This window comes from Nocardioides sp. LHG3406-4, from assembly GCF_049897745.1.
In the GTDB taxonomy this organism is placed as follows: Bacteria; Actinomycetota; Actinomycetes; order Propionibacteriales; family Nocardioidaceae; genus Nocardioides.
In genome coordinates, this window is record NZ_JAFCWV010000001.1 from 898,415 (window position 1) to 1,011,153 (window position 112,739).

A 112,739-nucleotide genomic window follows, 5' to 3' on the forward strand; every position below is an offset into this window, starting at 1 on the left:
ACGAGGGCCGCTGCCAGCGGTCGCACGGGTAGGAGCCCCCCGCGCGACGCGGTCGGGCGCACGAGGAGCGCGGCGGCGAGGCCGGCCAGCACGGCGGCCGGCACGGCAGCCGCCCATCCGGTCACGCCGCCAGCCGATCGGCGAGCAGGTCGGCGCCCGCACCCCACCGTGGGCCACCCGCCGCCGGGAAGTCGGCCACCGGCACCATCGTCACGAACCCGTCATCACGTACCCGCGGCACCGCGACCTGGGCGAGCCGGCGTCGACCGTCGGGTCCCCGAGCCACATGCATCACGACGTCGAGGGCCGAGGCGAACTGGCTGTGCGCGGCCGCCCGGCCAAGCCCCGCAGCGAGGGCCAGCGCCTCGACCCGCGCCGGCACCAGGGTGGCGGCGTTGGCGTGCAGAGTGCCGCACCCGCCTTCGTGCCCGGTGTTGAGGGCGGCGAGCAGCTCGACGACCTCGCCGCCCCGGACCTCGCCCACCACGAGACGGTCGGGACGCATCCGCAGCGCCTGGCGCACCAGCAGCCTCAGGTCGATGCCGCCGGCACCTTCGACATTGGGCGGGCGTGACTCGAGAGCGACGACGTGCGGATGGTCCGGCCGCAGCTCACTGGCGTCCTCGACCAGGACCAGGCGCTCGGAGGGCGGCACCAGCGCCAGCATCGTCGCCAGCATGGTGGTCTTGCCCGACCCCGTCCCGCCGCTGACCAGGAAGGCGAGTCGCCGCGCGACGACGTCGCGCAGCAGCCGGGCACCGATGTCGCTGAGCGACCCGGAGTCGACCAGCTCGTCGAGGGTGAACGGCCGCACCCGGGGCACCCGCAGCGAGATCAACGTGCCGGGCCGCGCCACCGGTGACAGCACCGCATGGAAGCGCGTGCCGTCGGCCAGTCGCACGTCGCAGCACGGGCTCGCGTCGTCGAGGCGGCGACCTCCTGAGGCAGCCAGCCGCTGGGCGAGGCGGCGTACGTCGGCCTCGCCGGGGAACCGCACCCGCGAGAGCTGGAGACCCTCGCCCCGGTCGACGTAGACGGCGTCGGGACCGTTGACGAGCACGTCGGTGACGTCGTCGTCGCGGAGCAGCGGCTCGAGAGGCCCGGCGCCGAGCAGCTCGCGACGCAGCGTCTCGTGCACGGTGCGCACGGTGAGGTCACCCACCGGGCGCCCGGCTGCGCGCAGCGCGGCCGCCACCCGGTGGGGTGTCAGCTCACCCGGCTCACGCGCCAGCCGGTCGCGCACCAGCTCGACGTCGCTCATGCCGCCAGCCCCGGCGCCGAGGCCTCCTGGAGCAGATCCGCCGCGGTCCGGAAGAGCGGTCCGCGCGCCGACCTGAGCGGACCGAGGCCCAGCTCCACCGACTCGTCGACGCCGCGCTGGTCGGCCATCTCGCACACCACCGGGAGACCGACGGCGGCTCCTACCTCGGCAGCGGGGATCGCGCGCGGCACCCGGCGCAGGACCAGGACGGCTCGTGCTTCCCTGGGCTGCTCGGCCACCACCCGGGCAGCGCTGGCCACACCCGCCAGCGACGGCCGGACGACGACCACCAGCAGGTCGCACCGGCTGACCACCTCCTCGACCCAGCCGGTGGTCCCGCGCGGCAGGTCGACGAGGACCGCTCCGTGCCCGCGCTGACCCGCGGCGATGGCCTCGCGGACCGCAGGCGGGTGCAGCTCGGCGGCGTCGCCCGCGAGCCAGGTCAGGGCACCGACGCCGGCCCGGCGTGGCACCGCCTCGCGCAACGACGACGCGCTCAGCCTCCCGGCGCTCGCCCGGATGTCGCCCCAGCGGATGCCGCCGAGGTCGTCGAGGCCCAGCACCCGGTCGACGCCGGGGCCGCGGGCGTCGGCGTCGACCACCAGCGCAGGGCCGCCGACCCGGCCGGCCGCCTGCCCCAGGGCACAGGCCAGCGTGGTCGCGCCCGCGCCGCCTGAGCCGCCGAGGACACCGATCACCACTCCCCTGCCCGCCTGGGGGTCGGCCAGGTCGGCGAGCTCGTCGGCCAGCCAGCCCGCCGAGTCGGGGAGCTCGACCACCTTGGTCGCGCCGATCTCCACCGCGGACCGGAAGAGCTGGGCCGGCACCTGGCCCCACTCATCGCGCTGGACGGCGACGACGACGGCGTCGCGGCGCGCCGGACCGGCTGCGGCGAGCTCGTCGGCCAGGTCGGCACCGACCACCACGAGGGACGGCGCGGCCCAGGCGCGCAGCGCGCCGGCGACGTCCGGCACCACCCTGGGCGCGACGCCGGCGCCGGCAGCGAGGGGCTGCAGGACGTCGAGCAGCGCCTGATCGGCAGTGACGAAGAGCGGCGGGGCGGGACGTGGCGGGTTCATGCCGACACCCTGCCGAGCACCGCGGACGGGACGAGCCGGGTCGGGTGCGACCTGTGGACGACGTCCGAGACGCCGTGCCTGTGGACGGCTTGCGGCTCGCGCAGTCATCCCAAACGCCGGATCGCATTACGCCCGGCGCCCTACGATGAGGGCCATGCCCGGCCAACCCCCTGTGGACCCGCACCGGGAAGCTGCGTTCTTCGACCTCGACAAGACGATCATCGCCAAGTCGAGCACCCTGGCGTTCAGCAAGCCCTTCCAGGCCGGCGGCCTGATCTCCCGGCGCGCCGTGCTGCGGTCGGCGTACGCCCAGTTCGTGTACCTCGTCGGCGGCGCCGACCACGACCAGATGGAGAAGATGCGGCAGTTCATGTCGCAGCTGTGCGCCGGCTGGGACGTCGCGACGGTCCGCGAGATCGTGGCCGAGACGCTGCACAACATCGTCGACCCCCTCGTCTACGACGAGGCGGTGAGCCTGATCGAGGAGCACCATCTCGCCGGCAGGGACGTCGTCATCGTCTCCACCAGCGGGGCGGAGGTCGTCGGCCCCATCGGAGAGCTGCTCGGCGCCGACCACGTCATCGCGACCCGGATGGAGATCGAGGACGGCAGGTACACCGGAGGCATCGCCTACTACGCGTACGCCGAGGAGAAGGCCCGCGCGATCGAGGAGCTCGCGGCGGCCCGCGGCTACGACCTGGCCCGCTGCTACGGCTACAGCGACTCGGTCACCGACGTCCACATGCTCGAGGCCGTCGGCCACCCGCACGCCGTCAACCCCGACAAGGAGCTGCGCCGCATCGCCGTCTCGCGGGGGTGGCCGGTGCTCGTCTTCACCAAGCCGGTCGCGCTGCGCGCGCGGATGCCGATGCCGCCTGCGAAGCCCGCGCTGGCCGCGCTCGCCGTCGGTGGCGCGGTGGCGATGGGCGGGTACCTGTGGGCCTCGGCGCGTCGTCGCAAGGACTCCGCCTGACCCCTCCAGACCAGTGAATGTCAAGCCTTGTTCGGGTTGGCGAAGCGGCGTACAACTGAGGAAGAACTAAAGAGAAACCCACACGTGATTCGGGTACCCACGCGGCGATCTACCCTTCCTACAGGGCGCGTGTCACCGGGAATTCCCCGGGACAGCAGTTAGATGTTGCACGCTTGGTAGCCATCGACGTCACGTGTCAGCGGCGGCACCCGGACCCACGTGGATCGGGTGCCGTTCGCACGTCCCCAGCACGTCAGAGGTCCGCCGGCGAGGCGTTCCCGCCGCACACCACGACACCCACCCGACGTCCGGCGACCTCCACGGCGCCCGAGCTGATCGCGGCGTACGCCGCAGCGCCGGCAGGCTCCGTCGCGATCCGGTGCGTCGCCCACAGCTCGTGGCGGGCCCGGGTGATCGCCTCGTCGGAGACCAGCACCGACGTCACGCCGGCGGCCACCGCGGTGGCGAACCCCCATTGCCCCACCTGGGAGGCGCCGAGCGCGTCGGCGGCGACGCCGCCCACCGGCGCGAGCACCGGTCGGCCGGCTGCAAGAGCGTCGTGGAAGGCCGGGCAGCCCTCCGGCTCGACGGCCAGGACCGGCACGCGACTTGCGTACCACCCGGCGATGCCGCCGAGCAGGCCGCCGCCACCGACCGCGACGACCACGAGGTCGAGATCCGGGTCCTGGTCCTCCAGCTCGAGGGCGAGCGTGCCCTGACCGGCCACGGTCGCGGGCGCGTCGTAGGCATGGATCGCCAGGGCGCCCGGGGCCGCGGCCAGCTCGGCGGAGAGCTCGAACGCGGCGGCGTAGTTGGCGCCGTCCTGGTGCACCGTCGCGCCGCGGCCGCGGATCGCCGCGACCTTCAAGGGGGACGCGATGTCAGGCACGAACACGTCCGTCGGGATGCCCAGCGCCGCCCCGACGTGCGCCACGGCGAGACCGTGGTTGCCCCCCGACGCGGCCACCAGCCGCTGCGGCCTCTCGGCCTGGGCCAGCACGGTGTTGAACGCCCCGCGCGGCTTGAAGGAGCCGGCGTGCTGCAGCATCTCCAGCTTGAGTACGACGCCCGGCGACGCCTCCACCACGGGAGTGCGGCGGACGTGGCCGGCGATGCGGCCGGCTGCTTGCTCGATGTCGGCCGGCCCGACGGTGGACGCGCTCACCGGCCCATTGTCTCCGTTGCCAGGATCCGCAGGCGCGGCAGGTCGGCCTCCATGCCGAGGAGGACCGCCTGGTCCTCGAACATCTCCCGGAACAGTGCCCCGGACTCGATGATCCTGGGGTCGAGATGGCCGAAGACCTCCAGCGTGACGGTGCCGTAGAGGGCGGACCAGGACCGCATGAACACCCAGATCAGGCCTCGGTACTCGTCGGGGATCTCGTCGATCCTCGCCGGGATCGCCGGGTTGCGCAGCACCTCGACCAGCTCCGGATCGAGGGAGTCCATCGAGGGGATGGGGAACTGGTACTTCTGCCAGATCCGGGTGAGCAGGTCGGTGAACAGGATGCCGGACGGTGCCTCGGTCTGCAGGGTCGGCGCGAGCGCCGGGTCGGAGCAGACCGACACCACGTCGAGGTTGGCGAAGACCACGCCGAACTCCTGCTTGCGGGTCAGCGCCCACTCGCGAAACGCGATCGCGGCGCAGGTGAGCTGGGCGGCCGGGTCGTCATCGGGCTGGCTGTCGCGGGCGGGGGCGAGCACCTCCTCGGTCATCAGCCTGTCGAGCCCGATCGCCACCAGCCGCATCAGCTCGTCGTACGACGACACGTAGCGGTAGAGCGCGGGCGCGGTGAGGCCCATCCGCTGGGCGACCGAGCGCAGGGACACGTCGTGCGATGCGGCGAGCAGGTCGCGGGCCGTCGTCACGATCTCGTCGAGGGTCGCCTGGCGCTGGCGATCGCGGCGGGTGGGGGAGGCGGTCACGAGGTTCCTTCGGTCCGAGGTTGACGGAACTGTACTTTACAGCGTTTACTCTAAACGCTGTAAACATTCGTGATACCCCCTCACCGCAGGAGCTCCGATGATCCACCGCTGGGCCGCCTTCGTGGCGCACCACGCCCGACTCGTCCTCCTGACCGGCGTCGCCGTCGTGCTCGCTGCGGGCGGGTACGGCGTCGGGGTCTTCGACTCGCTGACCGACGGCGGCTTCGACGACCCCGGCAGCGAAGCGGCCCGGGAGCTGGCCCTGGAGCGGGAGACGTTCGGCAACCGCTCGATCGACGTGGTCGCGATCTACTCCAGCGACGACCTGACGGCGACCGACCCGGCCTTCCGCGGGGAGGTCGAGGACGTGCTGGCCGGGCTGCCCGACGGCCTGACCGTCTCCGTGACCGACTACTGGACCGCCCAGGATCCGTCGATGGTCAGCCGCGACGGGCACGCCGCGCAGGTGCTGATCTCGATGGCCGGCGAGACCCAGGACGAGATGTCCGGCAACTACGACGAGCTGCGTCCTCACCTCGTGGCCGACGGCGACCTGGAGACCGACGTCGCGGGCTCGTGGGCGGTCTACGGCGACGTCAACACCACCGTCTCGGAGGACCTGGCCCGCGCCGAAGCGGTGTCCATGCCGATCGTCCTGCTCCTGTCCCTGCTCATCTTCGGCAGCGTGGTCGCGGCCCTCATGCCGATGATGGTCGGGGCCGTGGCCGTCGTCGGCGCCCTCGCCGTGGTCCGAGTCATCACCGGCGTCACCGACGTCTCCGTCTTCTCCATCAACGTGATCACCCTGCTGGGCATGGGCCTGGCGATCGACTACGCCCTGTTCGTCATCAGCCGCTTCCGGGAGGAGCTGGGCAAGCTCCCCCTGGACGACCCGGACGCCGCCGCCAAGGCGGTCACCACGACCATGCGCACGGCCGGCCGCACGGTGCTGTTCTCCGGCCTGACCGTGGCCGCCGCGATGTCGAGCCTGCTGGTGTTCCCGCAGAGCTTCCTGCGCTCGCTCGGGTACGGCGGCATCGCGGCCGTCGTGGTCGCGATGCTGGCGGCGCTCACCATCCTGCCGGCGACCCTGCGGCTGCTCGGCCGGCGCATCGACGCGGGCCGGCTGCCGTGGCGCAGGCACCGTCCCGTCGTCGTCGAGAGCGACCACGGTGCCTGGGCGGCCCTGGCGCACAGCGTGATGCGGCGACCCGTGGTCTACCTGTCGGTGATCGTGATCGCCCTGCTGGCCACCGCCTCGCCCTTCTTGGGAGTCACGTGGGGCAGCGTCGACTACCGGGTCCTCCCGGACGACGCCCCCGCCCACGTGGCGGCGCAGAAGCTGAACGACGACTTCGGGGCCGAGCGGTCGACCGCGAGCCTGCTGGTCCGCGGCGGCGGCGATGCCGCGGTCGCGGAGGTGGCGGCAGCCGCGGAAGCGGTGCCCGGCGTGGTCGACGTACGTCTCGTCGAGACCGCCGGCGACGTCACCCTGCTGCGTGCGACCTGGGAGGGCAACAGCCAGTCGGAGAGGTCCCAGCAGGTCGTCGAGGACCTGCGGGCGATCGACGCCCAAGGCGCGTCCCTGATGGTCGGGGGGCTGACGGCCGACACCGTCGACCTGCTCGACTCCGTCGGCAGCCACCTGCCGTGGATGGGCCTCATCGTCGTCGGCGTGATGCTGGTGCTGCTCTTCCTGGCCTTCGGCTCGGTGGTGCTGCCCGTGAAGGCCGTGCTGATGAACGCGCTCTCGATCACCGCGTCCTTCGGCATCGTCACCTGGATCTTCGCCGACGGCCACCTCGAGGGCCTCCTGGGCTTCACGTCCAGCGGCTTCCTCGACGCGACCCAGCCGATCCTGATGCTGGCGATCCTCTTCGGGCTGTCGATGGACTACGAGGTGTTCCTGCTGTCCCGGGTGCGTGAGGAGTGGGACCGCACCCACGACAACACCCGGGCGGTGGCGATCGGCGTCCAGAAGACGGGCCGGATCATCACCAGCGCGGCGCTGCTGCTGGCCGTGGTGATCGGCGCGTTCGGCACCTCCGGCATCGTCTTCATGAAGATGATCGGGGTCGGCATGCTGGTGGCGCTGCTCATCGACGCCACCATCGTCCGGGCGCTGCTGGTGCCGGCCACCATGAAGCTGCTGGGTGACTGGAACTGGTGGGCGCCCGCGCCGATGCGCCGCTGGTGGGACCGGCACGGCTTCCGCGAGGAGGCGCCCCAGGCTGCCAGGGAGCCCGAGAAGGTCAGCGCATCCTGACCTTCAGCCGGCCCACGGCACCCTCGGCCCCGGACGCCCAACAGGAGAGCCGGGTCCCCTCGACCGGGGCGGGATCGGCGCACTGCACCGAGTCGAAGTCGGCCGCGGAGAACGCCTTCCACGTGCGGCCGCCGTCGCGGGTCACGTCGCTGCCCGAGGGGCCGACCGCCACGGCGGTGCCGCGGGTGCCGGGCAGCCAGGCGACGCCGGAGCGGTAGCCCGCCAGGTCGCCGCCGTTGACCCACTTCCCCTTCTTCGACAGGTACGCCGACCGGTCGGCGCCGTCGGTCTCCTGCTCGAAGTCGCCGCCGACGAGCACCGCCTGGTCGTCGTCACGCACGGCGATGGAGAAGACGCCGGCTGCGGCGCCCGGGGCGAGCGTCGAGTCCGCGGCCTTCCAGGTGCGGCCGCGGTCGGTGGAGTGCAGGACCCGTGCTGCGCCGCCGCCGCTGACGATCCAGGCGTCGCGGTCGCCGGAGGTGACCAGGCAGGTGCCGCTCGCGGCGAAGTAGAACTCGTCCGCGACCGGCTTCGGCAGCCCCGCCCCGCCGACCCGGCTCCAGCTGCGGCCGCCGTCGCGGGTGCGGATGAGCCGCAGCTGGCCGTCGACCGGGTCGCTGAGCGCCAGGCCGTCGCGGCCGTTGGGGAACATCGCCATGCAGTCGTAGAACGCGGCCGGCTCGTCGTTGACGAACGTCGTGGCCCAGGACTCGCCACCGTCGTCGGTGCGCAGGATCTGCGACTCCTCGCCCGGGCCGATCGCCAGCACGAGGGCCTCCTTCTTCGACGTCGCCTCGACGTCGCGGAGCATCAGCGTCTGCGCGGCGGGCGTGACGTCCTTCCACGACGTGCCGCCGTCGACCGTGCGCCAGACCCCGCCTTCGCTGCCCGTGACCCAGGCGACCTTGCCGGACACGGCGTCCAGGCCGCGCAGGCCCTGGTCGGTGTCGACGTCGACCCGCTTCCAGCCCAGGTTGTGGTGGCTGGGCTCGTCGGACCCCGGCTTCGGCTCGGCAGCAGCGGCGGCGGTGAGGGGGACGACGGCCATCGTGAGGGCGGCGAGCGTCCCGAGGAGTGTGCGCATCCGCTCACCCAACCGTCGCCGGGTCGACTTGGCAAGAGCCTCGTTTCGAGGCTCGTTTCGCTCGCACCTCGACCGGCGGCTACCCGTGCAGCGGGCTCGCGTCGGCACCGGCCGCGTAGGCCTCCGCGGCGTACAGCACCCAGGCGTGCACGCCGCGCTGCCCGCCGTCGCGGTAGCCGATCAGGTTGGACTCGTACTCCGCCCGCAGGGCCAGGTGCCCGGCCTCCGGCACCACCAGCGACTTCTCGTCGACGCCGCGCGCGACCAGGACGAGCCGCTCGGCAGCCCGGGCCACGAGTCCGTTGTGGGAGGCGAAGGGAGCTGCCGAGGCGATGTCGGCGTGCACGATCGCCGCCACCAGCAGCGCGGGCGCGCCGGTGGGCGCGAGCAGTAGCTGGGACAGCGCGCGCAGCCGGTCGGCAGACGCTGGGTCGCGCGGACGCCCCAGAGCCTCGTCGGGGACGGATCCTCGTGCGGCCAGTGCATGGATGCGCGCCAGGGCCTGCAGCGGCGACCGCGCCAGCGACGGCGCGAGGCCGAGCAGCTCCGACGACAGCCGCACCGAGTCGGCCGCCACCCCGTCGCCGGTGCCGCCGCGCACCTCCTCGAGCGAGGACGTAGACCCCTCCAGCACGGCGGAGGCGTGCGCACCGCGCAGCAGCGACTCGGCGGTCATCTCCGGCGACGTACGCCGCAGCCCCCGGTCGCGCAGCAGCGCGTCGATGCCGTCGCGCACCGCGGCGTACGACGAGGGCACGCCCTCGAGCGTCGTCAGCCAGGCGAGCGGGTCGGTGGTGGCGGTGGTCACGCCGCCACGCTAGTAGCCTGCAGGTGATGACCGACCAAGAGCAGGCTCGTTCCTTCGGCGCCGTCGCGCGCGCCTACGACCGTGGCCGGCCCGGCTACCCCGCGGAGGCCGGGCAGTGGCTGACCAACGGCCCGGGTCGCTCCGTCCTCGAGGTGGGCGCCGGCACCGGCAAGCTCACCGCGCTCCTCGTCGGGCAGGGGCACGACGTGCACGCGACCGATCCGGACGAGGCCATGCTGGCGGTGCTGGCCGACCGCCTGCCCGACGTACGCACGTCCGTCGCCGGCGCCGAGGACCTGCCCGTGCCCGATAGGTCGGTCGACGTCGTCGTGTGCGGGCAGTCGTTCCATTGGTTCGACCTCGAGAAGGCCCTGCCGGAGCTCGCGCGCGTGCTCAAGTCGGGCGGGCACCTGGCCGTGGTCTGGAACGAGACCTACCGGAAGATCCCGTGGGTACGCCGCCTCGAGGACATCATCGGCGACCAGCACCAGGAGGACCCGGCCGCCCCCGTGAAGTCGTCGGGTCTCTTCGGCTTCGTCGACGAGGCGGAGTTCCGGCACTGGCAGGACATCAACCGCGAGTCGATCGTCGACCTGGCCGCCTCCCACTCCCGGATCGCGGTGCTCGGTGAGGCGGAACGCGCGGCCAAGATCGCCGAGGTCCGGGCGTTCTACGAGGACTTCGGCCGCGGCATGGACGGCATGCAGCTGCCGTACGTCGCCCGGTGCTTCCGCGCCCAGGTGCTCGACCACGGCATCCCCGGCCGAGGGCCGTCGGAGACGACCTCCGCCGACGAGGGGTCCAGCATCGGGCCGTTCACGTCCGACGGCACCGACACGGACATGCTGCTCATCGACTTCCGGTAGCCCGCCCGCACCTGTAGCCCACACAGGTAACCCCGCACATGTAACGCGGTGGCGGCACCACGACGGCGGTCGCATCGGACCCGCGTTCCGTGGCAAGGTGACGAGGTGCCGCACACGCGCGCATCCCGTACGGGCAAGGGGAAACCATGAAGAAGTCAACGCTCAGCCGGATCGCCGCGGGCTGCGGCGCCGGAACGCTGCTGGTCGCCTCCCTGGGTGTCGCCGGGGTCGCCGAGGCGAAGGCCGAGACGTGCCGTGGCATCGAGGCCACGCTCGTCGGCACGCCCGGCCTGCCGCTCACCGGCACCGCGGACCGCGACGTCATCGTCAGCAACGGCGCCAGTGTCGTCAGCTCCCTCGTCGGCGACGACCTGGTCTGCGTCACCAACGGGACGCCGTACGTCGACACCGGGGTCGGCACGGACACGGTCGACGCCGTCGGCTCGGGGGGCGCGGCGGTCGCGGCGTACCTCGGCCAGGGCGAGGACCGCTTCTTCGGCGGCACCGGCCAGGACACCGTGGGCACCAACCCCGGCGGTGGGCGCGACGACGACGCCGACATCATCTTGACCTACGGCGGCAACGACATCGTCCTCAGCGGCTCGCCGCACGAGCCCAACGGCGACACCGTCGACCTGGGCGACGGCGACGACGTCATCGACTTCAAGGGCAGCGAGGCGCTCCGGGCGGGCGCCGTGGCCGGCGGCACCGGAAACGACCTCGTCTACTTCGACCTGTCCGGCAAGGGCGACTGGGTGCTCAACAACACCAACGGCGTCGGCCGCCGTGGTGACCGCAACGTCCTCAACTGGACCTCGATGGAGAAGTTCGACCTGATCCCCACCGAGGGCACGTTCCAGTTCATCGGCAGCGACGCCAGCGAGATGCTCGACATCTCCGACCCGGCGACGCTCACGCCGCACGCCGCGGCCTCGGTCTCCCTGGCCGGCGGCGACGACAGCCTCACCATCGACCCGGAGACCGCGGTCGGCAGCGTGTACGACGGCGGCCTGGGGTCCAACACGTTCGTGGCGTCGTCCCCCGGGAGCACGCTGTCGGTGGACCTGACCCGCGCCCGCTTCGACGTCGGCGTCCCCAGCACCGTCGGCGAGGCTGCGGTGGTGAACTTCCAGAACGCCACGATCACCGCGCTGAGCGCGACCGCGAAGGGCAGCCCCCTTGCCAACCGGCTGCTGCTCCGCGGGTGCCACCTGGTGGGCAAGGGCGTCAAGGGCAAGGACTACATCGAGGGCGCCTCGGGTGGCCTGGCGTGCACGCCGAGCGCTGCGTTCATCGGCGGTCGCGGCCACGACACCGTGATCGGCACGAGTGGCAAGGACAAGCTGAACGGCGCCAAGGGCAAGGACCGGGCCGACGGTCGCAAGAGCAAGGACAAGTGCCGCGCGGAGAAGCGCAAGAGCTGCGAGCTCTGACGCACCGACTGCGGGCGGGCTCATGGGTACCGTCCTCCCATGAGCCCCCGCAGCTGGCGTCGTACCCATCTGGGCACCGACTCCGACCGCGCGACGTTCCACACCCTGCACACCGCTGGGCTGGCCGCGCCGGCGCTGCGGGAAGGGCTCACCGCCGCCAGCGCAGAGCGCGCCGTCCCGCACCTGCGGGCCCTGCTCGACGCCCCGGCCCTCGCCCTCACCGACACCGCCGCGCTCCTGGCGTGGGACGGCGTCGGCAGCCACCACGAGAAGCAGGTGCCCGACCTGGTGGCGTCGGCGCTCGAGCAGGACACCGCCCGGGTCGCCGACCTCGGCTGCGAGATCCCCGGCTGCCAGGTGCGGCACGCGGTGGCGACCCAGCTCACCGTCGAGGACCGGGTGGTGGGCACCCTGATCGCGCTGGCGCCGTACCCGACCGGCAGCCTGGTGCGCGCCACCCACGAGGTCGCGGTCTGGGTGTCCGGCCAGCTCGAGCTGGCCGAGCTCGACGCCTCGCGCACCCGGCTGATGGAGGCGGAGGTGCGCGCGCTGCGGGCCCAGATCAGCCCGCACTTCATCTACAACTCCCTCGGGGCGATCGCCAGCTTCGTGCGCACCGACCCCGACCGGGCGCGCGAGCTGCTGCTGGAGTTCGCCGACTTCACCCGCTACTCCTTCCGCTCGCACGGCGACTTCACGACGCTGGCCGAGGAGCTCCGCTCGGTCGAGCGCTACCTCATGCTCGAGCAGGCCCGCTTCGGCGAGCGGCTCGAGGTGACGCTGCGCATCGCGCCCGAGGTGCTGCCCGTGGCGGTGCCCTTCCTGTGCGTCCAGCCGCTCGTCGAGAACGCCGTACGCCACGGCCTCGAGGGCACGACGTCCGACGGGGGCGACGTCGGCCGGCTCCGCATCGTGGCCCGCGACATGGGCCAGGACTGCGTCATCGAGGTCGAGGACAACGGGGTGGGCGAGGACCCGGACAAGGTACGGCGCGCGCTCGCCGGGGACGCCGCGCTCGACTCCGTCGGCCTGGGCAACGTGGACGCGCGGCTGCGCAACGCCTTCGGCGACGACTACGGTCTGGTCGTCGAGACCGCGCGCGGCGCCGGCACGAAGGTCATCGTGCGGGTGCCGAAGTTCGCACCGGGGGTGCACGCATGAGCGCCACCACGGGTCCGCTGCGCGTCCTCGTCATCGACGACGAGAGGCCGGCCCTCGACGAGCTCGCTTTCCTGCTCCAGCGCGACCCCCGCATCGGTGGCGTACTCACCTGCGACTCGGCGACCGAGGCGCTGCGGATCCTGCGCGAGACCACGGTCGACGCGGTCTTCCTCGACATCTCGATGCCCGGGCTCTCAGGCCTCGACCTGGCCCAGGTTCTGTCGCGCTTCAAGGAGCCGCCGCCGATCGTCTTCGTCACCGCCCACGAAGGGCACGCGGTCGACGCCTTCGAGCTCGACGCGGTCGACTACGTCCTCAAGCCGGTGCGCGAGGAGCGTCTCGCCGAAGCCGTGCGCCGCGTGGTCGAGGGCGGCCGGCACCCGCCCCCGGCCGACGACACGTCGATCGCCGTCGAGCGGGGCGGCGTGACCCGCTTCATCGACCGCTCCGACATCACGCACGTGGAGGCGCAGGGCGACTACGCGCGGCTGCACACCGCCGCCGGCTCCCACCTCGTGCGCACCCCGCTCACGACGCTCGAGCAGGAGTGGGGGGCCGCCGGCTTCGTGCGCATCCACCGCTCGCTGCTGGTGGCCCTGGCCCACGTGCGCGAGCTGCGCATGGAGCAGGGCCGCGCGAGCGTGGTGGTCGGTGAGGGGGCGACCTCCCACGAGCTGGTGGTCAGCCGTCGCCACACCCGCGAGCTCCGCGAGCTCCTCACCCGGCGTACGCCGTGAGCGAGCCGCCACCCGAGCGGGTCCGGGTCACCGGGCCGGCGCGGCGTCGTACCCACCCACGGCGGGCCGGCACCGGCGAGATCGACGCGGGCACCCGCGTCGGCGCGATCTACATGGGTTCGCTGCTGCGCGAGCAGGGCTGGCTGGCGGTGCGGATCCTCACGCTGCTCGCGGTCACGGTCGGCAGCCTCCCGCTGGCCTTCCACCTGTTCCCGGCGCTGGCCGGCGTCCGGCTGGTGGGGATCCCGCTGTCGTGGTTGCTGATCGGCTTCCTCGTCTACCCGTGGCTCGTGGTGCTGGGCTGGCGCTACGTCGGCGCGGCGGAGGCCAACGAACGCGACTTCGCGGCGCTGGTCGAGGAGATCGAGAGATGAACGCGCTGCCCGGGATCGTCGCCGTCACGGCCGTCACCATCGCGACGCTGGCCATCGGCACCTGGGGCCTGCGCTTCTCGCGCACCACCAGCGACTTCCTCGTCGCGTCCCGCACGGTGCGGCCGGGGCTCAACGCGTCGGCCATCGGCGGGGAGTACCTCTCGGCCGCGTCGTTCCTCGGCGTCGCCGGGCTCGTGCTCGTCTTCGGCGCAGACATGCTGTGGTACCCCGTGGGCTGGACGGCCGGCTACCTCGTGCTGCTCGTGCTGGTGGCCGCGCCGCTGCGCCGCTCGGGCGCCTACACGCTGCCCGACTTCGCCGAGGCGCGGCTCGGCTCCCAGTCTGTCCGGGCGGTCTGCTCCGTGCTCGTGGTGGCGATCGGCTGGCTCTACCTGATGCCGCAGTTCCAGGGCGCCGGCCTCACGCTGAGTGCCGCCACCGGCGCGCCGACCTGGCTCGGGCCGGTGATCGTCGGGCTGGTGGTCGTCGCCAACGTGACGTCGGGCGGGATGCGCAGCATCACCTTCGTGCAGGCCTTCCAGTACTGGCTCAAGCTGACCGCGCTGCTCATCCCGGCGTTCGTGCTGCTGTCGATCTGGCTCGGCGACGGCGCCCCGCGTCCTCGCAGCGACGGCGCCCCGGGCGGCGCCGACGTCTGGTCGCTCCCCCTCGGCAACGGCGGCGCGGAGGGGCTCTACGTCACCTACTCGCTCATCATCGCGACGTTCCTGGGCACGATGGGCCTGCCGCACGTGGTCGTGCGCTTCTACACGAACCCCGACGGCCGCGCCGCCCGCCGGACCACCCTCGCGGTGCTCGCCCTGCTGGGCATCTTCTACCTGCTGCCGCCGGTGTACGGCGCCCTCGGCCGCGTCTACGCGCCGCAGATCGCCGCCTCGGGCCGGTCCGACGCACTGGTGCTCGAGCTGCCGCGGCTGATGGTGCCCGGGGTCGGGGGCGAGCTGCTGACCGGCCTCGTCACGGCCGGCGCCTTCGCCGCCTTCCTCTCCACCTCGTCGGGCCTGGCCATCGCGGTGGCGGGCGTGCTCGGCCAGGACGTCACGGGCCGTCGCTTCGGGGAGCGCCGGCTGGGCGGGGTGACGGCCTTCCGGCTCGGGGCGATCATCGCCGTGACCGTGCCGTGCGTGCTGGCGCTGACCGCGCCGGGCGTCGGCGTCGCCCGAGCCGTCGGGCTGGCCTTCGCCGTGTCGGCGTCGACCTTCTGCCCGCTGCTCGTGCTGGGCATCTGGTGGCGGGGGCTCACCCCGCGCGGTGCCCTCGCCGGCCTCGCGGTCGGCGGACTGGGGTCCGGCGTCGGGGTCGTCTGGACCCTCGGCACGAGCGAGACCAGCGGCTGGGCCGCCGTACTCCTCGGACAGCCGGCGGCGTGGAGCGTGCCCGCCGCGGTCGCCACGATGGTCGTCGTCAGCCTGGCCACCCGCGACACCGCGCCGCCCCACGCCGGCCGGTTCATGGTGCGCCTGCACACGCCGGAGGCGGTGTCGCTGGATCGGGGGTGAGGGGACTGGCTGGAGTCACCGGATATCCGGTGACTCCTGGGGTTCGTGCCCGTTGCAACCCCCGCTAAGCGCAAGGAACCCCCGCGAGGCTCGCCGTACGGCGACCGCTCGTCGCGCCATACCGACCGCTGGCCGATTCACGACCCCCACCGGGCGACGTACTCCACCGCGCCTCTCGCCCCGGCGGCCGACCGGTGCGACGGTGACGACGATCACACCTCCAGGAGGCTCCCGTGTCCGACCAACCCAATGCCGGCCCCACGGCCAACGGCGACGGCGTCCACCGACGCTCAGAGCACCCCGTCTATGCCGAGCTGCACGACTCCGACGACTTCGCGGAGCTGCGCAGCAGGTACCGCTCCTTCGTCATCCCCGCCACCATCGCGTTCCTGGTCTGGTACTTGCTCTACGTCGTGATGTCGAACTGGGCGAACGACTTCATGAACACCAAGCTCATCGGCAACATCAACGTCGCGCTGGTGTTCGGGCTGCTTCAGTTCGCGTCGACCTTCGTCATCGCCTGGCTCTACGCCCGGCACATGAACCGCCACGTCGACCCACTCGCCCGCTCCCTCACGGAGCGCTACGACGCCCAGCTGCGGCGTGACAAGGGAGCCACGTCATGACCAACACCGAGATCCTCACGGCGGCCCTCTTCCTCCTCGTCGTCGCGATCACCGTCGGCATCACCTTCTGGGCCAGTCGCCAGACGTCCGGCACGGCCGACTTCTACGCCGGCGGCCGCCAGTTCAGCGGCTTCCAGAACGGCATGGCCGTCTCCGGCGACTACATGTCCGCCGCGTCGTTCCTCGGCATCTCGGGACTCATCGCCCTCAACGGCTACGACGGCTTCCTCTACTCCATCGGCTTCCTGGTCGCCTGGCTCGTCGCGCTGCTGCTCGTCGCCGAGCTGCTGCGCAACTCGGGGCGGTACACGATGGCCGACCAGCTCGCCTACCGGATGAAGCAACGGCCCGTCCGCACGGCAGCCGCCACCTCCACGGTGGTCGTCTCGATCTTCTACCTGCTCGCCCAGATGGTCGGCGCCGGCGCCCTGGTGACGCTGCTGCTCGGCATCGAGGGCGACCTGCCCAAGGCGCTGGTGATCGTCGGCGTCGGCCTGCTGATGATCTTCTACGTCACCGTCGGCGGCATGAAGGGCACCACCTGGGTCCAGATCGTCAAGGCGGTCCTGCTCATGGTGGGCACGCTGCTCATCACGATCCTCGTGCTGGCGGAGTTCGACTTCAACCTCTCGGAGCTGCTCGGCGCGGCCGCGACCAACACCGGCAAGGGTGACGCCTTCCTGCAGCCCGGACTGAAGTACGGCATCGACCTGACCAGCAAGCTCGACTTCATCTCGCTCGGCATCGCGCTGGTCCTCGGCACCGCCGGGCTGCCGCACATCCTGATCCGCTTCTACACCGTGCCGACCGCGAAGGCGGCCCGCACGTCGGTCATGTGGGCGATCGGCCTGATCGGCTCGTTCTACCTGATGACCCTGGCCCTCGGCTTCGGTGCCGCGGCCCTGCTCGACACCGGCCCGGAGAGCGAGGTCGCCACCAGCGGCGGCAACCTGGCGTCGCCGTTGCTGGCCGAGGCCGTCGGCGGCGGCGAGGGTACGACGGGCGGCGCCGTGCTGCTCGCCCTGATCTCGGCGGTCGCGTTCGCGACCATCCTGGCCGTGGTGGCGGGACTCACCCTCACCTCGGCCTCGTCGGTGGCGCACGACCTCTACGCCAACGTGGTCAAGAAGGGCACGGCCAGCGAGGTCGACGAGGTCAAGGTGGCGCGGATCTCCGCGTTCGTCATCGGTGGCATCGCGATCGCGCTGGCCATTCCCGCACAGAAGCTCAACATCGCGTTCCTGGTGGCTCTCGCGTTCGCGGTCGCGGCGTCGGCCAACCTGCCGTCGATCATCTACAACCTCTTCTGGCGGCGGTTCAACACCCAGGGCGCCACGTGGGCGATCTACGGCGGACTCATCACCTGCCTGGTGCTGGTCGCCTCCTCGCCGGTCGTGTCCGGCTCGGAGACCGCGCTGTTCACCGACGCCGACTGGTCGTGGTTCCCGCTCGCGAACCCCGGCATCATCTCGATCCCGGCGGGCTTCTTCTTCGGCTGGCTGGGCACGGTGCTGTCGAAGGAGACCGAGTCGGAGGCGGCGTACGACGAGCTGGAGGTCCGGTCCCTGACGGGCGCCGGTGCCGAGAGCGCGGTGATCCACTGAGCCGGTCGTCCGCCCGGGGAGCGCCGTCATCTCGACGCCCCCGGCGGACGACCCGGCTCGACGTCACCCCGACCCCGAGGCAACCACCGAGGAGTAAGTTCACGGCCATGGCTGACGAGACTCTCTCCAACCTGCTGAAAGAAGACCGGCGCTTCCCGCCGCCCAAGGCCCTGGCGGCCGACGCCAACGTGAAGGAGGAGGCCTACGACCGCGCCGCCGCCGACATGGAGGCCTTCTGGGCCGAGGCCGCCGAGCGGCTCGACTGGGGCCAGAAGTGGGAGCGCGTGCTCGACTGGGACGACCCGCCCTTCGCGAAGTGGTTCGTGGGCGGCACCCTCAACGCGGCGTACAACTGCGTCGACCGGCACGTCGAGGCCGGCCACGGCGACAAGGTGGCCATCCACTGGGTGGGCGAGCCGGCCGACGACACCCGCGACCTGACGTACGCCGACCTCAAGGACGAGGTCAGCAAGGCCGCCAACGCGCTCACCGACCTCGGCGTCGCCAAGGGCGACCGGGTCGCGATCTACATGCCGATGATCCCCGAGACGGTCGTCGCGATGCTGGCCTGCGCGCGTCTCGGCGCCCCGCACACCGTCGTCTTCGGCGGCTTCTCCGCCGACGCCCTGGCCTCCCGCGTCGACGACTGCGGCGCCAAGGTGATCATCACCGCCGACGGCGGCTACCGCCGGGGCGCACCGTCGGCGCTCAAGCCGGCGGTCGACGAGGCGTGCACCAAGACCGACATCGTGGAGAAGGTGCTCGTCGTACGCCGTACCGGCCAGGACGTCGAGTGGGACGACGGGCGCGACGTCTGGTGGCACGACGTCGTCGACTCCGCCTCGGCCGAGCACGAGCCCGAGCTGCACGACTCCGAGCACCCGCTCTACGTCATGTACACCTCCGGCACGACCGGCAAGCCCAAGGGCATCCTGCACACCACCGGCGGCTACCTCACCGGGACGTCGTACACGCACTGGGCGGTCTTCGACCTCAAGCCGGAGACCGACGTCTTCTGGTGCACCGCCGACGTCGGCTGGGTGACCGGGCACTCCTACATGGTCTACGGCCCGCTCGCCAACGGCGCGACGCAGGTGATGTTCGAGGGCACGCCGGACTCACCCCACAAGGGCCGCTGGTGGGAGATAATCCAGCAGCACGGCGTGACGATCTTCTACACCGCCCCCACCGCGATCCGGACTTTCATGAAGCAGGGCGCCGAGATCCCCGACCAGTTCGACCTGTCGTCGGTGCGCCTCCTGGGATCGGTCGGCGAGCCGATCAACCCCGAGGCCTACATCTGGTACCGCGAGACCATCGGCAACGGCACGACCCCGGTCGTCGACACCTGGTGGCAGACCGAGACCGGCCAGATCATGATCTCGCCGCTGCCCGGGGTCACGCACGGCAAGCCGGGCTCGGCGATGAAGGCGCTGCCGGGGATCGTGGCCGACGTCGTCGACGACAACGCCGAGCCGGTGCCCGACGGGTCGGGGGGCTACCTCGTGCTCAGGGAGCCGTGGCCCGCGATGCTGCGCACCCTGTGGGGCGACGACGAGCGGTTCAAGGAGACCTACTGGTCGCGCTGGGAGGGGCTGTACTTCGCCGGCGACGGCGCCAAGAAGGACTCCGACGGCGACATCTGGGTGCTCGGCCGCGTCGACGACGTGATGAACGTCAGCGGCCACCGGCTCTCCACCACCGAGATCGAGTCGGCGCTCGTGTCGCACCCGAAGGTCGCCGAGGCGGCCGTGGTGGGCGCTGCCGACGACATGACCGGCCAGGCGGTGTGTGCGTTCGTGATCCTGCGCGAGTCGGCCGGTGACGGCGGCGCCGACATCGTGGAGGAGCTTCGCAAGCACGTCGCCAAGGAGATCGGTGCGATCGCCAAGCCCCGACAGATCATGATCGTCCCCGAGCTGCCCAAGACCCGCTCGGGCAAGATCATGCGCCGGCTGCTCAAGGACATCGCCGAGCACCGCGAGGTCGGCGACGTCACCACCCTGGCCGACTCCACGGTCATGGACCTGATCCAGGAGAAGGAAGGGTCGGGGGCGGCGGACGAGGAGTAGCGCGCGTCCTTTCCGGAGTCACCGGATATCCGGTGACTCCTGGGGTTAGTGCGCATCGCAAACGCCACGAACCCCAGGACTCGCCCACGAACCTCGGCTACGGCGTGAAGTGGAACCGGTCCCGGTGCCCGAGGACGAGCGCGCCGGCGACCGCTGACACCAGCGAGCCGGCGAGTACGGCGGTCTTCGCCTGCTCCCGCATCTCGCCCGCGAACGAGAGGTCGGCGACGAGCAGCGACACGGTGAACCCCACCCCGGCCAGCACGGCCACCCCGACGAGGTCGCGCCAGGCCAGGTCGCCGTTGAGCTCGGCCCGGGTGAACCTGGTCAGCACCCACGTGCCGCCGAACACCCCGATGGGCTTGCCGACCACCAGTCCGAGGACGACCCCGATCACCACCGGCGACGACGCCAGGTCGCCGACTGCACCGGAGACCACGACGCCCGCCGACATGAACGCGAAGAAGGGTACGGCGACCGCCGCCGAGGTCGGCGAGAGAAGGTGCTCGAGCCGCTCGGCGGGGCTGCGGAGCTCGTCCGCGTCGGTCCGCACCCGCGTGAGCAGGCCGAGCACGACGCCGGCGATCGTGGCGTGGATGCCGCTCTCGTGGGTGAGCCACCACGCCGCCACGGCGAGCGGCACGTAGAGCACCGGGGTGCCGATCCGGAAGTGCTGCCCGAGGGCCCACAGCGCGAAGGCGACAGCGGCCAGCGCGAGCGCCTCGACGTGCAGTGTGGAGGTGTAGAAGACGGCGATGATCACGATGACGATGAGGTCGTCGACGACCGCCAGCGTCAGCAGGAAGGCCCGCAACGACGTCGGCAGGTTGGAGCCCACGACCGCCAGCACGGCCAGCGCGAAGGCGATGTCGGTCGCCGCCGGGATCGCCCAGCCGCCCGGGGCACCGTCGGCGCTGGAGAGGTTGACCACGAGGTAGATCAGGGCGGGTACGGCGACCCCGCAGGCTGCCGCGACCACCGGCACCGCCGCGTCAGCGGGTCGGCGCAGCGAGCCGACGACGAACTCGCGCTTGAGCTCCAGCCCGGCCACGAAGAAGAACAGCGTCAGCGCACCGTCGGCCGCCCAGTGCTCGAGATCGAGCGGGCCGATCTTCACCGCCCGCAGGTCGAGGTACGCCGACCCCCACGGCGAGTTCGCCCACACGATCGCCAGCGCGGCCGCGACCAGCGCCACCGCCCCACCGACCGTCTCCCGCCGGAAGACGTCACCGAGGAATGTGTCCTCGCCCGGATCCAGGCTGGGCAGGAAGAGGCGCTTTCGGGAGCCGCGCTCGGAGGGGTCGTGGGGGTCGGTGCCGGGGTTCACGATGGGGGCTCCCAGGGGTGTTCAGGGGTCGGTGGCAGTACTGCCGACCAGACTTCCCGGCGCACCTGTGCGTCAGACTACCGAACGCCGCGTCGTACGCCCCGGACGCTTGTGTAGGGTCGGAGCCCTGCCACCCGACAGGCACACACGAGCACCGCGAGGGGTCACATGGAACCGGTCAAGGACACCGATCCGACCATCGGCCGACTGGTCCACGACGCAAGTCGGGACATCTCGACGCTGATCTCGAAGGAGATTCAGCTCGCGAAGTCGGAGCTGAAGGTCAGCGTCAAGGCCGGGGGCACCGGCATCGGGCTGTTCGTGGGCGCGGCGTTCCTCGGCCTGCTCGCGATCATCATGTTCTCGGTGGCGCTGGCCTACCTCATCCACTGGAACGGCTCCGGGCTCGACCTGCACTGGGCGTTCCTGATCGTCACCGGCTTCTACCTGCTGGTGGCCGGCCTGCTCGCGTTCGTGGGCATCCGCAAGGTCAAGCAGGTCAGGGCGCCCCAGAAGGCCATCCACCAGGCTCAGGAGACGAAGAGCGCCCTCACCCACAGGTGAGACTCAGCCCGCGCAGCCGCCCGTGTCGACGGTCGTGCTCGCGGTCAGCCCTCGGGCTGCGCTCTCTGCCACCGCGTCGGCGGTGAGGGCGTAGCCGGTCTCCGTGTCGGTGACCGAGGCGGCGAAGACGACCCCAGCGACGCGGCCGTCTGACGTCACGATGGGTCCGCCGGAGTTGCCCGGCCGCACCAGCCCGCGCAACGAGAAGACCTGGCGGATGACGGTGCCGTGGCCGTAGATGTCGGGCGAGCGCAGCCGCTGCTCGGAGCGCACCCGCGCGACCTGTACGTCGTAGGGCCCGTCCTGTGGGTAGCCCAGGATCGCCACCCCGTCACCGGACTCCGCCTCACGGTCGAAGGCCAGGTTGGGCAGTCCACCGGAGTCGAAGGCGAGGACCGCCACGTCGAGGTCCTCGTTGTAGTAGACCACCTCGGCCCGCTCCGGCCCGGCGTCGAGCAGCACGTCGGGCTCGTCGACCCCGGCGACCACGTGGGCATTGGTCATCAGCCGGCCCGGGGCGTAGATGAAGCCGGTGCCCTCGATGCCGTTGCCGCAGGAGTTGGTGCCGTGCACCTTGAGGACGCCGGCCTGGGCCGCGGTGACGTCGGGGTCGGTGAGCAGCCGCCTCGGCCCGGGTCCCACGTCGACGATGCGCTCGGGGGCGAAGGGCTCGAGATAGTCGGGGAAGAAGGTCGTACCGACCACGTTGTTGAACGCTCGCAGCACTCCGTCGGCGCTCCCCGGCAGGGTCTCGTCGACCCGCGACAGCACGGTCGAGTCGCGCACCAGGGCGGTCACGCCCACGATGCGCGACCCGGAGATGGCGACGCCGAGTGCCCACGCCACGAGGAGTACGGCGACCGCGCTGAGCGCCGCGCCACCGATCGCGTCGAGGGCGCGCACCGGCTGCCACGTGATGGCCTCGCGGATGCGTGCTCCGGCGTACTGCAGCACAGCCTGCCCCAGTGAGGCGGCGAGGATGACGATGAACAGCGCCGCCAGCGAGACCCACAGCGACGGTGCTGCGTCGCCGAGGGCCAAGGGTGCCAGCCACACGCCGAGCAGCCCACCGAGCAGCAGCCCAGCGGTCGCGAAGGCGCCGGTGACGAATCCCTGCCAGTAGCCCGACAGGGCGTAGATGCCGGCGAGCCCGACGAGCAGCCAGTCGAGGAGGTTCACTCGCGCTCCCGGAGCTCGGCGTCCTGCGTCAGCCGTCGCTGGTCAGCGGGGCTGGGATCACCCTGCAGCATGTGCGCGGGAACGTCGCGCATCCGGGTCTGGTCCCACTCGGTGGTCCAGCCGAGGTGGTCGAAGAGCCGGGCGATGATGCCGGCGGTGAAGCCCCAGAGGATGACGTCGCGGTGGGGCCCGATCAGGAACGCGGGGCCGACCCAGCCGCTCGGGTGCTTCACCGAGATGCGGTTGTCGGGGTCGAGCAGCTCGGAGATGCGGACGTGGTGGATCGCGTGCACCTCGTCGGGGCTGGCGATGCCGACCGGGCCGCGATGGCGCCAGTAGCCGAGTACGGGGGTCACCGCGAAGTTGCTCGGCGGCAGCCAGAGCTCCGGCAGCTCGGCGAAGATCTCCACTCCGGCGGCGTCCAGCCCGATCTCCTCGGCGGCCTCGCGGAGCGCCGCCTCGCGCGGCGTCTCGCCAGGGTCGATCCGGCCGCCGGGGAACGACACCTGGCCGGGATGCGAACGCATGTGGTGGGCGCGCTCGGTGAGCAGCAGCTCGCCCTCGCCGTCGGCATCGGTGTCGGCGAAGAGCATGAGTACGGCGCTGCGCCGGGGCTCGTTGTCGTCGGGCGGCATGAACCGGGTGAGCTCCTGGAGCGTGATGGTGGCGGCGCCCTCGACGATGGGGTCCAGCCAGGCAGGCAGCCCTGACGGCTCTGATTTCGCGGTCACCCGTCGACCCCGAGGTGCTTGCCCACCAGCGCCTCGAGCTGGGCCACGGTCTTGATCTCCACGAACTCCTGGTGCACGACCTCGCCCTGATCGTCGACCAGCACCAGGAACGGCAGCCTGGTGAGCTTCGGCAGCGGCGCCAGGCCACTGAGGTCGCCGTCGAAGTCCTCGTAGAGGGGGTAGGTGACCCCGGACCGCTCGATCAGCTGGGCCGCCTTGTCGGGCTGGCCGTCCTGGAAGTCGATGCCGAGCATGTCGACCCGGCCGGCGTACTGCTGGTGGAACTGCTCGAGGACCGGCAGCTCGGCGCGGCACGGCGTGCACCACGAGGCCCAGAAGTTGATGACGGTCGGTCCGCGCACGTCGGCGAGCGCGAGGGGCTCGCTGTCGGCGTCGAAGGCGTCCAGCTGCAGCGTCGGCAGCGGCTGCGGGAGCGGTTTCCTCGCGGGGGCGTCGTCGCACCCGGCGAGCAGGAGCACCACGACCGCCAGCGCGGCCGCGATGCGCCTCACGCGGGTCCCTGCGTCTTGACCAGCGCGGCTGCGGCGATCGGGTCGGTCGGCCCCACGCCGTACGACGGGCACAGCCGCGCCACGGGACACGCGCCGCACGCCGGCTTCTTGGCGTGGCACCGGCGGCGGCCGTGCCAGATCAGGTGGTGGGACAGCATGGTCCAGTCGCGCTTGGGGAACAGGTCGCCGATGGCGTGCTCGACCTTCACCGGGTCGGTCTCCTCGGTCCAGCCCAGGCGGCGCACGAGCCGGCCGAAGTGGGTGTCGACGGTGATGCCGGGGATGCCGAAGGCGTTGCCGAGCACGACGTTGGCGGTCTTGCGGCCGACGCCGGGGAGCTTGACGAGCTCGTCGAGCGACGCGGGCACCTCCCCGTCGTGGTCCTCCACGAGCGCGGCGCTCAGCTTGAGCAGCGACTCGGTCTTGGCGCGGAAGAACCCCAGCGGGCCGAGGAGCTGCTCGAGGTGCTCGCGGGAGGCCGAGGCCATGGCGTGGGCGTCGGGGTAGGCGGCGAAGATCGAGGGCCGGGCGGTGTTGACCCGCCGGTCGGTGGTCTGCGCCGACAGCACCGTGACGACCAGCAGCTCGAAGGGGTTGTCGAAGTCGAGCTCGCAGCGCGCGTCGGGATAGGTCTCGGCCAGGATCCGGTCGACCTTGCGGGCCCGGCGTACGACGCTTGTGTCGGGACGCGGCCGGTCGGGGCGGGTGGTCGGGGTCGCAGCAGGCACGCGCCCAGAGTACGGCGCGGCACCGACAGCGCCGTGGGGAGCCGGGCGTCGCCCGAGATGGTCCACGGAACACCGCAGGTGGCACTGTGACCCGGGCCACTGGATAGGATGCCACCAGACGCCCGGCTCGGGCGCGGCAGAGACTGGAGGACCCCGTGGACAACGACGTACTGCGTCAGGCGCCGCTGTTCAGCGCGGTGGACGACGAAGCAGCCAGCGCGCTGCGCAGCTCCATGGTCGAGACGTCGCTGCGCCGTGGCGAGGTGCTCTTCCACGAGGGCGACTCCGGCGACAAGCTTTACATCGTCACCGAGGGCAAGGTGAAGCTCGGCCGGTCCTCCTCCGACGGCCGCGAGAACCTGCTCGCGATCATGGGCCCCGGCCAGATGTTCGGCGAGCTGTCGCTCTTTGACCCAGGCCCGCGCTCGGCCACCGTCACCGCCGTCACCGACACCACCTTCGTCTCGCTCTCCCACTCCGACCTGCTGCGCTGGCTCGAGGGGCGGCCGATGGTCGCCCGTGGCCTGCTCTCCCAGCTCGCCGGACGGTTGCGCAAGTCCAACGACGTTGTCGCCGACCTGGTCTTCTCCGACGTACCCGGTCGCGTCGCCAAGCAGCTGCTCGACCTCGCCGACCGCTTCGGCCGCACCGCCGACGACGGGGTCCACGTCCACCACGACCTCACCCAGGAGGAGCTCGCCCAGCTGGTCGGCGCCTCTCGCGAGACGGTCAACAAGGCGCTCGCCGACTTCGCCTCCCGCGGCTGGCTGCGCCTGGAGCCCCGCTCCGTGGTGATCATGGACGTCGAGCGTCTGTCCCGCCGCGCCCGCTGACCGTCGAGTCGCGCCTCCGTGCCCCTCGAGTCGCGCCCTCGTGCCCGTCGAGTCGCGCCCTCGTGCCCGTCGAGTCGCGCCCTCGTGCCCGTCGAGTCGCGCCTCCGTGCCCCTCGAGTCGCGCTTCCGTGCCTAACGAGTCGCGCCTCACGCGACCTTGCGCGTCCGCAGCAACGTCGCGAGCTCGGTGACCCACGGGTCTGACACGTCGTTGAGCGACTGCTTCGTGAGTACGACGACCGTCCACCCGCGCTGCTCCAGCCAGGCCCGTCGAGCCAGGTCCCGGGTGCGATCGCGTTCACTGGTGTGCCACTCCTCACCGTCGTACTCGATGGCGATGCGGGCCCGCGGGTACGCCAGGTCGAGACGGAAGACCGGCCTGCCGGCGTCGGTGACCCAGTGCTGCGCCGCCGGCTCAGGAAGCCCGTGGTCGATGATCGCCAGCCGCATCCACGCCTCGGGTTGGGACTCGGCTACCCCTCTGACCAAGGGGACCAGCTGCCGCAGCTGCACGACCCCGCGCCGGCGGAAGTAGCGCGGAAGCAGGCGACGCAGGTCGGCGAGCGCGAATCCGTGCACGCGCATGAGCTCCTCCATGGCGGCGAACGCGACCGGACGACGGAGCGCGCACCCGAGGTCCATGGCGGTCCGCAGCGGAGTCGTCACCCGCACGCCGTCGAGGATCACCCAGTCCTCGTCACGCAGGTCGCGCGTCCCACCGTCGACCTCGGGCCGCTCGGTGGCGCGGTGTCCGCGGAGGACGCACGTCTCCAGCGCCGGCGTCCCGTCGAGCTCGGCGTACGCGAAGCAGTCGACGCCCCAGATCCATGCTGCGGTGCGGTCACACACGACGGAGTGGTCGCTGACGACGAGCGCAGCCGCCCGGGCGCGCAGCAACGGGGTCAGCGCCACGTCGGAGCGGACGTAGAGGCCGGCCATGAGCCGCACGAGGCGACGTTCGGCGACGGCGACGCCGAGCACCTTGCGGGAGAAACCCCACGAGGCGGCCATGGACGTGGTGAAGGGATCGGCAGGAAAGGTCGGCATGGCCGGGATCCTGCGACGATCGCCGTACTGTCAGTCCGGCGTACCCGGCGGGCTGTGGAAAGTGCGGCCCGCGACCAGGGTGTGGACGGATTGCGGCCCGTCGGCGCAACTCAACGGGTACGAACGCGCGACTCAACTGATGCGGCGGCGCGACTCAACGGGTACGAACGCGCGACTCAACAGGCACGGCGGCGCAACTCAACGGGTACGAACGCGCGACTCAACGGGGGTGGAGGTACGCGAGCTGGGCGCGCACGGACAGCTCGGCGGCACCCCAGAGCACCTCGTCGACGTCGGCGTACACGATCTCCACGATCCGCCGCGGCAGCGACTCGTGGTCGAGCGGCGCACCGTCGCGGTGGGTCGCGTGGAGGCTGCGCAGGGCCTCGCGCACTTGGTCGAGTCGATCCTGGCGGTGGGCGATGTAGTAGTCGAGCGTCCCGAGCGCGTCGTCGAGCACCGGTCCGTGCCCCGGCCAGATCGAGGTCACGTCGTGCTCGGCGGCCAGTGCGTGCAGCCGATCGAGCGAGTCGAGGTAGGCGCCGAGCTGTCCGTCGGGGTGCGCGACCACGGTGGTGCCGCGCCCGAGCACCGTGTCGCCCGTGAGTACGGCGCCCTCGGCGGGCAGCAGGAACGACAGCGAGTCGGCGGTGTGCCCGGGGGTGCCGACGACTCGCACCTCGAGCCCGTCGACGGACACCACGTCGCCGTCGGCCAGGCCCTCGCTGCCCAGCCGCTGGGCCGGGTCGAGCGCCCGCACGCCGCACCCCATGCGCTCGGCGAACTCGCGAGCCGCCTCGGAGTGGTCGAGGTGGTGATGGGTCAACAGCACGACCTCCACCTCGCCCGCGACCGAGGCCACGGCGTCGAGGTGCGCGAGGATCGAGGGGCCCGGGTCGACCACGACCGACCGGCGGGCACCGGGCTCGCGCAGCACCCAGGTGTTGGTGCCGTCCAGGCTCATCAGGCCGGGGTTGGGAGCGAGCACGCACTGCGCTCGCGCCCCGAACGCTCCCCCCGACCAGGTCATCGGTCGGCGATCAGCCGGGTGTAGCGCTCGGGCGTCGACAGCACGTGCCCCTCGCCGTCGGTGACGACCTCGGGCATGAAGATCTCGACGGTGCGGTCCTCGGCGGCGGCCATCACGGCAGCCGGGGAGTCGAACGTGTCGAGCTCGAGGCAGGTGAGCCACGTCGGCGGCATCATGAAGAGCTCTCCTTCGTCGACCGCCGCGACGGCGTCACGCGCCGGCATCCAGGCGACCGACGACGACTCGGTCGACACGTCGCGGGTGCGCTGGCCCTCGGGCAGCACGGCGACGAAGAACCAGGTGCGGTAGCGGCGCGGCTCGAAGACCGGCGTCAGCCAACCCGACCAGGCGCCGAGGAGGTCGGTGCGCAGCACCAGTCCGCGGCGTACGAGCAGGTCGGCGAACGCCAGCTCGCGCGACTCCAGCGCCAGGCGGTCGGCCTCCCAGTCGTCGCCCGTCGTGTCGGACACGACCGAGGTGGCGTCGGGACCGGCCAGCAGCACGCCCGACTCCTCGAACGTCTCCCGGACCGCCGCGCACACCAGCGCGCGCGCGAGGTTCTCGTCGACGCCGAGACGTCGAGCCCACTCGTCCGGGCCGGGTCCCGCCCAGGCCAGCGCGGGGTCGTCGTCACGGTCGTCGACGCCACCGCCGGGGAAGACGCACATGCCGCCGGCGAAGGCCATCGACGTCTGCCGGCGCAGGAGGTAGACCGACGGACCGTCGTCGGACGGCCGCATCAGTACGACGGTCGCGGCGTTGCGCGGCTCGGCCGGCTCGGCCGACCCCTCGGCGTAGGCCTGCGCGTGCGCGACGAGGTGCGCCGGCAGCGGGAGACGCTTCACCCGTCAGACCTCGACCAGGAGCTCGACCTCGACCGGAGCATCCAGCGGCAGCACGGGTACTCCGACCGCCGAGCGGGCGTGGATGCCGGCGTCGCCGAACACCTTGCCGAGCAGCTCCGAGACGCCGTTCGCGACGACCGGCTGCCCGGTGAAGTCCGGGGTGGAGGCGACGAAGCAGACGACCTTGACCACGCGCTTGACCAGCGCCAGGTCACCGATCTCGGCCTTGACCGCGGCGATGGCGTTGAGGGCGCACTGCTGTGCGCACTCGACCGCGTCCTCCTGGGAGACCTCGCCGCCGACCTTGCCGGTGAGCATCAGCTCGCCGGAGCGCATCGGCAGCTGGCCGGAGGTGAAGACGTGGTTGCCGGAGCGGACCGCGGGCACGTAGACGGCGACCGGCTTGGCGACCTCCGGCACGGACAGGCCGAGGTCGGCGAGGTTCTCTTCGGGATGGGACATCAGGACTCCAGAGGACGCTTGAAGTAGCCCACGTTGTTCTCCGGGTTCATGCCCGGCGCGATCTGCACGAGCTCCCAGCCGTCGGCTCCGAAGTTGTCGAGGATCTGCTTCGCGGCGTGCGTGAGGATCGGCGCCGTCAGGTACTCCCACTTGGTCATGCGACCGACCTTAGTCGGGCCTCGCCCTCTGTGGGTGCGGGGTCTCGTGGCGCGCCAGCATCGCCACGAACTCGCGGATCTTCCGCTCCCGCGTCTCGGGCCTCTTCACCTGGCCGAGGCGGTGGATCAGCGAGTAGCGGTTGGTCTTGGTCAGCACGTCGAACATCGCCTGGGCCGCGGGGACGGCGGCGATCGCGGCCGCGAGGTCCTCGGGTACGACGGCCTCCGAGGGCGGCGCGTACGCCCGCTCCCAGCGGCCGTCGTCCTTGGCCGCGTCGACCGCAGCGCGGCCGGCGGCGGTCATCCGGCCCTCGCGCTCGAGCCGCTCGACGTGCCCGACGTTGCGGGCCGACCACGTGCTTCGCGGGCCGCGGGGCGTCATCCGCTGGTACGACGTCTGGTCGTCGCGCCGGCGGGCCTGACCGTCGATCCAGCCGAAGCACAGCGCCTCGTCGACCGCCGTGGCCCAGGTCATGGTGGTCTGGGTGCCGCCCTTCTTGGTCAGGATCAGCCAGACACCGGGCGACGAGTCGTGGTGCTCCTCCAGCCAGGCGCGCCATTCAGCGGGGTCGGCGACGAGCAGCTCCTCCAGTTCGGCGGCCATGGCCCGACCCTAGGGTCATCCCGTGGTCTGACGCACCTGCCTGCGCGTCCGTCTACGGTGGCGAGCGTGAACGAGACAGGGGCGGGACGCCGCCCGTGGCAGCTGGGGGCGTCGGGCCGCCGGTGGTTCGACCGCGTCCTGGCCACCACGCTCCTGCTTCCCGCCCTGGCGATGCCGGTGGCGGGTGTCGACCCGTGGTGGACGGTGCTGTCGTTCGTCCAGGTGCTGCCGCTCTACTGGCGCCGAGCCCACCCGGTCGCCGTCTTCGCCGCCGTCGCGCTCGCGCACGCCGTCCAGGTGCCCCTGGTGGGCACCCCGATCTGGGGCCAGGTGGCCGCGCCGGTCGCCATCTACTCCGTCGCCCGGTTCTCGACCGCTCGCGCGGGGATGGCGGCGCTCGCGGTCGGTGTCATCGCGAGCGCGGTGGCCTCGGTCGACTGGCTCGAGGGTCTCGGTGCCCGTGAGCTCACCGTGCAGCGCTTCCTGCCCTACTTCCTCACCTGCGCCGCCATCGTGGTCAGCTCGTGGGCGCTGGGGACTCTCGGTCGCACGCGTGCGGCGTACGTCGACACCCTCGTCGAGCGCGCGGAGCGGATCCACCGCGAGGCCGAGCAGCAGGTGGCGCTCGCCGCGTCCGACGAGCGCACCCGCATCGCTCGCGAGATGCACGACGTCGTGGCCCACGGGCTCTCGGTGATCGTCGTGCAGGCCGACGGCGCGAGGTACGCCGCGGCGCACGATCCCGCGCTGGCGACCGAGGCGCTCGACGCCATCGCGAGCACGGGTCGGGAGTCGCTGACCGAGATGCGGCGGATGCTCGGCCTGCTGCGCTCCGACGCCACCGGCACCGCCCCGGCGCCCAGGCTGGCCGACATCCCGGTGCTGGTCGAGCAGGCCGGACCGGGAGTGCGGGCGGAGCTGAACGGGCTCGACACCGAGGTGCCGGTGGGCATCGCCCTCACGGCGTACCGCGTCGTGCAGGAGGCCCTGAGCAACGTCCGCAAGCATGCCGGGCCGGGGGTGGAGGCGCAGGTGCGCGTGCAGGTGACCGGCGGCGAGGTGGTCGTGCAGGTGGAGGACGACGGCCGCGGCGCAGCGAGCGACGACGACGGCTCAGGCCTGGGGCTGCTCGGCATGCGAGAGCGGGTCACGGTGCACGGCGGCACGCTCGCGGCCGGGCCCTGGCCGGGCGGCGGGTTCCGGGTGGACGCGAGAATCCCCTTATGAGTGAGGCGATCCGGGTGTTCCTCGTCGACGACCAGCAGATGGTGCGTGCGGGCTTCCGGATGCTCATCGAGTCGCAGGCCGACCTCACCGTCGTGGGCGAGGCCGGCGACGGCCAGGCGGCCGTCGACCTGCTCGCGACCACCTCGGCCGACGTCGTACTCATGGACGTGCGGATGCCCCGCCTCGACGGCGTCGAGGCCACCCGGCTGGTGGCGGCCCACCCGGAGTCGCCCCGGGTGATCGTGCTGACGACGTTCGACCTCGACGAGTACGCCTTCGCCGCGATCAGGGCGGGCGCGGCGGCCTTCCTGCTCAAGGACGCCGCTCCCGAGGACCTCCTCGGCGCCATCCGCACCGTGCACGCAGGCGACTCGGTGGTCGCGCCCAGCACCACCAGGCGGCTGCTCGAGCACTTCTCCGCGTTGCCCCACGCCCGTACGCCGACGGCCGACGATGTCCGGCTCGACCGCCTCACCGACCGCGAGCGCGAGGTGCTGGTCCTGGTCGGCCGCGGTCTCTCCAACGCCGAGATCGTGGCCGAGCTCGTGGTGGCCGAGGCGACGGTGAAGACGCACGTGAGCCGGTTGCTGGCCAAGACCGGATCGCGCGACCGGGTGCAGCTCGTGGTGCTGGCGCACGAGGCCGGACTCGTCGGCTGACTCATCCCGCGGGTGGACGCCGGGATCAACCCGCGGCCTGACGACTGGGGGGCCGCGGAGAAATAGCGTCGTCGTCATGACCCAGACGACGTTCGGCCCCACTCCTCACCACGACTCCGGCCCCGCCGAGACCGCCGCCAGCGCCCGCGGACTGTGCCGCACCTACGGCCGCGGCGACGCGACCGTGCACGCCCTGCGCGGCGTCGACCTTGACCTGCCCGACGGACGATTCACCGCGATCATGGGCGCCTCCGGCTCCGGCAAGTCGACCCTCATGCACTGCCTCGCCGGCCTCGACACTCCCACCGAGGGCCGGGTCTCGGTCGGCGGGGTCGAGCTGCACTCGCTCGACGACACCGCCCTCACCGTCTTCCGCCGCGACCACATCGGCTTCGTGTTCCAGTCCTACAACCTGCTGCCGATGCTGGATGCGCGCCAGAACATCCTCCTCCCCCTGGACCTCGCCGGACGCTCGGTCGACACCGGGCGATTCGACCTGGTCGTCGACACGATGGGCATCCGCGACCGGCTCGGGCACCGCCCGCACCAGCTCTCCGGCGGCCAGCAGCAGCGGGTGGCGATCGCCCGCGCGGTCATCGCCCAGCCCGACATCGTCTTCGCCGACGAGCCGACCGGCAACCTCGACAGCGAGGCGTCGGCCGAGGTGCTCGGCTTCCTGCGCCGCTCCGTGCGCGAGCTGGGCCAGACGGTCGTGATGGTGACCCACGAGCTCGACGCCGCGGCGTACGCCGACGACGTCGTGGTGCTCGCCGACGGGGTGGTGCGCGAGCACCTCGTCGAGCCCGGCACCGACCGGCTCGTCGCGGCGCTGCGCGGCGAGGCGGCCGTCCGATGAGGGTCGTCCTGCTCGCCTCCCTGCACACCCACACCCGCAGGTACGTCGCCGCCGCGCTCGCCGTCACCATCGGCGTCGCGTTCATCATCACCACGGCCGCGCTCACCTCGTCGGCACGCTCGGGCATGCTGGCCGGCATCAAGGCGCCCTACGTCGGTGCAGACGTCGTCGCGACCGGCCTCCCCTCCGAGGCGGCCGTCGAGATCCGTGACGGAGCCGGCGACGCCGGTGCCGACGCCGCCGTCATCGGCTGGACCCGCCAGGCCGTCGCGCGCGACGGCGTGCGCCTCGTCGACGAGACCGACATCGGCGAGCTGAGCACCGCGCCCGCCCTGCGCTGGCAGGAGCTGGCCGCCGGGCGCTTCGCCACGCGTCCGGGCGAGGCCGTCGTCGACGTCAACGCCGCCAAGAAGGGCGACGTCCAGGTCGGCGACCGGCTCACCATCGGCACCGGGGACAGCACGGTCGACGTCGACGTCGTCGGGAAGGTCGACTCGCCGTCGATCACCAGTGCCGCGTCGATCTACCTCACCTGGCCGGATCTCGCCCCGTGGGGCGAGTCGATGTTCGTCGACGGCGTCGCGTGGGCCTCCACCGGCTCGGTGGCCGACCAGACCCGCCAGATCGAGGACATCACCGAGGACGTGACCGTGATGTCGGTCGGCGACTTCGTCGAGGAGCGCCAGATCGAGGCCAACCAGGGCGTCAACGTGCTGGCCACCATGCTGCTGCTCTTCGCGGCCATCGCGCTGTTCGTCTCGGTGCTGGTCATCGCGAACACGTTCACGATCCTCTTCGCCCAGCGCCAGCGTGACTTCGCGCTGCTGCGCTGCGTGGGCGCCACCCGGCGTCAGGTGCTGCGCTCCATCCGGGCCGAGGCACTGGTCCTCGGCGTCGTCGCCTCCGGCATCGGCATCGGCGCCGGGGCCGGTGTCGGCTACGGCCTGGTCGCCCTCGCCCGGGGACGGTTCTCCGACGCATCGATGGGCGGTGTCGACATCGGCCCGCTCTGGTACGTCGGCGCCGCCGCCGTCGGCCTGCTCGTCACCACGGTCGCGGCCTGGCTGCCCACGCGCCGCGCCGTACGCGTCGACCCGCTCGTCGCGCTGCGACCCGACTCCGGTGTCGACGTGCGCACCACCGCAGGGCGGTGGCGCATCGCCGCCGGTCTGATGGTGATCGCGGCCGGCGTGGTGCTCCTGGCTCTCTCGGTGGCCCAGGAGTCGGTGGTGCCCATGGTCGCCGGCGGCTCCGCGACGTTCGCCGGCCTGCTCATGCTCGGACCGGTCATCGTGCCCGGCATGATCCGGGCGATCGGCCCGGCGACCGGCCGGATCACCGGCATGCCCGGCCGGCTGGCCACGAGCAACGCAGTGCGCAACCCTCGTCGTACGGCGGCCACCACCGCCTCGCTGCTCATCGGGGTCACTCTGACGACGGCCGTGCTCACCGGCATGGCCAGCTCCCGCAGCGCACTGGGCGCCGAGATGGACCACCAGCACCCGCTCGACGGGGTGCTGACCTCGACAGGTGAGCCGATCCCGGCCTCGGTGCTCGACAAGGTCGAGGGCCTCGAGTCGGTCGAGACGGCGGTCCCGGTGCAGGGCGTGCAGGCTCGCATCGTCGGCGCCGGTGGGCTGCCGCTGCTGGCGGCGCCGGACAGCAGCTCCGTCAACCGTGACGCCGAGCCGTTGGCCGCGGCCGGACCCGACGAGATCTACGTGCCCTGGGAGGCGCTCGGGCCCGAGCAGCTCGACGGCGACACGGTCACCGTGCGCGTCGGCGATCGCACGGCGCGGCTGACCGTGGTCACCGGCGAGGGCTGGGGCAGTGCAGCTGTCGTGGCACCGGCGACGCTGGCGCGGCTCGCCCCGGACGCGGCCCTGACCGCGATCTGGCTGCGCGCGGCCGACGGAGCCGACGGAGACGACTTCGGTGGCGACCTCGACGCGCTGGGTGCGCCTGTGGGCGCCGAGCTGGAGAACGGACTGGCCGACCGTGCCTGGGTCGACCTCCAGCTGGACGTGCTGACCGGCACCGTCGTGGGGCTGCTGGCCGTCGCGGTGGTGATCGCGCTCATCGGGATCGCCAACACGCTCGGTCTCTCGGTGATCGAGCGTGGCCGGGAGAACTCCCTGCTCCGCGCCCTGGGCCTGACTCGGCGTCAGCTCCGTACGACGCTGGCCGTCGAGGCGGTGCTGCTCTCGGTGGTCGCCACGGTGCTGGGCGGGGTCATCGGGGTGGCGTTCGCGTGGGTCGCCGTCCAGGCGATGGTGCAGCCGGTGATCGCCGATGCCCCGGTGGTGCTGCCGTGGCTCCAGCTGGCGGCGGTCGTCGCGGTCGCCGGCGCGGCGGGCCTGCTGGCCGGTGTGCTCCCGGCCCGGCGGGCGGCGCGCACCGCGCCGGCCGCGGGACTGGCCGTCGACTGAAGTCCCTCCCGGTGTGGCTTCGCGAGGCGGAGCCACGCCGGGCGCCGTACCCTGCGCCCATGGACGGACGAAGCGACGCCGCGGAATCGCGCACGAAGGACGACGGGCGAGGCGCCTTTGAGCGGTTCGTGGAGGCCGTCAACCAGCACGTCAGCCGTGCTCCGTTCTTCGGCGTCATCGTGGTGGCGATCGTGCTCTGGACGGTGAGCTACCCACTGTGGAAGAGCACCACCAAGTGGGAGCTGGCGCTGCACACCGTGTCGTCGGTCCTGTCACTGCTGCTGCTCGTGCTCCTCGAGAACGCCGGCCGCCGCAGCGAGGAGGCCGCGCAGGAGAAGCTCAACGTGCTGGCCGAGGCGCTGTCGGACCTGATGAGCCACCACGCCGAGGACTCCCCGAACCTCCAGGAGTCCGTGCGCAGGCTGCGCGAGGCGGTCGGCCTCGAGGACCGGCACTGATCCCCGTGCCGATCTCGTGTTGACCTCAAGCACTGTTGACGACCTACGGTTCTCATAGTGACAGCACCAACCGCCCCGCCGAGCACGCCGCCGTCCTCGGGACGCCCAGACACCGTCCTGAGCCGCGGCTACGCCCTGACGACGGTCGGCATGGTGGCCCTCGTCTTCTTCGCCGCCTTCGAGGCGCTGGCCGTGACCACGGTGATGCCGCAGGTGGCCCGCGAGCTCGACGGCGTGCACCTCTACGCGATCAGCTTCGCGGCGCCGCTCGCGACCGGTGTCGTCGGCATGGTCGTCTGCGGCATCTGGAGCGACCGCCGGGGTCCGGTGCCACCGCTCTACACGTCGATCGTGCTCTTCGCGCTCGGTCTGCTCGTCTGCGGGCTCGCTCCCACCATGGAGGTCCTGGTCGCCGGCCGGCTCGTGCAGGGCCTCGGCGCCGGGGCGCTGACCGTCGGCCTGTACGTCGTCGTCGGGCAGGTCTACCCCTCCCGGCTGCAGCCCTCGATCTTCGCGGGGTTCGCGGCGGCGTGGGTGCTCCCGTCGCTCTTCGGGCCCTCCATCGCCGCCCTCATCGCCAGCCACTGGGGCTGGGAGTGGGTGTTCCTCTCCGTCGTGGCCCTGGTCGCCGTCGCGACGACCTTCGTCGTGCCCTCGCTGCTCGGGCTCCGCGGGCATCCCGAGCCCCTCGGTGAGCGGGTGCCCGTCGACCGCCTCTGTTGGGCCGTGGTCGCCGCGATCGCCGTACTCTCCCTCGACCTGTTGGGCTCGCGCTCGGGCCTCGGGCTGCTCTTCGCGGCCGCCGCGGCCACCGTCGTGCTGGTCTCCGTACGCCACCTCGTGCCGAAGCGCACCCTCACCGCCGCGCGCGGCCTGCCGAGCGTGGTGCTGACCCGAGGTGCCTTGGGGGCGTCGTTCTTCTGCGCCGAGGCCTACCTGCCGTTCGTGCTCCAGGACCACTGGGGGCTGTCGACCGGTCGCGCCGGGCTGGCGCTGGCGGCCGCCGGAGTCTGCTGGGCCGGAGCCAGCCAGGTCCAGGCCCGACTGGGCAGCCGGCTCAGCGACGAGCGCGCCATGCTCGTCGGCACCGCCCTGCTCGCGGGCGGTGCGGCGCTGTCACTGGTCGCCACCGGCGCACGGCTGCACCCGGTCGTGCTGGTCGTCGGCTACGCCGTCGCGGCGATCGGCATGGGCACGGCCTTCCCGCGGACGAGCGTCGCGATGCTGCGCCACTCCACTGAGCGCGACCGCGGCTTCAACAGCTCCGCGCTCTCCATCGCCGACTCGCTCGGCGCTGCCCTGGCCCTGGCCCTGTGCGGCGTCACCTTCGCCGCCGTACGCCGCAGCGACCTCGCCGGTGTCTTCGGCGACCCGTTCGCGGCGGTGTTCACCGTCTCGGTCGCGTGGGCGCTCGTGGCGCACCTGGCGTCGCGTCGTACTCCCGTCAGCTGACGTCTCCGCGCGCGATCTCCGAGAGGACGGCGGCGAGGTCGGCCGGTCGCGACCACATGGGCCAGTGGCTGGTGGGCAGGTCGACCAGGGCGACGTGCCGCAGCTGCGCCAGCCCGCCGACCCAGGGCTGACCGTCGGCGATGCCCGACTGAAGATGGTCGACGGGGATGGTCGTGCAGACCACGGTGGTGGGGACGTCGAGGCGCCGGTCGTCGACCAGCTCGGCGCTCCCCCGCACCACCCCACCGGGCTGGGGCACGGCGCGGTCCCGGAACGTCGCGAGCTGCTCGTCGGTCAGGCCGGCGAGGCTCTCTGCGGGGCCCAGCACCTCCAACGGCGGCATCGGCAGCTCGTCAGGAGCCAGGTCGGCGTCGAGCGGGCCGATGGCCGGGCCGGTGTCGACGTACACCACGTGCGCGAGCTGATCGGGCACGCGGTCGGAGACGGCGTAGCCGACGGCCCCCGCGCCACTGTGCACGGCGAGTACGACGGGAGCACCGGCAGCGTGCACCGCTGCGCAGACGGCGTCGACGTGGTCGGCGAAGGTGATCGAGGAGCGGTCGGCGTCGGCGGACCCGAGCCCGGGCAGCGTGAGGGCCGTGGCGCCGTGGCCGTCGGCACGCAGGGCAGCAGCCACCTCGTCCCAGGCCCAGGCGCCGAGCCAGTAGCCGGGCACCAGGATGATCGGAGCCGACGTCACGGACCGACGCCAGGGTCCCGCATCGGGCCGCCGCTGCGACCGTGGCTCTCGGCGACAATCTCGGCCACCACGGAGAGCGCGATCTCGCCGGGCCGCTTGCCGCCGGTGTTCAGCCCGGCCGGGACGTGCAGCTTCTCCAGGCCGGGGACGCCCTCGTCGGTGAGCTGCTGCACGAGCCCCTCGGCGCGGCGCCTGCTGGCCATCATCGCGACGTACGACGCCGGCGAGGCCAGTGCGTCGCGCATCGCCCGGGGCGCGTCGGGGGCGTCGTGGTCGCAGAGCACGACCGCATCACCCTCGGCGAGACGCAGCCCGGCGAGCTGCTCGACGCCGCGGCCACCCTCGTCGTCGGCGACCACCACGACCTGCCAGCCGACCGCGGAGGCGATCGACTCCATGGCCGTGCTGATGGGGTTGCGGCTCAGCACGACGAGCCGGCCCGGAGGTGAGCCCTCGTCGGTCCATGACTGCTCGCGCGTGGTCACGAGATCAGCTCCGGCTGGGTCTTCTCACGCACCTCGGCCTCGGTGACGCCCGGCGCCAGCTCCACCAGCCTCAGCGCGCGGTCCCCGAGGGTGCCGGAGACCGCGACCTCGCCGGTGGCGGGGTCGACGACGTCGATGACGCACAGATCGGTGATGATCCGCTGCACCACCCGCTTGCCGGTGTAGGGCAGGTCGCACTCGTCGAGGATCTTGAGCGAGCCGTCCCTGGCGGTGTGCTCCATCAGCACGATGACCCGCTTGGCGCCGTGCACGAGGTCCATCGCGCCGCCCATGCCCTTGACCATCTTGCCGGGGATCATCCAGTTGGCGATGTCACCGTTGCGGGAGACCTGCATCGCCCCGAGGATCGCGGCGTCGATCTTGCCGCCGCGGATCATCCCGAACGACGTCGCGGAGTCGAAGAACGACGCACCCTTGCGCACCGTCACCGTCTCCTTGCCCGCGTTGATCAGGTCCGGGTCCTCCTCGCCGGCGACCGGGTAGGCGCCGACTCCGAGGATGCCGTTCTCCGACTGGAGCACCAGCTCGACGTCGTCGGCGACGTAGTTCGGCACCAGCGTCGGGAGACCGATGCCGAGGTTGACGTAGGAGCCGTCGGTCAGCTCGGAGGCCGCCCGGGCCGCCATCTCCTCGCGTGTCCAGCTCATCTCAGGCCTCCCTCACGGTGCGCTTCTCGATCTGCTTGTCGGCAGCCTGCTCGGGCGTCAGCGGGACCACCCGCTGCACGTAGACGCCCGGGGTGTGGACGTCGTTGGGCTCGAGCTCGCCCGGCTCGACGAGGTGCTCGACCTCCGCGACCGTGACGCGCCCGCACATGGCGGCGAGCGGGTTGAAGTTGCGCGCGGAGTCGCGGTAGACGAGATTGCCGTGCCGGTCGCCCTTCCAGGCGCGCACGAGCCCGAAGTCGGCCACGATCGCCTCCTCCAGCACGAACTGCTTCTCGCCCTCGGCCGTGGCGAAGGTGCGCACCTCCTTGGGGGGCGAGGCGACCACGACGTTGCCGGAGTCGTCGTACCTCCAGGGCAGGCCGCCCTCGGCGACCTGGGTGCCGACGCCGGTCGCCGTGAAGAACGCCGGGATGCCGGAGCCGCCGGCGCGCATCCGCTCGGCCAGGGTGCCCTGCGGGGTGAGCTCGACCTCGAGCTCGCCGGCGAGGTACTGCCGGGCGAACTCCTTGTTCTCTCCGACGTAGGAGGAGATCATCCGGCGCAGCCGCTTCTGGAGCAGCAGCCGGCCGAGTCCCCACTCGTCGACGCCGCAGTTGTTGGAGACGGCCTGGAGATCCGTCGTACCGGCCTCGAGGAGTGCCTCGATCAGCACCGAGGGGATGCCACAGAGCCCGAACCCGCCGACGGAGATGGTGGCTCCGTCGGGAATGTCGGCCACGGCCTCCGTCGCGCTCGCGACGACCTTGTCCATCCGCTGCTCCCTACCTCTGCCTCGACACCGGGACGCCTGCGATCCTAGCCAGCGGGACGAGGTGCCGGTCATGGCCTCTCGCGCCGGGTCCGAGACGGGCTGGAGGCGCCGCGGACCAGGCAGCTCTGACGGCGTTCCTCGCGCTTCGAGGGGGTTGCAACGCCGGCAAACCGTGGCGATCCCCGGATATCCGGGTATCACCACACCACCTAGGCTCCCCCCATGTCCCTCGCGACCGACGCCGACCCGGTGTCCGCCGACTGGTCCCGCGTCCAGCTGCACGTGGTCACGGGCAAGGGGGGCACCGGCAAGTCGACGCTGGCTGCCGCGCTCGCGCTGGCGCTCGCCAGGCCCGGGCGGAACGTGCTGCTGTGCGAGGTCGAGGGCCGCCAGGGCATCGCCCGGATGTTCGACGTCGACCCGCTGCCCTACGAGGAGCGTCGCATCGCGCGTGGCCTCGCCGACGACGAGGGCGCGGCGGGGGCGGTGCACGCGCTGCACATCGACCCGGAGTCCGCGCTGCTGGAGTACCTCTCCATGTACTACAAGCTCGGTCGCGCCGGGAAGGCGCTCGACCGGTTCGGTGTCGTCGAGTTCGCCACCACGATCGCCCCGGGAGTCCGCGACGTGCTCCTCACCGGCAAGGTCTACGAGGCCTCCCAGCGCAACGCGCGCAACAAGAAGGCCATCACGTACGACGCCGTCGTCCTCGACGCGCCGCCGACCGGCCGGATCGCCCAGTTCCTCGGGGTGAACGCCGAGCTCGCGGGCCTGGCCCGGATGGGTCCGATCAAGTCCCAGGCCGACAACGTCATGCGACTCTTCCGGTCGCCGCGCACCGCGATCCACCTGGTCACCGTGCTCGAGGAGATGCCCGTGCAGGAGACGGCGGACGCGATCACCGAGCTGCAGGAGACCGGCATGCGCGTCGGCGCCGTGGTGGTCAACCAGGTGCGCCGGCGCGACCTGCTGCCCGAGCAGCTGACGTCAGCGCGCAACGGCGACTTCGACCGGGCAGCGGTGGCCGCGGACCTCACCAGGGCCAAGATCGACGTCACCCCCGAGCTCGTCGACACGCTGGTCGACGAGGGCCGGGACCACGCCGACCGGCGCGCCCTCGAGGACGCCCAGCGGGCGGTCGTCGACGGCCTCGACCGGCCGGTCTACGAGCTGCCGAGACTGGCCGGCGGCGTCGACCCCGGGGGCCTCCACGACCTCGCAGCCGCGCTGCGCGACCAGGGGATGGCCCCGTGAGCGCCCGGCTGCACCTCGACGTCGACGCCCTCATCGACGACCCGGCCACCGGCATCATCGTGTGCTGCGGCGCCGGCGGCGTCGGCAAGACCACGACGTCTGCCGCGTTGGCGGTGCGGGCCGCGATGCGTGGCCGCAAGGTCGTCGTACTCACCATCGACCCGGCCCGGCGGCTCGCGCAGTCGATGGGCATCGAGCAGCTCGACAACACCCCTCGCCCGGTGCCGCTCTCGGACGAGGCCGCGGGCTCCCTCGACGCGATGATGCTCGACATGAAGCGCACCTTCGACGACGTGGTCACGAGCCAGGCCAGTCCGGAGAAGGCGAGGCAGATCCTCGAGAACCCCTTCTACATCGCGCTGTCGAGCTCGTTCGCGGGCACGCAGGAGTACATGGCCATGGAGAAGCTGGGCCAGATCCACCGGCAGGCGCAGGAGCGGGCCGGCCAGCCGGACGGCTACGACCTGATCGTCGTGGACACCCCGCCCTCGCGGTCGGCGCTGGACTTCCTGGACGCTCCCGAGCGGCTGTCCAGCTTCCTCGACGGCCGCTTCATCCGGCTGCTGCTGGCGCCCGCGCGGGGCCCCGCGCGCCTGATGACGGTGGGCGTGGGCGTGGTGACCGGCGCGCTGACGAAGGTGCTGGGCGCCCAGGTGCTCAAGGACATGCAGATGTTCGTGGCGGCCTTCGACACTCTCTTCGGTGGCTTCCGCCAGCGCGCCCAGAAGACCTTCGAGCTGCTCCAGACCGACGGCACCGCGTTCCTGGTCGTGGCCGCGCCCGAGAACGACGCGCTGCGGGAGGCGGCGTACTTCGTCGAGCGGCTGCGCGACGACGACATGCCGCTGGCGGGACTCGTCGTCAACCGCGCCAGTACGACGTCGGGCAAGGAGCTGTCGGCCGAGGAGGCGACGGCGGCGGCCGACCGGCTGACGCGCGAGGACCCGGCGTCGGTCACGGGCGCACTGCTGCGCGTGCACGCCGACCGCGCCCGGATGGTGGCCCGGGAGGCGCAGCTGTGCGAGCGCTTCGCCTCGGCCCATCCGCGAGTGCCGACGGTCGTGGTCCCGGCACTGGCCGGCGACGTACACGATCTCGACGGCCTCCGACGCATCGGGGACCTACTGGCGGACGGCGAGGACGCGTCCTGAGCTGACTGCCCGACGTAGCGACCGGGACGTCGCTGGCGCCCTCAGGGGTGCCGCGACCTCGAGCGACTCAGACGGTGACGCTGACGGTCTTCTCGCGGGCGGCCTCGAGCACGGATCGCCACGAGGCGGCCGGCCGACGGCGGAGGAGGGCCCGGCGCTCGCGCTCGGTCATGCCGCCCCACACACCCCACTCGATCTGGTTGTCCAGCGCCTCGGCCAGGCACTCGGTCCGCACCGGGCATCCGGAGCACAGCTGCTTGGCCTTGTTCTGCTCGGCGCCTCGCACGAACAGCTCGTCCGGTGCCGCGTCTTTGCACGCCGCCTTGGACGTCCAGTCCTCAACCCACATCGCGAACCCCACTTCGCTCGACACCGGCTAGACATCCCCATGATGCCCATCTCGGTGCTATGGCAAAGGTATGGACCAGAGGCGGCGGGTGCCAGCCACCGAAGGCCCAATACGCATAGTCCATCTGGACTACTCCGGCGTGGTCCTCATGCCCGTGCGGAGATGACCTGGTAACGCCATGGCTGGGGCCGGCGACGCCCCTCCCGTACTCTGGCGTCCATGTCGGACCGATCCTCGCAGCGGCCCCATGGGCCCACCGCGCTCGCTCACCTGGGTGTGATGGCGGCCGTGGCGGCCGTGATGGGCCTCCTGGTCGCGGGCCTCGCCGTCCCGTTCGCGGGGGTCGTCGGCGTCGCCGCCAAGGACGTCGCGAAGAGCATGGACAACCTGCCCGCCGAGCTCGAGGCCACGCCGCTGGCCCAGAAGACGAGCATCGTCGATCCCGACGGCAACCTCATCGCCTCGCTGTACGACGAGAACCGCGTCAACGTCAGCCTCGACCAGGTCTCCCGCAAGATGGTCCAGGCGATCGTCTCCATCGAGGACTACCGCTTCTACAACCACGGCGCGCTCGACATCCGCGGCACCATCCGCGCCCTGGTGACCAACCAGGCGTCCGACGGCGTGGTCCAGGGCGGCTCGTCGATCACCCAGCAGATGGTGAAGATGACGCTGATCGACCAGGCCGGCCACGACAAGAAGGCCATCGCCGCGGCGCAAGAGGACACCTACGCCCGCAAGGTCCGCGAGCTGCGGTACGCGATCGCCTTCGAGAAGAACTACTCCAAGGACTGGATCCTCGAGCGCTACCTCAACATCGCCTACTTCGGTGACGGTGCCCATGGCATCCAGGCGGCGGCCCGCCACTACTTCAGCACGAACGCCAAGAATCTCAGGCTCGGTCAGTCGGCCCTGCTCGCCGGCCTTGTGAAGAACCCGACGCGCTACAACCCCGTCGACTCCCCGGCTGAGGCTCTGGTCCGACGCAACGTCGTACTCGACCGGATGGCCCAGCTCAACGTCATCAGCACCCAGCGCGCGGAGAAGGCCAAGGCCAAGGGGCTCGGTCTCCACGTCACCCGTTCCCCCAACGGCTGCACGCAGTCGCAGGCACCCTTCTTCTGCGACTACGTCGTCAACTACCTCGAGCAGGACGAGTCGCTCGGCAAGACGGTCGCCGCTCGCAAGCGGCTGCTGAAGTCGGGCGGCCTCACCATCCGCACGACTATCAACCTCGACTACCAGAAGGCTGCCGACACGGCGGTCCGGAACCACGTCTACGCCACCGACCAGGCCATCGGCGGGCTCGCGATGGTCGAGCCTCGCACGGGCAACGTGAAGGCCCTGGCCCAGTCCCGCCCGATGGGTGGCAAGAAGAAGGCCGGCGAGACCTACCTCAACTACGTCGTGCCGCGCGAGTACGGCGACGCCAACGGCTTCCAGGCCGGCTCGACGTTCAAGGTGTTCGTGCTGGCGTCGGCGATCAACCAGGGCATCCCGCTGAGCACGTCCATCTCCGCACCGGACAGCATGGACATCCCCGACTACGAGTTCGAGACCTGCAACGGCCCGTACGTCGGCGACGGCGGGTGGGCCGTCTCCAACTCCACTGGAAGCGGCACCTACGACCTCTACTCCGGCACTCAGCACTCGGTGAACACGTTCTTCGCCCAGCTCGAGACGCGCACCGGCATGTGCGAGCCCCTGAAGCTGGCCAAGGCCATGGGCATCACCGTGCCGAAGCAGCAACGGGTCCCGTCGTGGATCCTCGGCGTCTCCGACTCCAACCCCCTCACGATGGCCGAGGCCTACGCCACGTTCGCCGGCCGCGGGCTGCACTGCGACTCGCGCCCGGTCACGGCCATCGAGGACGCCAACGGCGCGCTTCTGAAGAGCTACCCGGAGGCATGCCGGCAGGTCATGCCCGGCGCGACGGCCGACGCGGTCAACGACGTCCTGCGGGGCGTGATGGAGCCGGGTGGCTTCGGCCAGAACATCGCCATCGACAAGCCGTCGGCCGGCAAGACCGGCACCAACAACGAGAACAACGCCGTGTGGTTCGTCGGCTACACCCCGCAGCTGGCCACGGCCGCCATGGTCGCGGGCGCCAACTCGCTGGGCCAGTGGATCACCCTCAACGGTCAGTCGGTGGGCGGCTCCTACATCGGCAACGCTTTCGGCTCCACCATCGCCGGCCCCATCTGGGGCGAGGCGATGGACGCCGTCTCTCCGCGGCTGGACTACGAGGACTTCTCCCCTCCGGCCGGCGACCTGGTCGCGGGCGTGCTGGCCTCGGTCCCCGACGTGGCGGGCCTGACCGTCGATGAGGCCACCGCGGCCATCCAGGCGGCCGGCTTCGTGGCGCAGAACGGTGGCTACGTCGGCTCCGAGGTCGAGGCGGACCGCGTCGCCTACAGCGCCCCGGGCGCCGGCGCCGAGCTCAGTAGCGGCGACACCGTGATCTTCTACCAGTCCTCGGGGAGCGTCCCGCCGCCCGACGAGGACGGCGGCAACGGCAACGGCAACGGCCGGGGTCGCGGCTGACGCTCAGCCGAGCTGGCGGCGTACCTCCGCGGCCACTGCGCCGCCGTCGGCGCGACCCTTGACCTGCGGGGTCACCACGCCCATCACCTTGCCCATCGCCTTCATGCCCTCGCCCGCGGCGCCCGTCTTGTCGATGGCAGCGGCGACGAGTGCGCTGACCTCGGCCTCGTCGAGCTGCTCGGGCAGGTAGTCGGCGATCACGACCCCCTCTGCTCGCTCCTTGGCGGACATCTCGGTCCGGCCGCCCTCCTCGAAGGCAACGGCGGCCTCGCGGCGCTTCTTGGCCTCGGTCGAGAGCACCCCGACGATGTCGTCGTCACTGAGCTCTCGGTGCTCCTTGCCCGCGACCTCGGCGTTGGTGATTGCGGTCAGGATCATACGAAGCGTCGAGGAGCGCACCTCGTCGCGCGACTTGATGGCGGCGGTGAGGTCGGCGCGGAGTCGGTCCTTGAGGAGGCTCATGGCTCCAGTGTGGCAGCCTTGCCCGGTGAGCCTCATGCGCATGGCCGCCCGCACGCTCGGGCTTGGCGTCGCCGGCGGAGCCGCACTGGGCACGTACGCCGCCTGCGAGGCACGCGCCTACACGCTGCGCCAGGTGAGCGTGCCCGTCCTGCCGCCCGGGCACGAGCAGCTGCGCGTGCTGCACCTCAGCGACATCCACATGACCCCGGGCCAGACCGCCAAGCAGCGCTGGCTGCGGGGCCTGGCCGACCTGCAGCCCGACCTGGTGATCAACACCGGCGACAACCTCTCCCACCTGCGCGCGGTCGCGCCCGTGGCCGACGCGCTGTCCGGGCTGCTCGAGGTGCCGGGAGCGTTCGTCTTCGGGTCCAACGACTACTACGCGCCGGGCCTGCGCAACCCGCTGCGCTACCTGCTGCCCGATGACGGCAGCCGCAACACCAGCACCCCGCAGCTGCCGTGGCGCGATCTGCGCCGGGTCTTCGCCGACGCCGGCTGGATCGACCTGACCAACGGGTACGGCACCCTCGAGGTCGGCGGCGTCCGGATCGCCTTCGCCGGCGTGGACGACCCGCACCTGGGCTACGACGACCTGGAGTCGGTGTCCGGGCCCGCTGACGCGACCACCGACGTGCGACTGGCGGTGGTGCATGCGCCGTACCTGCGGGTGCTCGACCGGTTCGCCGCCGACGGCTACGACGCGATCATCGCCGGCCACACCCACGGCGGCCAGGTGTGTGTGCCGTGGGTCGGCGCACTGACCACGAACTGCGACCTCGAGCCCGCCCGCGCAAGGGGGCTGCACCGGCATCCCGCCGAATCGGCGCCTGGCGACCCGGGGTCGGCGTGGCTGCACGTCTCGGCCGGCCTGGGCACCAACCCCTACGTCCCGTTCCGGGTCGCCTGCCGGCCGGAGGCCACCCTGATCACGCTCACGCCGCGGTGACCCAGCTCGCCGATCTCGCCCGTCCGGGTCGATTTCAAGGCGCCGATCGGGCTCGGGTATGCTCGCCGTGCTCGTGGGCCGGATCGGTCCAGCAGGGCAATCGGGCTGTGGCGCAGCTTGGTAGCGCGCCTCGTTCGGGACGAGGAGGCCGCAGGTTCAAATCCTGTCAGCCCGACACTGGAAGAGCCGGACCGCAACGGTCCGGCTCTTCGTGATTTTCGCGGGGCGGGGTGTTCCTGGAGTCACCGGATATCCGGTGACTCCTGGGGTTCGTGGCCTGTGCGATGGCCACGAACCCCAGGAGATCCCCACTAACCCCGGGATCCGAGAACGCTGCGTGGCACACTCGGCCGCATGCCAGACGAGGATCCGGACGGCCCGTCCCTGGAGCTGCCGTCGTTCGGCTTCGGGCGCAAGCGCAGAAAGCGCAGCCCCGAACCCGGCCCGGCGATGCCTGAGGCACCCGTGCCCACCCGTTCGGAGCCGGCAACGATGCCGACGCAGGAGCTCGACTCCGTCGCACCCCCACCTGAGGCCCACCACGACACCGGCGAGCTGCCCAGAGATCAGCCCGGAGATCAGCCCGGTGACTCGATTCCGTTCGGCGTGCAGCCACTCCCGGCCGCCCTGCTCACCGGCGTCGTCGTGGGCCTGCTGACGGCACTGCTGGTCCTCGGCTCCCAGCAGCTGTGCGAGGCCGTCCGGGGTACGTCGTCGTGCGGCGGCGCCGGGGTGCTGATGCTGCTCGCCATCGTGGTGGCGATGGCCGCCCTCGGCTCGGCGCTGCTCCGCCTGTCGCGGGTGCCCGAGCCGGTGAGCACCAGCATCCTGGCCGTGGGCCTGCTGGCCGTGCTGGTGATGCTCTTCCTCATCGACGTCGCCGGCTCACCGGCCATGTTCGTGGTGATCCCGCTGCTGGCAGCAGGCTGCTACGCCGTCGCCCACTGGGTCACCACGGTCAACGCCTCGACCGACTGATCCGCGTCAGCGGGTAGCGGCGACCAGCTCGGCCAGCTGCACGGTGTTGAGGGCGGCGCCCTTGCGCAGGTTGTCGTTGCTGATGAACAGCGCCAGCCCCCGGTCGCCGTCGACTCCGGGGTCCTGCCGCAGCCTGCCGACGTAGGAGGGGTCCCGGCCGGCCGCGTGCAGCGGAGTGGGCACGTCACGCAGCTCGACGCCCGGCGCGTCGGCCAGCAGCTCGGCCGCCCTTGCGGGCGTCAACGCCTGCGCGAACTCGGCGTTCACGGCGAGCGAGTGACCGGTGACGACCGGCACCCGCACGCAGATGCCCGACACCCTGAGGTCGGGAAGGCCGAGGATCTTGCGCGACTCGTTGCGGAGCTTCTGCTCCTCGTCGGTCTCGTTCAGACCGTCGTCGACGATGGAGCCAGCCAGCGGGAGCACGTTGTAGGCGATGGTGTCGACGTACTTGTTCGGCGGCGGGAAGGCCACCGCCTCCCCGTCGTAGGCCAGCTCGCGGGCCTTGTCACCTGCGGCGGAGACGCCGTCGACGAGCTCCTGCACGCCGGCGACGCCCGTTCCGGACACCGCCTGGTACGTCGACACGATCAGCCGCTGGAGCCCGGCCGCGTCGTGCAGCGGCTTGAGCACCGGCATCGCGGCCATCGTCGTGCAGTTGGGGTTGGCGATGATGCCCCGACGGGCGTCCCGGATGGCCTCGGGGTTGACCTCGGAGACGACGAGCGGCACGTCGGGGTCCATCCGAAAGGCCGAGGAGTTGTCGATGACGAGCACGCCTGCCGCAGCGAAGGCCGGTGCCAGCGCGCGCGACGTGCTCGCGCCGGCGGAGAAGATCGCGATGTCGAGCCCCGCGGGATCGGCCGTCGAGGCGTCCTCGACGACGACCTCCCGGTCACCGAAGGGCAGCAGGGTCCCGGCCGACCGGGCGGACGCGAAGAAGCGGACCTCGTCGACCGGGAACTCCCGCGCCAGCAGGATCTGGCGTACGGCGACGCCGACCTGACCGGTCGCGCCCACGATGCCGATACGGACACCCATGACTACCTCCCTGTCCCGCCGTAGACGACTGCCTCGATCTCGGTGACGTCGAGGTCGAACGCCGTGTGCACGGACCCGACCGCGGCGTCCACGTCGGCCTCGGAGACCACCACCGAGAGGCGGATCTCGGAGGTGGAGATCATGTCGATGTTGACGCCCGCGGCGGCGATCGCGGAGAAGAACTTCGCGCTGACGCCCGGGTGCGAGCGCATACCCGCGCCGACCAGCGAGATCTTGCCGACCTTGTCGTCGTAGACCAGCGACTCGAAGCCGATCTCGGCCTGCAAGCCGGCCAGCGCCTGCGTGGCCGTGCGGCCGTCCGTGCGCGGCAGGGTGAAGGAGATGTCGGTGAGGTTGGTCGCGGCGGCCGAGACGTTCTGCACGATCATGTCGAGGTTGATCTGCGCCTCGGCGAGCGCCTCGAAGATCCGCGCCGCCTCGCCCACCTTGTCGGGGACCCCGACGACGGTGATCTTGGCTTCGCTCCGGTCGTGGGCGACGCCCGCGATGATGGCCTGTTCCATGGCTTCTCCTTCGGCTTCGTCCATCGCGCTCGCCGGCAGCACCCAGGTGCCCTCCAGCTGGCTGAACGACGAGCGAACGTGGATCGGGACGTCGTACCGGCGGGCGTACTCGACGCATCGCAGGTGCAGGATCTTGGCGCCGCTCGCGGCCAGCTCGAGCATCTCCTCGGAGGAGATCCGGTCGAGCTTGCGCGCCGTCGGCACGATGCGGGGGTCGGCGGTGAAGACGCCGTCGACGTCGGTGTAGATCTCGCAGTACGTCGCGTCGAGCGCGGCAGCCAGCGCGACGGCCGTGGTGTCGGTGCCGCCGCGACCCAGGGTGGTGATCTCCTTGGTGTCCTGGGTGACGCCCTGGAAGCCGGCGACGATCACGATGTGACCGTCCTCGAGAGCCGAGGAGATGCGGCCGGGGGTGACGTCGATGATCTTGGCCTTGCCGTGCACCGAGTCGGTGATCACACCGGCCTGCGAACCGGTGAAGCTGCGCGCGGTGAAGCCGAGGTCGGAGATCGCCATGGCGACCAGCGCCATCGAGATCCGCTCGCCCGCAGTGAGGAGCATGTCGAGCTCGCGGGCGGGCGGCTGCGGGCTGACGCGCTCGGCCAGCTCGAACAGGTCGTCCGTGCTGTCGCCCATGGCCGAGACGGCGACCACGACGTCGTGGCCGGCCTTCTTGGTCGCCACGATGCGTGCGGCCACCCGCTTGATGGCAGCCGCATCGGCGAGGGACGACCCGCCGTACTTCTGCACGACAATGCCCACGGAAAAACATCCACCTTCGCGGCTCGACTGGAGGGAACTCGCCGCACGATCCGGCGACCACCCAAGTCTACCGAGGCGCGGGGTCGACCCCTTCGAGCATCTCATTGACGATCGCGAGGGTCTCGTCCTCACCGGTGAACTCGGCGTCGAGACGGTCGTGCGAGACCACCGACCACAGGGCGTTGAGCGCCGCTCCGGCGAGGTTCCCCCACGAGGAGACGTAGGAGAACTGCCACCACCACAGCGCCTCGGCGATGTTGCCGGCGTTGTAGTGGCGCATGCCGTTCTCGAGGTCGGTGGCGATGCTGACGATGTCGTCGGAGAGCTGGCTCTCGACGACCTCGGGCAGGTAGGGGTCGAAGACGAAGCTGTAGGTGTCGACCCCGCCGAGGATCTCCGCGAGCCGCAGCCGCAGACCGTCGAGGTCGGGCTCGGGTCCGACGTCGGGCTGGTACTCGCCCTCGGGGTTGAAGTCGACCTGCGCACCCAGACGGGCCCCGGCGAGGGAGATCTGGCTCATCTCGAGCAGGAGCAGGGAGATGGCCCGACTGCCGTCGGCCTCGCGCGCGATCGCCTGCACGGCGACCAGGAACGAGCGCACCTGGTCGGTGATCTGCCCCGCGAACTCCTCGAGCTCGGGGTCCAGCCTGCTGTCAGTCATCTGCGGATCGCCTCCCAGCGAATGCCCGGCCAAGGGTAACCTCGTCGGCGTACTCCAGGTCCCCACCTACGGGCAGTCCACTCGCCAGCCGGGTCACGCGCAACCCCAGGGGCTTGAGCATGCGTGTGAGGTACGTCGCGGTCGCCTCGCCCTCGAGGTTGGGATCGGTGGCCAGGACGACCTCCGTGACGGCCCCGTCGGCCAGCCGCATCATCAGCTCGCGGACGCGCAGCTGGTCGGGGCCGATGCCGTCGATGGGCGAGATGGCCCCACCCAGCACGTGATAGCGGCCCCGGAACTCGCGGGTCCGCTCGATCGCCACGACGTCCTTGTACTCCTCGACCACGCACAGGATGCCGGGCTCGCGACGCGGGTCACGGCAGATGCGGCACTGGTCGTCCTCGGAGACGTTGAAGCAGATCGAGCAGAACTTCACCTTCGCCTTGACCTCGATCAGGACGTCGGCCAGGCGGCGTACGTCGGTCGGCTCGGCCTGCAGCAGGTGGAACGCGATGCGCTGGGCACTCTTGGGGCCGACGCCGGGCAGCCTGCCGAGCTCGTCGATGAGGTCCTGAACGATGCCTTCGTACAAGGTCCTCAGGCCTGTCCGGGGAGACCGCCGGCGAGCGGCCCCAGGGTCTCGGAGGCCATCGCGTCGGCCTGGCCCTTGGCGTCGCGGTAGGCGGCCACGATCATGTCGCCGAGGTCGGCCAGGTCGTCCTCGCTCGACCCGTCGAACTGGCCGGCCTTGATGTCGATGGAGACCAGCTCGCCCACGCCGTTGGTCGTCACGGTCACCGCCCCGCCGGAGACGGTGCCCTGGACGGTCATCGTGTGCAGCTGCTCCTGGGCCCGGGTCAGCTGCTCCTGCATCTGCTGGGCCTGCGCCAGCAGCGCGTTCATGTCGAAGCCGCCCTCGCCACCGAGGTTGTCGAACGGGTTCTGCGTCATGTCGTGTCCTCAGGGTGCGTCGTTGATCAGGTGGGTGGGCAGGGGGGTCTCAGGTGTGCGGGATCTCTTCGATGACCTCGGCGCCGAGCGTGCGTTGGAGCAGCTCGGCCCCGGCCAGCCCGTTGGTGTCGGCATCCGGGTCGTCGGGGTGCGCGGCGGCGTCGGCCAGCTTGCGCGGGTCGTCACCGCTCGGCTCGGCGCCGGGCGTGCGGGTGGCCAGGATCGCCTCCCGCGCCGCCGCGATCGCCTCGGGGTCCTGGGCGCGACCCGGCGGGGTCGGCTCGGGCGCAGGCTTCTCCGGGGACGGCGCGACCGGCGGCTGGTCGTCGCGGGCCCAGTCGGGCGCCTCGCTCGGCGACTGGTCGACCGGGACGGCCGCGGCCGGCTCGGGAGGCTGCGGCGGCGCGGCCCGGGTGCCGGCCGGGGCCGGAGCCGGCTGGGCGCTGGGGTCGACGATGGCGTCGATCTTCCAGTCGGCGCCGACCACGTCGATCGCGGCCTGCCGCAGGATCTCGTCGCACCCGCCGCCCACGAACGAGTCTCGGGCACCGGCGTTGGTGAAGCCGAGCGTGAGGACCTGGCCATCGAGCGCCAGCACCTGGGAGTTCTGGGTGAGGTGCATCCAGGCCACCCTGCGCCGGAGCTTGGTGGCCTCGACGATGTCGGGCCACAGCCGGCGTACGTCGATCAGGGTCAGGCCGCCCGCGGGCCCACTGGCAGGTTCGGCCGCTGCCGCCGGGGCGGCGACCTGCTGGGGTGGTGCCGCAGGCGTGGGCTCAGGGGTGGGCTCAGGGATGGCCCCAGTGGTGGATGGTGACGCGTGCGGGGCAGCAGGCTCGGGCTCGGCGGCCATCAGGGGCTCGGGTCGCTCCTCGCGAGCCGGGGGCTCCGCGGCGCGCGCGGGAGGGGGCTCGACCCGCGCCGCCGGCGGGGTCGCAGGTGCCGTCGGCGGAGGCGGGGTGGGCGCATCCGGGCTGCCGACGATGGACGCCCTCTTCTCCAGCCGGTCGAGCCGCGCCAGCACGCCGTCGGTCGTGTGGTCGGCGCCCGGGAGCAGCACGCGCGCGCAGATCAGCTCGAGCAGGAGCCGGGGCGCCGTCGCGCCGCGCATCTCGGTGAGCCCGGAGGCGACGAGGTCGGCGGCCCGCGAGAGGTCACTGGCCCCGAAACGGGCGGCCTGCGCCACCAGCCGGTCGCCCTGGTCGTGGGAGACGTCGATGAGACCGGTCACCGGGGCGTCGGGCACCGCCGAGACGATGACCAGGTCGCGCAGCCGGCGGAGGAGGTCCTCGGTGAAGTGCCGGGGATCGTGCCCGGACTCGATCACCTTGTCGACGACACCGAAGACGGCTGCTCCGTCGGCAGCGGCGAACGCGTCGATGGCGTCGTCGAGCAGGGTGTCGGGGGTGAAGCCGAGCAGCGCTGTGGCCAGCGAGTGGGTCACGCCCTCAGGGCCGGCACCACCCATCAGCTGGTCGAGCACCGACAACGTGTCGCGGGCCGACCCACCGCCCGCACGCACCACCAGCGGCACGGCCGCGGGCTCGATGCTGACGCTCTCGCACTCGCAGAGCTCGACGAGGTAGTCGGCCAGCATCCTCGGCGGGATCAGCCGGAACGGGTAGTGGTGAGTGCGCGAACGGATCGTCGGCAGCACCTTCTCGGGCTCGGTGGTGGCGAAGATGAACCGCAGGTGCGGGGGCGGCTCCTCGACCAGCTTGAGCAGGGCGTTGAACCCTGCCGTGGTCACCATGTGCGCCTCGTCGATGATGTAGATCTTGTAGCGGTCGCGCACCGGCGCGAAGAAGGCCTTCTCGCGCAGGTCGCGGGCGTCGTCGACGCCGCCGTGCGACGCGGCGTCGATCTCGATCACGTCGATGGAGCCGCTGCCCCCGGTGGCCAGCTCGCCGCAGCTGTCGCACTCCCCGCAGGGGTCGGCCACCGGCGCCTGGGCGCAGTTGAGGCTGCGGGCCAGGATGCGGGCCGAGGTCGTCTTGCCGCAGCCGCGCGGCCCGGAGAAGAGATAGGCGTGGTTGACCCGGTCGTGCTGGAGCGCGTTGCGCAGTGGCCCGGTGACGTGGTCCTGCCCGATGACCTGGGCGAACGTCTCGGGCCGGTAGCGGCGGTAGAGCGCGAGGGGTGAGTCCACTCCTGAACCCTAACCACCCACGCCGACACGGACTACCGCAGCCGCTGGGCATTGTGGCCGGACTCGGTCAGCGTGTCCCAGGACGCTACCCCCCGCCCGGATCGGGGCTCGGGCAGGCCCGGACCTCGGGGCGTGAAAAGGCCCCCCGCGTACCCGACAGAGCTCGCCTACCCTTGCTGCCTTCCGGCCCTGGGGGAGTTCGGCAAGATGCCGCCACGCGGGGGGTTGCCGCAGAGTCTAGGTGAGGCCCGCCGAGCACTCCAAAGCGGGCGGCCGGCCCGATTTCGGCGCACGGTGACTCGACCGGTAGCCTCCTCGGCGGAGGATTCGCCTAGTGGCCTATGGCGCTCGCTTGGAAAGCGGGTTGGGTTAATAGCCCTCAGGGGTTCGAATCCCCTATCCTCCGCCACGGGAAGTGACGAGACCGCACACTTCCGCCTCACGAAGCCCCGCTCATTCGAAGATGTGAGCGGGGTTTCGCGCGTCCTGACCCGCTTCCTGACCCGGTCTCGAGCCCTTGGGGCCGGCGCCTTCCTGGTGGCCTCGGGCAAGCGGGACCAGATCTGGAAGCCGAGAGAGAGCCGGCGCTCGGGGAAACACCTCCAGCTCTCCGGGTCCCCCAGGCGGAAGCACTACGGAGAGGGCGGCCCAAGGGAACCCATCGCGATCTTGCTCGTGAACGCCCTCGACGAGCACTGGGGGTGACAGCTGCTGTCCCCTGCGGCGGCAATCACTGGGCCCGAGGGCGAGCCGAAGAAGTCTGGGCTCCGGCCGTGGCGCTCGAGACTCGGTTGAACTAACGTGACGAGATTGAGGACGTTCGATCGCCTGGACCTTCTCTAGCGCGCACGGCCACTACGACGACCGACTCCGGGGGGCTGGTTGCCTATTTCGCCACACCCGGCCGGGCAGTGCCCGGTCCACACCGCGTGCTCGCACCGCGAGCACGCGTGGCTCGAGGAGTCAACATGCACAAGAGAATGGTGTTCTTCGCCGCAGCGGCGCTGCTGCTGTCGTCATCGCTTTCGGGTGCCGTCGCCACGTCGACGGCCAACGCCGCGCACCCGCGCGGCCCCACGGTGACACACCTGGCCGCATACGGCACTGACGACTTCACCGTCGGCAGCACGATCGGTCCCGATGGGGCGCTCTACGTCACCGAGGGGAGCGCCGGGGAGGTGCTGCGCATCGACCGCAGGACCGGCGCGATCGACACCTTCGCCAGCGGACTCCCGCCGAAGCCGTTCCCGGGCCTCGACATCGGGGGTGCGGTCGACGTTGCGTTCCTGCACGGGAGGGCCTACGTCCTCACCACCCTGTTGCACTACACGATCGTCCCCACTGGTGAGCAGTTCGGCGACCCTGGTGCGAAGAACGGGCTCTACCGCATCGAACCCGACGGCACTCCGAAGCTCATCGCCGACCTGGGCCAGTGGTCGGTCGACAATCCCCCGAACGTGGGGTACTTCGTCGACACCGGCGTGCAGTTCGCGATGCAGCCGTACCGTGGTGGGTTCCTGGTGACCGACGGGCACCACAACCGGGTGCTCTGGGTCAGCAAGGCCGGTGCGATCGCCGAGGTCGCTACGTTTGGAAACGTGGTGCCGACCGGACTGGAGACCGCCGCCGGCGACGTCTTCGTCAGCCAGCTGGGCCCGATCCCCCACCTTCCCGAGACCGGCAAGATCGTCGCCGGTGACCCGCGCACGGCGCCGCACGAGGTAGCCAGCGGGGCGAGCATGCTTATCGACGTCGAGCGGGGGCCGCGCGGAGTGCTCTACGCCCTCTCCCAGGGCCAGTGGGACGGCGTCGGAGAGGGCTCTCGAGCGCTCCCCAACACGGGCCGCCTGCTGGTGGTCGGGCGCAACGGCGACCTGACGGCGGTCATCGGCGCCAACGGCCAGGAGCTCGTGCTCGACCGCCCCACGTCCGTGGAGTTCGTCGGCAGGACCGCCTTCGTTGTCTCAGTGACCGGAGACGTCTACCGGATCAACCACCTCTGACGCGCCAGCCGGACGAGCGACAGTGGGGGTCGGGACGGCCGACCCCCACCATCGGCCCACGACGCAGGACCAGGACCGTTTGGTCGCCACCTTCGAGGGCCCCCCGGCGACTCACTCAGTGCCAGCCCGCGTCCGCGCGCGTCCCGGGGGCATCTCGCCACGTCCTGACGAGAACCCGTGAAGAAGCAGCAGACTGATTCACGTCGGATCGGTCGGCGCGAAGCGACCCCGCACAGGCTTGGTTCTGGTCCGACATCGGCCGCAGGGCAGCCCCGCGATCACGGCGCTCGCTTGGTCTGGACGGCCCAGACCTCCCGGCGTACTCTGCGAATTGAACCCGCGGCCGTGGGGATGTCCCCACAACTCGGGCTGTGGGCACGGAGGTTCTCATGGCAACCCAGAAGTTCAACGTTCCCCGTGGCTCTCTTCTGCAGCTCCCCGACAACGAGGCACGGCACTGGTTCGATCAGAAGCTCAAGACGAGCCCGTCCTTCGCGGCCCTCTATAGGGCCTTCCTGAAGGAGAAGTACGCCTTCTACTTCGAGCGCGGCAAGGTGTTCGTCTACACCGGCTTGGATTCGTCAGGAATGCTCAGGCCACGCGTGCTCGGCGTCCTGCCCAGCTTCATACCCGCCACCTCCGCCGACGCGAGTCACCGGGCAGTCGGCATCAGCATCGACCACAGCGGCTATGCCCTGGCAACGTCCGTCGACGTCGGCCACCGGCCGTTCGGAGTCCGGGAGTTCACGCTGCACCAGTGGGACCCCAAGAAGAAGAAGCTGAGCTCCGCCACCCTGAGCGCCAAGGATGTCGCCGACGACGCGATCGACAAGTTGGCGAAGAGACTGCCGGAAGCCGCACTGGCCAAGAAGGGCTCGAGTGTCTCCACGGCTGACAAGGAGAGGCTCAAGACATACGCCGAGATGGCACCCGGCGATCAGGGAATGATGATCGGCGCGGTCGTCCGGCAACTGCTGGGGGACAAGTACTCCAAGTCATTGTTCCCACCAGAGTATGCGCGTGCCATCAGCATGCAGACGCCAACCATGCAGAAGTTCGCGTTCGCGGCGCGGGCACGGTTCGAGAACGCGCTGGTGGACGTGACGTTGTCCACCAGTAGCTCCACGAGCTCCAACATCTGCACGTCGACCTCGTCAAGCACCTTCGACCTCGTCGCGCTGGAAGCCTGACCGCTTTGCGCGGTGGCGACGACGCCAGGGATCGACCGGAGATCCAGGAGCAGGTCCGGACGCTCCTAGGTGTCTCCACGCCGATGAACGAGCTGTGGGGCAAGCTCCTGGTCGCGGGGCATCAGCCGGACGAGATCCACGATGCGATCGCGTCGTTCACCGGGGCTCCGGACCGCGGTGATCCTCCTGGCGAAGACCTGCTTGCCGGGGGTCAGACGCAGTTGCTGGGCCTGCTCGGGCTTCGTGACGGTCTGCTCCACGAATCTTCGGACGATGTGGCGGACGTGGGTCGGCGGCTGCAGGAGACCTTGGGCAGCAGCACCCTGGCGGTCTTCGCCTCCTCCGACGACGTTGCGCTCGATGTCGTCACCAGCCTGAGTCGGGTCGGCATCCGGGACGTGCACGTCGTCGATTCTGGAGAGGCTGGCGTCGGAGACCTCCAGCAGGACGTCGCCTTGACGATCAGTGCGACGCGGGGCCCGGACCGGGCGCTAGCGCGCATGGTCAACCGGGCGTGTGTCTCCGCGGCCAGGCCGGCACTCTTCGTGCACCAGCATTCAACCCAGGTGCAGCTGGGACCGCTGACTGTTCCCGGTGAAACAGCCTGCTACGCCTGCTACGAGAAGCGTCGTGACGCGGCGCTCTCCCCATGGGAGCGCAGCATCCTCGGTGTCCCGGCCGATTCCGGTGACCTTGCCCACCCACTGGGGCTCGACTGGCTGGCCGTCGAGTCCATCAAGCACCTCACTCGCATCGGTGAGCCGGCCACCCGTGGGCGGGTCCTGTTCATCGACTACTTCGGCGGGTTGCCCGAGATGCATACGCTGCTGCGGGTGCCCGACTGCAAGGTCTGCCGGCCCCCTCGCCGGCCGGCCAGGCGCCTGTGGGACGAACCCGGTGGAGCCGGTGATGCTCGCCGCTAGCCCTTACAGCCCCCGTATCGGGATCGTCACCTACATCACCGAGGCGGAGATCGGTCTCGGTGACCCCGACGTGTTCGTCGCCGCAGCGACTGGCCCGGACATGGAGGTCATGGGGCTGCACACCGACGCGAGCGTCGTCGGCAGCGGTGCCGGACTGTCCTGGGATGAGGCGCGTGGAGCTGCGCTGGGAGAATGCCTGGAGCGCTACTGCTCAGCGTTCGTCCGCGAGGAGTCGTTGACCTACGGCTCGTACGACGACTTGGTTCGCTGTGGGCTCAGCGCGCACGAGCCTGGCGACTGGGCGTTGTTCGACCCCGGCCAGCGCGTGCCCTACCCCGCCTTCACGAATGATCAGCGGCTCGCGTGGGTGTCGGGCGAAGACATCGCTTCTCGCACCCGCGTGATGGTTCCGGCGTGCTTCGCCCAGCTCAGTTCGTCACCCCTCCTCAATGTGGGCGCGACCCGCTCGGTCGGCCCGTCAGTGTCGACCGGATGTGCCTGCGCGGACGCCCCTGGCACAGCGCAGCTGAGGGGCCTGTGCGAGTTGATAGAGAGGGATGCCTTCATGATCGTGTGGCGCAACGCTCTCTCTGTCCCGCGCGTGGAGATCGACCCGGCCTCGCAACTGAATGAGGTGTTCCAGTCGCGATTCGCTCGTCCGGGGATCGAGTACATGCTGTGGCACACGACCCTGGATCTCGGAGTCCCCTCCTTCTTCGGCCTGCTCTTGGACAAGCGGGGCCCCCGGCCTCGGATGGTGGTGGGCGGTGCCGCGAACCCCGACGCGGCACGGGCCGCACTGAAGACCCTGTGTGAGCTCATCCAGGGCCTCAGCTGGCTCGATCACACCGGCTTCGCCGACGAGGAGCCCGTGTCGGACTTCGCCGAGATTCGCACGTTCATGGATCGCGCGCGGCTGTACTCCTCCGCGCACCTGATGGAGGCCTTCTCGTTTCTCCTGGACACGCGTGACCGGGTGTCGTTGTCGTCGCTGGAGTCCGAGGGGCAATCATCGGCGGTTGAACTGGACAGGCTCGTCGGCAAGCTGATCGGGCTCGGCTACCGCCCTGTCGTCGTCGACCTCACCACGCCGGACGTCGCCGCGTGCGGCTACCACGTCAACCGGGTCGTGGTGCCGGGGCTGGAGACCATGGACGGCGACCACCGGCTGCAGATGCTTGGCGGGCCGAGATGGCGGACGGTGCCCAGGCAGGTCGGATTCGACCGGCCCGCGGTCGTGACCGAACCTTGCAACCCGTTTCCCCATCCCTATCCCTGACGGAGGAAGTGATCGCGATGGACCCCGAGTATGGAGGACCCGTTCTCGCGCTCGAGTCCGCATCCAGAAGCTTCCACGAGGCCTCCGCCCTGCAGAGCTCGGACCTGTCCGTGGCACGAGTGGTGTGGTCGGTGAACACCGTCTCGACGATCCGCGAGGTGATCGCCCATCCCGCCGCCCCCTATGACTTGGCGCCGGGCACTGTTCTGCCCCCAGAGAGTCAGATCTCCGGCGGCCTCCTCGAGACGCTTCTCTCCAGGCGCAGCCGCCGGTCGTTCGACGGCTCACACGTGGCGCTGGAGGATGTGTCGGCCCTACTGCGCTACTCCTGCGGCGTCACCGCTCACAACCAGGACTCCCACGGCAATGTCTGGGGCCTCAGGTGCGCGCCGTCCGGCGGCGCGCTCTTCCCGCTCGACACCTACTGCGCCGCCCTCCGCGTCGATGGCCTGGTGCCAGGGCGCTATGCCTACGACCCTGAAGGACACCAGCTTCGACTCGTGGGACCCGGCGACGCCGCTGACGACCTCGGCGGGGCGACGTACCTGCGGGAGGAGAGTGACCTGGCCGGCCTGGCGGTGGTTCTGGTGGCCAATCTGTCACGCAGCGAGTTCAAGTACGGCGAACGGGGGTATCGATTCATCCTGCTGGAGGCCGGCCACATCATGCAGAACCTCCTCATCGTGGCCGAGGCTCTCGGTCTGGCAGCGGTCCCTGTCGGCGGGTTCGTCGACAGGAGCATCAACCGCCTGTTCGCACTCGACGGGTACGAACAGGTTGCGGTGTACATGGCCCTGTTCGGCACACCTGCGGAGTGATCGCGACCAGCTCCCGACCGCAGGCCGCGGCGCCACGATCAGCGCCTGGGGCCGCCTTCATGCGGTGTCCAGCCAGGTCGCCGCCTCGAGGTCTCGGCGTTGCTGGAGGTGGCGATGTCGAGCAGCTCCTGGTCTCGTACCTCTTCGAGGGCCGACGCACACAAGCGCTCGGGCTCGAGCTGCTTGATCTGCTGGGAGAGCGCCGGCGGGACGATGTTGTAGTCGGGCCGAGCGCCGCGACGGTCACACGTAGGTCGCGATCGGGGCGCCCAGCAGCTCCAGCCCGACGTCGATTCCGAGCCCGACACCTGCGGGCACGTTGCCCTGACCGTTCGCCGAGCGTGGCTGGTGCCCGGCGATGTGCTCCCGGGTGGCGTCGTTGACGAACGTCGTCGCCAGCAGCGCGCCGGCCGGTGCGCTCGCCGCGATCTGGCTGATCGCCGCGCTGGCGATGTCCCCGCCCCAGCTGTCCTCCAGCATCATCCGGACCCCGAGGCTCGCGGCGAGGTCGCGCAGCGCGCGCAAGGGCGTCAGCCCTCCGACCTTCGTCAGCTTGAGGTTGACGACACTCGCCCCACCTTCCCGGACCGCGGCCACCAGGCTCTGGGCGTCGACGACGACTTCGTCGTAGATCATCGGCAGACCGGTGACGCGCTGGACCCGGGCGCACGCCTCGAGCGTCGGGCACGGCTGCTCGAGGTAGATCGGCAGGTCCGCCAGCCCGCGGGCCGCCACGAGCGCGTCGTCGAGGCGCCACCCACCGTTGGCATCGACGATGATCAGGGCGCCCTCCCCCGCCAGCTCCACGACCCGGCGGACGGCGACGACGTCCGCTCGAGGATCGCCGCCCACCTTCAGCTGGAAGCGCCGGAAGCCGCGGGCCATCGAGGCCTCCACGCGCTCCTCAGTCTGCTCGACGGTGCCGATCGGGATCGCCTCGTACAGTGGCAGGTCGTCGGTCACGAGGCCGCCCAGCAGGGTGGCAACGGGCAGTCCCGCGGACCGGCCCAGGATGTCCCAGCAGGCGACGTCGACCGGGCACTTGGCGGCGCCTGGCCCCGCAGCGCCCCGTCCATCCGCGCCGTCACCGCCGCGAGGTTGCGCGGGTCGACGCCGATCAGCACCGGGGCGATCTCGTGGAGCGCCGCTCGGATGCCACCGGTGAACGCCGGCAGGTGGGCCCCGGTCAGGGGGCAAGGCGTACCGACACCCGCCACCGAGACGGCCTCACCCGAACTGTCACCCGTCTCGGTCAGGGACAGCTGCGTTCTGACGAAGGCGTGTCTGGGGCTGCAGCCTCGCGATCACGCTCAGCCGTACCTGGATGCGGCCGCTGCGAGCTCCTGATCATCGAACACGATCTCGACCAGCGGGCTTCCTGCGAGCCAGTCTGACAAGTGCTGACGGGGCGCGCGCCCGCCCGTCGCCGGTCGGTCCTGCGTCTTCAAGATCTCGGTCATAACGCGCTCGCGCGTCTCTTCGTCATCGACCGCGTGGGCGGTGGCCGGCAGGTCAGCGCGGACGCCATGCTTGAGATGGACCGTGAACCGTGGGTTGGCACGGAGATTGGCGTTCCAGCTGCGAGGCATGGGCATGCCGCTCAGATACCACTTGCCGTCGACGCGGTGGAACCAGATCTCTATCCTGCGCGGCTGACCCGAGCGTGCTCCGATCGTGGTGATGTCGATCGTGTGATCTTGGGCGGACGATTCGGGTCCGAGTGCGAGCGCGCGGGCGACCGCCATGTCGATCGTCATGTCTTTCCGATCTCCGATCCGGTATCCGGGGCTGACCCGATCATGCTGCGGAGCGGTCTGGGGTGGGGCGGCGACGGAGGGTGGGATCGAGTACGGCGGGTGGGGTGTAGGCGACCTCGTTCGGGCCAGCCTCGGTACCGGGTGGTGCGATCTCGTCGATCCGGTCGAGGATGTCGTCATCGAGCATGACCTCTGCGCCCGCCAGGAGGTCCTCCAGGTGATCCATGGTGCGCGGGCCGATGATCGCCGAGGTCACGCCCGGGTGTGACACAGCGAAGGCCATCGCCAGATGGGTCATCCGGAGCCCTGCCTGGTCCGCGAGCGTCACGAGTTGCTCGACCACGGCCAGCTTTCCGTCGTGCTCGAAGTGCACGGGCATGCTCGCCGAACGGTGGGTCTCGTTCGCCTGACCCCTGCGGATCCGTCCGGTGAGCAGCCCCTGCGCGAGCGGACTCCACACCAGGGTCCCCATTCCATAGCGTTGAGTGACCGGAAGGACCTCACGCTCGATGACGCGGTTGACGATCGAGTACGGCGGCTGCTCCGTTCGGAATCGTGCGAGACCGCGGCGCTCGGCGACCCACTGGGCCTCGACGATCTCGGATGCGGGGAAGGTCGACGTGCCGATCGCGCGGACCTTGCCGCTCTGGATCAGATCGGTGAGGGCCGAGAGCGTCTCCTCGATATCGGTGTCCGGGTCGGGGCGGTGGATCTGGTAGAGGTCGAGGTGATCGGTCTGCAGTCGGCGCAACGAGTCCTCGACGGCCCGCGTCAGCCAGCGGCCGGAGTTGCCGCGGTGGTTCGGATCGTCGCTCATCGGGAAGTTGGCCTTGGTCGCTAGGACGACGTCGTCGCGGCGGCCCTTGAGGGCCTTGCCGACGATCACCTCCGACTCGCCGCCCGAGTAGATGTCGGCAGTGTCCACGAAGTTGATCCCGGCATCGAGCGCCCGATGGATGATCCGGGTCGACTCGTCGTGATCGGGGTTCCCCATGGCGCCGAACATCATGGCGCCCAGAGCGTACGGGCTGACCCTGATCCCAGTCCGGCCCAGCGTGCGGTACTTCATGCTTCTCCTCGAAGTTCAGCGGAATGATCAGCGGGCACCGGTGGCCGTCGACCGGGAAAGCAGAGCTCGGCCCAGGAGGAGGTAGTCCTCCAGACCGGCGCGCGGCAGTGCGGTGCCCGTGCTCCCTATGACATCAACGGCAACGGCACCGCAACAGCGCGATCGTCCCGCGTCCTTGCCCGTTCCTGCTGCTCAGGGCAGTGCCGGGGCAGTGGCCTGGTCACGGAGCTGGGCGGAATCGACGCTGGGCGGGGCGCCGAACTGGCGGCGGTACTCCCGGCTGAACTGGGACGCGCTGACGTAACCGACCCGGTGTCCGGCAGTCGTGACGTCGTACTCACGGCCTGCCAGCAGGAGCCGAGCCTCCTGCAGTCGGATCTGCTTCTGGAACTGGATCGGGCTCATCGAGGTGACCGCACGGAAGTTGCGGTGGAAGGCGGACACGCTCAGGCCGGCGAGCCGGGCGAGCTCTTCGACCTTCAAGGGCTCCTGGTAGTTCTCACGGATCCACCGGATCGCTCGCCGGATGTGCGTGCTCCCGTCCTTCGCGATCTGCTGAACAGCGCCGCCGCTGTCGCCGGTGAGCAGTCGCCACAGGATCTCTCGTCTAATCAGCGGAGCGAGGACCCTGCGGTCCTCCGGGTGGTCGAGGAGGCGCAGCAGCCGCACCACGGCATCGAGCAACTCGTCTGGGGCATCGCACACCGCGATGACACTCGCCCCCGCGGGACGCGGCGGAAGATCGGCCTCCACGAGCAGGTCGGCAAGCTCAGCAGGTTCCAGGGTCATCCCGAACCCAAGGGTCGGGACCCCTGAGTCGACCACGTGACCAGTGACCGGGAGATCGGCTGAGGTGACCAAGTACTGACCAGGGCCGTAGTCGTGGACCTGATCTCCGAGCGCCAGACGCTTGCCGCCCTGGGCCACGATGGCGAGCGACGTCCCAGACATCGAGGTCGCCGGGACCACCGGTCGGTCGAACCGGCAGAGTCGTACCCCCTCCATCACAGTGGTCTGACCGGTCCGAGCGTGACGCGCGAGCAAGTCGCGGAGTTCGCCCAGCGGCATGACCCGATTGCAGCACAGCACGGCCAGCACGGCCAGCACGGCCCGCGCGGCCGGCAGCATCAGGCAAGGACCGAAGACTGTTGTGCATGTGAAAGCCAGGATCAGGGCGAGGCGGGAGCTGGCACCGACCGGCTGTGGCTGGCTGACACCATCGCGGCGATCAACCTGCCTACCCACATCGGCCGCAAGTCGCCCGAGGACATGTTCGCCCTCGTGCCGCGCTATGCAGCAGGCGGCGGCCGACATCGAGACGAGGGCCGCCAGAAAGCGCAACGGCGCGACCAGCAACTGCGGCTGCTGAGCGCCTCAGCCGGACGACGTACGACGGAACAACGGCCTCGTCATGAGCGCCAGCGCCAACAGCGCACCGGACCCCAGCGCGAACCACATGAGCATCGTGCGTGAGGGCCCGTAGGCGTCCACGCGCTCCGGGGCGGGCGGCGCCTGGGCGTCGGCGCGCGTCTCGGCGGTGGTGCGCTGGGTGTCGCCCTTCCTGTCCGGCACCAGCTGGCGGGTCAGCGCGTCGGCGGCCTGGACGACGCCGGCGCCGGTCCAGGGGTTCGGGTTGGCCTCGGATCCCTCAGCGGTGCGCATCAGCCGGGCGACGATCTGGCGGGCGGACTCCCTCGGGAAGCGGGACCGCAGCAGCGCCACGACGCCGCTGACCTCCGCCGCGGCGTACGACGTGGCGATCTCGTCGGCGATCTGGCAGCGCTGACCGTTGAGGTTGACCGAGATCGCCCCGGCGGTGGGAGCCGCGACGTCGGTGTCGGCGTTGGGATACACGAAGGGCCGGACGTCGGTGAAGGCGGAGGGGCCGACCGCGTTGACGGCGAGGACGTTCTTGTAGTCGGCCGGGTAGATGTCCGCGTCGCTGGTGGCGCGCGCGGGCGGTGCCTCGCCCTCCTCCTCGGTGCGCCGGTTGCCGCTCGCCGCGACGATCACCACGTCGAGCTGGGCGAGCCGCTTCACCGCCGCCTCGAGGACGGGGTCGTTGGCGGGTACGGCGAGGGAGACGTTGACGACCTGGAACGGCGTGGTCCGGTGCAGTGCGACCAGCTGGTCGATGCCCTGCGCCAGCAGCGCGGACGAGACGCCACGCTCCCCGCGCTGGGGGTCGGGGTCGTCCTTGTCGAGCACGCGCATCGAGAGGATGCGTGCCTTGGGCGCGACGCCGTCGGGTCCGGCGATCAACCCGCCGACGATGGTGCCGTGCCCGGACAGCAGGGTCGGCTGGAGACCGGGCACCGACTGCTGCACCACGTCGATGCCGAGGCCGGCGCCCACACCGCTGTCGACGACGGCGACGGTGACGCCCGCGCCCCTGGTGATCCGCTGGGCCTCGGGCACGTGCATCCGCTCGAGCGGCGCGCTGACGTGCGCCTTGGTGTCCGCGGTGCGCTCGGACTCGGCGATGATCCCCTTGTCGCACGGATCCTCACCCTCGGCGGACGCCGGCCCGGAGCCCACCGGCACGAGCACCAGGGAACCCACCAGCGCGCCCAGGGCGCCGGCGACCAGCCGCCTCATGAGGCTGCGTCGGGCGCGTCCTCGGGCACCCGCCGGGCCATGTTGACCGAGAGGTCCACGCCCGGGGTGAAGAACTCCATCCAGGCGTCCGGCACGACAGGCGCGTCGTACCCGCCGTAGCCGATGTAGTCGGCCACCTGCGGACCGATGAGGGCATACTTCGAGCCCTTCGCGTCCACGACGTACGGCGATCCGTCGCCACCGCCGCCGTCGGCCTCGCCGTCCCCACCGGAGAGCACGTACGCGCCTCCCGAGGGGTCGACGTCGACGTCGTGGCTGCCCGCGCCGAGCTCGGCCGCGGACGCGTCGTCGGTCGGGTTCACGCCCAGGGCGACCGAGGTGCCGCCCTCGTCGTCGCCCACCAGGACGCCGCACATCTCGCCACCCTGCACGCCCGTGGGCGCTGCGCTCGGCCACTGCTCGGGAGTGACCGGGGCGGCGAGGAAGGCGTTCATGGTGCTGGGGAGCTGCTGCGGTGCGGCGCCGACGGCCTGGTAGACGAGCGCGGGGAACGGGTCGAGCGGCTCCGGGGCGTCGTCGGCGAGCAGGTAGTAGCGACCCTGCTCGTTTTGGAGGAGGTCCCCGATGCGGTACGCCGACAGGTCGGTCTCGAGCTCGGCGTAGTCGACCGGCTGCCCAGCCTTCGTGACGCCGAAGGAGTCGAGGGTCAGCTCCGGACCCAGCGGGAAGAGGTTGAGCCAGTCGTCGTCGACCACCGCGGCCTGGGTGCTCGCCCCGAAGCCGAGGGAGTCGAGCAGGCTCGACAGCGCCGTCGGGTCGGTCGGCATAGCGAACCGGTACGCCTTGCCCTCCGGCGAGGCGGCGATCAGCCACATGTCACCGCGACCGGTGGTCACCGCGAATGCGCCACCGGCGGCGGGGTCGACCTGCGGCGCCTCGTCGACGTTGAGCTTGATGCCCTCGCCGTCCTCGGTGCAGGCCGTCCAGCCGTCCTCGATCAGCTCGGAGGTCGCCGGCAGGCCGGCCGGGGCGCGCTCGATGCCGAGGTCGTCACCGAGGCGCACGTCGCGGATGTACTTGTCCTTGACGGAGTAGACGCTCGGCTCGGCGCTGCCCAGCAGCAGCTGCGCGGAGACGAAGTTGGGCACCCGCTGGATCACCGGGTCGTCACCACCGCGCAGGACGACGTACTGCTCGCCGGTGTCCTTGGAGATGACGAAGCTGCCCTTGTCGAGCCAGCTGGAGTTGGGCCGACCGCCCAGGAAGCCGGTGATCGCAGCACCGGCGCACAGCAGCACGGCGAGCGCGACGCCGCCCACGATGCCGCGGCTGGGCTTGGTCGGCTCGACCTCGCGGCCGCCGGGCGCCCCCGACAGGAACGCAGTGACCAGACGACGGCGGCTGAACGAGTAGGCCTCGACGAGGTCCTTCTTGGTCGACATCGCTCGATCAGCCCCGGATCTTGTCGAACAGGCCGATGGCCAGGACCAGCAGCGGGAGCAGCGACAGCAGCGCCATGCTCTCGACGACGTCGCCGAGCCGGCCACGGCGTACGGACGGCGAGACCGGCGCCAGCGTCAGGACCAGGAGCACGGCGCCCACGACGGCCAGTGCGACGGCCGCACCAGGGCGCCACGACTCGTGCAGCAGGAGCATCGAGACCGCGACCGAGACGAGCCCGGCGATGCCCGAGCCGAGGCCGGCGAGGACCTCGGAGCCGGTGCGGTACTGGCGGGTGCGCAGCATGACGGCGAGCGCGCAGACGATCGCGAGGATGGTGCCGGAGACGCCCAGCCCCACGGCGAACGGCGCGACCAGCACGAGCAGCACGCCGACCGTGGCGGCGACCGCCAGCAGGATCTCGTGGGCGACCTTGGCGTCGGCGCCGACGCGGTCGGCGTCGATCTCGTCAGGGTCGGAGGTGATGTCGGCGAGGCTGAAGATCTGGTCGACGCGGGTGCTGGTGGCGCCGAGCGCCAGCCACGGGAAGATGTTGCCGAGCAGCACCACGACCGTCATCACGATGGTGAGCACCACCGCGGGGTCGAAGTCCACGACCTGCATGGCCAGGCCGGTGGCCGTGAGGATGCCGCCCACCACGATGGCGGGGATGAGCAGGGCGCGGCCTTCGCTCAGCCCGACGAGAGCGACGATGCCGACAGCCAGGACGGCGAGTCCGGCGCAGGCCAGCGGGGTTCCGAAGAGGGCGTCGGGCAGCGGCCAGGACCAGCCGGGCAGGCTGCCGGGCGCGAGCACCAGGCCGGCGACGACGGCGTAGACGGTGGCCAGCAGGGCCACTACGACGCCCGCCTCGGGCTCCTTCTGGGAGCGGGCGAGCACGATCGCGCCCACGACGAGCAGCACTGCGGCCACCCCGGAGGCCACGCCTCCGAGCAGACTCTCGCCCTGCATGAGCAGTGCCAGCGCGCCCAGGCCGAGCAGCAGGGCGGCGGCGGAGAGTGCCGTACGCCGGCCGGCGGCCGGCTCCCACGGGCTGAGCTCGTGCTCGACGACGTCGGCCATCGCCTCGACCACGTCGTCGTAGACCCGGGGTGCCTCGTCGTTGACCCCGACAGCGACGGTGAGCACGCCACCGTCCTCCACGCCCTGGATCGACAGGCCGGCGTCGTTCATCAGCTGCCGGCCGTCCTGCGCGACGAGGCGGTAGCCGCCGTAGACCGTGGAGGCGTCGAGAAGCCCGACGCTCCGGGCCAGCTCGGGCACCAGCTCGGCCACCGGTACGGCGGCCGGCAGCACCAGGTCGACCCGCCGGGTCCCGGAGGTGACCGTGACCTTGACCAGACCGGACGTGCTCGCGGCCGTCTGACTCATCGTGTGTACCCCACCGTTCTCCTGCTGCCCGTCGCGTACGGACGGCCCCCGACGGCCCGCAGCCTACCTGTCGCGCGCCGGGGATCCGGACGTGCTGCTACCTGATGACGCCGGGTCCGGCGCCGTCCTCGTCGAGCCAGTCCTGCTCCGACTCCAGGGAGTCGTGGACCGGCGCCTCGTCGTCGTCACGGCGACCGGACCGGCCACCGGCCCCACCTGCACCCGCGCCCACGCGGGAGCCCCCACCGGACCTCCCGGAGCGACCGCCGGCAGCGCCGGCTCCGGAGCGACCCCCGGTGCCACCGCGGCCGCCACCCGCTCCCGCGGCGCCGGCGGCTCCCAGGGCGCCGCCTCGGCCGAGGGCGCCGGAAGGGGCCGCGCTCCGACTTCCGCCGATCGTCCCGGCAGCGCCCGCTGCCAGGCGTCCCGGCCCCGTGGCCCCGCGCACCGAGCCGGCGGCGAGGCCGCTCCCGGCGAGTCCCGCTCCCCCGGCCAGGGCACCGGACGCCCCGCCTGCGGCTGGAGTGCTGGCGGCGCCGCTGCCCGGCCGGCCGCTGCGCTCGGCGAGGTCGGGATCGAGGGGATACCAGCGGTGGCCGCTCTCCGTCGTGCCGCCCACGGTTGTCGTGCGGACGACCTCGGGCGGGCGGTGGACGCCCCGTCCGTCGTCCAGCCCCCCGTCGCCGCGGCCCTCGCCGGGACGCCACGGCGGCACCGGCTCGCCCGAGCCCGGAGGCACCGGTGGGCCGGACTCCCCGGGGTGGCCCGGGTGCCCGGGCGGCAGCGGGATGCCCGGCGGCGTGCGCGGAGGCTGCTCGGAGGTGCCGGGCGGCAGGCCGGGGTGCCGCGGGGGGTGGCCCGGCGGGTACGACGGCCCGCCCGGGTCCCCGTCGCCGTCGCCGTCGCCGACGGGCGGCAGGGGCAGGTCGTGTGAGGTGCGGATGGCGTGGTCGGCCTGCCGGTAGGCGGTGTCGAGCTTCGCCAGCTCGACCCGGCACCGCTCCTCCCGAGCCGCGGCCGCGGTGTCGTGGTCGCCCTGCTTCTGGTTGTGCGCGTCCCGCGCGGCCTGGTTCTGGGCCACGGTCCTGGTCGGGTCGGGGGTGAAGGTCCCCGGCGCAGCGGAGACGGGGTGCGTCGTCTCGATGTTGTCGACGAACGCGCACGCCTGGTCGAGCGCCTGGCCCGCGTCGTCGAGTGCCGCGGCGGTCCGCTGCAGGACCGTGGTCTGGTCGGAGAGGTGACTGCGCATCTCGGTGAAGGCGGCGAGCGCCCCGGCCCGGGCACCCGGTCCCATCATGGAGCCCCGGTCGAGCCCGCTGATCCCATCGCCCAGCGACAGGGAGGCGGCCTCGAGGTCGGCGATGGACGCCTTCCACACCGAGGCTGAGTTGGTCAGCGCACCCGGGCGGGCGCCGGCGACAGCCGCCCGGAGGGCGGTCTCGTTAGGACCGGTCATGGCGATCCCCCTTCCACTCCCCGCGATCGGCACGGGCGATGGCCACGAAGTGCGCGCTGTTGAGCTGGTCGGTGTCCTCGAGGTCCTGCACGGCGGCGTCGAGACCGTCGCTGAACCCGTGGAGGTTGGTCCGGAAGCTCGACGCGGTGTCGACCGCACCCTCGTGGGCGAGCCTGTGGGTCTGCGCCAGCTGACGACCCCAGGGGAAGTCGCCGAAGCTGGCTAGGCTGGTGTGGATCTTCTCGATCTGGGTCGCCACGGCATCCGCGCTCACGCGCAGGTCCTTGGCGATCGCATCGACGTCCTCGCGGTGGAGGTTGATGTTCTCGGGACGGTTGTCGCCGCCCGGCGTGGCAGACATCTGGCTTCCTCGTGGTCACAGTGCGGAGGCGACAACGGTAGGCCGGGGGCGCCGGACCGGTCGTGGAATGACGGAAATGAAAGAGGTCGGTCACCCAGCTGGGTGACCGACCTCGATCGACTGGCGTGGTGGTTCAGGAGAAGCGGTTCGCGCCGCGCTGGTCGGCCGACTTGTACTCGCCGTTCGACATCGAGACGGCGTTGCCGACGTCCTGCAGGAGCAGGATCATCTCGGCGATGGCCTGGTCCCACGTCTGCTTGGCGACGGCGTACGACTCCTTGGCGGAACCGGTCCAGTTCTCGCGGAGCGGCTTGAGCTCGTCCTCGAGGGTGTTCAGGCGGCCGTCGATGTTCTTGGCGGCGGTGAGCAGGTTCTGGCTGGCCTCGTCGAGGGCGCCGTGGTCGACCTTGATTCCGTCGAATCCCATGATCAGTTTCCTTGTCTGTGAAGGCTTCAGTTGAGGCGGTCGAGGAGGCGGGTGGAAGCGTCAGCCTGCGACAGGTCGGTGTTGGTGTTGTCCTTCTCCGTGTCGAGCAGGGACTGCTGGAACTGGTCCAGCGCCGTGACGATCTTGTTGGCCTTGTCCTGCCACGCGTTGTGGAGGTTGTGGAACGCGGTCGCGCCCTGGCCGCCCCACTTCATGCCCATCCCCTGGATCTGACCGCTCAGGTTCTGGTTCAGCTTCGTGACGTCCTGGCGGGCCGTGGCCACCTTGTCGGCCGCCTGGGACAGCGCCTTCTCAGTCTGGCTGAGACCGGCGGCTCCGTTTTCAGACATTTCGTTTCCTTCCCCCTAAGCGACCACCGTGGCCACCAGAGACTGTTTGTTGGACTGGCTGGTTCAACTGTGCGTTGAATTCACATCTGTGTTGCGGTTGTCCCGGGGAGACGTCCCGACCCCCCGGACAACATCGGTCTACCCGGGCGCCAGACCCCTAAACATCACGAGTTCATTTCCCACAGGGCACGAAAGAGCCCGGAGGCCACGACCGCGGCCCCGATCCCGAACGCCCCGGCCATCACCTCGGCGACTTCGGCGCGGCGCGACCACCACACCGAACGCCAGCCACGACCGGTCGCGACACCTGCCGCGACGCACACCAGGCCGATGGTCACCGCGCCCGCCACGATGCCGGCCTGCTGAGCCGGGCTGGCGATCCGCAGGATGACGACGAAGAACACCGCCCAGCACACGAGTCCGGCGAGGCGGAGCAGGGCGCGGGCCGCGGCGTGCCGGTAGCTGCGGGCGACCGCCAGGATGGCTGCGCCTGCGAAGAACACCAGGCAGCGCGCTCCGATGCGGTCGACGTCGACCACGGCGGTCTGCAGCAGCAGCGGCACGGAGATGCACACCACGACGAGGATCGCGGCCGCGGAGGCGGTGATCATCCGGGTGCCGCTCGCCACGAGCTTCTTCATGGCCGACTCGGGCACGATCATCCGGCCGCGCCGGTTGGTCACTCCGTCGCGGGCCGACCACGCCGTCACCGCCAGCTTCTCCATCTCGATCAGCGCATGGTCAGGCACGTCGATGGCGAAGACGGGGGCGAAGCGCGCGCCGAGCATCGCCAGCGTCAGCAGGATGGCCCAGCCCACTCGCGGCTCGAACTCGGTGAACACGGTCAGTCCGGTGACGCTGGCGACGACGGACGACACGACGATCCAGACCGTGAGCGCCTCGTCGCTGCCGGGCGACCAGGCCCGGCCGACGGCGGCGATGACGGCGGCGGCCAGGGCGCACGCCGCCACGATGCCGGGTATCTGGTAGCCCGCAGGACCGACGTACGCGAGGGCGGCCGCGGCAGCGAACGCCGGCGCGGCGACGACCCGGTGCCGGGCATGGCTGCCGACCGGCAGGGTGGCGAGGAGGCCGGTGAGGAGGAGACCGCCGGCTACGGCGACCCGCGTGGTGTCGGACTCGATGGTCGTCGCGAACAGGCCGGCCAGGGCGGCGGCGAGAGCGGCCGCCGTACAGCCGACGGCCGACAGCGGGCCCGGCTCGCCGGCGCGGGAGCGGGCGGCGTCGCGGGTGGAGCTGCGGGGCCGGTGGAACCCCGTCGCCGCGACGACCACGTCGCCCGACTCGACCCCGGCGTCGGTGAGCAGGCGGTCGGCCGGGATCAGCTGGCCGAGGGCGGTCTGCAGCAGCGGGATGGCGGTGAGGCCGGACTGGCGGGCGTACTCGCGGGCGACGTCGTGCGCGGTGACGCCACCGGGAACCATCAGGTCGACGACACCTGCGGGACCGTGCACGCTGAGCACCATCGTCGATGCGTTGGCAAGCACCGGCTGCGACTCAGCCACGCGTCCCCCTTCGCCGATCCCCCTGCGCGTCGGAGAGCAGAGTAGTCCTTGCCATTTGGATCCACCTATCATCTCCGCGACGGGCAATGCTGAGGGGGACGAGTGAGTACTGCACTGCGTAGTGGACAGCGACTCGACCAACCAGAGATGCCCGGCGGCCAGATCGTGCTGCAGCCGCCCCCGCAGCTGCAGGAGAACGAGGGCGCCTCCGGCGTCCTGATGAACGCCATCCCGATGCTCGGCAGCCTGGGCTCCATCGTGATGGTGGCGACCATGGGCGGCACCGGCGCCAGCCGCGGTCGCAGCTTCATCGCCGCGGGCATGTTCCTCTTCGCCACCCTCGGATTCATCGTCGTGCAGATTGACCGGCAGCGGAAGCAACGCGCCCAGCAGGTCACCGGCTCCCGCACGGAGTACCTGCGCTACCTCACCAACATCCGCAAGATCGCCCGCGACGCGGCCACCCAGCAGCGCCGGGCGCTGACCTGGCACCACCCGGACCCGAGCGCCCTGCCCGCCCTGGCCGAGGACCGGCAGCGACTGTGGGAGCACGGGCCGAGCGACCCCAACTTCCTGCACGTCCGCTACGGGCTGTGCGCCCAGCCGCTCTCGCTGGAGCTGGTGCCTCCCGAGTCGGCGCCCATCGACCAGGTCGACCCGGCCGCGGCGTCGGCGCTGCATCGGCTGCTCGTCGTGCACCGGCTGCAGCCGAACCTGCCCGCGTCGATCGACCTGCGCGCCTTCGACCGCGTCGAGGTCTGCGGCTCGGAGGAGGAGGCCCGCTCCCTGGCGCGGGCGATGATCTGCTCGGCCACCGCCTTCCACAATCCCGAGCAGCTGATCGTGGCCGTGCTGACCTCGGAGGCCAACCTCACGCACTGGGACTGGATCAAGTGGCTGCCGCACGCCCAGAGCGCGCAGGAGTCCGACGCGGTCGGCCCGATGCGGATGGTCACGACGTCGCTCGACGACCTCGGCGCCCTGCTGCCACCCGACCTGAGCGAGCGGCCCCGCTTCGGCGCCGACGAGCGCCCGGCCACTCCCCATATCCTGCTGGTGATCGACGGCGGCCACCTGCCGCCCGGCAACCACGTCGTACCCCCCGACGGGCTGCACGGCGTGACCCTGCTCGACCTGCCCGTCCGGTGGGACGAGCTGGAGGACCCCAGCCGCCTGCGCCTGGAGTTCACCGGGGCTCCGGAGCAGAGCGGCAAGTTCCCCGTGCACGCCATCCGGCTCCGGGCCGAGCCCGTCAAGGCGCTCGTCGACCAGTGCGACCTGGCGACCGCCGAGGCGTTCGCGCGCCGGCTCTCCCCGCTGCACGTGGTGACGTCGGGCAGCGACGACTCCAGCGGCGGCGAGATCATGGGCCCCTCCGACTTCATGGACCTGCTCGGCCTCGGCGACGTGCACACGTTCGACCCGACCACGTCGTGGCGTCCCCGGCCGGCCCGCGACCGGCTGCGGGTCCCGATCGGCCTGGGCGAGGGCGGCTCGATGATCCACATGGACATCAAGGAGTCCGCCCAGCAGGGGATGGGCCCGCACGGCCTGGTCATCGGCGCCACCGGCTCCGGAAAGTCGGAGTTCCTGCGCACGCTGGTGCTCGGCCTGGCCATGACCCACCCGCCCGAGCAGCTCAACATGGTGCTCGTCGACTTCAAGGGTGGCGCCACCTTCGCCGGCATGTCCGACATGCCGCACGTCTCGGCCGTCATCACCAACCTCTCCGAGGAGCTCACGCTCGTCGACCGCATGCAGGACGCGCTGTCGGGTGAGATGGTGCGTCGCCAGGAGCTGCTGCGTGCGGCCGGCAACTACGCCTCGGTCCGTGACTACGAGAAGGCACGGGCCGCGGGCGAGGACCTCGCGCCGCTGCCGTCGCTGTTCGTCTGCGTCGACGAGTTCTCCGAGATGCTCACCGCGAAGCCGGAGTTCATCGACCTCTTCGTCGCCATCGGCCGACTCGGCCGGTCGATGGGCATCCACCTGCTGCTCGCCTCGCAGCGCCTCGAGGAGGGCAGGCTGCGCGGGCTCGAGTCCCATCTCTCCTACCGCGTCGGCCTGCGCACCTTCTCCGCCGGCGAGTCCCGCACGGTGCTCGGGGTGCCCGACGCCTACGAGCTGCCGGCCGTCCCCGGCCTGGGCTACCTCAAGCCGGACCAGTCGACGTTGCTGCGGTTCAAGGCGGCGTACGTCTCGGGTCCGCCCAGCGGTCGCACCCGCGTGGTCCGCGACGAGGGCGGACACGTCCGCGGCATCCTGCCGTTCACGATCTCCGAGGTGCAGGCGCTGGAGCCGCTCGAGCCGGAGGTGGTCGAGGAGGCACCGGCCGCCCGCCAGAAGGAGGGCGAGCAGCCGTCGCTGCTCGACCTCGCCGTCTCCCGGATGGTCGGCCACGGCATGCCCGCCCACCAGGTGTGGCTGCCGCCGCTCGACGTGCCCGACACGCTCGACGTGCTCATGCCCGACCTGGTCGAGGACCCCGAGCTCGGCCTCGTCTCGCCGCACTGGCGCTCGATGGGAGGCCTCGTGGTGCCGCTTGGCACCGTCGACCGGCCCCGCGAGCAGCGCCGCGACACGATGACCCTCAACCTCTCCGGCGCGGCCGGCCACGTCGCCGTGGTGGGCGGCCCGCGCACCGGCAAGAGCACCATGCTGCGCTCGATCGTGACCAGCATGTCGCTGACCACGACGCCCCTGGAGTCGCAGTTCTTCGTCCTCGACTTCGGCGGCGGCACGTTCACCCCGCTGGCGCGGCTGCCGCACGTCGCCGGCGTCGGGACGCGTGCCGAGCCCGACGTCGTACGCCGGATCTTCGCGGAGGTCACGGGCATCGTCGACCGGCGCGAGGCCTACTTCCGCGAGCAGAGCATCGACTCGATCGAGACCTACCGCAGCCGGCGGGCCGCGGGTCGGGCCGACGACGGGTACGGCGACGTGTTCCTGGTCGTCGACGGCTGGGGCACGCTGCGGGCGGAGTTCGACGACCTCGAGCTGGAGATCCAGCAGCTCGCCGGCCGGGGCCTCACCTTCGGCCTGCACCTCCTCGTCGGCGCCACCCGCTGGGCCGACTTCCGGGCGGCCATGCGCGACATGCTCGGCTCACGGCTCGAGCTGCGGCTCGGCGACCCGCTCGACTCGGAGATCGACCGCAAGGTCGCCGCGCTCGTGCCGACGGGCCGGCCGGGCCGCGGCCTGGTGCCCGGCAAGCTGCACTTCCTCGGCGCGCTGCCCCGCATCGACGGGACGCCCAATCCCGAGAACCTCGGCGAGGGCGTCGACGACCTCATCAAGCGCAGCCAAGCGGCCTGGCACGGCCCGGCCGGCCCCAAGCTGCGACTGCTGCCCGAGCTCATCACCCTCGAGACGATCCGCGAGGACGCCGCCCGCCGCGACCAGCTGGGCAAGCAGCTCATCCTCGGGATCAACGAGAAGGAGCTCGCGCCGGCGACCCTCGACACCGACGGCGAGCCGCACCTGCTGATCTTCGGCGACGGCCAGTCGGGCAAGAGCGCCCTGCTGCGCAACTACGTCCAGGAGATCATGCGCACGCGGACGCCGAAGGAAGCGCAGATCGTCGTGGTCGACTACCGCCGGTCCCTGCTGGGCGAGGTGCCCGACGAGTACCTGCTGAACTACCTCACCAGCTCCACGCAGGCCACCCCGGTGATGCAGGAGATCGCGGCGTACCTGCAGAACCGCATCCCCGGACCCGATGTCACGCCGGAGCAGCTGCGCACCCGCACCTGGTGGACCGGTGCCGAGGTCTACGTCGTCATCGACGACTACGACCTGGTGGCGACCTCTCAGGGCTCGCCCGTCCAGGTGCTTCAGCCCCTGATGGCCCAGGCCCGGGACACAGGCCTCCACGTCGTGGTCGCCCGGCGCGCCGGCGGCGCGTCGCGGGCGCTCTACGACCCGGTGATCCAGTCGATGCGCGACCTCGCCATGCCGGGAGTGATGCTCTCGGGTCCGCGCGACGAGGGCATGCTGATCGGGAACGTCCGGCCCCAGCAGGCCGAGCCCGGCCGAGCCCGGCTGGTCACCCGCGACCGGGGCACGGAGGTCGTGCAGCTGGCCTGGACCGAACCCACGATGTGAGGGTCAGCGGCGGCCGGACTTGAACATGCCCCGGGCGATCTCGCGGGCCGCCGTGCGCATGAAGTCCTTGAAGGCGCCCGACTTCACGACGTCCATCACGATGCTGTCGTCGGCCTTGGGTGCCGGCTTCCGCGAGCGCTCGACCTTCACGTCGCGGGCCCGCTCCTTGGCCTCGGCGTCCTCGGCGGCCTTGCGTGCACCGTCCTCGAGCCGGGCAGCGAGCTTCTCGTGGGCCGAGTCGCGGTCGACCACCTGGCTGTACGTCGCGAAGCGGGGGCTGGCCTCGACCGTGCGCTGCATCTCGACGGGATCGGCCGGACCCATGAGCGACTCGGGCGCCCGCAGCCGGGTCCAGGCCACCGGGGTGGGCGCCCCGCGCTCGTTCATCACCGTCACGACGGCCTCGCCGATCCCGAGGCTGGTGATCACCTCGCCGAGGTCGTCGTAGGCGGACTTCGGGTAGGTGTCGACGGTCTGCCGGAGGGCCTTCGCGTCGTTCGGGGTGTGCGCCCGGAGCTGGTGCTGGACGCGGGACCCGAGCTGGGCCAGCACGTCGTCGGGCACGTCGGTCGGGCTCTGCGTGACGAAGAAGACGCCGACGCCCTTGGAGCGGATCAGCCGCACGGTCTGCGCGATCTGGTCGAGGAACGCGTCGGACGCGTCCTTGAAGAGCAGGTGCGCCTCGTCGAAGAAGAACACCAGCTTGGGCCGGTCGACGTCGCCGATCTCGGGCAGGTCGTGGAAGAGGTCGGCCAGCAGCCACATCAGGAAGGTCGAGAAGATCGCCGGCCGGTCCTGCAGGTTGGGCAGCTCGACCAGGCTGATGAGCCCCTTGCCGTCGGCCGTGGTCTGGAGCAGGTCCTTGGACTCGAACTCCGGCTCACCGAAGAACGCATCGGCACCCTGGTCCTCGAAGGCGATGAGCTCGCGCAGGATGACCCCGGCCGTCGCGGACGACAGGCCGCCGAGGCTCTTGAGGTCGGCCCGGCCCTCGTCGCTCGTCAGGAACCCCACCACGGCACGCAGGTCCGCGAGGTCGAGGAGCGGCAGGCCGGCCTTGTCGGCGTAGTGGAAGATCAGGCCCAGGCTGGACTCCTGGGTGTCGTTGAGACCGAGCACCTTGCTGAGCAGCATCGGGCCGAACGACGTCATGCTCACCCGCAGCGGGATGCCGGTGCCCTGGCCGCCGAGCGCGTAGTACTCCACGGGGAAGCCGGTGGCGGTCCACTCCTGGCCCACCGAGGCCGCCCGCGACGAGATCTTCTCGCCGGGCTCACCGGCCGCCGACAGCCCGGAGAGGTCCCCCTTGATGTCGGCGGCGAACACGGGTACGCCGTGCGTGCTGAGCTGCTCGGCCAGGAGCTGGAGCGTCTTGGTCTTGCCGGTGCCCGTGGCGCCGGCGACCAGGCCGTGCCGGTTGAGCATGCCCAGCGGGATCCGGATGCGGACGTCGGACAGCTGGGTGGCGTCGAGCATCAGCCCACCCAGCTCGAGGGCGGTGCCCTCGAACTCGTAGCCCGGTGCGACGGCCTCGGCGATGGTCTCGGGCGTCCGCGTCATGCGGCGCAGCCTAGACGTTTCACCGTGCTGCCGGCCTCGTGCGACGGGCACGGGCGACCGACGTGCGCGACGTGAGTCCCTGCGGCGTACGTCGTTATAGTCGCCGCGTGATCTTCAAGCGCGTCGGCGACGGCCGTCCCTACCCCGAGCACGGGCTGTCGTCCCGTGAATGGGCGGCGGTGCCCCCGAGCCAGGTGCGACTCGACCAGCTGGTCACCACCAAGGACACCTTGCAGCTCGCGGCCCTGCTCGACGAGGACTCCACGTTCTTCGGCGACCTCTTCGCACACGTGGTCTCGTGGCGGGGCGACCTCTACCTCGAGGACGGGCTCCACCGGGCCCTGCGCGCCGCGCTCCAGCAGCGCAACGTCCTGCACGCCCGCGTCCACACCCTGGAGGGCTGATGCTCGCCCGCGGGAGGTCGCTGCTGACGCTGGTCGTCCTCGGTCTCATCCTGGTCCTCGCGACGGCGTGGGGCTGGAAGGCGGCCACCGAGCCGCTGCCCGAGCGGGCCGATCCGCCGCTGTGCGTGCCGACGCCCGTCAAGGCAGGCGAGTCCGTCGTCCGCGAGCAGGTCGCGGTCAGCGTCTACAACGCGAGCACCCACAACGGGCTGGCCGGGTCGACGATGGACCTGCTGGAGGAGCGCGGGTTCGTCGGCGCCGACACCGGCAACGCGCCCGAGGGCACCGTCGTGTCGGGGGTGCAGGTCTGGTCGGACGACCCGGAGAACCCCGCCGCGCAGCTCGTCGCCCAGCAGTTCAAGCGGGCACAGATCCTGCCCGGCGCCTCCCTGGGTCGTGGGGTGACCGTGGTGGTGGGCGACAGCTTCAAGAAGCTCGGCAAGGACGTCGACACGGTGACCAGCGCGGCGGCTGCGACGATCTGCAGCCCGCCGGGGCTCTAGCCGCGCTTGTCGCCGTCACCGTCGCCGAGCCACTGGGCCAGGCGTCCACCCGCCGACACCTGGCGCAGCCGCTCCTCGGTGGCCTCTCGGGACTTACGGGGTGTGACGACGAGCAGGTCGTCGGCGTGCCGGAGCACGGTGCGCGTCTCGGGCACCAGCGTCTGGCCGTCCCGGATCACCATCGCGACCGACGACCCCTTCGGCAGCCGGAGCTCACCCACCTCGACGCCGTGCATCCGTGACGTGGGGCTGATCGTCACCTGCAGCAGGTCGGCCGCGATCCGCTCCAGGGGCGCGGCCTCGACGTCCAGCCCCCGCGGCTCCGACCTGCGCGCGACCCGCAGCAGACGCGCCGCCAGCGGGAGGGTCGGGCCCGTCAGCAGGGTGTAGATCACGACCATCACGAACACGATGTCGAAGAGGCGCTCGGCCCCCTCGACGCCCTCGGCCAGCGGGATCGTGGCCAGGACGATGGGTACGGCGCCGCGCAGCCCCGCCCACGAGATGAACGCCAGGTCACGTCGGCCCATCGGACTCACGACCGCGCCCGCGAGCACCGACAGCGGACGGGCCACGAAGGTGAGGACGAGACCGGCCACGACGGCCACCCCGACGATCTCCGCGGTCAGGCGCCCCGGTGAGAGCAGCAGCCCCAGCATCACGAACAGCCCGATCTGGGCCAGCCACGCGACCCCCTCGGCGAACGACCGGGTGGCCACCCGGTGCGGCAGCTCGGAGTTGCCGAGCACCAGCGCCGCGACGTAGACCGCGGCGAAGCCTGAGGCGTGCATGGCCGCGGCGGCGCCGTACGCGAGCATCGCCAGGCAGATGACCGCGAGGGGGTACAGGCCGGACGACGGCAGCGCGATCCGGCGCATCACCCAGGCCCCGCCGAACCCGAAGAGCAGCCCGGACAGGGCACCCACGACCAGCTCGAAGACGATGATGCCGCCGATGGTGGCGATGCCCTTCTCCGCGAGGGCACCGGTGGAGATGAGGCCGACGAGGACCACGGTCGGGGCGTCGTTGAGGCCGGACTCGGCCTCCAGCGCACCGGTGAGCCTGCGCGGCAGCGGCACGACTCGGAGCACGGAGAAGACCGCCGCGGCATCGGTGGGCGACGTCACGGCGCCGAGCAGGATGGCGAGCTCCCACGGGAGGCCGAGCAGGTAGTGGGCGCCGACCGCGACGGTCGCGACCGAGACCGCGACCCCGAGCGTGGCCAGCGACACGCCCAGCCGCATCGAGGGACGCACGTCGCGCCAGCTCGTGGTCAGACCGCCCTCGGCCAGGATCAGGGCGAGCGCACCGAAGCCGAGCGCGTGCGCCAGCTTGGCGTCCTCGAACCCGATGCCGACCCCCGACTCCCCCAGGGCCACGCCCATGAGGAGGTAGAGCAGCAGGCTGGGGAGCCCGGCGACCGACGTGACACGGACGGCCAGGATGGCCAGCAGGGTGACAGCCGCGCCCACCAGCAGGAAGGTGTCGAGCTGGTGGACATCGAAGGTCACGGTCACCTCGCTCGGCACTGGCTGGGTGGCTGGGATCGTGATCCTATCCTCGGGCGACCGGCGCGCGTCCGGGCTACGACCTCTGCGGTGGAGGCTTCGCTACGGTGAGCGGGACCCGGCCCGGAGAAGTCGTCGGCATTCGTGGGTTTGCCGGCGCCCGTTCCCGGGAAAGGGCACCGGCAAACAAGAAGCCGGCGGCCGCCGGCCGAGACGTTGGCCGATGAAGATGCAGCGAAGATGGCCAGTGGAGATTGGGTGGTGGCATGTACGGCGACACGGCGGCGATGCGCAAGCGCGTGATGCAGCTGCGGGAGCAGGGGCTGGAGATCCGCGCCATGGCGGACCGTCTCGTCTCCCAGGCGGAGAGCGTGCCGTGGCACGGACGCGCTGCCGAGTCCATGCGCACCCGCATCAAGGACCGCGCGTCCCACCTGCGCGAGGCCGCGTCGTTCCACGACTCCGCAGCCGAGTCGCTCGACAAGCACGTGCACGAGATCGACCGGCTGCAGGAGGCGATCTCGACCGTCGAGCGGAAGGCGGCCACCCTCACCGCAGACGCCCGCGCCCGCACCGCGGCGCTCGAGGCCGACGACTCCGGTCGTGCGCCCTCCGACGAGGACACCGTCCTCGCCCAGTTCGTGGCCCCGCCCGCCGGCCACAAGGACTGGCTGACCGTCTCGCTGCCGGGACTGTGACCGTGACGAGACTGCCCGTGATGAGGACATACCCATGGTGACCATCGACCTCACGACGCCGCCCCCGGCCCCGACGCACCTGCTCGACGGCCTGCCCCGTCGCGTCGCCCTGACGCTGCCCGAGCTGCGGCTGCTCGCCGACGAGGCCGGCGGCGCCCCCCTGCCCTTCGACCTCACCGACGTCGCCACCCCCAGCTCGCTCGACAACCGACTGGGCATGAGCGCCGGGTCCACCGAGGACACCGCGTACGCCGCCGCCGTGGCCGCGCTGCACGACCCTGCCGACTCCCTCGCCCGCCGCGGGATGATCACCGACCAGGGCATCGATCCCGGACTCGTCGGTGCCGTCGGCCTGCTGGCCACCCCCGAGCTGGCCCTCGAGATCGACATCGCCACCGCGGGCGGCCAGGTCAAGGCCTGGCACCGGATGGCGGGCGGCGCGGTCGCCACCCTCGCCACCGTCGACGGCATCGTCTTCGAGCTGGCGTGGTTCGGCGCGGACCAGTGGACCGGCGAGCTGGCCCGGGTCGCCGTCGTACCCGAGGACGCGCGGCTCTCGAAGTCGGCCGTCCCGGCCGCCGTGCTCATCCCGTTCCCGCTGGCCGACTCGGCCGGCGAGGCGCTGCGCTCGGGTCGTGCCGACCTCGTGCAGGTGCTCGTCTCGCAGCGCGCGGGTCACGTGACCTCCGACGGCAAGGGCCACTCCGACGCCGCGGCCACCACCATCGTCGGAGCCCTCCACAACGAGGCCCAGGGGCGGCTGCGCGTGCTCGCCGCCCGGATCAGCGCCGAGGGCACGACCTCGGTCGGCGTCGTGTCGTGGGTGCTGCTGGCCGACGGCTGGCACGCCCTGCTGCCGCACCAGGAGGGCGACGAGCCGTACGTCGAGGTCCGCCTGGTCGCCTCAGACGACCTGGCCGCGCAGCTCGCGCCCGTGCTCGCCGAGGTGATCGCATGAACGAGAACCTGCCCCCCAACGGGCCGAACGCCGCAGAGCAGGCGGGCGCCGCGGAAGCCGCGGCGGCCAGCCGGACCGACGCGTCGGTGAACGCCGACAAGTACCACCAGATGCTGGCTCTCGCCGAGCTCTTCGACGCCTCCGGCGAGGAGATGCGCGCCCGCGCGAGGCTCGGTGTCGAGGTGCTCGGCGACGAGGACGTCGCGTCGTCGGCGCCGCTGTCGCCCGCGACCTTCGCCGAGGCCGAGGAGGACATCCGTGCCGCCACCACCGGCAAGCACGGCCTGCTGACCCGCTCGGTCGAGCTGGACGCCGACGCCCTCGTGGTGCGGGCGACCGTGCTCACCTACCGCTGGATCGACGAGCTACAGGAGGCCGCCTACAAGACGCTCGGCTCCATCGCCGGTCGCGCCATCGGCTACCTCGCGCCCGAGGTCGCGCTCGGCGGCGCCATCGTGTCGGCCGGCCTGATCGAGACCGACGCACTCGACCGCGACGGCGTCGCGGCGTACCTCTCCGACCTGGCGGAGAACAACCCGGAGCTGATGGACCACATCTCCGGGGGCGGCGGCCTGCTCGACGGCCTCCAGATGCGCTCGCTGCTCACCGCCGGCGTGCTCACCGGCGACCAGGGCGCGATGGCAGCACGCGGCGGCATGCGGGCCATGGGCGTCCAGCCGTTCTCGTACGACGGCGGCTCGGCGCTGCGCGACGCAGCCGGCGGCCTCCTCGCCGAGGACGACGCCCCGGAGGCGGCCACCTCTGCGATCTCCGGCGACCGGCCGCGCACGATCGCCGACCTGATGACCACCCTCTCGACCGCCGACGCCGGCATCGTCGTGCAGGGCGTCGGCGCGGGCCGCTACATCGCCTACCTCCCCGGCCCCGGCGGCGCCGCCGGCACCAAGCTGCGGCTCGTCAGCGGCGATCACTCGGCGTACGCCCGCCAGGTCGTGCGCGCGATCGAGCGTGCGGTGGGTGACGACCAGGACGCCCGCGTCATGCTGGTCGGGTCGGCGCAGGGCGGCGCGACGGCGGCCGAGCTGGCAGCGTCGGCGACCTCCGACAGGTTCGTCATCGACCACGTGGTGACCGCCGGGGCGCCGTCGGCACAGGTGCCGGTCATCCCGAAGACCTGCCGCGTGCTGTCGCTCGAGGACCGCGCCGACCCCGTGGCACTGCTGGGCTCCCTGATCAACCAGAAGGTCGCCAACCGGCTGACCGTGGTCTTCGACGGGGCCGCGGCCGGCGGCGAGGGCGTGTACGTCGCGGGCGGGCGGGCGGCCGACGCGTCGTCGCACCCGGAGCTGCAGGCGGAGATCCAGCGGATCCGCGAGGGCGGGTACCTCGCGGGCTGAGCCCCACAGCCTCACACCAGGTCGTGCACGAACGCCGCGAGCTGGGTGAGGTTGCGGCACTCCACCATCGGCACGATCTCGGCGTAGGTCGGCGCCGCCGAGTCGCCCGTGCCCCAGTGGCGCGCGTGCTCGGGGTTCAGCCACCACGCGTGCCGCACGCTTCCGGCCAGCTCCCGCAGCACCGGCTCCGCGAGGTCGCTGTAGTTGGAGCGCGCGTCGCCGAGGATCAGCAGGGAGGTCTTCGGGCCCAGCGCGTCGGAGTGCTCCTCGGCGAAGAGGGCGAGCGCCCGGCCGTAGTCGGTGCGTCCCCACCGGGCCGCCTGCGCGGTGCTCGCGGCCAGGTCGGCCAGCACCCGACCGGGGTCGGCTCCCGGCCTCAGCTGCCCGGTCACCTCGTGCACCTGGTCGACGAAGGTGAACGCGCGCACCTTGCTGAACTGCTCCTGCAGCGCGAAGACGAGCAGCAGGGTGAACTGCGCGAAGTTGGCCACGGAGCCGCTCACGTCGCAGAGCACCACCAGCTCGGCCCGGTGGGGCCGGCGCGGTCTGTGGTGGGTGGTGACCGGAACTCCCCCGGTCGAGATGGACGCCCGGACCGTGCGCCGGAAGTCTAGCGGGCCGCGGCGCCGCGCGTGCCGCTCCTTGGTGAGCCGGGTCGCGAGCCGCCGGGCCAGCGGCAGGATCTCGCGGCGCATCGCGTCCAGCTCCGAGCGGCGGGCGGAGGTGAAGTCGATCGTCTCGACGGTCGGCCGCACGGCCACCTCGGCCATGTGGCGGGCGCCCTTCTCGGCGGCGATGCGGCGGCGGGCGTCGCCCTCGACGAGGCCGGTGAAGCGGCCCAGCCGCCGGCCGGCGCCGCGCTCCGCCTCCTGCTCCGTGAGCCCGCCGCGCACCAGCGCGTCGACCACCCGCTGCACCAGGTCACCGGGCGAGACCCGCTGGAGCGTCGTGTACGCCGACCAGCTGGAGAGGCCGGGACCGCGACCGCGCATGGCACCGAACCGTCCCACCGCCTCGGTCGCCAGGTCCTGAAGCGCCGACTCGTCGCCTGACTCCAGGGCTGACAGCAGCCGGTCGCGCATCCGCTCGAGCTCCTCCGGGCCGTCGCGCACCGGGCCCGCGACGCCGTCGGGCTCGTCCGTCGAGGAGTCGCCGACGAGCCGTGGGAAGTAGAGGTCGAAGATCGCGTCGAAGGCGGCGCGCTGCCCGACCCGCTTGACCATGGTGGCGGCGTAGCCCGTGCGGACCGTCTCCCGGTCGTCCCACGACAGCACTGCGACCGCCTCGATCGCGTCGAGCCCCTCTGCGAGCGACACCGGCACCCCGGCCGCCCGCAGCGCCTCGAGGAACCCGATGTGGGTGTCGAGGAGGGTCACGTCCGGCTGCGGCGGGCGAGCTTGAGCTCCTGCACCGCGCGCTCGTGGTCGGAGGCGTGCTTGAGCACCACGCCGAGGGTCTGCTCGACCGCGGCCTCGGTGAGGTCGTCGATCTCGAGCGCGATGAGGGTGCGCGCCCAGTCGACCGACTCGGCGATCGACGGTGCCTTCTTGAGCTCGAGGTCGCGCAGCCGGGCGACGGTGGCCACCAGCTGGGAGGCCACCTTGCCGGGCAGCCCGGGCACCTGGGAGACGACGATCTCGCGCTCGCGCTCGGCGTCGGGATAGCCCAGGTGCAGGTAGAGGCAGCGCCGCTTGACCGCCTCCGAGAGCTCGCGCGTGGCGTTGGAGGTCAGGACCACGAACGGGCGTCGTACCGCCGAGACGGTGCCGAGCTCGGGGATGGTGACCTGGAAGTCGCTGAGGACCTCCAGCAGCAGGCCTTCGACCTCGACGTCGGTCTTGTCGACCTCGTCGACGAGGAGCACCGTCGGCTCCTCGCGCCGGATCGCGGTGAGCAGCGGCCGGGTCAGCAGGAACTCGTCGGTGAAGATGTCGTCGTGGGTCTGCTCCCATGACGCATCGCTGGTCGCCTGGATACGGAGCAGCTGCTTGCGGTAGTTCCACTCGTAGAGCGCCCGCGCCTCGTCGAGGCCCTCGTAGCACTGGAGCCGCACCAGCCCGGCCCCGGTCGCGCGGGCCACCGCCTTGGCCAGCTCGGTCTTGCCCACCCCCGCCGGGCCCTCGACGAGCAGCGGCTTCTCGAGTGCACCCGCCAGGTAGGCCGTGGTCGCCGTCCCGGAGTCGGCGAGATAGCCCGCCTCGTGCAGCCGGGCAGCGGCGTCGGCGGGCGACGAGAACCAGGGGGACACCATGGGTGCACGCTACTGAGTCGCAGGCCCGTACACGGCGTTCGGCCCCGAGCCGGAGCCCGGGGCCGAACGTGGGAACTGGCGGAGGCGGCGGGATTTGAACCCGCGAGAGGGGGTAACCCTCAACCCGCTTAGCAGGCGGGCGCCATAAACCGGACTAGGCGACGCCTCCCCGACAGCGAGCACAGGCTACAAGGCCCGCGCGGCATTGGCCGAATCAGCCTCTCAGAGTGGTTTGAAGCCCTCGCCGCCACGCAGCCGAGCCTGTACGTCGCGGACGAACTGCTCGCGGTCGACATCCAGCGCCTCGACGGGAATCGTGCTGGTGGTGCCGTTGCGGAGCCGGAGCACGACACACGGCGAGCCGTGCGGGGTGGCCGTCACGGCGTCCTCGACATCCTTCCACCGCGCAGCCTGGACGCCGACGCCGCGGATGTGGCGCACCTGGTAGCCCTCGTCGGTGAAGCGCACCGCGAACTCCCGGCCGCGCAGCCGGCGCGCGGTCAGGGCGAGCACGAGGAGCACCAGCACCACCAGCACGAGCAGGACGATCGAGGGCAGGTCGAGGAACAGCGCGGTCATCGTGCCGGCCAGGACGAGCACGGCCAGGCCGACGAGGGTCAGGCCCATCAAGCGGGCGGCGAGTGCGGGAGCAAAGCGATAGTCGGACACCACAGACCTGATTGAACACACTCGGACGGACCGGGGCCAATCGGCTCTTGTCCAGCCTCCGCGGTGGGTCCACACTCAAACTCCTGTTCTGAACCTCGGCAGGAGACGCACGGATGCTGATGACCGGACCTGACACCACGGGCGCCGATGCCGGCGCCCTGTCGGTGCTGCACGATCTGCTGGCTTCTCGACCGCCCACCGAGCAGGGGCTCGGCGTCTGGCGCTGGCAGGTACGACGCCAGCTCGCGCCGTTGCGCGAGGTCATCGTGAGCCCGGCCGGGCCTACGGAGGACTGGCTGGCGGCGCGCCGCGGGGGCTGCCAGCGCGAGCGCACCGTGCTGGTGCGCCGACTGTCGGACCTCGGTCCGCGCGTCCTGCACGACGCCGACCTCGATCGGCTCTGCAGAGACCTCAGGCACCTGCTGGACGACGTACGCCATCACGAGCAGCGGTGCAACGATCTGGTCTACGACGAGGTGGAGCTGGAGTTGGGGGGTTCCGAGTAGCGCCCGACGGCCTTCTAGACTGCGGGTGGGTAACGGCCTGGCCGGACCTGGAGGGGTGCCGGAGTGGCCGATCGGAACCGCCTTGAAAGCGGTCGCTGGCAGAGATGTCAGCCGCGGGTTCGAATCCCGCCCCCTCTGCAGACACGCGAAATAGAGCCCAGGACCCATCCGAAGTGCGGGACGGTCCTGAGAAGTTACGCCCAAACTTCTGCAGGTCTATGCAATGCATAGAACTGCAAGGATGCATTGGGTGTCTGGGTGCCGGTTCGCCAGCAGAATGACTGGTCTGGGTCAACCTGGCCCCCTGACCAAAGGTGGAACCACAATGATCGCTCGTCGCATCGCGGTGGCCGTCGTCACCGCCACGCTGTCTCTCGGGATCGTCGCCTTCTCCGCTCCGGCTCAGGCCGCTGACACCACGTGGGGTCAGATGCGCGGCATCGAGTGACCCCATCCGGCCGCCGGTGAGCGGCCCACCGCTCGAGACCGGGATCAGGCGCACCCCCCGGCGCCAGTCCCACCAGGGTTCCCCAGCCCGTCTCGAGTGCACGAGGGCAGCGGGCTCAGGCCGCTGCCCTCGATGCCATTTCCGGGGCCGATCTCACATCTGGTGGCTACCGTCGGCAGAGGCCTCAGCCGTCGGACTCGGTCTCGGCGTCAGCCGGGGGCCTCTCGTTGCCGGAGACGCCGGTGCGGCCCATGGCGTACCCGAGCTGGAAGCGCGTCTGCGCCTCGAACTCCTCCTTGAGCTCGGCGACGTAGCCGGCGTACGTCCGGGGACTGACGCCCAGCCGCTTCGCGCTGGCCGGGTCCGCGTGCCCCTCGATCAGCATCCGGATCGTCATCGCCCGCTGCTCGGCCGCGATGCCGCGCATCATCGACGTCTCGCGGTTGGTGAACGGCCGGGCCCGCTCCCAGGAGCGCTCGAACATGTCGACGAGGTAGGCCACCAGGGAGGGCTCCCGGATCGCCAGCGCGACGGACAGGCTGTCGCGTCCGGGGATGATGGCGACCCGCCGGTCGATGACGATGAGGCGGTTGAAGAACTCGTCGAGGGTCCGCACCTCCGCGCCCCGCTCGGTGACCGAGGCGACGTACTTGTGGGTGATCGAGCTGCGGCGGGCAGAGTGCTGGTAGAGCGTGCGCATGGTCACGCCCCGCTCGAGCGCCGCGCCGTCACGCTCGATCGCCGCGGAGAGCTCCTGGAGGCCGCGACCGGTCTGCGGCTGCGCGGTGAGCAGCTCGGACTCGGCGTCGGCGACCAGGGAGGCGATGAACCGGTTGATGGCGTCGCCGCGCACCTCGGTGATCGGGCCCCGGTCGGAGGCCGGCGACTTGCGCCAGGTCAGGGCCAGCCCATTGAAGGCCTGGGCCCAGCCCGCCGACTCGGTCAGCAGCTCGGCGCCCTGCTGGCCCATCGGGGCGACCAGCAGCGACTGGACCGTCGCCGGGTCGACCGGCACGGAGCGTTTGCCCCCGTCGTCGTCCACCACCAGGCCGATCCGGCTCAGCAGGTCGTACGCCGCCCGATGTGGCCCGTGATCGGCGATCCTTGGGTCGTCGTGGTCGATGCCACCGGTCGTGACGATCTCGGCGTACAGCTCGCTGGCGACCGTCTCGAACAGCTCCCGGTCCTCGGGCGAGTACGACACCGCGAACCTCCTCTGACTGGCTCCGGGACCTGTCCCCCGTGAGCGGCCCGATCCTTCCACAATCGCGCAAGGGACCCCACCGGATCGGCGGGGTCCCTTGGACGCGTGTTGCAGGTCGGATCAGGCCTCGAGGCGCGCCTTCAGGCCGTCGAGCTCGGTCCAGAGAACTGCCGGCAGGTCGTCGCCGAACTTCTCGAACCACTCCTGGATCTGCGGGATCTCGGCCTTCCACTCCTCGACGTCGACGTCGAGCACCTGGCGCAGCGCGTCGTCGGTCATGTCGAGGCCGTCGACGTCGAGCGAGCCCGGGGCCGGCACGCGGCCGATCGGCGTCTCGACAGCTGCGGCCTGGCCCTCGATGCGCTCGATGACCCACTTGAGCACCCGGCTGTTCTCGCCGAAGCCCGGCCACAGGAAGCCGCCGTCGTCGTCGCGGCGGAACCAGTTGACGTAGAAGATCTTCGGCAGCTTGGCGGCGTCGTTGTCCTTGCCGATGGTGATCCAGTGGTCGAAGTAGTTGCCGGCGTTGTAGCCGATGAACGGCAGCATCGCCATCGGGTCGCGGCGTACGACGCCGACCTGGCCCACCGCGGCCGCGGTGGTCTCCGAGCTCAGCGTGGCGCCCATGAACGTGCCGTGCACCCAGTCGCGGGCCTCGGTCACCAACGGGATCGTGGTCTTGCGACGGCCACCGAAGAGGATCGCGTCGATCGGCACACCTCGCGGGTCGTCGTACTCCGGGGCGAGGATGGGGCACTGTTTGATGGGCGTGCAGTAGCGGCTGTTGGGGTGGCTCGAGAGCTCGTCGCTTTCGGGCGTCCAGGGCTCGCCCTTCCAGGAGGTCGCCCGGGCCGGGACGTTCTCCAGGCCCTCCCACCAGACGTCGCCGTTCTCGGTGAGCGCGACGTTGGTGAACACCGAGTTGCCGATGTTGATGGTGTCCATGGCGTGCGGGTTGGTGTGCTCGTTGGTGCCGGGAGCCACGCCGAAGAAGCCGTACTCGGGGTTGACGGCCCACAGGCGGCCGTCCTCGCCGATGCGCATCCACGCGATGTCGTCGCCGATCGACTCGACCTTCCAACCCGGGATGGTCGGCTTGAGCATCGCCAGGTTCGTCTTGCCGCAGGCGCTCGGGAACGCGGCGGCGATGTACTTGGTGACGCCGGCTGGGCTGGTGAGCTTGAGGATCAGCATGTGCTCGGCGAGCCAGCCCTCGTCGCGGGCCATCACGGAGGCGATGCGCAGGGCGTAGCACTTCTTGCCCAGCAGCGCGTTGCCGCCGTAGCCGGAGCCGTAGGACCAGATCATCCGCTCCTCGGGGAACTGGACGATGTACTTGGTGTCGTTGCAGGGCCACGCGACGTCGGCCTGGCCCTCGGCCAGCGGCATGCCGACGGAGTGGAGGGCGGGGACGAACGGAGCGTCGAGCTCCTCCATGCGACGCAGCACCGCGGTGCCCATCCGAGCCATGACCCGCATGCTGACCGTGACGTAGGCGGAGTCGGTGATCTCGACGCCGAACATCGGGCTGTCGGCCTCGAGGTGACCCATGACGAACGGGATGACGTACATCGTGCGTCCCTGCATGCACCCGGCGTAGAGGTCGCGCATGATCGACTTCATCTCATCGGGCGCCATCCAGTTGTTGGTGGGCCCGCAGTCCTTCTCGTCGACCGAGCAGATGTAGGTGCGGTCCTCGACGCGCGCCACGTCGGTCGGGTCGGAGGCCGCGTGGAAGGAGTTCGGCTTGATGTCGGGGTTCAGCCGGGTGAACGTGCCGGTGGCCTCGAGGGCGGCGGTGAGTCGCTCCCACTCCTCGTCGGAGCCGGTGCACCACTGGATGTCGGCGGGCTGGGTCAGCTCCGCGATCTCGGCGACCCAGTCGAGGATGCCTTGGTGGGTGGTGGGTTGGGGACCTGAGTCGGTCCCGGAGTTGGTCTGGGTGATGGTGCTGTCGGCAGTCATGCCTGGCATTTCCCTCTCGCGCATTCGCGGCGGTCGCCAACGCAACTGCGTTTGGCGCCACCGGCCGTCAAGCGTGTCGACGGTGGTCGTGGAGTGTGGTCGGCACCGCATCTGCTGCACGGTGCGCAATGTCTTTGTCAACGGACGTCGGCTTCGTTGCCGGCGCCCGGTCGTGCCCCCGAGCCACGACCTGCGGTGATGCTCGCTCGCGCGCGGGTTGGAGTGGAGGCTAACCGTTCTCCTGATCGGCACATATTGGACCGTTCCAAGCGTGGGCACGCAGCCACGCCGCGGGCCGGGCGGCGTACTGATTTCGTGGCCTCCGGAGGGGTCGGCTATCCTCGTCCAGTCCTCCGGCAACGAAGTGACGGGCGCCTGTAGCTCAACGGATAGAGCATCTGACTACGGATCAGAAGGTTTGGGGTTCGAATCCCTACAGGCGCGCAAGACCAGAACGGCCCCTGACCTGCGCAGACGCAGGGCAGGGGTCGTTCTGCTGCCCGGCCCGACGGGCTCGAGAGTCCCAAAAGCGGTCCCAGAGACTCCCCCGCCTGACCTGTCGACGGAGCAGTGCGCACTCGTGCCATGGACAGCAGCGGTCGACCGCCCCAGGGCGCCGGGTCATCTCCGGGCGGCGGGGTGCCGGCTCGGGTCGGATCACGGCCGAGCGCCCAGATCGGCTCTCGATCCATTCGTCCAGGCATGAGCGACTACATCGAGACCACCGATCCCATCTGTCCCGCCCCGACTGCTCCCCTCCAGCGCGCCGCGCGCGCCGAGCGCGCCGAGCGCGCCGAACAGGAAGCGTTCCTGCTAGGACTCCGCGTTCCAGGAGACACCTACGCAAGGCGAGAGCCAGGCAGCCCAGGGGCCACCTCCCTGGCCAGCGCGTCGTGGGGGCTGGGCGCCACGGTCACAGGGTCGCCCGTCGCACTCGAGCCCATGCGGAGCGCACGGACCGAAATAGTGGCCTCGTCCTGAATCCTGCGGAAGACTGAGTTCACGGCGTCGACCCCATCGACCAGTCCTACGTTTCGCGACCGGCGTGACACGTCCTGCTCACCAGCCAAACGTCCAGGGCGACGGCTGCCTCAGATTGTGCGCGCAATCGGGCGGTGTGTGTCCGCAGCGACTGGCCCGGGCGCTCTCCACGGTGCACACCGCCCAGGGCGCCGGTAACCACCCAGTCGAGGCTGATGGCTCGGCCACCCGTGGGATGGGGACAAGTGTCACCGTCTCCGCCCTCGTGAGGGTTGGTGCCGAACCGCCAGGTAAGACGCAATGGGTTCAACATCCGTCGACGGCCCCTCGCGTGGTTGGCATTCACCCTTGACTCGAGACGCAACCAGGTCGGGCCGTCCGTCGGCGACGGGGTAGATGTCCTGCGGGTAAATCTCGGGCCAGCCATCGCAGCGCTGGGCACATTTTGATCAGCACGTCTCACGTGCCGCGGGCCCCTACGCATCACGTCGTCTCCCCTGGCCATCACCGCGAGCCGCGCGGGTGTGCCTGGCGGTAGAGTTGCGTGTCCCCCGTCAACTCGCATCGTCGACCCCGCCGCCACCGAATCCGGTCACCACTCTGCGGGACGGTCCGTGCGGATCTCTCCCGTGGCCGCGTCAGGATTCGAACAGCATTGACTTCATGATCACCGGAATCAGTTGCGCAGCACCTACGGCGCTCCCGACGTCGACGAAATCGCACTGGTCAACGTCCACGGAATCGAAACACAAAATGGGAAGTGGAATGCCTATCTCCCCGTGAAGAATCGATCCAAGTGCGGCAGCGAGGTCAGAGTCGAGAAGAACAATGAGTGCGTCGACGGTCACGCCTGCGCGGAGTAGGTCGTTCATCGTAGACGCCAGGGCGTCGGCGAGCGCACGCAGCGGACGGTACCCGGGGTCCCCCCGCCAACGGATAGCAATCGCTAGCGCCCGGTCCCCGATAAGGTCTATTTGTTGGACTGCACGTTCGATCCCCCTGGCGATCTCGACACCCTGTTGAAGGCCTCCACATTCCACCGGGCCGACAACGGGAACATTCCGCAGGGGCAGCAGGTCATGCTGAGCGTGGACGGTTTTACCGCTGACCTGGACGGAGAACTGGCTGAGACCAACCGCTGTTGCGCGAATGCCTTGTCGAGGTTCCAGCATCGGCGCCTCAAACATCCCTGCGAGTGCAGCCGCGCGAAATTGGGTCCCCAAGGTGTTGCCGAGGTCATTGAAGCTTCTCTGCTCGCGGCCGTAGACGAACTCCGAGACGCCCCCAGAGAAGGTTACGAAGCGCGGCGGCGCAGCAAGCTCGAGAGGCTCAGTGAGCAGCAAAGCCTTGTCCCCGGAAGACGCAGCCCGTCCGGTTGCGAATCTCACTACCGCCGCCACCATCGCCTCGGCGATCGTCCGCTCCTGCTCGGCATCGAGGATTTCCCCCACCCGAAGATTCAGTCCGGCGCCTTCAGCGACACGACGTGCGCTATCTGCGAGCCGCACGATGTAGCGATCGTCATCAAGCAAGAGTGTTCGCGCCCCGACCGCCACCGCACACGTCGACTCAACCACACCGTCATTGATCACCGCGAGCTTGGTCGTGCCACCGCCGATGTCGACGTGAAGGATCGTGACCGAGGACTCGGCGGACATCTGCACGGACCCTGAGCCAGAGGCGGCCATGGCGGCCTCACGATGGTGACCGGCGAGTGCACAGATGAATTTTCCTGAATCATCAGCGAACTCCGCGGAGATTGCCCGTGAGTTCGCCCGGGCCAGAGCGTCTCCGGTCAGAATGACGACCCCGGTATCGAGAGAATCCTCATCAACACGAGCTTCGATATAGCAGTCGTCAACGAACCGACGCAGCCGCCCTGCATCAATGAGTCCGTCAGTCGCATAGGGGGTAAGCAATACGTCAGATCTCCACGTCGATTTGCGATCCACTACGACGTACCTACTTGAGAAGCTCTGCGCCAGCCGCCGCAAATGCACCTCACCGAACATGAGATGAGACGTGGTCGATCCGATGTCTATGCCAATTGTACGCAATACCAAGTTGTCATGCGCATGTGCCGTCTCTCCCTCAAAAGGGCCGTGCACATGCGGGATTCCGCTGCGGTGTAGCAACTCGTGTTCATCGTCCAGTTCATCGTTCGGCTGGCTGTGGACGTGATCGAGGCTCGTTCCGGAGAGAGAACTGGAGTCGAAGGTCAAAGAACCTCACCCATTTCTGTATTTGGTTCACATCTCAGTTCCGGGATAACGACAAAATACTCAGGCGCGCTCCAAGACGGAAATGAAGCGACACCATCAAGCGCGCGAGCCTCAATCACTCATGATCAGTCGACACGAGGATGATAGTTGTCCATGTCGGGGGTCAACCTGCTCTGCGCGAGCTCGGAGGAGAACATCGCATGAACGCGCGGATCCTGATCCTCGTACCGGATCATGTTGCCACCATCGGCAATGGTCTTGTTGGAACTCGTCATCATGTCCCGCTGAGGACCACTAAATGGGAATCGATAACTACCGAATGCTGTAGCCAAGTAGCGAATCGGCTTTGCTCCGGTATTGAAGTGCTGATGAAACATTTGGTCCTGAGGTGCTAGAACCACCCCATGCCGCCAGTTTACCCGACGAAAGTCCTCATCACCCTCGAACCACATCAGCGAATAGCCTGGGCCGTCGATAGGAAAGACATGGAAGTCTGGGCCGTGGCGGTGCGCACGCTTGTATCGGCGAATCGGAATCTCCGAAACATGGGCATGGATCGTGCCGTTAGCAAGCGCGAACCCGATGTTGCTTCCGCCGGCGCCCCGGGACTCCAAAGGACGGAGCTCACCGAAAGTGGTTAGGTCCGGCACGAAGTTCGTCTCCCAGATGTTTCGATGATAATCGATTTCGGAGAGATGCCTTCCTTCGCCCTGCATGTAGCGCGCTTCACTGAAGCGGTCACGAAAATTGTAGTCGATACCATAAACAAACTCTGGGTCTCGAAACGTATTCATCGCCAGGGGGAGACTGACCGTCGAAACGAGTCGCGCCGGCGCCGTCCCACTTAGGTTGTGATGCTGAAACTCTGCATTAAGAGGAATCGCGAAAAGTGCCTGCGGGCCCCACTCGAAGGAGTGACGACCTCCATCTGGGTCCGTAATCGTCGTACTCCCGCGGCCCGAAAGGACGTACACTACCTCCTCGTAGAGGTGGCGCATGGGCTCGCTGCTGCTGCCTGGCGCAAATTCCTGTACGGCGAGACTCACGTACTCGCTGGCTCCTAGATGCACGATGCCGGCGCGACAGCCGAGTCGGCTCCATGGGGCCAAGTCGACCTCGAATAGATCGACCGAAAAGTCTTCGGTTACTGGTAGCTTCTCCGCCTCGAGAAACTCCTTGTAGGGGTCGCGCAGGATATTGGGATCCACCCAATAGCTCCTTCCAGGCTTGTGTTCTGTCTGGGTGGCAGGCACCGGACCGCACCCCCGATGGTGCCGATCACTGCTGCCGTTGCAGTTGTGGCTCACACGTTTACCTGCAAGATGCCCTGGGTCAAGGGTCGAATCACCGTGGTCCGCCCTATGTGCCATTCACTGGGATGAATTTGCGACAGGCCCTCTCGCCGGCGCTGAGCTCACGCGCTTCTCGCAACAGGCTGTCGGCCGAGCTCGGCCGGTGGGCGATGCGCGCGCTACGTGTGGATCCCCTGTGGGTGCCCTCGGGCTTGGTCCGGTCGCCCGAATGTCAACCGCTGGGTAAGCCGTGAAACTCCCACCGCCGAGGCTCCCGTCTGTTGCACGCAGCTCTAGTTTGCAGCGCGTCGGCGACCCAAGCGAGCCGCTGAGTCGGAGGCCGACCTGCGACACTGTTGGGTGGCGCCTCGGCACGCTGTATCGCCGGCGGCACCGACACCCCGATAGGACGGCGAAGGAGGGTGGGGCACGCCGAGCGGATCCATGGGCCAAGACACGTAGGAAATTGACCTAGATCCTCAGGGGCGGTCCGATTGCCCTCTGGCACGGATACTCCGGGTCTGAGTATCAGACGCGGCACGTCCAACCTGTGTCTGCGACACGGGGTTGTTTGTCGGGTTTGGGACCGTAGCTTGTCGAGGGCTGGGCTTGGCCTCGCGCTGCGAGGGGCCCGCGTGGTGGGCAGACACGCCGCCAGTTCACGCTGGAGCCGGCCGCGGCCCTGGCCAAAGATCGACTGGCGGGTCGTGTCGTGACTCACCCACATCTCGGGTCGTCGGCGAAGTCCTCAAGCAGCCGCCGGGCGACCTGCTCGGGGCTGTGTGGCTCGTCGAAACGAGTCTGCACCTCCCGGCGCAACTGCAGGTTCACCGCGAGCTTTGCCGCGCGAGCCCTCCGCCGGCCCGGGCACGTTCATCGATGCGCTGCTGGGCCACATTTGCACGGAATGGCCCCTCACCCCTGCGGCTGCGAGCCCGCTCCCAGCTCACCGTTGCCGGGCTGGGCCATTTTTGGCGGACGGCCTCACGCACACCGAGGTCGCTCGCAAGCCGGGCGATGTCCTCGCGCCCTCCTCATTGACGCCTTCGGGGCCGCCATCGAGGCCACGTTGGCATCAGGGGTTACGGACTCACGTCATGCGTAGCCGGCGTGTCGACCCCCCTACGTTGCGCTCGCCGTTCCGTCCAGACGCGAAATGCCTTGCTGGCCGCGATGCTCACCGCAAGGATGACCACCATGCTGACCACGATCGGCCGGAAGACGAAGTCCCACCCGTAGAGCTTCGTTGACAACAGCAGGTGCCGTTCCAGCAGCGGCGCCAGTACGAAGGCGATAACGAGACTCGCTCTGGAGAAGCCCCACTTCTTGAAAACGAGGCCGACCACACCGAATATGAGCGCCACCGCGATGTCGCCGACCGACTGCTTGGTAGCGAAAGCGCCCCACAGCGAAACCGCCAATACCGTAGGCACGATGTACGCCACGGGGGCGAACGTGAGACCGCGAATCAGTCGAACCAGGCCCAGACTGACTGCCACGGCCATCACGTTGCCGATGACCAGCACCGCCACGATCATCCACAGAAGATCGCTATTGTTCTCGATCATGGTGCGCCCGGGGTTGTATCCCTCCCGGATAAGCAATGCCAAGACCAGCGCCATTGATGTGCTGCCCGGGATTCCGAACGCTAGCGTGGGAATGAGGGCGCCGCCATCGCTCGCGTTGTTGGTTGCATCTGCTGCAACAACCCCTTGCGGGCTGCCCTTCCCGTAATTGTGCCGGTCACTGCCCACTTTGGCAGCAAGTCCGTAGCCAGCAAACTGGGCGGCACCGCCACCGAGACCGGGCAGGAATCCGACTGCTACGCCAATGACGCTGCTCATGAGGCAAACTTTCCAGTTCTCGACAACGTCGCGAGCTCCTCGACGCAGTCCGCCCTGGCGGGACTTCCGGGCTTCAAGAAATTCGTCGGATGCCTTATGGGCGATTGTCCCTCCCCGCCCGGCCAATTCGAGCATCTCGGAGATCGCGTACAGGCCAATCACCATGGGCACCAGCGCTACGCCATCCCACAGGTAAAGAGTGTCAAAAGTGAAACGCAACTCACCGCTGTCCGGCGCTTGGCCGACGAATGCCAGGGCCATCCCGATTGCTGCCGCGATCAGCGCCTTGAGCTGACTACCTTCCTGCACGGTATTGATCATCAATAGGGCGATCACGATGAGGGCAACGAATTCCGCTGGGCCAAAAGACTGCACGGCGAGCATGGCAACAGGTAGAGACACCGCGAGAAGCACCGCCCCGACCACTCCGCCCGCAAGTGACGAGAAGAGGCCAGCAGCGATCGCGCGGTCTGCCTCGCCCCGCTGCGCCATCGGATAGCCGTCGAACATGACAGCTACCCCCGAACCAGATCCGGGGACATTGAACATCACACCGGTAATCGTGTTGGCCGTGCCGCTGACCGCCGTGGCCGTGATGATCATCGCGATTGCGGGCAGCGGGTCGAGGGTTACCGCCAGAGGAAAGAGCATCGCGACCGCGAATGGTCCGCCTAGACCTGGAACGGCCGCGACGATGCTGCCGAACACGGCACCGACGGCGACCCAGAACAGGACGTCGAAGCTCAACGCGTCCATAAGCCCGGGCAGGATTCCTTCAAGCATGCTTGGATTCCTTTCAGAGCACTTGCCCCGCGAACGGGGAAAGTGCCATGAGGTTAACGAAGAAGAAGTGGGAGGCGACGACGAATACCGCGATCCAGAGAAGTGATTTCCACAGTCGAAGCTCCGTCTTCACGATCAAGAAGTAGGCGAGCATGAGCGTGGATGCAATGAGAAGGCCGACTCCGAAGATCAGCACCGTCAACACGACGATCTGCCCGAGCGCCCTAAGCGTTTCGGTCCCGGTGGGAACGTCGGGCGGCCGGTAATCTTCTGGACCATCGTCGATAGGAGAGCCGATTCCGGAAGGCGCCGCTGCAACCGTGGGAGGCGTCGGCTGCAGCGGCGCACGTAGCGCCCGGATGTCGATGACGATTTGCGCGATCGCCAACGCGAGGCCGAAAACCGAGGCGATCAGAGGCAAGGTACGCGCGGTGCCATGCAACTGCGAACTGTGTTGCGCATACACGGCCAGCGCCGCGGCGACCAAGATCGTTACGAGAAGATCACCCAGCGCGTTGACTCGCCGATCGCTTTCCAGCACCTGAACCTCCGATGTTGGCATTACGCCTCCTCATTGTCTGCGATGACTGGCTTAACCCGAGCGGCAACCTTAGTCGGCAACCGAACCCACGAGATCGGTGTAGGCCTCCGGCAGCGAGGTCGAAAGCTGCTGCATCAATTCCGTGAGCTCCTGGCCGGTCAACGGATCGATCTGGAGATTTTCGTCTTCAGCCTCGCCGATGACGCTCTCGTCCGTCACGACTGCCTCGAAGGCGTCCTGCAACTCGGTCAAAGTCTCCTCACTCACGCCAGGCGGCGCCATGATGATGCGGCCAGTCTCAAGGATCGAGATGTGGGTATCGAGGACTGTCTTCTGATCCTCGTCGAGGCTCAACGACTTCGCTTCGAAGATGGTCGGAACGTCGGGAAGCTCTGGTGCGCGCTCGTGGTCGAGCACGGCAATGGCTTTGAAGTCGTTGGCTTCAAGATCCTCGAGCGCGGACGAAAGAGATCCCGTTTGTGCATCGATTTCCCCGCGGACCATGGCAAGGAGCGTCTCCCCGGAATCCTGGTATCCAGAAATGATGTCCGGTTCAAGGCCGAGCGCATAGTAGACGACCAACAGGTCGGTATATGTCTGGGAACCAGTCGAGGCCGCTCCCGACCTGAACCCGCCTTGCTCGATCATTTCGTCGATGGTGTCGAAAGGAGCGTCGGCTCGGGCGTAGAGAACATTGGGCTCGGAAGAAATCCGGCCAAGGTACTTCAGCTCTGAAGGATCGTACTTGGTAACACTCGGCTGGGTGACGGGAAAGGTGATGGTTGCGGTGCCACCGTTGAGCACGAGCTCAGAGCCATCGTCAGCGCCCTTCGCCAGTTCGTTCATCGCGACGAGGGTGCCCGCCCCGGGCTGATTGGCAACGGTGACCTTCGTGCCGAGCTCTTCGCCGAGGTAAGGGGCCATGAATCGGGCGTAGGCGTCCTGGCCGCCACCTGGGTTGACTCCTACAGTTAGCGTGATGTCCGTGCTGCTCAGGTCGTCCCCACCGCTGTTGCCACTTGCAGAGCAGGACGCCGAGAGCATGACGACGGCCACGACCGAAGCGGGGCCAAAGGCCCAGCGCTTGCGTGACGGCTTGATGGACTTAAGCACAGAGTTCTCCTCGATACTTTCGGGTGCCATGGACCTATGGCACCCGCTTGGTGGGCACTTCGGAACCGATCTGTGGCTTCTGTCACAGGGAGCGGCCTACTGCAGCGTTGGCCACGAGGACTTGAGGGTCAAGGGCCCCTAGGGAGTTTGAACTCGGGCGTGCCATTGAACGGAACGTGAACCCCAGACGAGGACTTGTCCCCTTACCTGACGCCTACGACGAGACCTCCCGCTCGACCTCTCCAGAGCGTCCCAGTCACCGGCACAACCCGGTCGCATTCCGACTGGACAGGGCCCACGGTGGTCAATAACACCATCTCTGCTGCAAAGGGGTTCCATGAAGCCCGGTTCACCTCGCACCCCGGTACGCGACGCCGTTGAGCTCGCTGCCGAACGACTCATTGCGGCGGCCCGTTCCCGGACGCCCTGCGACCCGGTCCGCGATCTGATTGGTCCGGTTGATACGGCGGCTGCATACGCCGTGCAGGGGCGCGTCACGGCTTCGCGTTTGGCGGAAGGCGCTCGCGTCATCGGTCGCAAGACCGGCCTGACCTCGCCGTCGGTGCAGCGACAGCTCGGAGTCGACCAGCCCGACTTCGGGACGCTCTTCGACGACATGTGTTACCAAACCGGAGCCACGATCGAAGCCGAGGCGCTGTTGCAGCCGAAGGCCGAAGGTGAGATCGCGTTCGTGCTGGCTCAGGACGTGGTGGACATTGACATCGACGCCAGCTCCATACGCTCCTTTGTCGCGTATGCACTGCCGGCCTTGGAGATTGTGGACAGCCGAATCGCTGGCTGGGACATCCGATTCGCGGACACCGTCGCTGACAACGCATCGAGCGGGGTGTTCGTGCTAGGCCAGACACAGGTAACGCTCGAAGACGTCGATCCTGTCGCCGTGACGATGGCGATGTCCGTCAACGGCGTCCTCGCCTCGTCAGGAGCGGGAGATGCGTGCCTCGGCGATCCGCTGAACGCCCTCGCCTGGCTTGCGCGCACCGCGGTTGCCTACGGCAACCCGCTCCGCTCCGGGCAAATAGTGCTCTCGGGGGCCCTGGGTCCGATGGTCGACATCCGTGCAGGCGACCACATCTCTGTTGACATCTCAGGCCTGGGCGTCGCCGAGGCCACACTCTCGAGGAGCAAGCAGTGACTGATTCCACCAACCCCACCAAGGTCGCAGTCATTGGTTCGGGCAACATTGGCACCGATCTGATGATCAAGGTCATGCGACTTACGGACATCCTAGAGATGGGCGCTCTCGTCGGAATCGACCCCGATTCCGATGGTCTGTCGCGAGCAGCCCGGATGGGGATCCCGACCACCGCGGATGGGGTTGAGGGTCTTATCGCCATGCCCAACTTCGCAGAGATTGGCGTCATCTTCGACGCAACCTCCGCCAAGGCTCACGTGGCGAACGCCAAGGCCCTTGCGCCGTTCGGCAAGCAGCTGGTGGATCTGACGCCTGCGGCGATCGGACCGTACGTGGTGCCCGCGGTCAACCTGGATGTCCACCTCGACGCCTTGAATGTGAACATGGTGACTTGCGGAGGGCAAGCGACGATCCCCATCGTCGCTGCTGTCTCGCGTGTCTGTTCGGTGATGTACGCCGAGATCGTGGCCTCTATCGCGTCCAAGTCCGCGGGACCGGGTACGCGCGCGAATATCGACGAGTTCACGGAGACCACGTCAAGCGCAATCATGCAGGTGGGTGGAGCCGCGCGCGGCAAGGCGATCATCGTTTTGAATCCTGCGGAGCCTCCCCTCATCATGCGAGACACGGTCTACTGCCTGATCGGCGAGGCCAATCATGACTTGATCCGCGAAAGCATTCATCAAATGGTCGCCGATGTAGCCGACTACGTGCCCGGTTATCGGCTCAAGCAGGAAGTGCAGTTCACCCCCGTGGACCAAGGGGATCCGGTGCACACGTTGCTAGCCCGCGGCAGTGATCGATCGGAGGTGCGAGCCAAGGTCAGTGTCTTCCTCGAAGTCGAGGGAGCGGCGCACTATCTTCCGGCTTACGCTGGAAACCTTGACATCATGACGGCCGCCGCCTTGCGGGTTGGCGAACAGTTGGCGATTCGTCAATCTCAGTCTCCGGCCGAGGTCGGCTCGTGAGCGCCCCAAATCTGTTCATTCAAGACGTCACCCTTCGTGACGGGATGCATGCAGTCCGACACCGAATCACGCCTGAGAACGTCGCACGAATCGTTGGCGCTCTCGATGCTGCAGGAGTTGACGGTATCGAGGTCGCACACGGGGACGGGCTGGCAGGAGGCTCGCTGAACTACGGCCCGGGCAGCAACACTGACTGGGAGTGGATCGAGGCTGCGGCCGCGGAAGTCACCCGAGCCCGCCTGACGACGTTGTTGCTGCCAGGCGTGGGCACCATCGGAGAGCTCAGGCACGCCTTCAGCCTCGGCGTCCGCTCTGTCCGTATAGCCACTCACTGCACAGAAGCAGATGTGGCCGCTCAGCACATCGCAACGGCACGTGAACTGGGGATGGACGTCGCGGGCTTTCTCATGATGAGCCATATGGCCGAGGCCAAGGTGCTCGCAGGACAGGCCAAGCTGATGGAGTCCTATGGTGCGCACTGCGTCTATGTCACCGATTCAGGGGGTCGATTGACCATGAGCGGTGTCCGCGAGCGCTTTCGTGCATATCGCGACGTCCTCGACCCAGCAACCGAACTCGGCATTCATGCACATCAGAACCTCTCGCTCGCGGTTGCGAACAGTATGGTGGCAGTCGAAGAGGGAGTAACTCGGGTAGACGCATCGCTCGCAGGACACGGTGCCGGCGCGGGAAACTGCCCGATCGAGCCTTTCATCGCGGTAGCAAATCTCCGAGGCTGGAACCATCGATGCGATCTCTTTGCTCTGATGGATACAGCCGATGACGTGGTGCGTCCATTGCAGGACCGTCCAGTCCAGGTCGACCGGGAGACCTTGACATTGGGTTATGCCGGCGTCTACAGCAGCTTCCTGCGTCACGCCGAAGCCGCTTCGCAGCGGTACGGTATCGACGTTCGGACCTTGCTCATCGAGGTCGGCCGACGCGGGTTGGTCGGGGGTCAGGAAGATCTGATTGTCGACATAGCGCTAGATCTCGCCGAAGCGGACCCCAGTGGATCGGCAGCCGAGCGAGCATAGAGTTTGAGGTCAACTGCCACGGGGACCTCACGAGCCCCCGCCAATGCTCAAGCCAAGGCGCGCGAGCGATCAGCAGAGTAGCAAGACGTCCATGCCGCGCTTGCCAAAGTTGCTTGCCCAATGCCACCGACAGCTTGATGCGCCCGCTCGGCCATCGGGTTCCGCCCATGAGCGGTGCCCGGTCGGCCGGTCGGGCAGCAACCTCGAGGCGACCGCGTCGACCAGCGCACGCGTGATCGAAGGTGAACGCACGCAGGAACCACGGCGATGGAATCCGCGCCGGCGACCATCCACCAATTGGCGAGGCGACCTGGAACCCGGCCTTGCGCCACTGTTGCTCGGCACCGTGAGGCGCTCATAGACCTGAAGCCGGAAACCCGCCGCGTCGGCTAAGACAATCAGGGACCTAGCCGGCCGACAACTCGGAACTCGGATCGTCGAAGACCGCCGAGGTCGCTGGCACGTGTGAGTGAATCTCAGCCACGAACTGTCCCCGGCGTCCGGCCGAGCCGAGCCCTGATGAAGCTTCGATCCTTCGACATGCTAGGACCTTCTCGTTCCGGGGCACGCTCACACCACCGAGTTCATTGGTGCGTCCGAGTTGGACGCGGGCCGAAACGGCGGACCCGTCTCCCTCCGAGGCACAGCGCCTTCTGCAGCGCGGTCCTAGTTTCAAGGGTCGGTGAGCATCCGTCGGCACGCCTCGACGCCGATGCCCCATCTCCGCCATTCCCATGACCTCCGGCGCCCGCGCCGTCTGACCTTCTGCTCATCAGCGGCAGGGCGGTCTGCGTCTCGCACCTGGTCGGTGCCGCGCTTGTCGTCTGTCCCGGCATCGCGGTGCGGGGCTGATGCCTTGCAGCCGCTCAAACTTCTACGTGGGCGGTCTGCAGCTGAACGCGGGTCGTCGTCCCTTGAGGTCGGCGCAGAGGGCGCGGGCTATGCCACGCTTGGCTCCGCTGCGGGGCGGTCCCGCCGCCAGTCGCGACAAGATCAAACCCCCAATCCCCGCGGCATTGTCGAGCTAACCCGCCGCCGAAGCGCGGCCCGCAAGCTCGGACGACCCGCGAAGAGCCGACTTCGGGTGGTCGTGACCCGTCATGTAGTCGAGGCCTCCTCAGGCGTCGCCGAGACCAACGGGGTGTCGCTCCCCACCGCACCCAGCGCGGAGGCGCCCCCGGGAGATCCCAGCGGCTCGTCGCGACCGGGAAGTACCAGCTCGAAGAACGCGGCGTTGTCGCCGCGGTGCACCCTCCGCTCAGGCGCAATCCGCCGATCGGCCGAGATGGCCTCGACGGGACAGACGGGCTCGCAGGCCCCGCAGTCGATGCACTCCTCAGGCTGTATGTAGAGCTTCCGCGCACCCTCGTAGATGCAATCGACCGGGCATTCGTCGACGCACGAGCGGTCCGTCACGTCGATGCATGGTTCCGCAATTACAAAGGCCAACACCGTCTCCTCATCGTTGATAGCTTGCCGTCAGTTGTCGGTCGAGTGCCCTGGAAAGATCGGCTGCTCGGGATCGATCAACGCCGCGGCGTGGTTCACCGCTGTCGCGATCTCACCGAACCCCACCGAGATCAGGCGCACCTTGCCCCGGTAGTCGTTCACGTCGCCGGCGGCAAAGACCCGGGGAAGGTTCGTCGCCATCGTGCTGTCCACGGTGATGTGACGTCCCGAGAGATCGAACCCCCAGGTCAGGAGCGGGCCCAGATTGGCCGTGAACCCGAGAGCCGCCACCACACTCTGTGCATCGAGCGACCTGACGACCTGCGTGGGGACGTGCTTCACGTCGACGCCGTCGATGGCCAGCGGACCGCGCTCGACATCGCCGCGGATCGCCACTACCTCGCAGTCGGTGAGGATCTCGACGCCGGCCTCGGTCACGGCTCGGACCGTGGACGGGTGGGCCCGGAATGCCTTGCGACGGTGGACCAGCGTGATGCGTCTCGCCACCGGCTGCAACGCGAGAGCCCAGTCGAACGCACTGTCACCACCACCGACGATGACCACGTCCTGGCCCGCCAGTGAGTCGAACTCACGCACGAAGTGACTCAGCCCGCGACCCAGGAACTCCATCCCGGTCGGCAGGGTCCGTGGCGTGAAGGTGCCGATGCCACCCGCGACGATCATGGCTCGAGCGCGAATCGACCGTCCAGCGCTGGTGAGGACCCGGAGCGAGCCGCCGTCGTGCTCCAGAGTGACCGCCTCCTCGCCCAGGATGTAGGACGGTTTGAACAGGTCCGCTTGCTGCTGGAGATTGGCGACGAGGTCCCGGCCCCGGATGCCGGGGAACCCTGCCACGTCGTAGATCATCTTCTCCGGGTACATCGTCGAGATCTGACCGCCGACCTCGGGCAGGCCGTCGATGACGGCCACCGAGAGGTCCCGGAATCCCGCGTAGTACGCCCCGTACAGGCCGACGGGACCTGCGCCCACGATCAAGAGGTCGATGTCGAGCTCACGCTGGTCGTCGACGACGGGCATCAACGGGCACCCCTGCCGGGTCCTCCGGTGGCGAGGAACTTCGAGGAGTGCTCGAGCAGGAAGCTCTCCAGCTGGCTCTCGAAGAGACTCCTCCGGTCGATCTGGACCCAGTGTCCACAGCGACTCGCGACGACCGCGACCACATCGGGAATAGACCCGGCGAGCTCGTAGGCGCACTCGACCGGAATGACCCGGTCCTCGCGCCCATGAAAGATCAGCGTGGGGGCAGCGAGCGACTGCAGCTCGCTCGTCGTCACGGGCAGCAGGTTGGCGACCCCCGACTCGAACATCCGGCGGTAGCTCTCCTGCGCGCCGGGGACGATGCTCGCCTCGTAGCGGGTCCTGACCAGGTCCTCACTGAGCGACGCGGGGTCATAGGTGAACAGGCTCAGGACGTCGCGCATGTCGTCCTGCGACGGCTCGTAGGCGCGGACCCGGCGCAGGTTAGCGAAGCCGGCCTCGGATTCCGGGCCGCGGACGCCCATGAGCGTCAGTGACGAGACCATGTCGGGGAAGCGGACCGCCGCCGTCAGCGCGATCCGGCCGCCCATGGAGTTGCCCACCAGATGCGCGGTCGGGATCTCGAGCTCGGCGAGAAGATCCCTGACCGCCCTCGCCCAGCCCTCGGCTCCGTAGGGGAAGTCGTCCGGTTTGTCGCTCTGGCCGAAGCCGATCACGTCGGGTGCCAGCACGCGGAATCCGCGGTCGACGAGAGAAGGGACGGTCGCCGACCAGTTCGCCATCGCCGACACCCCCGGACCCGAACCGTGAAGAAGCACGACAACAGGCCCGGAACCTTTGTCCTCGAAGCTCGTCGTGACACCCCCGATTGTGGCTGTCCTCATCACGTTTCCCTCTCTCTTGGTACGGTCCTGCACCGATGCTGCTTCGCGCGCCAGCGTCGCCGTGGGACGAAGCCCTGGCAACGCGAACGTTCCGCCGGATGGGACCCGGCCTCAGTGGAGCCGCGGATCTCCGGCCGGCTCCTGCATGGTCACGAGCGCGGCGAAGACGACAGTCACGTGGGCGTGACAGCTGCCGCACCACAGGTCGATGTGCCGGTCGCCGGCCACCCAGTACTCCTGAGCGATCCCGAAGCGCCCGCCGACCTCATGGCCGCAGCAGGGGCACTTTCGCACCCGCTGCACCCAGAACTCGCGGTCTTCCTCTGCGCTGGGACTCGATCTCATCGGACGCACCCCTATTGGCCATCCCGTACGGCATCTGCCTGGCGACGCTCGTACTCCTCGAACTGCTCGAAGAGATCGGTGATCTTGGGCGTGAACGGGCTGTACCGGTGGGTCCCCGTGGCGATGAGGTCCTTCCAGTACTTGGTGCCTCCGCCGAGCTTCTTCTTCTCCGTCGGCAACGAGATGATCTCGTTCTTGGCGGGATCACGGATGACTCCGATCGGGTCGAGGCCCTGCTCGACCTTCTCCAGCTCACGCTCGAACATGCGCCGCAGCATGATGATCCCGCGGTCGGACTGACCGAGATGCTCCAGCGACCGGTCGTAGATCGCCCCCTGGGTCGCCCAGGCCATGATGTCCTGGCCGTCTACGAAGCTCACATCGAAGTCCCCGTCGGGCTTTTGCCAAGGAACCTCCATGACCGGGATCTCGTCCTGTGCCGGCATCACGAAGCCCTCGGGACCCTTGTACGCGGTGTACCAGTAGTGCCGAGTCGTGTGGTCATCCACCGGGACTCGGATCTGGAACATGTGCTGCCACGCGAACCCGCGCCGCAGCATGTGGGGGAAGACGAGAGGGTGACCGATCTTCCAGTCGTCATCCTCCTCCGATGCGCCCTCGAGCATGCGACGCTTGATGATCCCGAACTCGAACTCGTCGAACCCGACCTTCTGGTGTGGTTTCACGTAGACGGTGGCGTCGCGCTTGACACCCGTCTCCAGCTCGTCGACGAAGGCGCCGTAGTGACCGTGCAACCATTCGGCGTGGTGCGGATCGACCGAGTTCTCCATGGGGTTCATCCAGCTGAACGGGAGGTCCGCCCACCAGATCTCGCGCCAGACGTCTTCCCAGACGTACAAGTCGAAGCGCGGTAGGAGGGGAGCCGGGTCCGGGCCGAGGTAGACGTGGATCATGCCCCCGAGCTCCTGGGCCGGGTAGGCCGTGGCCCGGATCCGGTCCTTGAAGGTGCTCGATGCAGGTTCGGCCGGCTGCTCCAGGCAGGTCCCTTCGGGATCGAAGACCCATCCGTGATAGCCACAGCGCAGCCCGTCCTCCTCGGGAATCCCGTACGCCATCGACGCACGTCGGTGAGGGCACGACTCCTGCATGACGCCCACCCGGCCACTCCGCGTCCGGTACACGACCAGGTCCTCGCCCAGGAGTCGACGCCGCAGCGGCTTGATCCCCAGCTCGGAGCTGATCGCGATGGGGTACCAGTAGCGACGCAGAAGTTCGCCCATGGGCGTCCCGGGACCGACGCGAACCAGTCTCTCGTTCATCTCAGGGGAAAGCACTGGCAATCACCTCCACTCTCTCATCGAATTCGTTGACTGGTGCGACGTGGCACGGCCCGCGCCGTGCCCCTCGTCGCGGGCGGCGGCTGCCATCTCAAGGCAGACGCGCAAGTTCTCGGCACCCCAGGTGCCGTCGTGAAGGGGCTCGGTCCCCTCTCGGGCCGCGATCAGCTCGTCGAGCAGCGCCGTCCGTCCAGACGAGAGGAGTCGGGGATCCTCGACGTGCGCGCGCCGGTCGTGGCGAACCGTGCGCACCAGGCCGCTCGTGGAGTCGTAACTGACCTGGCCGCGCTCGTACACTGCCAGCACAGCTCGCTGCATGACCCACGCCGGCGGCGACCCACCGCCTGCGGTGGGCCCGGCCGACTCGTCGGTGGCCTGCGCCAATTGGGTCGCGTTGAGGTGGCCCTTGCGGCTCGCTGCCTCCTCGCCAGAGAGCGGCGACAGGCTCTGGCCGTCCCCCACGTTGGGCCCGTAGCCGTCGTAGGCCAGCGTCACCAGAGCGCCTCCTGCCCGCATCGAGGCCACGAACGAGCCATGGCAGGCGGCGCCGTCCATCGCGAACCCGGATGCGGTCACGTCGGTGACGGGTCCCCCGCCGGCCAGATAGCGCGCGGTGTCCACGAGATGGGCTCCCTGACGCAGGATCGGTCCTCCCCCCAGTGACTCATCGAGCTCCTCCGGGGTGCGGGGACGCGTCATCCAGTCGGTCTGCTCGCTCAACACGAGGCGCCGCAAACCACCCAGGTCGTGACGCTGACGCGATTCGGCGATGCACCTCACGAAGGGCTCGAAGCTCTGAGAGTGACCGACCACGAGCACGCGCCCGGTACGACGGGCATGCTCCCGGAGCTGAACGGCGGACTCATAGTCCGTGCTCATCGGCTTCTCCACGATCACGTCCTTGTCGTGGTCGAGCGCCGCCAGCGCCTGCGGAAGGTGCAGGGGGGTCGGGGAACCGATGAAGATCGCCTGAACGCGTGCAGACGTGCACAACTCCTCGAAGTCCCTGGTGAGGATCGGCACTCGCCCTCGCAGCACGTCCAGGATCGCGGGATCGACGTCCATGACGGCGACCAGCTCGACCTCGGGATGACGGAGAACGGCCTTGTAGAGGTGTAGGCCTGCGGCACCCAGGCCGGCGATGGCCAATGCGGTCGTCACCGTGCCCCGCTCGATGGCGCCGTCACGGTCAGGTCGAGATACAGGTCATCGGTCGTCACGTCGTTGTTCCAGAGCAGTCCCTGGTCCCGCGCATACTCGATGAACTTCTCCGTCGTGGGCCTGAGCTCCTCGACCCCGTACGGCCAGAGGTCACCGCCCATCGCAGCCTCCTGCTCGTCGACGGCGGTCAGCAGCCAGGGGAGCATCACGCCCAGCACGCCGGTGTTCCGCAAGATGCGCAGGCTCTTCTCCTTCGCATCCAGGCAAGCCCCGTAGAGCGCGTTCGCCATCCCGGGGTCTCGCTCGACGGCCTCGCGCCTGAGGACGAGGAGGTGCATGATCGGGAAGATCCCCGTGCGGGTGAAGTACTCCCGCTCAACCGCGCCGTAGTCAGGGAACAGGCGCTCGACCCCGGACGGCAGCTGGGGTGGGAGCATCCCGATGAAGGCGTCCAGCCGGCCGTCCGCGAGCATTCCGACCAGGTCGGTGGACTCCGCCCGAGCGATGTCGACATCGGGTGGGTAGCGCACGGCCTCACCCGCCAGGGCCACCGGATCTCGCCCCGCCCGCCACCGGATCTCGTGCGGAAGCACCCCGTGCTCGTCGGCCAAGATGCCCCGCAGCCAGACGATCATCGTCGTGCCGTACTCGGGGATCCCGATCGTCTTACCACGCAGGTCGGCTGCCGACTCGATGCCTGCTCCGCGGCGAACCAGGATGTTCCCGTGACGGAAGAAGCGGGAGACGGGAACTGGCAGGGCCACGAACCTGTCCCGTAGGTCCGGATGAGACATCATCGTCGTGTAGAACGACAGCGACAACTCGCCCCCGTCGCCGCGATCCGAGTGCGTCAACTCATGGAACACCTCGTGCGGCGTCGCGAAGTGGGTGATGTCCACATCGAGTCGATTGCGCTCGGCGACCTCCGGGTCCTGAAGCAGCCGGGTGCGGTCGTAGTCGCCGCCGAAGAGTAGTGAAATCTCTCGCCTGGTCATGATCGGTCCTTCGTCTCGAGCACCCGTTGGCCCACTGGTCTCTCAGGCATCGGCCAGCGGTCCGTCCATCTGATCGGTCACCGCGCCGTCCTCAGTCGCCAGCCAGACGTTGCCCGACTCCGGACGCTTGGGCAGAACCCGAGCCTGGTGCGTCTGGGAGTCCGCGATGGTCATGTGGTCCCAGCACGCCTCCAAGACGAGGTCGCTCGTCGTGTCGGTGACGTAGTAGCTGATGGAGCCAGAGGGGGCGTGCCGCTTGACGTCGGCGCGGGAGTCGACCTGGTCGACCATCGAGCGTGCCCTGATCCGCATGACGTCGTCCAAGGACTCGGTGAGGAAGCAGAGGTGGTCGACCTGCGAAGGTCCCGGAGCCTGCATCATCGCGAAGGAGTGATGGAAGCCGTTAGCCAGGTGCATGAAGACCGCGCTCTGCTCGACCCAGTCCGAAGCACGGAACCCCAGGACGCGACTGTAGAAGTCATAGCTGCGCTTGATGTCGGGAACGGTCACGAACGCGTGCAGCATGGTGCGGACCTGCACCAGCCGCGGGGGGACCGGGACCGGCATCTGCGTCATGGCGATGTACAGCTCGATCGGGTTGTCGTCCGGGTCACGGAACCGCACATAGTCGCCCACGTGGTGCTCTCGATCGGTGCCGGTCTCGATCTCGACACCGGCGTCCGACAACCGCTTCGCGGCCACCTCGAGGTCGTGGGGGCTCGCCATCTCGAACGCGAGTCGGCGCAGCCGCTTCGTAGTGCCACGCTCGAGCTGGACCCAGTGATGGTCGGTGCCACCTCGCACGACCTTGCCTCCACCCGCCGAGTCCTCCACCTTCAGGTGGAAGTAGCGGTCGAGGAGACGAGCCGTCTCCGCCGGGTCGGGTACCTCGAGGATCACGTAGCCGAACCGGAACGGCCTCGCATCGCTTCCTACGGTGTGGCTCATGCTCGTCCTTTCGCTTGCGGCTGGTCAGTTGAGGCTTCCGCCGACGATCTCGACGCCATCGGCTGGCATCCACAGGTCACTCAGGTCAGTCAGGGTGGTGTCGGCCGGGACGAGGCCGGAGAGGGTCGCGGCGTCGAGGGCGGCCTGGATACCGGGAACGTTCAGGTCCAGACTGTCTTCGTCGTTGCCGATGCTGCGCTTCAGCACGTCTACGGCGACGTCCGGCTCGAGCTTGGCCGACTCCGCGAAAGCGGTGCCGACGCCCTCGATGTCAGCGCGGGCTGCCTCTCGTGTCGTGCGGAGGCAGTCCACGACGTCCTCCACCAGCTCGGGGTCCTCCTCCGCGAGATCCTTGCGGGTAGCCAGGACCGTGAGCTGGAACTCCGGGATGAAGTCGTCGGTCCGGAACAGGACCCGCACATCGCCAGTCTGCTCGAACAGCGTTACTGAGGGCTCCGTGGCCCAGACCGCGTCGACCGTGCCCGAGGCGAGAGCCGCGAGACCCGCGCCCACCTCGGCGATCACGACCCGCTCGACGTCGTCAGGGTCCACGTCGTTGGCCCGCAGGACGCTCTGCAGCGAGGCGTCCGTGTTGCTGTTGATTGCCGAGACACTGGCCTTCTTCCCTGCCAGATCCTCGACCGACTGCAGCGGCGAGTCCTTCGGCACCAGCCAGGCCATGCCGTTCGTCCCCACGCTGTCGCCCGCAACGACCACGATGTTGGCGCCCTTCTGAAAGCCTGGGATCACGGCACTCAGCGAGGGCATGATGAAGTCGATCGCCCCGCTCTCGAGCGCCTGCACCGAATTCCCCCCGCCGCCCGCGGCCTTGAGCTCGACGTCCAGGCCGCACGTGTCGAAGGTGCCGCTCTCGGCACCCACGACCAGCGCCGCGTTGGTGATCGACTCGAACCGGGACGGACCGAGTACGACGCCGTCCTCGGTGTCCGAGCCCGATCCGCCGGCGCCACCGCACGCGCCGAGTGCGCTCACGCACAACGCTGCCACGGCCACCGCGGCTCCCCGCCGTTGGGAGCCGAGCAGACTCGTTGTTCGCTTCATCTGAGCCTCTCCGATGGGTTATCGACTTGCGGGCTTCGAGTCCGCCCGTACTCACAAGACCTCACGCCGATCCAGCCGGCCGTCACACGTCTGCACTGCAAGCGACCGCTGGGGCTGCGTTCATTGGGTCAGTGCGGGAGTCCACTGTCCAGTCCATCGGTCCGCACAGCGGGACGCTACGAGCCTTCTCAGGTGCACACTGCGGTCAGCATATGCGGACCAGCGTCCCGACTAGCGGCACGACCACGTACCAATTTGAGCCAACTTGTCTTGACGCACCCCGGGGTTCCTCCTACTTTGAAGCCGCGAAGAGTTCCACCACACGCCGTCCCAACTCCCTGCTCAACATGACCCCATGCGGCCCCACGGGCCACATGGGGCGCCGGCAGGGTTGGGGCCGAAGGAGCAGCATGCGCACTCCCCGAGCGACCACGTTGGACGTCGAAGAGCCGACAGATCAGACCCTTTCGCCACGACCAGGCGTGCGGTCCAGCACCTCCCCGGGGGGCGGTTCGGCGGGCCTGGACGACAAGTCCGTGCTCCTTCGCACTGCACACCTTCTCGACTCCTTCGACGCCGGTCATCCGGTCCTGCCGCTGTGCGAGCTCGTGCGGCGTTCCGACATGCCCAAGTCGACGGTCCATCGCCTGGCCGAGCAGCTTGTCCAGCTCGGTTGGCTGGAACGAGCACCCTTCGGCTATCGGATCGGCGTGCGCATGTTCGAGATGGGAGGACTCGCCGACCGATACCGCGTCCTCCGGGACCGCGCCCTGCCCCGGCTCCAGGAGCTCAGCACCCGGACGGGCCTGGTTGTCCAGCTCGGCGTCCTCGACAACCTGGACGTGGTGTACCTGGAGCGGATCCTCGTTCGAGGGCTGAATCTGCCCACCCGTGAAGGCGGGCGGATGCCCGCTCACTGCACGGGGCTAGGCAAGGTCCTACTGGCGTTCGGCTCAGAGGCCGAGGTCGACGTTCTCCTGAATGCCGAACTTCCGCCGCTGACCCCGCACACCATGCACAACCCGCAAGACCTCGTGCGACAGCTGCGTCGGGTCAGGGAGCTGGGATACGCGAACGATCGCGAAGAAGCCGTCATGGGCCTGGAGTGCCTCGCCGTCCCGTTGCGGGGGTCGGGTCGGGCGATCGCCGCCATCTCCGTCTGCGGTCGTCGAAACCAGACGTCGGTCGACGAGCATCTCGCCGAGATTCGCCGCACCGCGAGCGCGATCTGGGCCGACATGTTCCACCAGAGCGGAGCGGCCACCGTTGGTCACTGAGACCGTGGGCAGCGGCCCGGCTCAAGCTCCTGCCGACCATCGGCTCGACCACGACGGGTTCTCGACGTTCTTCCTCGAGACCGGTGCTGGTCCGACGGTCGTGCTCATCCACGGCTCAGGCCCTGGCGTCTCCGGCGTCGTGAATTGGGGCGGCACCTTGGCGTCCGGTCTTCGCCACTCCTTCCGCCTGATTGCCCCCGACATCATCGGCTTCGGCGAGACCAGAGCGCTGTACCCGGGTCCGCTGGACCATGCCACGCGGGTTCGCCAGCTGATCAGCTTCATCGACGCACAGGGAGGGCCGGTCCATCTCGTAGGCAACTCGCTGGGTGGCGGACTCGCGCTCGCCGTCGCGCACCAGCGCCCCGACCTCGTGCGGCGCATGGTGCTCATGGGGACGATCGGCATCC

Annotated in this window: 105 protein-coding genes, 5 tRNA genes, 1 other RNA gene and 1 pseudogene (2 of these 112 running past the window's edge); 46 read left to right on the forward strand and 66 right to left on the reverse strand. The window is 70.0% G+C overall.

The features are described 5' to 3' along the window. The 3 genes in view from ACP7BP_RS04375 to ssd are tightly spaced (each overlapping or abutting the next) and all read right to left on the reverse strand, a layout consistent with a single transcriptional unit that may run on beyond the window. Positions 1–125, reverse strand: partial view of a type II secretion system F family protein gene (locus ACP7BP_RS04375; RefSeq protein WP_426242849.1) — the 5' portion only. It extends 658 nt beyond the left edge of the window; only the first 125 of its 783 coding nucleotides appear in the window; its start codon is at positions 123–125; its stop codon lies beyond the left edge, outside the window. Beyond that, positions 122–1,261 carry a TadA family conjugal transfer-associated ATPase gene (locus ACP7BP_RS04380; protein WP_426242851.1) on the reverse strand — a complete coding sequence of 380 codons (1,140 nt, stop codon included), beginning with the start codon at positions 1,259–1,261 and terminating at the stop codon, positions 122–124. The genes ACP7BP_RS04375 and ACP7BP_RS04380 overlap by 4 nt, the downstream gene beginning before the upstream one ends. After that, positions 1,258–2,340, reverse strand: coding sequence for a septum site-determining protein Ssd (gene ssd, locus ACP7BP_RS04385; RefSeq protein WP_426242853.1), 1,083 nt, complete (start codon positions 2,338–2,340; stop codon positions 1,258–1,260). The genes ACP7BP_RS04380 and ssd overlap by 4 nt, the downstream gene beginning before the upstream one ends. A 145-nt stretch (positions 2,341–2,485) precedes the next feature. Here ssd and ACP7BP_RS04390 point away from each other — a divergent pair, with 145 nt between their 5' ends. Beyond that, positions 2,486–3,313 (forward strand): HAD family hydrolase, encoded by an 828-nt coding sequence (locus tag ACP7BP_RS04390; RefSeq protein WP_426242855.1) that lies wholly within the window; start codon positions 2,486–2,488, stop codon positions 3,311–3,313. Between the two features lie 253 nt (positions 3,314–3,566). Here ACP7BP_RS04390 and ACP7BP_RS04395 read toward each other — a convergent pair whose 3' ends face one another. Both ACP7BP_RS04395 and ACP7BP_RS04400 read right to left on the reverse strand, forming a co-directional pair. Continuing rightward, positions 3,567–4,478: a serine/threonine dehydratase gene (locus ACP7BP_RS04395; protein WP_426242857.1), complete on the reverse strand. Its 912-nt coding sequence runs from the start codon at positions 4,476–4,478 to the stop codon at positions 3,567–3,569. Further along, positions 4,475–5,239 (reverse strand): TetR/AcrR family transcriptional regulator, encoded by a 765-nt coding sequence (locus ACP7BP_RS04400; RefSeq protein ID WP_426242859.1) that lies wholly within the window; start codon positions 5,237–5,239, stop codon positions 4,475–4,477. Before ACP7BP_RS04400 ends, ACP7BP_RS04395 begins: the two co-directional genes overlap by 4 nt. A gap of 97 nt (positions 5,240–5,336) precedes the next feature. Between ACP7BP_RS04400 and ACP7BP_RS04405 the strand changes: the two genes are divergently transcribed. After that, positions 5,337–7,505: an MMPL family transporter gene (locus tag ACP7BP_RS04405; protein ID WP_426242861.1), complete on the forward strand. Its 2,169-nt coding sequence runs from the start codon at positions 5,337–5,339 to the stop codon at positions 7,503–7,505. Here the strand turns inward: ACP7BP_RS04405 and ACP7BP_RS04410 are convergent. Both ACP7BP_RS04410 and ACP7BP_RS04415 read right to left on the reverse strand, forming a co-directional pair. Further along, the gene (locus ACP7BP_RS04410) at positions 7,492–8,589 is read right to left on the reverse strand and encodes a WD40/YVTN/BNR-like repeat-containing protein (RefSeq protein WP_426242863.1); all 1,098 of its coding nucleotides are present in this window, start codon (positions 8,587–8,589) and stop codon (positions 7,492–7,494) included. The genes ACP7BP_RS04405 and ACP7BP_RS04410 overlap by 14 nt on opposite strands. A gap of 79 nt (positions 8,590–8,668) precedes the next feature. Further along, positions 8,669–9,397, reverse strand: a complete 729-nt coding sequence (locus ACP7BP_RS04415) for an oxidoreductase (protein WP_426242864.1) — start codon at positions 9,395–9,397, stop codon at positions 8,669–8,671. Positions 9,398–9,423: 26 nt separating this feature from the next. Between ACP7BP_RS04415 and ACP7BP_RS04420 the strand changes: the two genes are divergently transcribed. The 9 genes from ACP7BP_RS04420 (at position 9,424) to acs (ending at position 19,790) form a co-directional block, all read left to right on the forward strand. After that, positions 9,424–10,263 carry a class I SAM-dependent methyltransferase gene (locus ACP7BP_RS04420; RefSeq protein WP_426242866.1) on the forward strand — a complete coding sequence of 280 codons (840 nt, stop codon included), beginning with the start codon at positions 9,424–9,426 and terminating at the stop codon, positions 10,261–10,263. Positions 10,264–10,409: 146 nt separating this feature from the next. Then, positions 10,410–11,696, forward strand: coding sequence for a hypothetical protein (locus ACP7BP_RS04425; protein ID WP_426242868.1), 1,287 nt, complete (start codon positions 10,410–10,412; stop codon positions 11,694–11,696). Positions 11,697–11,735: 39 nt separating this feature from the next. Further along, positions 11,736–12,857 carry a sensor histidine kinase gene (locus ACP7BP_RS04430; protein WP_426242870.1) on the forward strand — a complete coding sequence of 374 codons (1,122 nt, stop codon included), beginning with the start codon at positions 11,736–11,738 and terminating at the stop codon, positions 12,855–12,857. Further along, positions 12,854–13,594 carry a LytR/AlgR family response regulator transcription factor gene (locus tag ACP7BP_RS04435; RefSeq protein ID WP_426242872.1) on the forward strand — a complete coding sequence of 247 codons (741 nt, stop codon included), beginning with the start codon at positions 12,854–12,856 and terminating at the stop codon, positions 13,592–13,594. The genes ACP7BP_RS04430 and ACP7BP_RS04435 overlap by 4 nt, the downstream gene beginning before the upstream one ends. Beyond that, positions 13,591–13,968 carry a hypothetical protein gene (locus tag ACP7BP_RS04440; RefSeq protein WP_426242874.1) on the forward strand — a complete coding sequence of 126 codons (378 nt, stop codon included), beginning with the start codon at positions 13,591–13,593 and terminating at the stop codon, positions 13,966–13,968. The genes ACP7BP_RS04435 and ACP7BP_RS04440 overlap by 4 nt, the downstream gene beginning before the upstream one ends. Beyond that, the gene (locus ACP7BP_RS04445; protein WP_426242875.1) at positions 13,965–15,488 is read left to right on the forward strand and encodes a cation acetate symporter; all 1,524 of its coding nucleotides are present in this window, start codon (positions 13,965–13,967) and stop codon (positions 15,486–15,488) included. The genes ACP7BP_RS04440 and ACP7BP_RS04445 overlap by 4 nt, the downstream gene beginning before the upstream one ends. 233 nt (positions 15,489–15,721) lie before the next feature. Then, on the forward strand, positions 15,722–16,114 hold the full coding sequence (locus tag ACP7BP_RS04450; RefSeq protein ID WP_426242877.1) for a DUF485 domain-containing protein: 393 nt from the start codon (positions 15,722–15,724) through the stop codon (positions 16,112–16,114). Further along, complete coding sequence (locus ACP7BP_RS04455; RefSeq protein WP_426242879.1) at positions 16,111–17,718, forward strand: solute symporter family protein; 1,608 nt, start codon at positions 16,111–16,113, stop codon at positions 17,716–17,718. Before ACP7BP_RS04450 ends, ACP7BP_RS04455 begins: the two co-directional genes overlap by 4 nt. 107 nt (positions 17,719–17,825) lie before the next feature. Beyond that, entirely contained in the window at positions 17,826–19,790 is a 1,965-nt protein-coding gene (acs, locus tag ACP7BP_RS04460; RefSeq protein ID WP_426242881.1) for an acetate--CoA ligase, read from the forward strand. A gap of 97 nt (positions 19,791–19,887) precedes the next feature. Here acs and nhaA read toward each other — a convergent pair whose 3' ends face one another. Further along, positions 19,888–21,117, reverse strand: coding sequence for a Na+/H+ antiporter NhaA (nhaA, locus tag ACP7BP_RS04465; protein WP_426242882.1), 1,230 nt, complete (start codon positions 21,115–21,117; stop codon positions 19,888–19,890). A 168-nt stretch (positions 21,118–21,285) separates the two neighbouring features. Between nhaA and ACP7BP_RS04470 the strand changes: the two genes are divergently transcribed. After that, positions 21,286–21,681, forward strand: a complete 396-nt coding sequence (locus ACP7BP_RS04470) for a phage holin family protein (RefSeq protein WP_426242884.1) — start codon at positions 21,286–21,288, stop codon at positions 21,679–21,681. A gap of 3 nt (positions 21,682–21,684) precedes the next feature. On the opposite strand, the gene ACP7BP_RS04475 is transcribed toward ACP7BP_RS04470, so the two are convergent. The 4 genes from ACP7BP_RS04475 to nth are packed head-to-tail and all read right to left on the reverse strand — an operon-like array spanning position 21,685 to position 24,831. Continuing rightward, the gene (locus tag ACP7BP_RS04475) at positions 21,685–22,860 is read right to left on the reverse strand and encodes a MarP family serine protease (RefSeq protein ID WP_426242886.1); all 1,176 of its coding nucleotides are present in this window, start codon (positions 22,858–22,860) and stop codon (positions 21,685–21,687) included. Continuing rightward, positions 22,857–23,591 carry an NUDIX hydrolase gene (locus tag ACP7BP_RS04480; protein WP_426242888.1) on the reverse strand — a complete coding sequence of 245 codons (735 nt, stop codon included), beginning with the start codon at positions 23,589–23,591 and terminating at the stop codon, positions 22,857–22,859. Before ACP7BP_RS04480 ends, ACP7BP_RS04475 begins: the two co-directional genes overlap by 4 nt. Next, positions 23,588–24,103 carry a TlpA family protein disulfide reductase gene (locus tag ACP7BP_RS04485; RefSeq protein WP_426242890.1) on the reverse strand — a complete coding sequence of 172 codons (516 nt, stop codon included), beginning with the start codon at positions 24,101–24,103 and terminating at the stop codon, positions 23,588–23,590. Before ACP7BP_RS04485 ends, ACP7BP_RS04480 begins: the two co-directional genes overlap by 4 nt. After that, positions 24,100–24,831, reverse strand: coding sequence for an endonuclease III (gene nth, locus ACP7BP_RS04490; protein WP_426242891.1), 732 nt, complete (start codon positions 24,829–24,831; stop codon positions 24,100–24,102). Before nth ends, ACP7BP_RS04485 begins: the two co-directional genes overlap by 4 nt. A 155-nt stretch (positions 24,832–24,986) precedes the next feature. On the opposite strand from nth, the gene ACP7BP_RS04495 reads away from it, so the two are divergent. Further along, entirely contained in the window at positions 24,987–25,664 is a 678-nt protein-coding gene (locus ACP7BP_RS04495) for a Crp/Fnr family transcriptional regulator (RefSeq protein WP_426242892.1), read from the forward strand. A gap of 147 nt (positions 25,665–25,811) precedes the next feature. Here ACP7BP_RS04495 and ACP7BP_RS04500 read toward each other — a convergent pair whose 3' ends face one another. The 6 genes from ACP7BP_RS04500 to ACP7BP_RS04525 all read right to left on the reverse strand — a co-directional run bounded on the left by ACP7BP_RS04500 (position 25,812) and on the right by ACP7BP_RS04525 (position 29,810). After that, positions 25,812–26,711 (reverse strand): hypothetical protein, encoded by a 900-nt coding sequence (locus ACP7BP_RS04500; protein ID WP_426242894.1) that lies wholly within the window; start codon positions 26,709–26,711, stop codon positions 25,812–25,814. Positions 26,712–26,931: 220 nt separating this feature from the next. Next, on the reverse strand, positions 26,932–27,741 hold the full coding sequence (locus ACP7BP_RS04505) for an MBL fold metallo-hydrolase (protein WP_426242896.1): 810 nt from the start codon (positions 27,739–27,741) through the stop codon (positions 26,932–26,934). Further along, positions 27,738–28,586, reverse strand: coding sequence for an NUDIX hydrolase (locus ACP7BP_RS04510; protein WP_426242897.1), 849 nt, complete (start codon positions 28,584–28,586; stop codon positions 27,738–27,740). The genes ACP7BP_RS04505 and ACP7BP_RS04510 overlap by 4 nt, the downstream gene beginning before the upstream one ends. 3 nt (positions 28,587–28,589) lie before the next feature. Beyond that, the gene (locus tag ACP7BP_RS04515) at positions 28,590–29,048 is read right to left on the reverse strand and encodes a RidA family protein (RefSeq protein WP_426242899.1); all 459 of its coding nucleotides are present in this window, start codon (positions 29,046–29,048) and stop codon (positions 28,590–28,592) included. Then, positions 29,048–29,206, reverse strand: a complete 159-nt coding sequence (locus ACP7BP_RS04520) for a DUF4177 domain-containing protein (protein ID WP_426242901.1) — start codon at positions 29,204–29,206, stop codon at positions 29,048–29,050. The genes ACP7BP_RS04515 and ACP7BP_RS04520 overlap by 1 nt, the downstream gene beginning before the upstream one ends. Before the next feature lie 10 nt (positions 29,207–29,216). Next, complete coding sequence (locus ACP7BP_RS04525) at positions 29,217–29,810, reverse strand: YdeI/OmpD-associated family protein (RefSeq protein WP_426242903.1); 594 nt, start codon at positions 29,808–29,810, stop codon at positions 29,217–29,219. A gap of 66 nt (positions 29,811–29,876) precedes the next feature. Between ACP7BP_RS04525 and ACP7BP_RS04530 the strand changes: the two genes are divergently transcribed. From ACP7BP_RS04530 to ACP7BP_RS04555, 6 genes are all read left to right on the forward strand, one after another. Next, entirely contained in the window at positions 29,877–31,037 is a 1,161-nt protein-coding gene (locus ACP7BP_RS04530; protein ID WP_426242905.1) for a sensor histidine kinase, read from the forward strand. Next, positions 31,034–31,696 (forward strand): response regulator, encoded by a 663-nt coding sequence (locus ACP7BP_RS04535; RefSeq protein WP_426242907.1) that lies wholly within the window; start codon positions 31,034–31,036, stop codon positions 31,694–31,696. Before ACP7BP_RS04530 ends, ACP7BP_RS04535 begins: the two co-directional genes overlap by 4 nt. A 76-nt stretch (positions 31,697–31,772) precedes the next feature. Continuing rightward, positions 31,773–32,552, forward strand: a complete 780-nt coding sequence (locus tag ACP7BP_RS04540) for an ABC transporter ATP-binding protein (protein ID WP_426242909.1) — start codon at positions 31,773–31,775, stop codon at positions 32,550–32,552. Next, positions 32,549–34,981 carry an ABC transporter permease gene (locus ACP7BP_RS04545; protein WP_426242911.1) on the forward strand — a complete coding sequence of 811 codons (2,433 nt, stop codon included), beginning with the start codon at positions 32,549–32,551 and terminating at the stop codon, positions 34,979–34,981. The genes ACP7BP_RS04540 and ACP7BP_RS04545 overlap by 4 nt, the downstream gene beginning before the upstream one ends. Before the next feature lie 59 nt (positions 34,982–35,040). Beyond that, positions 35,041–35,439 carry a low affinity iron permease family protein gene (locus ACP7BP_RS04550; protein ID WP_426242912.1) on the forward strand — a complete coding sequence of 133 codons (399 nt, stop codon included), beginning with the start codon at positions 35,041–35,043 and terminating at the stop codon, positions 35,437–35,439. A 57-nt stretch (positions 35,440–35,496) separates the two neighbouring features. Continuing rightward, positions 35,497–36,891 (forward strand): MFS transporter, encoded by a 1,395-nt coding sequence (locus ACP7BP_RS04555; RefSeq protein WP_426242914.1) that lies wholly within the window; start codon positions 35,497–35,499, stop codon positions 36,889–36,891. On the opposite strand, the gene ACP7BP_RS04560 is transcribed toward ACP7BP_RS04555, so the two are convergent. The 4 genes from ACP7BP_RS04560 to ACP7BP_RS04575 are packed head-to-tail and all read right to left on the reverse strand — an operon-like array spanning position 36,884 to position 39,516. After that, positions 36,884–37,591, reverse strand: coding sequence for an alpha/beta fold hydrolase (locus ACP7BP_RS04560; protein WP_426242916.1), 708 nt, complete (start codon positions 37,589–37,591; stop codon positions 36,884–36,886). The two genes, ACP7BP_RS04555 and ACP7BP_RS04560, sit on opposite strands and share 8 nt — an antisense overlap. After that, positions 37,588–38,076 (reverse strand): XdhC family protein, encoded by a 489-nt coding sequence (locus ACP7BP_RS04565; RefSeq protein WP_426242917.1) that lies wholly within the window; start codon positions 38,074–38,076, stop codon positions 37,588–37,590. Before ACP7BP_RS04565 ends, ACP7BP_RS04560 begins: the two co-directional genes overlap by 4 nt. After that, positions 38,073–38,744, reverse strand: coding sequence for a 3-oxoacid CoA-transferase subunit B (locus ACP7BP_RS04570; RefSeq protein WP_426242919.1), 672 nt, complete (start codon positions 38,742–38,744; stop codon positions 38,073–38,075). Before ACP7BP_RS04570 ends, ACP7BP_RS04565 begins: the two co-directional genes overlap by 4 nt. A gap of 1 nt (position 38,745) precedes the next feature. After that, positions 38,746–39,516 carry a CoA transferase subunit A gene (locus tag ACP7BP_RS04575; RefSeq protein ID WP_426242921.1) on the reverse strand — a complete coding sequence of 257 codons (771 nt, stop codon included), beginning with the start codon at positions 39,514–39,516 and terminating at the stop codon, positions 38,746–38,748. A 222-nt stretch (positions 39,517–39,738) separates the two neighbouring features. Here ACP7BP_RS04575 and ACP7BP_RS04580 point away from each other — a divergent pair, with 222 nt between their 5' ends. Both ACP7BP_RS04580 and ACP7BP_RS04585 read left to right on the forward strand, forming a co-directional pair. Further along, a complete protein-coding gene (locus ACP7BP_RS04580; protein WP_426242923.1) occupies positions 39,739–40,770 on the forward strand; it encodes an ArsA-related P-loop ATPase in 1,032 nt (343 codons plus the stop codon). Beyond that, on the forward strand, positions 40,767–41,921 hold the full coding sequence (locus ACP7BP_RS04585) for an ArsA family ATPase (RefSeq protein ID WP_426242925.1): 1,155 nt from the start codon (positions 40,767–40,769) through the stop codon (positions 41,919–41,921). Before ACP7BP_RS04580 ends, ACP7BP_RS04585 begins: the two co-directional genes overlap by 4 nt. 67 nt (positions 41,922–41,988) lie before the next feature. Here the strand turns inward: ACP7BP_RS04585 and ACP7BP_RS04590 are convergent, their stop codons facing one another. Further along, positions 41,989–42,270: a WhiB family transcriptional regulator gene (locus ACP7BP_RS04590; RefSeq protein ID WP_426243384.1), complete on the reverse strand. Its 282-nt coding sequence runs from the start codon at positions 42,268–42,270 to the stop codon at positions 41,989–41,991. Positions 42,271–42,489: 219 nt separating this feature from the next. Here ACP7BP_RS04590 and ACP7BP_RS04595 point away from each other — a divergent pair, with 219 nt between their 5' ends. Further along, on the forward strand, positions 42,490–44,814 hold the full coding sequence (locus tag ACP7BP_RS04595; protein ID WP_426242927.1) for a penicillin-binding protein: 2,325 nt from the start codon (positions 42,490–42,492) through the stop codon (positions 44,812–44,814). Positions 44,815–44,817: 3 nt separating this feature from the next. On the opposite strand, the gene ACP7BP_RS04600 is transcribed toward ACP7BP_RS04595, so the two are convergent. Continuing rightward, positions 44,818–45,276: a GatB/YqeY domain-containing protein gene (locus ACP7BP_RS04600; RefSeq protein WP_426242929.1), complete on the reverse strand. Its 459-nt coding sequence runs from the start codon at positions 45,274–45,276 to the stop codon at positions 44,818–44,820. Between the two features lie 34 nt (positions 45,277–45,310). Between ACP7BP_RS04600 and ACP7BP_RS04605 the strand changes: the two genes are divergently transcribed. From ACP7BP_RS04605 to ACP7BP_RS04615, 3 genes are all read left to right on the forward strand, one after another. Then, positions 45,311–46,222 (forward strand): metallophosphoesterase, encoded by a 912-nt coding sequence (locus tag ACP7BP_RS04605; protein ID WP_426243386.1) that lies wholly within the window; start codon positions 45,311–45,313, stop codon positions 46,220–46,222. Positions 46,223–46,323: 101 nt separating this feature from the next. Beyond that, positions 46,324–46,397: transfer RNA gene (locus ACP7BP_RS04610), tRNA-Pro, on the forward strand. A gap of 179 nt (positions 46,398–46,576) precedes the next feature. Beyond that, positions 46,577–47,200, forward strand: coding sequence for a hypothetical protein (locus tag ACP7BP_RS04615; protein WP_426242931.1), 624 nt, complete (start codon positions 46,577–46,579; stop codon positions 47,198–47,200). Between the two features lie 6 nt (positions 47,201–47,206). Here ACP7BP_RS04615 and ACP7BP_RS04620 read toward each other — a convergent pair whose 3' ends face one another. The 7 genes from ACP7BP_RS04620 to ffs form a co-directional block, all read right to left on the reverse strand. Further along, a complete protein-coding gene (locus tag ACP7BP_RS04620) occupies positions 47,207–48,241 on the reverse strand; it encodes an aspartate-semialdehyde dehydrogenase (RefSeq protein ID WP_426242933.1) in 1,035 nt (344 codons plus the stop codon). Between the two features lie 2 nt (positions 48,242–48,243). Beyond that, positions 48,244–49,527 (reverse strand): aspartate kinase, encoded by a 1,284-nt coding sequence (locus ACP7BP_RS04625; protein WP_426242935.1) that lies wholly within the window; start codon positions 49,525–49,527, stop codon positions 48,244–48,246. Between the two features lie 67 nt (positions 49,528–49,594). Further along, positions 49,595–50,188, reverse strand: a complete 594-nt coding sequence (locus tag ACP7BP_RS04630) for a DUF5063 domain-containing protein (protein ID WP_426242937.1) — start codon at positions 50,186–50,188, stop codon at positions 49,595–49,597. Beyond that, on the reverse strand, positions 50,181–50,780 hold the full coding sequence (gene recR, locus ACP7BP_RS04635; protein WP_426242938.1) for a recombination mediator RecR: 600 nt from the start codon (positions 50,778–50,780) through the stop codon (positions 50,181–50,183). Before recR ends, ACP7BP_RS04630 begins: the two co-directional genes overlap by 8 nt. 5 nt (positions 50,781–50,785) lie before the next feature. Continuing rightward, entirely contained in the window at positions 50,786–51,139 is a 354-nt protein-coding gene (locus ACP7BP_RS04640; RefSeq protein ID WP_426242940.1) for a YbaB/EbfC family nucleoid-associated protein, read from the reverse strand. A 49-nt stretch (positions 51,140–51,188) separates the two neighbouring features. Then, positions 51,189–53,288, reverse strand: coding sequence for a DNA polymerase III subunit gamma and tau (locus ACP7BP_RS04645; protein ID WP_426242942.1), 2,100 nt, complete (start codon positions 53,286–53,288; stop codon positions 51,189–51,191). A 136-nt stretch (positions 53,289–53,424) separates the two neighbouring features. Next, positions 53,425–53,515: signal recognition particle sRNA small type (gene ffs, locus ACP7BP_RS04650), an RNA gene on the reverse strand. Between the two features lie 93 nt (positions 53,516–53,608). Between ffs and ACP7BP_RS04655 the strand changes: the two genes are divergently transcribed. From ACP7BP_RS04655 to ACP7BP_RS04680, 6 genes are all read left to right on the forward strand, one after another. After that, positions 53,609–53,697, forward strand: a tRNA-Ser gene (locus tag ACP7BP_RS04655). A 559-nt stretch (positions 53,698–54,256) separates the two neighbouring features. Further along, the gene (locus ACP7BP_RS04660) at positions 54,257–55,291 is read left to right on the forward strand and encodes a ScyD/ScyE family protein (protein WP_426242944.1); all 1,035 of its coding nucleotides are present in this window, start codon (positions 54,257–54,259) and stop codon (positions 55,289–55,291) included. A gap of 389 nt (positions 55,292–55,680) precedes the next feature. Next, positions 55,681–56,481, forward strand: coding sequence for a hypothetical protein (locus ACP7BP_RS04665; protein WP_426242946.1), 801 nt, complete (start codon positions 55,681–55,683; stop codon positions 56,479–56,481). Between the two features lie 83 nt (positions 56,482–56,564). Next, on the forward strand, positions 56,565–57,404 hold the full coding sequence (locus ACP7BP_RS04670; protein WP_426242947.1) for a TOMM precursor leader peptide-binding protein: 840 nt from the start codon (positions 56,565–56,567) through the stop codon (positions 57,402–57,404). Next, a complete protein-coding gene (locus ACP7BP_RS04675) occupies positions 57,379–58,683 on the forward strand; it encodes a YcaO-like family protein (RefSeq protein WP_426242949.1) in 1,305 nt (434 codons plus the stop codon). Before ACP7BP_RS04670 ends, ACP7BP_RS04675 begins: the two co-directional genes overlap by 26 nt. A gap of 131 nt (positions 58,684–58,814) precedes the next feature. Continuing rightward, positions 58,815–59,501: a SagB/ThcOx family dehydrogenase gene (locus ACP7BP_RS04680; RefSeq protein ID WP_426242951.1), complete on the forward strand. Its 687-nt coding sequence runs from the start codon at positions 58,815–58,817 to the stop codon at positions 59,499–59,501. Positions 59,502–59,744: 243 nt separating this feature from the next. Here ACP7BP_RS04680 and ACP7BP_RS04685 read toward each other — a convergent pair whose 3' ends face one another. From ACP7BP_RS04685 to ACP7BP_RS04745, 13 genes and pseudogenes are all read right to left on the reverse strand, one after another. Beyond that, positions 59,745–60,464: an enolase C-terminal domain-like protein gene (locus ACP7BP_RS04685; protein WP_426243388.1), complete on the reverse strand. Its 720-nt coding sequence runs from the start codon at positions 60,462–60,464 to the stop codon at positions 59,745–59,747. An 18-nt stretch (positions 60,465–60,482) separates the two neighbouring features. After that, a pseudogene (locus ACP7BP_RS04690) lies at positions 60,483–60,698 on the reverse strand (hypothetical protein); the annotation flags it as partial. A 113-nt stretch (positions 60,699–60,811) separates the two neighbouring features. Next, positions 60,812–61,258: a nitroreductase/quinone reductase family protein gene (locus ACP7BP_RS04695; RefSeq protein WP_426242953.1), complete on the reverse strand. Its 447-nt coding sequence runs from the start codon at positions 61,256–61,258 to the stop codon at positions 60,812–60,814. Between the two features lie 40 nt (positions 61,259–61,298). Further along, entirely contained in the window at positions 61,299–62,327 is a 1,029-nt protein-coding gene (locus tag ACP7BP_RS04700) for an aldo/keto reductase (RefSeq protein ID WP_426242954.1), read from the reverse strand. A gap of 192 nt (positions 62,328–62,519) precedes the next feature. After that, positions 62,520–63,683, reverse strand: coding sequence for an AraC family transcriptional regulator N-terminal domain-containing protein (locus ACP7BP_RS04705; protein ID WP_426242956.1), 1,164 nt, complete (start codon positions 63,681–63,683; stop codon positions 62,520–62,522). Between the two features lie 18 nt (positions 63,684–63,701). Continuing rightward, positions 63,702–64,925 (reverse strand): S8 family serine peptidase, encoded by a 1,224-nt coding sequence (locus ACP7BP_RS04710; protein WP_426242958.1) that lies wholly within the window; start codon positions 64,923–64,925, stop codon positions 63,702–63,704. Continuing rightward, on the reverse strand, positions 64,922–66,328 hold the full coding sequence (locus ACP7BP_RS04715) for a type VII secretion protein EccB (RefSeq protein ID WP_426242960.1): 1,407 nt from the start codon (positions 66,326–66,328) through the stop codon (positions 64,922–64,924). The genes ACP7BP_RS04710 and ACP7BP_RS04715 overlap by 4 nt, the downstream gene beginning before the upstream one ends. Positions 66,329–66,335: 7 nt before the next feature. After that, positions 66,336–67,718 carry a type VII secretion integral membrane protein EccD gene (gene eccD, locus ACP7BP_RS04720; RefSeq protein ID WP_426242962.1) on the reverse strand — a complete coding sequence of 461 codons (1,383 nt, stop codon included), beginning with the start codon at positions 67,716–67,718 and terminating at the stop codon, positions 66,336–66,338. A 97-nt stretch (positions 67,719–67,815) separates the two neighbouring features. Continuing rightward, positions 67,816–69,174, reverse strand: a complete 1,359-nt coding sequence (locus ACP7BP_RS04725; protein WP_426242964.1) for a hypothetical protein — start codon at positions 69,172–69,174, stop codon at positions 67,816–67,818. Further along, positions 69,161–69,535: a hypothetical protein gene (locus ACP7BP_RS04730; protein ID WP_426242966.1), complete on the reverse strand. Its 375-nt coding sequence runs from the start codon at positions 69,533–69,535 to the stop codon at positions 69,161–69,163. The genes ACP7BP_RS04725 and ACP7BP_RS04730 overlap by 14 nt, the downstream gene beginning before the upstream one ends. A gap of 133 nt (positions 69,536–69,668) precedes the next feature. Continuing rightward, positions 69,669–69,962, reverse strand: a complete 294-nt coding sequence (locus ACP7BP_RS04735) for a WXG100 family type VII secretion target (protein ID WP_426242968.1) — start codon at positions 69,960–69,962, stop codon at positions 69,669–69,671. 26 nt (positions 69,963–69,988) lie between these two features. Then, positions 69,989–70,312, reverse strand: a complete 324-nt coding sequence (locus tag ACP7BP_RS04740; protein ID WP_426242970.1) for a WXG100 family type VII secretion target — start codon at positions 70,310–70,312, stop codon at positions 69,989–69,991. Between the two features lie 164 nt (positions 70,313–70,476). Next, positions 70,477–71,838, reverse strand: a complete 1,362-nt coding sequence (locus ACP7BP_RS04745; protein ID WP_426242972.1) for a hypothetical protein — start codon at positions 71,836–71,838, stop codon at positions 70,477–70,479. A gap of 102 nt (positions 71,839–71,940) precedes the next feature. Here ACP7BP_RS04745 and eccCa point away from each other — a divergent pair, with 102 nt between their 5' ends. Beyond that, positions 71,941–75,942 carry a type VII secretion protein EccCa gene (eccCa, locus tag ACP7BP_RS04750; RefSeq protein ID WP_426242974.1) on the forward strand — a complete coding sequence of 1,334 codons (4,002 nt, stop codon included), beginning with the start codon at positions 71,941–71,943 and terminating at the stop codon, positions 75,940–75,942. Positions 75,943–75,945: 3 nt separating this feature from the next. Here the strand turns inward: eccCa and ACP7BP_RS04755 are convergent, their stop codons facing one another. Next, complete coding sequence (locus ACP7BP_RS04755; protein WP_426242976.1) at positions 75,946–77,502, reverse strand: helicase HerA-like domain-containing protein; 1,557 nt, start codon at positions 77,500–77,502, stop codon at positions 75,946–75,948. A 107-nt stretch (positions 77,503–77,609) separates the two neighbouring features. Between ACP7BP_RS04755 and ACP7BP_RS04760 the strand changes: the two genes are divergently transcribed. Next, positions 77,610–77,906 (forward strand): type II toxin-antitoxin system VapB family antitoxin, encoded by a 297-nt coding sequence (locus ACP7BP_RS04760; protein WP_426242977.1) that lies wholly within the window; start codon positions 77,610–77,612, stop codon positions 77,904–77,906. After that, positions 77,906–78,409, forward strand: a complete 504-nt coding sequence (locus ACP7BP_RS04765; protein WP_426242978.1) for a LytR C-terminal domain-containing protein — start codon at positions 77,906–77,908, stop codon at positions 78,407–78,409. Before ACP7BP_RS04760 ends, ACP7BP_RS04765 begins: the two co-directional genes overlap by 1 nt. Here ACP7BP_RS04765 and ACP7BP_RS04770 read toward each other — a convergent pair. Beyond that, complete coding sequence (locus ACP7BP_RS04770) at positions 78,406–79,920, reverse strand: potassium/proton antiporter (protein ID WP_426242980.1); 1,515 nt, start codon at positions 79,918–79,920, stop codon at positions 78,406–78,408. The genes ACP7BP_RS04765 and ACP7BP_RS04770 overlap by 4 nt on opposite strands. A 263-nt stretch (positions 79,921–80,183) precedes the next feature. Between ACP7BP_RS04770 and ACP7BP_RS04775 the strand changes: the two genes are divergently transcribed. The 3 genes from ACP7BP_RS04775 to ACP7BP_RS04785 are packed head-to-tail and all read left to right on the forward strand — an operon-like array spanning position 80,184 to position 82,931. Beyond that, on the forward strand, positions 80,184–80,615 hold the full coding sequence (locus ACP7BP_RS04775) for a hypothetical protein (protein WP_426242981.1): 432 nt from the start codon (positions 80,184–80,186) through the stop codon (positions 80,613–80,615). A gap of 34 nt (positions 80,616–80,649) precedes the next feature. Continuing rightward, entirely contained in the window at positions 80,650–81,573 is a 924-nt protein-coding gene (locus ACP7BP_RS04780) for a hypothetical protein (protein WP_426242983.1), read from the forward strand. Next, the gene (locus ACP7BP_RS04785; RefSeq protein ID WP_426242985.1) at positions 81,570–82,931 is read left to right on the forward strand and encodes a hypothetical protein; all 1,362 of its coding nucleotides are present in this window, start codon (positions 81,570–81,572) and stop codon (positions 82,929–82,931) included. Before ACP7BP_RS04780 ends, ACP7BP_RS04785 begins: the two co-directional genes overlap by 4 nt. A gap of 11 nt (positions 82,932–82,942) precedes the next feature. Here ACP7BP_RS04785 and ACP7BP_RS04790 read toward each other — a convergent pair whose 3' ends face one another. From ACP7BP_RS04790 to ACP7BP_RS04805, 4 genes are all read right to left on the reverse strand, one after another. Continuing rightward, the gene (locus ACP7BP_RS04790) at positions 82,943–84,307 is read right to left on the reverse strand and encodes a vWA domain-containing protein (RefSeq protein WP_426242987.1); all 1,365 of its coding nucleotides are present in this window, start codon (positions 84,305–84,307) and stop codon (positions 82,943–82,945) included. Beyond that, the gene (locus ACP7BP_RS04795) at positions 84,304–85,182 is read right to left on the reverse strand and encodes an AAA family ATPase (RefSeq protein ID WP_426242989.1); all 879 of its coding nucleotides are present in this window, start codon (positions 85,180–85,182) and stop codon (positions 84,304–84,306) included. Before ACP7BP_RS04795 ends, ACP7BP_RS04790 begins: the two co-directional genes overlap by 4 nt. A gap of 76 nt (positions 85,183–85,258) precedes the next feature. After that, positions 85,259–85,351: transfer RNA gene (locus ACP7BP_RS04800), tRNA-Ser, on the reverse strand. A 53-nt stretch (positions 85,352–85,404) separates the two neighbouring features. After that, complete coding sequence (locus ACP7BP_RS04805) at positions 85,405–85,851, reverse strand: hypothetical protein (protein ID WP_426242990.1); 447 nt, start codon at positions 85,849–85,851, stop codon at positions 85,405–85,407. 119 nt (positions 85,852–85,970) lie between these two features. On the opposite strand from ACP7BP_RS04805, the gene ACP7BP_RS04810 reads away from it, so the two are divergent. From ACP7BP_RS04810 to ACP7BP_RS04820, 3 genes are all read left to right on the forward strand, one after another. Next, the gene (locus ACP7BP_RS04810) at positions 85,971–86,357 is read left to right on the forward strand and encodes a hypothetical protein (RefSeq protein WP_426242992.1); all 387 of its coding nucleotides are present in this window, start codon (positions 85,971–85,973) and stop codon (positions 86,355–86,357) included. Between the two features lie 49 nt (positions 86,358–86,406). Beyond that, a tRNA-Ser gene (locus ACP7BP_RS04815) sits at positions 86,407–86,495 on the forward strand. 187 nt (positions 86,496–86,682) lie between these two features. Beyond that, on the forward strand, positions 86,683–86,805 hold the full coding sequence (locus ACP7BP_RS04820) for a hypothetical protein (protein ID WP_426242993.1): 123 nt from the start codon (positions 86,683–86,685) through the stop codon (positions 86,803–86,805). Between the two features lie 184 nt (positions 86,806–86,989). Here ACP7BP_RS04820 and ACP7BP_RS04825 read toward each other — a convergent pair whose 3' ends face one another. Beyond that, entirely contained in the window at positions 86,990–88,009 is a 1,020-nt protein-coding gene (locus ACP7BP_RS04825) for a TrmB family transcriptional regulator (RefSeq protein ID WP_426242994.1), read from the reverse strand. Positions 88,010–88,129: 120 nt separating this feature from the next. Further along, on the reverse strand, positions 88,130–89,974 hold the full coding sequence (locus ACP7BP_RS04830) for a phosphoenolpyruvate carboxykinase (GTP) (RefSeq protein WP_426242996.1): 1,845 nt from the start codon (positions 89,972–89,974) through the stop codon (positions 88,130–88,132). Positions 89,975–90,345: 371 nt separating this feature from the next. Here ACP7BP_RS04830 and ACP7BP_RS04835 point away from each other — a divergent pair. After that, positions 90,346–90,418, forward strand: a tRNA-Arg gene (locus ACP7BP_RS04835). A 1,175-nt stretch (positions 90,419–91,593) separates the two neighbouring features. Here ACP7BP_RS04835 and ACP7BP_RS04840 read toward each other — a convergent pair. The 5 genes from ACP7BP_RS04840 to ACP7BP_RS04860 form a co-directional block, all read right to left on the reverse strand. Next, a complete protein-coding gene (locus tag ACP7BP_RS04840) occupies positions 91,594–93,177 on the reverse strand; it encodes an ethanolamine ammonia-lyase reactivating factor EutA (protein WP_426242997.1) in 1,584 nt (527 codons plus the stop codon). 125 nt (positions 93,178–93,302) lie between these two features. Continuing rightward, entirely contained in the window at positions 93,303–94,385 is a 1,083-nt protein-coding gene (locus ACP7BP_RS04845; protein ID WP_426242999.1) for a cupin domain-containing protein, read from the reverse strand. A 1,166-nt stretch (positions 94,386–95,551) separates the two neighbouring features. Next, positions 95,552–97,096, reverse strand: coding sequence for a tripartite tricarboxylate transporter permease (locus ACP7BP_RS04850; protein ID WP_426243001.1), 1,545 nt, complete (start codon positions 97,094–97,096; stop codon positions 95,552–95,554). A 13-nt stretch (positions 97,097–97,109) separates the two neighbouring features. Next, on the reverse strand, positions 97,110–97,658 hold the full coding sequence (locus ACP7BP_RS04855) for a tripartite tricarboxylate transporter TctB family protein (RefSeq protein WP_426243003.1): 549 nt from the start codon (positions 97,656–97,658) through the stop codon (positions 97,110–97,112). Between the two features lie 48 nt (positions 97,659–97,706). Next, a complete protein-coding gene (locus ACP7BP_RS04860) occupies positions 97,707–98,750 on the reverse strand; it encodes a Bug family tripartite tricarboxylate transporter substrate binding protein (RefSeq protein WP_426243005.1) in 1,044 nt (347 codons plus the stop codon). A gap of 337 nt (positions 98,751–99,087) precedes the next feature. Here ACP7BP_RS04860 and ACP7BP_RS04865 point away from each other — a divergent pair, with 337 nt between their 5' ends. The 3 genes from ACP7BP_RS04865 to dmpG are packed head-to-tail and all read left to right on the forward strand — an operon-like array spanning position 99,088 to position 101,911. After that, positions 99,088–99,906, forward strand: coding sequence for a 2-keto-4-pentenoate hydratase (locus ACP7BP_RS04865; protein ID WP_426243007.1), 819 nt, complete (start codon positions 99,088–99,090; stop codon positions 99,904–99,906). Continuing rightward, positions 99,903–100,874 carry an acetaldehyde dehydrogenase (acetylating) gene (locus ACP7BP_RS04870; RefSeq protein ID WP_426243009.1) on the forward strand — a complete coding sequence of 324 codons (972 nt, stop codon included), beginning with the start codon at positions 99,903–99,905 and terminating at the stop codon, positions 100,872–100,874. Before ACP7BP_RS04865 ends, ACP7BP_RS04870 begins: the two co-directional genes overlap by 4 nt. Next, positions 100,871–101,911: a 4-hydroxy-2-oxovalerate aldolase gene (dmpG, locus tag ACP7BP_RS04875; protein WP_426243011.1), complete on the forward strand. Its 1,041-nt coding sequence runs from the start codon at positions 100,871–100,873 to the stop codon at positions 101,909–101,911. Before ACP7BP_RS04870 ends, dmpG begins: the two co-directional genes overlap by 4 nt. A 1,098-nt stretch (positions 101,912–103,009) precedes the next feature. Here dmpG and fdxA read toward each other — a convergent pair. From fdxA to ACP7BP_RS04920, 9 genes are all read right to left on the reverse strand, one after another. After that, complete coding sequence (gene fdxA, locus ACP7BP_RS04880; protein ID WP_426243013.1) at positions 103,010–103,360, reverse strand: ferredoxin; 351 nt, start codon at positions 103,358–103,360, stop codon at positions 103,010–103,012. A gap of 30 nt (positions 103,361–103,390) precedes the next feature. Further along, entirely contained in the window at positions 103,391–104,398 is a 1,008-nt protein-coding gene (locus ACP7BP_RS04885; protein ID WP_426243015.1) for an NAD(P)/FAD-dependent oxidoreductase, read from the reverse strand. Beyond that, positions 104,398–105,243: an alpha/beta fold hydrolase gene (locus tag ACP7BP_RS04890; RefSeq protein ID WP_426243016.1), complete on the reverse strand. Its 846-nt coding sequence runs from the start codon at positions 105,241–105,243 to the stop codon at positions 104,398–104,400. Before ACP7BP_RS04890 ends, ACP7BP_RS04885 begins: the two co-directional genes overlap by 1 nt. A gap of 111 nt (positions 105,244–105,354) precedes the next feature. Then, positions 105,355–105,588 (reverse strand): hypothetical protein, encoded by a 234-nt coding sequence (locus ACP7BP_RS04895; protein WP_426243018.1) that lies wholly within the window; start codon positions 105,586–105,588, stop codon positions 105,355–105,357. 11 nt (positions 105,589–105,599) lie between these two features. Then, the gene (locus tag ACP7BP_RS04900; protein ID WP_426243020.1) at positions 105,600–106,829 is read right to left on the reverse strand and encodes a Rieske 2Fe-2S domain-containing protein; all 1,230 of its coding nucleotides are present in this window, start codon (positions 106,827–106,829) and stop codon (positions 105,600–105,602) included. A gap of 60 nt (positions 106,830–106,889) precedes the next feature. Continuing rightward, positions 106,890–108,047: a Gfo/Idh/MocA family protein gene (locus ACP7BP_RS04905; protein WP_426243022.1), complete on the reverse strand. Its 1,158-nt coding sequence runs from the start codon at positions 108,045–108,047 to the stop codon at positions 106,890–106,892. Continuing rightward, positions 108,044–109,042 carry a hypothetical protein gene (locus ACP7BP_RS04910; protein ID WP_426243024.1) on the reverse strand — a complete coding sequence of 333 codons (999 nt, stop codon included), beginning with the start codon at positions 109,040–109,042 and terminating at the stop codon, positions 108,044–108,046. The genes ACP7BP_RS04905 and ACP7BP_RS04910 overlap by 4 nt, the downstream gene beginning before the upstream one ends. Before the next feature lie 42 nt (positions 109,043–109,084). Further along, complete coding sequence (locus tag ACP7BP_RS04915; RefSeq protein ID WP_426243026.1) at positions 109,085–109,990, reverse strand: VOC family protein; 906 nt, start codon at positions 109,988–109,990, stop codon at positions 109,085–109,087. A 24-nt stretch (positions 109,991–110,014) separates the two neighbouring features. After that, on the reverse strand, positions 110,015–110,983 hold the full coding sequence (locus ACP7BP_RS04920; RefSeq protein WP_426243028.1) for an ABC transporter substrate-binding protein: 969 nt from the start codon (positions 110,981–110,983) through the stop codon (positions 110,015–110,017). A gap of 551 nt (positions 110,984–111,534) precedes the next feature. Here ACP7BP_RS04920 and ACP7BP_RS04925 point away from each other — a divergent pair. Both ACP7BP_RS04925 and ACP7BP_RS04930 read left to right on the forward strand, forming a co-directional pair. Continuing rightward, positions 111,535–112,329 (forward strand): IclR family transcriptional regulator, encoded by a 795-nt coding sequence (locus tag ACP7BP_RS04925; RefSeq protein ID WP_426243029.1) that lies wholly within the window; start codon positions 111,535–111,537, stop codon positions 112,327–112,329. A gap of 4 nt (positions 112,330–112,333) precedes the next feature. Continuing rightward, positions 112,334–112,739: the 5' end (the start) of an alpha/beta fold hydrolase gene (locus ACP7BP_RS04930; RefSeq protein ID WP_426243031.1), read on the forward strand. It continues 428 nt past the right edge of the window; only the first 406 of its 834 coding nucleotides appear in the window; the start codon lies at positions 112,334–112,336; its stop codon lies beyond the right edge, outside the window.

Coding starts and splice junctions, on each gene's coding strand:
- ACP7BP_RS04735 (WP_426242968.1), bottom strand. CDS start 69,962: ATGGGATTCGACGGAATCAAGGTCGACCACGGCGCCCTCGACGAGGCC.
- ACP7BP_RS04605 (WP_426243386.1), top strand. CDS start 45,311: ATGCGCATGGCCGCCCGCACGCTCGGGCTTGGCGTCGCCGGCGGAGCC.
- ACP7BP_RS04430 (WP_426242870.1), top strand. CDS start 11,736: ATGAGCCCCCGCAGCTGGCGTCGTACCCATCTGGGCACCGACTCCGAC.
- ACP7BP_RS04890 (WP_426243016.1), bottom strand. CDS start 105,243: ATGAGGACAGCCACAATCGGGGGTGTCACGACGAGCTTCGAGGACAAA.
- ACP7BP_RS04570 (WP_426242919.1), bottom strand. CDS start 38,744: ATGAGCTGGACACGCGAGGAGATGGCGGCCCGGGCGGCCTCCGAGCTG.
- ACP7BP_RS04895 (WP_426243018.1), bottom strand. CDS start 105,588: ATGAGATCGAGTCCCAGCGCAGAGGAAGACCGCGAGTTCTGGGTGCAG.
- ACP7BP_RS04575 (WP_426242921.1), bottom strand. CDS start 39,516: ATGGACAAGGTCGTCGCGAGCGCGACGGAGGCCGTGGCCGACATTCCC.
- ACP7BP_RS04545 (WP_426242911.1), top strand. CDS start 32,549: ATGAGGGTCGTCCTGCTCGCCTCCCTGCACACCCACACCCGCAGGTAC.
- ACP7BP_RS04435 (WP_426242872.1), top strand. CDS start 12,854: ATGAGCGCCACCACGGGTCCGCTGCGCGTCCTCGTCATCGACGACGAG.
- ACP7BP_RS04715 (WP_426242960.1), bottom strand. CDS start 66,328: ATGTCGACCAAGAAGGACCTCGTCGAGGCCTACTCGTTCAGCCGCCGT.
- ACP7BP_RS04455 (WP_426242879.1), top strand. CDS start 16,111: ATGACCAACACCGAGATCCTCACGGCGGCCCTCTTCCTCCTCGTCGTC.
- ssd (WP_426242853.1), bottom strand. CDS start 2,340: ATGAACCCGCCACGTCCCGCCCCGCCGCTCTTCGTCACTGCCGATCAG.
- ACP7BP_RS04830 (WP_426242996.1), bottom strand. CDS start 89,974: ATGACTGCCGACAGCACCATCACCCAGACCAACTCCGGGACCGACTCA.
- ACP7BP_RS04700 (WP_426242954.1), bottom strand. CDS start 62,327: ATGAAGTACCGCACGCTGGGCCGGACTGGGATCAGGGTCAGCCCGTAC.
- ACP7BP_RS04520 (WP_426242901.1), bottom strand. CDS start 29,206: ATGACCAAGTGGGAGTACCTGACGGCGCCGATCCTCACGCACGCCGCG.
- ACP7BP_RS04740 (WP_426242970.1), bottom strand. CDS start 70,312: ATGTCTGAAAACGGAGCCGCCGGTCTCAGCCAGACTGAGAAGGCGCTG.
- ACP7BP_RS04810 (WP_426242992.1), top strand. CDS start 85,971: ATGACCGGACCTGACACCACGGGCGCCGATGCCGGCGCCCTGTCGGTG.
- ACP7BP_RS04670 (WP_426242947.1), top strand. CDS start 56,565: ATGAACGAGCTGTGGGGCAAGCTCCTGGTCGCGGGGCATCAGCCGGAC.
- ACP7BP_RS04410 (WP_426242863.1), bottom strand. CDS start 8,589: ATGCGCACACTCCTCGGGACGCTCGCCGCCCTCACGATGGCCGTCGTC.
- ACP7BP_RS04550 (WP_426242912.1), top strand. CDS start 35,041: ATGGACGGACGAAGCGACGCCGCGGAATCGCGCACGAAGGACGACGGG.
- ACP7BP_RS04595 (WP_426242927.1), top strand. CDS start 42,490: ATGTCGGACCGATCCTCGCAGCGGCCCCATGGGCCCACCGCGCTCGCT.
- ACP7BP_RS04725 (WP_426242964.1), bottom strand. CDS start 69,174: ATGACCGGTCCTAACGAGACCGCCCTCCGGGCGGCTGTCGCCGGCGCC.
- ACP7BP_RS04755 (WP_426242976.1), bottom strand. CDS start 77,502: ATGACGCGGACGCCCGAGACCATCGCCGAGGCCGTCGCACCGGGCTAC.
- ACP7BP_RS04620 (WP_426242933.1), bottom strand. CDS start 48,241: ATGGGTGTCCGTATCGGCATCGTGGGCGCGACCGGTCAGGTCGGCGTC.
- ACP7BP_RS04615 (WP_426242931.1), top strand. CDS start 46,577: ATGCCAGACGAGGATCCGGACGGCCCGTCCCTGGAGCTGCCGTCGTTC.
- ACP7BP_RS04885 (WP_426243015.1), bottom strand. CDS start 104,398: ATGCCCGTCGTCGACGACCAGCGTGAGCTCGACATCGACCTCTTGATC.
- ACP7BP_RS04500 (WP_426242894.1), bottom strand. CDS start 26,711: ATGCCGACCTTTCCTGCCGATCCCTTCACCACGTCCATGGCCGCCTCG.
- ACP7BP_RS04580 (WP_426242923.1), top strand. CDS start 39,739: ATGTCCCTCGCGACCGACGCCGACCCGGTGTCCGCCGACTGGTCCCGC.
- ACP7BP_RS04850 (WP_426243001.1), bottom strand. CDS start 97,096: ATGCTTGAAGGAATCCTGCCCGGGCTTATGGACGCGTTGAGCTTCGAC.
- ACP7BP_RS04425 (WP_426242868.1), top strand. CDS start 10,410: ATGAAGAAGTCAACGCTCAGCCGGATCGCCGCGGGCTGCGGCGCCGGA.
- ACP7BP_RS04865 (WP_426243007.1), top strand. CDS start 99,088: ATGAAGCCCGGTTCACCTCGCACCCCGGTACGCGACGCCGTTGAGCTC.
- ACP7BP_RS04665 (WP_426242946.1), top strand. CDS start 55,681: ATGGCAACCCAGAAGTTCAACGTTCCCCGTGGCTCTCTTCTGCAGCTC.
- ACP7BP_RS04505 (WP_426242896.1), bottom strand. CDS start 27,741: ATGACCTGGTCGGGGGGAGCGTTCGGGGCGCGAGCGCAGTGCGTGCTC.
- ACP7BP_RS04795 (WP_426242989.1), bottom strand. CDS start 85,182: ATGGTGTCCCCCTGGTTCTCGTCGCCCGCCGACGCCGCTGCCCGGCTG.
- ACP7BP_RS04390 (WP_426242855.1), top strand. CDS start 2,486: ATGAGGGCCATGCCCGGCCAACCCCCTGTGGACCCGCACCGGGAAGCT.
- acs (WP_426242881.1), top strand. CDS start 17,826: ATGGCTGACGAGACTCTCTCCAACCTGCTGAAAGAAGACCGGCGCTTC.
- ACP7BP_RS04630 (WP_426242937.1), bottom strand. CDS start 50,188: ATGACTGACAGCAGGCTGGACCCCGAGCTCGAGGAGTTCGCGGGGCAG.
- ACP7BP_RS04445 (WP_426242875.1), top strand. CDS start 13,965: ATGAACGCGCTGCCCGGGATCGTCGCCGTCACGGCCGTCACCATCGCG.
- ACP7BP_RS04785 (WP_426242985.1), top strand. CDS start 81,570: ATGAACGAGAACCTGCCCCCCAACGGGCCGAACGCCGCAGAGCAGGCG.
- ACP7BP_RS04470 (WP_426242884.1), top strand. CDS start 21,286: ATGGAACCGGTCAAGGACACCGATCCGACCATCGGCCGACTGGTCCAC.
- ACP7BP_RS04420 (WP_426242866.1), top strand. CDS start 9,424: ATGACCGACCAAGAGCAGGCTCGTTCCTTCGGCGCCGTCGCGCGCGCC.
- ACP7BP_RS04660 (WP_426242944.1), top strand. CDS start 54,257: ATGCACAAGAGAATGGTGTTCTTCGCCGCAGCGGCGCTGCTGCTGTCG.
- ACP7BP_RS04855 (WP_426243003.1), bottom strand. CDS start 97,658: ATGCCAACATCGGAGGTTCAGGTGCTGGAAAGCGATCGGCGAGTCAAC.
- ACP7BP_RS04535 (WP_426242907.1), top strand. CDS start 31,034: ATGAGTGAGGCGATCCGGGTGTTCCTCGTCGACGACCAGCAGATGGTG.
- ACP7BP_RS04405 (WP_426242861.1), top strand. CDS start 5,337: ATGATCCACCGCTGGGCCGCCTTCGTGGCGCACCACGCCCGACTCGTC.
- ACP7BP_RS04540 (WP_426242909.1), top strand. CDS start 31,773: ATGACCCAGACGACGTTCGGCCCCACTCCTCACCACGACTCCGGCCCC.
- ACP7BP_RS04780 (WP_426242983.1), top strand. CDS start 80,650: ATGGTGACCATCGACCTCACGACGCCGCCCCCGGCCCCGACGCACCTG.
- ACP7BP_RS04820 (WP_426242993.1), top strand. CDS start 86,683: ATGATCGCTCGTCGCATCGCGGTGGCCGTCGTCACCGCCACGCTGTCT.
- ACP7BP_RS04775 (WP_426242981.1), top strand. CDS start 80,184: ATGTACGGCGACACGGCGGCGATGCGCAAGCGCGTGATGCAGCTGCGG.
- ACP7BP_RS04600 (WP_426242929.1), bottom strand. CDS start 45,276: ATGAGCCTCCTCAAGGACCGACTCCGCGCCGACCTCACCGCCGCCATC.
- ACP7BP_RS04525 (WP_426242903.1), bottom strand. CDS start 29,810: ATGGCCGCCGAACTGGAGGAGCTGCTCGTCGCCGACCCCGCTGAATGG.
- ACP7BP_RS04380 (WP_426242851.1), bottom strand. CDS start 1,261: ATGAGCGACGTCGAGCTGGTGCGCGACCGGCTGGCGCGTGAGCCGGGT.
- eccD (WP_426242962.1), bottom strand. CDS start 67,718: ATGAGTCAGACGGCCGCGAGCACGTCCGGTCTGGTCAAGGTCACGGTC.
- ACP7BP_RS04900 (WP_426243020.1), bottom strand. CDS start 106,829: ATGGGCGAACTTCTGCGTCGCTACTGGTACCCCATCGCGATCAGCTCC.
- ACP7BP_RS04765 (WP_426242978.1), top strand. CDS start 77,906: ATGCTCGCCCGCGGGAGGTCGCTGCTGACGCTGGTCGTCCTCGGTCTC.
- ACP7BP_RS04515 (WP_426242899.1), bottom strand. CDS start 29,048: ATGTCCCATCCCGAAGAGAACCTCGCCGACCTCGGCCTGTCCGTGCCG.
- ACP7BP_RS04915 (WP_426243026.1), bottom strand. CDS start 109,990: ATGAGCCACACCGTAGGAAGCGATGCGAGGCCGTTCCGGTTCGGCTAC.
- ACP7BP_RS04590 (WP_426243384.1), bottom strand. CDS start 42,270: ATGTGGGTTGAGGACTGGACGTCCAAGGCGGCGTGCAAAGACGCGGCA.
- ACP7BP_RS04695 (WP_426242953.1), bottom strand. CDS start 61,258: ATGACGATCGACATGGCGGTCGCCCGCGCGCTCGCACTCGGACCCGAA.
- ACP7BP_RS04640 (WP_426242940.1), bottom strand. CDS start 51,139: ATGACGCAGAACCCGTTCGACAACCTCGGTGGCGAGGGCGGCTTCGAC.
- ACP7BP_RS04730 (WP_426242966.1), bottom strand. CDS start 69,535: ATGTCTGCCACGCCGGGCGGCGACAACCGTCCCGAGAACATCAACCTC.
- ACP7BP_RS04910 (WP_426243024.1), bottom strand. CDS start 109,042: ATGACCAGGCGAGAGATTTCACTACTCTTCGGCGGCGACTACGACCGC.
- ACP7BP_RS04710 (WP_426242958.1), bottom strand. CDS start 64,925: ATGAGGCGGCTGGTCGCCGGCGCCCTGGGCGCGCTGGTGGGTTCCCTG.